A 115,343-nucleotide genomic window follows, 5' to 3' on the forward strand; every position below is an offset into this window, starting at 1 on the left:
TGGCATGAACACCAGCATCCAGTCTGTAAATCCAATGATATAATCAAATCGCTCACTTATATGCGCTACATAAGCAACATTGGGCGGCGTACCAATAATGGTGCCCAAGGCAAAATTAGAAGCATAGGCAATGGAGAGCATGAGCACCAGAGAAAAATTTTTAATGTTGCCGCCAGGATTGTGGTGCTTGGTGATTACATGTATTACGGAGCCCGCAATGGGAAGCATCATCATGGTTGTAGCCGTATTACTTAACCATAAACTTAAAAAGCAAGTAGCCAGAATAAAACCCAATATAATTCTGTCTCCGTTGGTTCCCGTTACATTGATAATATTCAATGCAATCCTTTTATGCAGATTCCATTTTTCAATAGCCAATGCAATGAAGAAGCCTCCCATGAATAAAAAAATAGTAGAATCCGAATAAGATCTGGTTACTTCTTTTACACTGGCAATGCCCAGCATAGGAAACAGAACAATAGGAACCAGTGCAACAACGGCCAAAGGTGCTGCTTCCAGTACCCACCATATAATCATGGCAAACGCAATGGATAAAACTGCAACAGCCTTAGGCGCTAACGAAAGGGGGTTCAAAAAATAAAACAACAAAGCCACTGCCAATCCAATTAGCATGGCGAATTCTTTCTTATAGCGCTTGTATAACATTTGCCTAAGATATTACTTCTTAGTGTTTTCGGCGGGATAAACCACGCCGTCTTTCATAATCCATAACGGGTTTCTCAGAAGGCTGATATTTTGTGAAGGATCACCGGAAAAAATTACCAGATCGGCAAAATGACCCGGTTTAATAAAACCGATCTGATCCTGCATGCCCAATGCACGCGCATTGATACTGGTAGCCGCTTTTAGTACTTGTATTGCCGGCATTCCATATTGTACCATCAACTCCATTTCCAGCACATTGTTTCCATGTTCAAAAACACCTACATCACCACCCATACCAATGGTTACGCCCTTGGCCATTGCAATGGAAAATGCTTTTCGCTTTTGTAGTATGGCTTCGGGTTCAGGTTCAATGCCTTTTTTCCAACCTTTATACTGAGTTACAGATTCGGTTGCCGCTAGGGTAGGAAAATAAACAGTACCTTTTTGTTTCATTAACTCTGCTGTTTTTTCATCGAGTAAATCGCCATGCTCAATGGTAACTGCTCCTGCTAAGATGGCTCTTTGCATAGCTTCGTTTGTTTTTGCATGGGCCACCATTACTCTCCCGCTGCTAACCGTTACTTCATTAATTTTTTTTAACTCATCTAAAGTAAAAGTAGGAGCTGCTTCTCCATTTAAACCCCATCTATAATCTGCATATACTTTTATCAAGTCAGCACCTTTGCCAATTTGATCTCTGGTTACCTTAATCAGATTGTTTCCATCTGCTTCTTCTGCACCCAGCATAATATGCTGGTCAAGGTCAAAACCTTTAGGACCATAAGATCCTGTAGCAACGATGGCTTTACCTGCTACCAGTAATCTTGGACCGGGAATAATACCGTCCTCAATAGCTTTTTTAATGGAAACATCTGCATACCCCGCTCCTTCAGATCCCAGATCCCTGGCAGTAGTAAATCCAGCAAGCAAGGTCTTTTTTACATGAACAGTTGCTCTTGCTGTTCTATAGGCGTCAGTCTCTTTGGTTACCTGATCGTCCCAGGCAGTCTTGTTATAAGGATACAACAATATATGGGAGTGGCCTTCAATTAACCCTGGCATAAGGGTTGAACCGGGAAGTTTAATTTCAATTGCATCTGCCGGTTTTGTTAATTTTTCTTTAGAAGCAGCGGCAATTATTTTATTTCCTTTTACAATCACTGCCCAATTCGCATGCATTTGCTCACCATCGAAAACTCTATCTGCAGTAATATAATATGTAGGTGACTGTGCATTTGCTTGCTTAATGGAAAAAAATATTCCAATGAATAAAAAGAAATGGCACTTTAAAAAAAGAAATTGACTACGCTAGAAGCCAGCTGTTTCTGTTTAACGTTTTCGGAATGGTTTTTCATTCCACCAATTTACTACAATATTTTAACTAGATCACTGCGCTAAAAACTGTCTAAACCAGTGTCCGGATGCTTTTACAGTTCTTAACTGAGTAGCAAAATCAACATGAACCAATCCAAATGTTGCATGATATCCTTCTGACCATTCAAAATTATCCATTAGTGTCCAGGCAAAATATCCTGCGACCGGTAGCTTATTATTTTTTGCTTTTAACAAGGCTTGCAAAAATTGCTGGTAATAATCAATCCGTTGCTGATCATCAATTACCCCTGCAATTAGTTTGTCTTTAAAATAAGCTCCACTCTCAGAAATAATAATTTTTTTAACGCCTTTATAAGAAGCAAATTGCTCAATAATATTATAAAAACTGTTGGGGTTAATTTCCCATCCCATATCTGTAACAGGCAATTTTCTTTTTTTCGCACTTACATCTGTTGCCTGAATAATCGGAATCATTGCATTGTATTTTACTACAACTGGAAAATAATTTTGTATCCCTATAAAATCAAAATCAAACTGCATTCTTTCTTTGTACTTCCAGGCTTTATTGTGCAGATATAATTTATCCATCAATAAAAAATCATCGGAAGGGTATCCCAATCCGAGTGCCGGCTCAATGAACAACCTGTTTAACAGAATATCAATTCTTTTTGCGGCTGCCTTGTCTTTTTCACTTTGTGTAAAGGGAATGATTTCACTGCAAGAAAAACTGGTACCAATCACTGCACCGGACACATGAGTTCTGATGATTCTTCCTCCTTCAGCCTGCGCCATTACTGCATTGTGCACGGCAGGAAGAAAATTGCTCAATCCTATTTTTCCGGGGGCATGTTTTCCAATCATATACCCTAATGAAGTGAAGCCCATTGGCTCGTTCAGAACAATCCAGTGTTGTACCTTCTCACCATATTCTTTTACACAAACCTGGACGTATCTGGAGAACCATTTTAGCATATGGGTGGATGTCCAACCCCCTTGTTTTTCCAAAGCCAAAGGCAAATCCCAGTGATATAAAGTAACAAATGGAATTAAGCCCAATTGCAAGCACTCGTCAATTACCTGATGATAAAACAAGATGCCTTCAGGGTTAACCTTTCCTGTTCCTTCAGGCAAAATTCTGCTCCACGAAATGGAGAATCTGAACACACTAAAACCCAGTGCTTTAACCAGTAATAAATCATCCTTATACCGGTGATAAAAATCGCAGGCGATATTGGGTTGATGACCGCTTTTTATTTTACCTGTTTTTTTTGCAAACTCGTCCCAGATAGAGAGTCCTCTGCCACCCAATTTTGGGGCGCCTTCATTTTGAGCAGCAGCAGTTACTACTCCCCATAAAAAATCATTGCCAAAATCACTGGCTTTTAGATTTGACTGATCAGACAAGTCTTAATATTTTAAAGAGAGTTGAGGTAAGGAGAAGCCACTAGCATTTAATTCAGTTGAATCCTCATGAAGATCTCCGTCAAAGAGATTTGCTGACCCAACAAAAGGTCTATCCACAACATCCATTAGTTTTTCAATAAGCCCTGCAGTAGTGTTCTGCAACACAAAAGAATGTTGCTGTTCCCAATTAAGCCAACTTTCTAGCTTTTCAGAGAAGTCTTCCCTAATTGCTGGTAATATGGTAACACCCAGTTTTTCCAATGCTGCCGCATTGCAAAGCTGTTCGTATTGTCCTTTAATTGGAATGCACAATAATTTTTTCTGAAGATACATTGCTTCTGCAGGGGTTTCAAAACCAGCACCGGTAATAACTCCGGCCGAATCAATCATGCTTTGTGTAAAGCCTTCATTGCTAATGGGCATCCATTCAATATTTGCCTGCCTAAAGGGTTGTTTTATTTTTTTACTGAATATCTGAAAACTCGCTTCAGAAAATCTTGTAAAATACTGGAGCAGAACATCATCACTATAATGAGAGAGGTAAACAGTAATATGACCCTTGTTTAGGGGAGTTGCTTTTAATACTTGTTCCTTTATTACGGGTGCCTGAATAAAAGAATCATAGTTTTCAAAATGCAAACCAATGTATTCACTTGCGGTAGCGTAGTTATTCAGAATGAATTCACCCAGCATATCTTTTTTATTGGAACGTGGTGTATGCCTGCTCTTAAAACTTGCCTGATGACCCAGTCCAACAGAATGAACTTTTTTTATTTTACACGCAAGAGAAGCTATACTCTCAAAGTCATTGATGACTAAATCGTATTTTTCTACAGGTAAAGCAGCAGCTTCCCTGATTATCTGGAAAGGAGAAAAGGACTGCAGCATTTTAGGATAGTTTAATCCGCCATTGTTACCATAAAAAAGACTCATACCCTTGCTTTTGAATACTACTGGCAAGGCGGCTGGCAAATGACTATTGCTTCCACTTAAAAAAACATCTACCTGTCCCATTTTTTTCAAATAGGGCATTAACTCAATGGCTCTGGCTATATGGCCATTACCAGTTGCCTGAACCGCATAGAAAATTTTCATGGTTGAAGAATTAAAGAGTTTAGAAATAAACTCACTTCGTCTGTAATCACATTTAGTGTTGGTGTTGTTGTATTTTGACCAGCGCGTTCTTCATCAACTGCAACAAAAAATTTAGGATCATATTGATAAACCGTCCATTCATGTTGGTTGTATTCCAGTGCAGTTAAATTTTCAACCCAGTCACCACTATTCATGTACACTACTTTGCCTTCCTCGGTTTCCACTGTTCTTACCTGCGGTTGATGAATATGTCCACAGATAACATAATCGTATTTTTTTGAGATGGCTAATTCTGCAGCTGTTTGTTCAAAGTTTCCGATCCATGAAACAGCTTGTTTAACACTGGCTTTTACCTTTTTACTCAGGCTCATTTTTTCTTTTCCCGCCAGTCTTAAAAAATAATTGATGAATCGGTTTAACAATATCAATAAGTCGTAGCCATGCCCTCCCAATTTTGCAAGCATTTTGGCACTTCCCTTTGTAGTGGCGTCAAATACGTCTCCGTGAAAAATCCAGGTCATTTTCCCATCAATTTCCATGACCACTTTATCTGTTAGTTTAAAGTTACCCATCTCAACATCACTGTATCGCCGCAACATTTCATCATGGTTGCCAGTGATATAGATCACCCTTGTGCCCTTACTGACAAGGTTGATGATTTCTTTTATGACCTGTAAATGAGAAGTTGGGAAATATCTTTTACTAAACTGCCAACCGTCAATGATATCACCATTTAAAATGAGAATTTGAGGTGATATACTTTTTAGGTATTGGAGGATTTCTGTGGCATGGCATCCATAAGTTCCAAGATGCAAATCGCTCATAACAACAACGTTAACAGAGCGTTTATCCATGGGTAGTGTTTTTCAAAATTCCCTATTCCATATTAACCAAGGGTTAAGAAATCATTACGCTAACGTTAAATCTATGCATAAAAAAAGCTGTCTTTTTAGGACAGCCTTTTTCTTGATTGGGGTATAGAATATTTTTTCAGAAACCCATAACTATTTTGCAACACCATTGGAAACTCCATTGGTTGCTGCAGTTGGAATGCCATTCGCTGCAACTGGAATTGGCTTGGATGGTTCTTTAACCAACTCAGGTAATTTCACTTTTTCCTTCGCTGCTAAATTGTCTTCGTAAATCTTGATTAAGCTTGGCAAATTAGGATCTGAACTTAGTTTCTTGTCAACATCAATGGTTTCAATGATTTGCTTGATTTTATTGATGGTATTGGTGTCTGGTACGCTGATGATACAATCCAGGTCTGTCATTTCATCGTTTTCAAAACGATAGGTGTACACTCTACCTGAAATCTGACAACCCTGTTTTACCTGTACTTTTCCTGTACAAAAAATATTGCCACTGAATTTTCCTGACAATACCAGCTCTGAACAAATCAGATCGCCATTAAATACGGAATTAGCTTCTAAAATCACTTTCTGCTTAGACAGAAGTGTTCCGTTAATACTGCTTTCAATCTTCATTGAATGCTTGGTCTTAAAATGACCTTCCATAAAAACCCCGTCGGGTAAGGTAATCAATACCTGGCTTTGATCTATCATAAAGCAATGTTTTAAGGTAAAGGGGGAGGGTAAATTTAGTCAATTAATCTGCAAAAGGCGGTAAAATATGATAAAAATTTATATTTTGAATATTCAGTAGGGAGGAGTGTCCCTTTTTTTCGGTGAGCGAGATCAAATGATTGTCTGATTTCCTTAACGCTCTTCCCATAAACTAAACTAACTTAGTTACAAACGAATCTTGTTAACCCAATTCTACAAAATGAAATTCTCCTCTTTTATTGCTGCCGTTTTTATTTGCATGGGGCTGGCTTGTTCCAATCCGGTTTCCGAACCCAACACCCTTACTGAAAAAGAAAAAGCCGAAGGATGGCAATTGCTTTTTGATGGAAAAACCACCAATGGCTGGCATATGTTCAGCAAACCTGAAATGAAACATAGCTGGAAAGCAGAGAATGGGGAATTGACTACTGCTAGTAGCGATACTACCGGAACGCATGGCGATATTGTAACCGATGCGGTTTATGCAAACTATGAATTGGTTTTTGAATGGAAAGTTGCGCGCGAAGGTAACAGTGGTGTATTCATCAATGTTCAGGACGATACCAGCTATATGGCCACCTGGGCAACAGGTCCTGAATACCAACTACTCGATAATCAAAACGCAAAACCCGGCTACCTGGATGGAGGAAAAACAGGGGCTGGTGCGCTCTACGGTTTAACTCCCATCAAAAACAAAGTAGAACCTAAAGCAGCAGGTGAATGGAACCAGAGCAAAATTATTCAGGTAAATGGTAAAATCAGTTTCTGGCTGAATGGTGCAATGACAGCAGAAGAACAAATTGGTTCTGAACAATGGAATAAAATGGTGGCAGAAAGTAAACTGGCTGTATTCCCCGATTTTGGAAAAGCAACCAAGGGTCATATTGGATTGCAGGATTGGGCCAAGGGGGTTTCTTTCAGAAATATCAAAATCAAAACGCTTTAATCAAGCCAAAAAATTCTTCATTAGCCTAAACTATTTACCATGTTTACCTTTAAAGCAATGCCTTTTCTGGCACCCGCACAATTGATTGCCACAATTGGCTTCGTTTCATTTGTACATTTAATTACCCCGCAATCTGTACTTGGGCAACAAGTGAACGGTCAACAAAAAACAGATATTGGGAAAATGTCTTCCGGAGGTAAATTGAAGCCGGTTCAGGCTAATATGGATATCAGAAAATATGTGATAACCCTGGATGTTGACATTGCCAATAAATTCATTAAAGGAAATACCATTGTGAATCTGCAATTGAAAAATGCAGCAGACACCATTCTCTTAGATTTGATTCAGCATTACAATATTGAATCCATTAAGGTAGATGGCAAACCTGTTTCCTTTGATCACAAAGAAGAAAAGATTTACATCAAGGGAAATGGTTTTGATAAAAGCAATCGATTTAGCCCAGGCAGTCACAGCGTGTTCATTGCCTATAACGGAAATCCCCCTGAAGCGGTAAGACCGCCATGGTTAGGCGGATTCACCTGGGCCAAAGACCGTTCAGGAAATGATTGGGTATCCATCAATATTCAGAAAGAGGGAGGCAGAATGTATTTCCCTTGCAAGGACCACCCCAGTGATGAACCCAATGAAGGCGCCGAACTAAATATTACTGTACCCAAGGGATTAAGTGTTGCGGGTCCTGGCCTTCTGCAGAAAACCGTTACGAAAAAAGACAAGACCAGCTTCTTCTGGAAAACAAATTATACCATTAGCAATTATTGCATTCTGTTCAATATTGGAAAATATAAAGTGGTAAAAGATAGTTACACCACTATTAATGGCAATATAGTTCCCATTGAATATTATATCCTGGAAGAAGATTCGGCCCAGGCCAAACGCGTGATTGAAGCCAAAAAACGCGACAGTAAAATATTAGAAAAATACTTTGGAGAGTACCCCTGGTACAAGGAAAAAATTGGCATAGCTGCTGTTCCGAACTCTGGTATGGAACATCAGACCATGATTACCTTCGACAATAAATTTATTTTCACAACAGTGGGTGGCCAGGAGTATTCTGCTAACCTGTTTCATGAATATGCGCACGAATGGTGGGCCAATAAAGTAACCAATAAAGATTGGGCCCATATGTGGATTCAGGAAGGCATTGGCACTTTCGCGGAAGCATTGGCCATGTATGAACTGGGCGGACAGGAAGAATACGATAAAATAATTGCAGCTCACAAAAGAGGAATCCGTTACAGAAAACCATTGGTGGGTGGTGAGGAATTATCCGAAGATGAAACCTATGCTGGAAATGATATTTACACAAAGGGGTCTTTCTTCATGCACAGCTTACGTTATGTAATTGGAGATGATGTGTTTTTTAAAACACTGAAACAACTGGCTACAGATGAAGCTTACACATATGATAATACGGTGACCACTTCTGATGTGGAACAACTGTTCAGCAAAGCGGCTGGCTATTCACTAAAACCTTTTTTTGATTTTCATTTAAGAACGACTGCACTAATGGAAATCTCCATCAAAGAAACCGGTTACCAGCAATACCAGATTAAACCCCTGAATTATTTCATGGATCTTCCTTATGAAGTAACCATTAATGGAAAACCTGTCAGGATGATGATTGGTAAAGAGGGTATTACGGTTAAGAGCAATAGCCTTCCTTTGGTGGATGCAGCGGGTTATTATTTGAAAAAGCTAACCATTCAATAATACATTAACGAAGCTGGCCCAAATGATTTACGGGCCTGGCATTGAATGGATCAAGCGTCGCATTCAATAATACAGCAAACTCTAATCGGGTAAGGGGCATGGCGGGATCAAAGTAGCCGAGCTTCCATTGAATCCAGGCTTGTTGTAGTTGCTGTGTAAATATTTTTTTATTCGCGAAATCCCAATTTGCTTTTGCCGTTTTATTGGCGGCTGCCGTTTTCATAATAAAATCAATGGCTTCAGATAGTATTAGTTTTTTCTGTTGCGTAAATTCCAATTTATAATAAGGCAACATATCTTTTAACAACTCCTGCCTGTTTACCAAAGAGTCGGGATGAAAATACGTTCTGTTGGCCCAGCCGGTTGGTACGCCTTGTCCTTTCAAAATTCCGGTTGCGCCAATTTTCTGCACCGCTTCAAAATGTGGATGCGAAACAGGTACATCAAAATAAGGCATGATATAGGCATTGGATGCAAGTAAAGCTTCCTGCACTTTTCTTACAGATACTTTTGCAGCAGTTGTATTTTCTTTTGCAGCAGTAGCAGCGATGGTTCCGGCAGCCTGACCAATTAACAAAGCAATGGCCTGTAATCGGGTTGTTCCATTTACTACATTGGAAACACTGATGCTTTTTTCTGCAACAATCAATCCATTGGTATTTGCAGGAATCAAAGCCCCCAGGGGAATATTAAAAGAAGGTACGCCATAAAAGTCCAGATGCTGCGGAGCTAAAGGATTTTTCTTATGATGATGATCAATCGGATAATCGCCTACGGCAATACCCGTTCTGTACAAGGGGGTCTCCAATTGAAAAGGCCTGGCAATATGATGCACGTCCATTCTCACCAACCCCTTAACCCTCCTGCTTTCGCGATGATAGGGAATAATGGGAAAACGATCAGGGGTAGGATATTCATCATCAGCAAAACCCAGGTGTTTAAACCCTAACTGATACTGTATAAAATAAACAAAGCGCAATGTTTGTTCCTTTGCTTTCTGCAATTCTTTGTTGCGATCGGCCTCGTTCATTTCAACAATATTTAAATAAATATCATTGCCATAACCCGGCCAGTTAATCATGTATTTATTATTCGGCAACTTCCCGTAGTTCAGCATTTTTTGTGCATCCACACTCGGCTTCTGTCTGCTTTTGTCAAAATAATAATCGGTACAAGCTCCATCAAATTCTGCGGGATCATAGTTGGCGGGACGCACAATAGTGCAGTCTTTTCCAATACCATAATCTTTCAGGATTGCCACATACGTGATATCCTGCACGATATTATTACTGGGACCTTTGTGTACATTCTCTTTGGTGATTTCATTGGATTCCATTCCCAGATCATAAGGAACACCCGCATTGGCGAGTACATCTCCCAGTTCTGTAGCATCAATCACCTGCTTTGCATATATAAGGACTTTCTCGCCTGTTTGGGTTTTTGTAAACTCGGCGCCTTTGATCACCCCGTTTTCTAAAATAGCTTTATGAAAACGAAATTGGTATTGAACAGAAAGGTTTCTGGTGGATGCCGCCATTTTTTTGAAAATACTATCGCCCACATGCGGCTCAAATAAAGTGTTGCTGACCCATCCAGTGGAAACTTTGTTAGGTCCTCCATATACTTTGTACAATGCTGAACGAAACTCCCCGAAAATACCGGATGGTAAATTGTGATTCCCGTCAAATGCACATACACCGGCTGCTGTAATCATTCCTCCCAACCAGTTGCTTGGCTCGGCTATAATGGTTTGAGCCCCCATTCTGGCAGATTGAATGCCAGCGGCAATTCCGCTGGCACTCGCACCTACCACCAATACATCGGTTTGGATTGTTTTTTGTGCAAACGTTGATTGAAAAACCAACATGAACAATAAACCACCAATTCCCTTTAGCTTTAACGGGCTCATTTGCAAGTTTCTTATTTAAGATATTTATTGAACCAGCTGATGTATCGGTCAAAACGATCCTTTACATAACTGGGTACGGAAATACCATGGAACTGACCCGGATAAATAATCAGCTCAGTTGGGGTTCCAATAGAACGAAGTGCCTGATACATTTGCTCTGTACCTACAGAAGGCACATTGAAATCTTTTTCGCCCACCATGAACTGTGTAGGTGTTTTAATTTTATCTGCTTGAAGGAAAGGATAAGAAATTTTTAAGTAGCGGTCAATGTTTTTCCAGGGAGCACCCAGTTCATTGTCGTATTGATTGATATACTGATCTACTCCATATAAAGAAGAAACCATCGCAACGCCTGCACCACTGCTGGCCGCTTTGAATCTTGTATCGGTTGCAATTAAATAGTCGGTTAACATCCCTCCATAGCTCCAGCCTACAATACCTAATTTGTCCTTATCGGCCCAACCCTTTGCTACCACATAATCTACAGCACCGTGAATATCTTTCACTTCTTTATTACCCCAGTCTGCACTGATGGTTTTAGAAAATTCCCATCCACGACCACTGCTTCCACGATAGTTTACACCCACTACCATATAACCGGCACCTGATAACATTTGTCTGGTTAAATCAAAACCATATTCATCCTGTGCAACAGGTCCGCCGTGTATATAAAACAAGGTTGGCAATTTTTGCGTTGCCGGAACACCAGCAGGTCTGAAAGCAATGCTGGATACATTGGCGCCATCTACACTGGTAGAGCTGAAACCTTCAACAGAAGCCAATTCCAGCGGAGCCACAAATTCATCCTGGTGTTTGGTTAGTCTTCTAGGCACGCCGTTTTCAACCGCATACAATTCTGCTGGCAATTGTGGTTCACTCATCGCAGCCAACCAGTTATTATTGCTGTGAGCTTGTAAGGAGGAATACGCTTTTTTGCCACCGGCAATTTTAGATAAAGCACCAGTTGCTAAATTATACTGACCAATATATCTCTCTCTGTCATCAGAAACCAATACGGCAATATGCATTCCATCTTTACTAAACTTCATATTGCTGACAGGCCTGTCCAATGATTTGGATAAGGGCTTAGGTGCACCAGATCCACTTGCATCCACTACATTCAAAATCATTTGCTGATACGCAGTGTAACCTTCTGTAGAGGAACTTAAGAAAGCAATGGTTTTGCTATCCGGACTCCAAACTGGACTATCATCCGAACCAGGCCATTTCGTCAATTGCTTTGCAGGAGCTTTAGGCTTGGCTTCCATCACGAAAATATCGGTATTGATATTTCTGTCGGGGTCGGCTGTAGTATTGCTTACAAAAGCAATCTGCTTTCCGTCGGGGCTGAATACAGCATTGGTTTGATCAAACTCGCCGCTGGTTAATGTGTCTATTTTATTACTGGCAACGTCTAATAGATATAAGTGGATGGGATCTCTTTTCGTGATATAACCTACCACATCCTGCTTGAATTTATACCGATCAATCACTATTGGCTTTGGCGTTTTAGGCTTGGATGTATCTGCCATTGTTTTAATGGTCATCAATATTTTTTTACCATCAGGGCTCCAGGAGTAGTCCATTAAGTTTGTCTTTAGACTGGTCAGCTTCTTTCCTTCTCCGCCCAAACGATTCATCAACCAGATTTGAGAATTGGTTTCTCCGTTTCTTGAAGAAACAAAAGACAGATACTTCCCATCGGGGCTCCAGCGTGGTTGAGATTCCGCATCCGGACTATTGGTCAGCTGAATATTTTGTTTACCATCCCAGCTTACCATCCAGATATCTGTATTACGCTTGTTTTGTACCGAATCAACAGAAGACAAAGTATAGGCAATCCAGTTTCCTTCAGGTGACACCTGCGGATCACCAAGGGACTGCAATCGATACACATCAGATGGCTGGATTTTTCTTTTTGAGGCGGTTGTTGCTTTGGTAGCCTGAGTTTCATTAGATGTTTGTGCATCTGCTGAAAATAGCAGGCAGCCCATCGCTGCCAATAGGAGGTACTGTTTTTTAAAATTCATGATTGAGATTTTAGGGGAATTAGAAACTTAAATATAATTCATTTAAGAAAAGCCATCTGTGAGATATTGGTTCTTTATATAAAATATTTACTACAAAACGCTGTGGCAGTTGACTGAACAATTTCAACCCCGGGTTGAAAGAATGAAGGAGCTGGGTTAGGATCCACTACGATAATCTTTTTATTGGCAAACAATGCTTCCTGCAATGCGCCATAGGTAAAGCCAACCGAATTGGAAGTTCCAATAAAAATAATAGTGGAAGCGTCTTCCAGCCATTGCTGTGCCTTGGTGTATTGATACAGTTCGGTATAATATTCATCAAACAACAGTATATGGGGTCGCATGGAATGCTGTTCATCAATGCTTCCATCTTTACGGATTTGGAAGAGGTCAAATAAATCCCGTTCCAGATGCGCTTCATCTACCTGATCCCAATGCGCCAGTACCAGTTCATCCCTGTCCATAGCCTGAATGGTTCTTTTGAAATTAATATTGCCATGAATTTCAATCAGCGCGTCTGTTGCATGACCCGCTTTATGATGCAGATTATCGATGTTCTGGGTTATTAATTTTACATGTTGCTTAGCCAGTATCTCATGAGCACGATTGGGCAACGCGTCTTTACAACTCACAAAGCGGCGGTAATACCACTGCAGAAAACTACTGGTATTGGTTCTGAAATTCCGATAGGTAGCCATTTCTGTTGGGTTCTCATTCCAAATACCATTTTTGCCCCTGAATGGTTGTATGCCCGATTCTACGGAAATGCCAGCACCTGTAATGACAACTGTATTTTGCATGATTAAAATTAACTACATTTATTTTGATTGTGTGGGCTGCAAACAGTATTTAAATAGCATCTAAAAATAAAACCAGCCTCTGTTCTTAAATCCAATTCTCCCCCCCGTTGATGAAAAACAAATTCACTATTTACTGTTTCGTTTTCTTTGCTTCAGTTTTTTCTAAACTGACAGCCCAGGTATTGTGTGGATATGATTTGGGAAGAACCGATACAATCAAGGCTAAGTATTTTCAGGCAGAAGAAGAAAAACTGAATCGGGCTATTCAGGTGCAGATTGCAAAAGATCGTTCCAGCAGAATGGTGAACGGCCAAATCCGCAGTCAGTCAACCGGAAAAATAAAGTCAACTGCTACACCTCTTCCTCCTACTGTTTATATACCTGTAGTATATCATATTATTGATGCAGATCCGTTCTCTATAACAGATGCCATGGTGCAGGCCAGTCTGGACGATTTAAACAGGGCTTATGCGCATCAGGGTGCTTATAGTGTTGATCCGTTAGGAGAAGATACCCGTATTCAGTTTCGATTGGCACAAAGAACCCCCACCGGAGAAAAATCAAATGGAATCAATCGCATCAAATCCTTTTATGACAGCGTGGATGTTGACCTAGAAGATGCGGCTTTAAAAAATCAGATTAAATGGGACCCATCCAGGTTTGCCAATATCTGGGTAGTGAAAAAAATTAACGGAGAAATCCAACCCAGCCGATTTGAATGTGGTCAATGGACCCGAATGGCTTACGGGGGATATGCTTCTGCTGGCGGAGGTATGGTGGTTGCCGGATTAAGCACGGCAGTTCTTGCCCATGAAATGGGGCATTATCTTTCTTTGCTGCACACTTTTCAAGGGACCAACTGTGCCAACAATGATTGTACTACCGACGGAGACCGTGTTTGCGATACACCACCCGACAGAAGTACACAGGGTTCTCCTTGCAGTAATCCGGAAAACTCCTGTGGCACAGATACGCTTTCAGGACCTTTTACGGTTGATGTTCCGGACAATATTTCCAACTTCATGGATTATGGAACCAGCTGCCCTACTGTGTTTACGCCAGGTCAGGGAGAAAGAATGCGCGCATTTCTTGCTGTGTTCAATGGTGGGAGTTTATTGGTAAGCGACGGTGCCAATCCCCCCTGTGCTGATAATATCAATGCACTTTACGAAATAACAAATAATCCATTTCCGCTTACGGGCACTTCCGTTGATTTTACCAATCGTTCTACGGGTGCAAGCAATTACGAATGGTGGATGAAAGACATGGCTTCCGGTGCAGAAAGCTTACTGGGAACCAGCACGAATCTGAGTTATTTGTTTCCTGTTGCGGGCATTTATCAAATAAAATTAAAAGCCTTCAACGCTGCTGGTACCTGCTCTAGTAGTTATTACACGCAGGTAATTGTTAGTTGCGGAACAGTTGCCAGATTTTCACCAGACAAAAGAATTGTCGCTTCCAGAACCGGATTATACGAAGACACGGTAACATTTGTAAACCACTCGCAAAATGCAGACAGTTTTGAATGGTATGTGAGAAACACCACTACCGGTGTTCAGCAACTGATGAGTACTGCAACGAATTTTCAGTATTCATTTCCTTCTGCAGGTAATTATACAATCTGGCTAATCGCCAGCAAAGGCAGCTGTACTTCAACCTCACAAACCTTTTCCCTAAATGTTACAGAAGCTACCAGTGATGCAGTGTTGAATTTATATTCGGTTAATTGTTATAAAAACGATTCTATCCGTGTTTACTTTGGCATTACCAATATTGGTGTAGACACGATTCCTGCAGGAACCATGGTTCGGTTTTACAACAGAGATACTGCACAGGCAGGTAGGGTAGAAATGGAGACTGCATTTAAATTACCTAGCGATATTTTAGGGAATTGTTCCGCCTTCTTTGTTCATATTGTAAAAGCAGACCGTAACCGTTCCGATTCCATTTACCTGGTGCTGGATGAAGAAAACAGTTTGAAGGAAATCAGTAAAACCAATAACAGAAGATCCAGAACCCTGTTTCAACCCAGAAGAAGTATAAGCCCACAGGACACAACCGTATATGTGAACAGCACACAAAATTTTAAACTCAATTATGCACCTGATGCATTGAGCTCGATATCGTGGAGTAGCAGTACAGGAAGTTTTAGTTGCCCTACCTGTGTAAACACTTCCATGAAAATAATTGACACAACCTATTTGAAAGTAAAAACACTCACCCAGTTTGGTTGTGAAGATTCTGCAACTGCAGTTGTGAAGATTTTTCCGAATGATTTGGTTAGCAGTAATCCCGCTATTTATTGTTATCATAACAATGATTCTGTTTTGGTAAGTACTAAAATTTGTTTGCTGAATGGCTATGAACAACTAACCAGAAATATAAAACTGCAATATTATGATACCCTGAAAACCCTGCCGGGAGCTAAGTTACTATACGAGGCCATCGTTCCTGCTTCCACTGTATTTTCAGGCAGCTGTTCAACGATTGAGCATCATTTTGCGCGAAAAGGCGCTGGCAATATTTATGTTTATGTGAATCCGGATTTACAGATATACGAGGATCAGGTTGGCAACAATACGGTTTCCATTCCCTATGCTGTTTTTAAAATAGCGGTTCCTGTTAATCAGATATCTATCGCGCGCGGAGACCCTTATCAACTTTCCATACAGCAATTGGGAGAGCCTGTGACCAATATACTATGGACACCGGGTTTTGCACTGAACTGCACCAATTGCTTTGCACCTGTATTAAATACCAATTCCTCAACAATGGTTACTGTGCTGGCTGGCAGTGAGTATGGATGTAAGGACTCTGCTTCCATTGCCGTGAATGCTTATTTTCAGTCGCACCTGATTTTACCTACTGTATTTACGCCCAACGGTGATGGGCAGAACGACTATTTTTATGTGATTGCCGGGAAAGATGTTATTAAAGTGAGAATGTTCAGAATCATGAATCGCTGGGGAGCTGTGGTATTCAATAAATCCGGAACCCTTCCCAATAGTTATGCTGAGGGATGGGATGGAAACTATAATGGAAAACCAGCAGAAGCAGGGACTTATATTTATCAGTTGATTGTTGAGTTAAGTGACGGAAGCACTGAAACACGCAAGGGAAATATTACTTTATTACGATGAGAGTTAGGAAAGGATATATGATAAAAAGGTTGTTGGGATTTTGTTTGGCTGCAGGTTGCAGTTCAGCATTATTAGCACAGGACCCTCAGTTCTCTCAATTCTTTTCCTCTCCTTTAACCCTGAATCCTGCGCTGACAGGAAACTTTAACGGGACCACAAGAATGGTGGGCAATATCCGGTCTCAGAATGCAGACTATAATAATGCGTATAATACCAAGACAGCATCGGTAGATTTTCATTTGCTCGGCAATAGTATCAAACAATTTGATCGGCTAAGCATGGGTGTTTTATTCCTATCGGACCAAACAGGCAATAAAGTATTGACCAATAATCACCTGGGTCTTTCGCTTTCCTATATGAAAGCCCTGGATGAAGAGCAAAAGCGATCATTGACCATAGGATTTCAGGCTGTCTATAACAACAAGCGCTTCAACTCGGCCAACGCACTATTAGAAGACCAGATTACCCCTGGTGGCATCATCAATTCCAGTGGTGACAATATTTTAAATAATGGGTTGAGCAAAACCGCTGTTGATGTGAACGCTGGCATTCTATATCAGTACGCTCCTACCAGTGAGCACTTGTATTATATTGGAGGCGCTTTGTTTAATATACTTCAAACACAAAAAGGGTTCGGAAATAATACTACAGCTATACCGCTTCGCAAAACCATTCATGGAGGTATGATGAGTCCGGTAGGATATGCAGGCACTTTTCATGCAAGTTTTCATTTACAACAACAAAAAGGATTTAACCAACTATTAATTGGTGCAGCCTATAGCCACTATATTAAAGACATACTCAATGCCTATGTTGAATTGTATGCAGGTGCCTGGTATAGAAGCGACCAGTCACTGATTCCTTATATTGGAGTTGAGTGGAATTACTGGAGACTGGGCTATACCAATGATATCAATTTCAGTAATCAGATTACAGCAGGTCAGTTAAGATATTCTAATGAAGTCTCTTTATATTATACACTGAATAAAGACAGAAGCAGTGCGAAATTTAAGTGCCCTGTTTTTTAGTTGACTGTTTGTTATTTCTTGTATGCGTAAACAGGATCCTTTCTGTTTCCTGCTTAACCAGTATTTCTTTTCTGTGGCTCCATATTTTATCCCTCGCCATTCTTCCCGCTTCCGTGACATCTATAATTGGGAACGGATAATCTTTTCCGATAATGGTATTACAAAGCTGTTGCTCCATCAAACTCATGGTATGTGGCTCATGAATAAAGGCAAGGGGTACATTTTCTAATTCAGGCACCCATTGTTTAATAAATATGCCTTCGGGATCATGGTCGCCGGATTGCTTAACGGGGTTATATATTCGTATGGTATTCACCCCGGTGGTGCCGGCCTGCATTTGAAACTGCGGATAATGAATGCCCGGTTCATAATCCAAGAATTGTTGCGCTAGATGGTATACCCCGGTTCTCCAGTCCTGGTAGAGGTGATGGCATAAAAACGAAACCAGCATTGCCCGCATTCTGAAATTAATCCAACCGGTTGCAATCAAACAACGCATGCAGGCATCTACTAAGGGGAAACCTGTTTTTCCTTCTTCCCATGCTTTTATGAATGTTTCATTCAGAGGATGCTCCAGTAGTTCGTATCCTTTGTTGATACATTCAAATTCATATCTACCCTCCACTTCAAACTTTTGAATAAAATGACAATGCCATTTTAAACGTGTGATAGCATTGTTGATAGGCCCCTTGAAGGAAGAAGTTTTTTGCACTTCATTCAAAGACTGATATGCTTGTTTGATACTCAGGTTACCCCAGCTGATATAGGGTGAAAGACGGGTGCAACTTTTTCTGCTCTCTGTTGGCTTGCTGATATGCTTGCTGTAATAGCGCCCTCGTTCATTCATAAAGGTTTGTAAATACCGATGGGCATTTTCTTCGCCTGCGGGTTGAAAGGCTCTAGGATAAACTTCAAGACTTTTCTGAAAGGCGCTGGGAAGATTGTATTTTGTTTCAAAAACCGGAAGGGTGTTTATTTTATATTCATTTGTGATAGTGGGTGCATTCATGGTAGTATACCATTTTTTGTCCCAGTCTTTTCTGTCCCGAATGGCCCTGATGATTCCGTCTCTCTGAAACTCTTTCCATACTATTTGATGGGCCTCACAATATTTTTTGACTTGCTTATCTCTGTTGAATGTGATTCTTGTTCCCGATTCCTGATAACTGAATATTTGCTGAATAGCATATTGCTCAGTAATTTCTTCCAATGCAGTTATGGCTTCTGCATAAAAGAGGATCACACATTGCTGATATTTCGCCAATTGTTGATTCATGGCGAGCAAGGAGTGATACTGAAATTGTAAATGCCTCAGGCTTGTATCTGGGAACCCGATGATGGAGGGTTCAAACAAAAAAACAATCAAATAAGGTAAGCCCGCCTGCTCTGCGGCCTGCAAGGGCGCATGGTCCTGTGTTCTCAGGTCTCTTTTCAGCCAGACCAGATTGATATGTTGCCGATTGTCCACTTTACAATAACACCCAAAATGAGGTTTGGTTCCTGACAACAGTGTATATTGATGGGTTGTTTCTTTGAAATTTTATAACGCCGGCAACTCAATTTTAAATTCAGTTCCTTTGTTGGGTTCGCTTCTGATACTAATTCTTCCACCAAGGGTTTCAACCTGAGTTTTAATCATAAACAATCCCATCCCTTTGCCTTCAATATGGGTGTGAAATCTTTTATACATACCAAATACGGTGTCTTTATTCTTCTTCAAATCAATACCTAATCCATTGTCTGAAAAATGAATAACAATCTGATTTTCGGCTAATGAAGATTTGATTTTAATAATGGGATTAATATGAGTCTGTCTGTACTTAATACTATTAGAAATCAGATTATAGAAAATGCTATAGATATAAGACTTAACAGATGTTATTTGACCTACTTCAGAAAAATCAATCTCAAAAACCACTTTTTCTGATTTAATCAGATAGTCAATTGACTGTTTTATTTCTTGTATAATATCAGAAAAATGTATGAGGGTTTTCTGTTCATTCACTTCTCTTCTGATTTGTAAAATCAGCCCGAGATCTTTAATTACATTGTCGAGTGCAAGGGCAGATTGGTTTAAGGCACTAACCATTGCCAATTTTTCTTTAGGCTCAATATCTGGCATTTTAAATATATTGGTCACGCCAACTATATTAGCAACAGGTGCCCGAAGGTTGTGAGAAACGATGTAAGCAAATTGTTCCAGGTCTTTATTTCTCTGTATCAGATCATTCATAATCTGAGCCTTTTCATATTCACTTGCCTTTTGTGCAGATATATCCCGCATTATTTTAGAGGCCCCAATTACCTGATTAAATTCATTTACTATTGGAGAAACCGTTAGCGAAACATCTAACAGTGTGCCGTCTTTTTTAATCCTAACAGTCTCGTAACGATCAATTACTTTTCGTTCCTTGATGCTTTTGGTAATATTGATTTCTTCATCTTGAAGTTCTTGAGGTATCAATATGTAAATAGATTTCCCGATGGCTTCCTGATCGGAATATCCTAGCACATTTTCTGCTCCTTTGTTCCAGGAAGTTATAATGCCGTCAAGGGTTGTACTCAATATTGCATCATGAGATGAATTAACAATTAATGAAGACAGAGCTAGTTTTTCTTCGTATTCAATGGTTTCTGTAATATCCTGACAAGTTCCAAAAACCCGAATAGGCTCATTATTTGTGTTAAAGGAAATCTTCCATCTTTCCTCTACAAATTTGATATTGCCCTTTGGAGTAATAATCCTATGCTGAATTGTATTAAAATCTGCGGAAGAAAAAGACGTCTTAAAAGCTTTGTCAACTTTGGCTTTATCCTCAGGATGAACATAATTTAAAAAAGTTTCGTGAGTGAGACTGAATTCATTTTTGTTTAGTTCAAAAATTTCAAACGTCTGATCTGACCAATACACTTTCAAATTTGAGAGATCGGTTTCCCAGCTACCCACTTTTGCAGCAGATTGTGCTTCAATTAATCGGCTCTCTGCTTTTTTCTTTTCAGTAATATCCAATAAGGATCCTAATATGGCTTCTTTGCCGTTTAACATTTTCTTAGAACCAAAAACTTCAAGATTAATGATAGAACGATTGCTGTGTATACCTCTTACTTCACAAGATCTATGCTTGGAATTACGATTACTTTCAGCAAAGTATTGATTAAGTAAAACGCAGTCTTTTTCTAAAATAAAATCGGTTAATCTTTTTCCCAGGATATGCTCTTCTGTAAAACCGAAAATACTTTCGAACTCATGATTGATATATGTAAATACATTATCTTTTATGATAAATGAACCTACCAGTGCATAATCGGCAAGACTATGAAAACGATTTTCACTGGCCATAAGTCGCTGTTCTAATTTTTTTCTTTCAGATATTTCTTGCGCCTGAACAGTTACTATATCCTCATTAACATAAATGTAATTTACATACACATATTTCTCTTGCTCTTTACTTTTAAAACTATAGGTAAATTCTCTGTCAAACGAAACCCGGTCATTTATGCAATGATACAGGTCGGCAATCACTTGCGGTTGGCTTTTGTAAAGCTCGCTTGCTTTTTTATTGATTAATTGGTCTACTTGATTACTTGCAAATTCGGTTGCAGCTTTATTAAATCCTATTAGATGGAAGTCATCATTTTGGTATTTCCAAACAAAAGTAGCTACTGGCAAAGCATGATAAATTCCTTGTAGTATATCAGATTCTATTGAAGCAAATTGAGTCTTTGACTCCATTATTTGGACTTTACTTAAAAATACGGGAATTATAATAAGAAAGCGACAATAGTAAAGGTACAAAAACAAAAAACCCCAACATTGCTGTTGAGGTCTTTGTGGTGTGGGCCGAAAACAACCCATACTATCAGTTATTAGAAATAATCAACTTTTAAACTGAGCTGTAACGCTTATTAGATAAGCATTACAGCGGATTTTGCTTGCAGAAAAATTGCTGTTTTCCGCCTTATAAAGATCTTTCTGAAGAGTACTGTACTCTGTAAGTACTCTGAAGTAAAAGTAACGTTTTTAAAGATATGCTAAAAAAGTCGTTTGAATTTATAGTACTTACGGTAAAAGCAGACACTTTTATAGCACGAAAACATGGTTAATTTTTTAATCTAATTGGTCCATTTGTTAAGGTAAGAGGTCAATCATGAGCTGATATTCTGTCGTCCTTATGTATAACAATAACCCGAATGAGTTAAGATATCATTGACGAAAATATATTGGTAAGTCAAGTGGCAGATTTTAAAATACAATTTTGTTGCGTCTAAAAGAAATGGAACCTTTTTTGCAAGCTTTCTCCTTTGCTTGAGTTTGCAAATGTGCTTACACCTGTGCTGTGGCTTTTTATATTGTCAATTTCTTTTCAAGTTTATCAAGTGCATTTATTAATTTACTTAGTGGATTAACTGTTGTTCTTCCAGCATTGCAAAAGAAAACATCAATATTTAACTCTTTGCATTTTTCAAGAATTGTAGGTTTAGGCCTAAACCTACAAACCAAAAGAGATTTAGAAATAATTCCACCGTAAGTATCTTTTACAATTCTCATTTTGTTGATGTCCTCTTGATTTACATTTCCCGATTTACATTCAATGAAAATAAGTTTGCCTCCCAAATTAACTAGCACATCAATTTCATTTTTGGTAATGAAGGAATCTGTTCTGAAAGGAAGTTCGCACTGTATGAGAAGTTCTTTTGCCTTGGGCCAAAGAGAAATTTCCTTTGCTACAATAAGTTCCCACCATGAGGCATGGAAAAATAAACTTCTCACATTAGGAGATTGAATCTTGAAAACTTCATTTCCATTTAACTCAACTGAAATTCTTTTGTCTGTCCAGATAAGTTTGGCTTGTTGATTTATTGCAAGGTGTCCCGCTGTAGGTATTTTATTGAGTTTATCATATGTTTTTCTGACCTTAGAATTGATTTCTAAAATAAGTCTATCATGCGACATTGTGAATTTATCAATTATATCAATTGACTTAAAATCATCAGAAGAAAAGTCACTGATGGTTTTTGATCTACTCAACTTATGTCCGCTTATTTCTAGAAACTCTTTCACTGTAATTTGTGAAGTAAGCTTTCGAGTAGAGTAGGATGGTAATTGCAATAGAGTATCGTTTTGATTAATATAAAAACCATCCAAATTCCTCTCAATTATTAATGACTGTGCTGCCAACACCATAATCTTTGTACCTCCAGTTAAGTTAAATTGCACATCATCATTTTGATCAATATTGTTTAGTATTTCTTCACAAATTGACTTGATAGAAGCAAACTCAAACGGATTGCAAATGTTCTCAGAAAATGTATTACCAGTTAGAAATGATTTAATCAAACTGATTTTGCTTTTTGATTCTTCCGAAACAATAAAGTGAATTTTGTCGGGCGCAAATTCTTTTATTCCAACGAGAACAGGCAACAACTGCCCTCCAACAAATGTTATTTGATGTTTCATCTTAAATCATTATTTTCAGGTTGGTCTTTAATCGGATTGTAAACTTCATTTAATTTCTCTGTTCCAGGTATCGGCTTTCTCAAATCTTTGAGATATTCAGCAAAGTCAACATACACGATTCTGCTACCATAATCTTTTCCAAAGATTGCTGCTGAGGCCACCATTGATTTTTTTCCACCTGTAATATCAATCGTAATGTTTCTTGTTGGATAATCGCTTAAACTTTCTTTTATAGTTTTGTAGATAGTTTGGAAATCATCATTCTCAAGAACTACAAGTTTGTAATTGGCTTCTAAATACTCGTCAAGGATTTGAATAATTTCTTCTTTGACTGGGTTTGAAATAATCAAATGAGTTTCAGGGTTAATTGCTTTTGCAGTTAGAATAATTGGCTCTGGACTAAAACCAAGTAATGAAACAAGTAATTCGCCTTCTCTGTTTTGAGAATACTTTTCAGTAAACCGTTCAATTACTAAATCAAAAATATGGTCGTAATAAAACCTTTCTGCTTGATCAGGTTTCCCTGTTCTTGAAAGTTCAATCCAATGTTTTATATTCTCATTTAATTTTTCAAGATTCATATTTCGTCAAGTTTATTTTGTTATAGAAAAGCATATACTCTTCACCCTTCACAATATCTTTGAAGTGTAATTTCTTCTTAACAACAAATGTAAATTCATTTAATTTGTCAAGTAAGTATGCTTTCCCCATTATTTTTAATTGAATTTCTTTTGTATCAAGACGGCTTAAAGGTGTGAAGAAAATAGGGTTGTTGGAAATCAATTCTTCAAACTCATTTGCAAAAGATGCATTTGACCTGAATTTTATTTCAAATATCTCAGGAAAAATTGATGCTACCTTTATTTCCTTTTCGTCATACCAAAATTTATAGAAGTCAAACAGATCAGTTTTATTAGGAGATAATTTGTAAACAAATGGTGCTGATTGAATTTGATAGTTCAAAAATGAATTGAATTTCTCAAAAGAAATATGTGAACTATCAATCTTATACCCAACTTCAAAGCCATCCTTCAATCCATGCTTTCCATCAATATTGGCAGTAAAAATTATTCCCTCCCTATTGTCAACTGAAATTCCTTTTGAATGATTGAACATGTCTCCATAAATTTCAATTCCTAATTCAGATAATTCTTTACAAGCAGCAATATGGTCATAACGATGGTTCATTGCTCTGCAATATATTTTTATCTTACCCTTTTTTTCATTTAGGAATATTTTAAAAGCATTTATAAGTTCTGAAAGGTTATCTAGTTCTACAATACTGTAAGTTGAAAGGTTAACTGTCTCGCGTGCATTAGCAATAAAAGAATTAAGATTCTCATATATTGAATGGTGGAATCTATCATAAGACCAAATTACATTGGTATTGCTTTCAGGAAAATCTGATTTGCATATATCATTTTCATTCTTGCCAATCAATTGAGTATTGTCACTAAGATTTATAAATCGCCTAAACTCGGTTCCATAAAGGAATATTGAATCAAAAATTCGTTCTAATATTTTGACTTCGTCATGTTTATCAATTATAATTCCACTTTCATCATTTGGTGCTTTTCCCTTTTCATTATTACTAAGCGAAGGTTCAGTAAGGTTGGCTGACATGAGCAAAGCTTCTTCACCATCTTTGATTACAAATTTTGCATGTGCATTTGAAGATGCTCTTACATGTGCTCCAGCCTTTACAAGTGCATCTATGAACTCAAAATGCCTAGACTTTGACAATTCAGCAGTTTCATATTTATCCAACATGTCGCTTTTAATATTTTTATCGTCAACAGCTGTTAAGATGAAAACAGAAAGTTTCGCTTCTTTCAATTTAGTTATCAGGGTTTCAACAATCTGCTTGTTGTCAATGATGAATGAGCATATTTTAATATAGCTTTCTGCCTCACTAATGAGATTTACTATTGAATTCAAAAGCCCTTTATCTGTTTTACAGGTAACATAAAAACCTTGTCCGCTTTCAAATGATTTTTCTTCAACTGCTTTGTTCAATACAAAATAGCCACCTGAAAACTTTCCATTATTTGAGATAAATTTACTCATTTTGTAATGTCAAATAATTTTGATTAAAATTTGTTTCACGTGAATGAAGGAATAAGTGAATGTCCAACTTTTCAAGAATGTCTAACCTCTCAATAGCAATTAAATTTTGTCTTAGAGACTTAAAGTTTTTCTTATAATGTAAAATCAAATTCACTATTGACTTTTCAACTTCCAACAATTTACGTAACTCAATAAGTTCATGAATATATTTATCAGCTATAACAACTTTTATAAAAACAAGCCAAATTCCAATACCTTGATACTGTCTGTAATAGTCTCTGCCTCTAACACATGCTTCTAGTATTTTTATTTTGTCCGCACCATCTGATTCGAAAAATTTTTTGTCAACCTTAATTCTAATTTCGTTTTCGTCAAGAAATATATTGTTTTCATTTATTGTTGCGAGACCGTAAAGTTTTTGAATAAAATATATCAAATTAACTTTTGTTATGTTGTAAATTCTTCCGTCAATAGCTGATCTAGTATTTCCCCAATTACTTTTGAATCGAATCGTTTTAGATTTAACTCCATCACGTTCTATGTCTTTTTCGTCAACAATTACTTCTGTCTTGGCAATTTCATCCTTCAATTTCTTTTGCCAAAAAGCAATATTTTCTTCATTTTCCGATTTTGTAAAACCATCAATTAATTTTTTGCATGTTTTTCCGTCTTTTGTTTTTGATAATACAATAGGTAACGGGTAGGTCATTAAAATAAAATCGTAATCCTTAATTTCTTTTAAATGTGTTGGAATACTGTAATTAATTCTTTCATCAATAGGAATTTTGAGAATAAGTTCTGTAAGGTTTTTAGTTGGAGGGTTATGAATTATTGCAGGTTTAAAAATTTTGTTACCCCAAGAATCTCGCTCATCTTCTGAAATTAAATTTTCTTTTCCTTCTTTGTAGAAATAACTTTTTAGTGGCTCATGTGTTACTCCATCTAAAATAAATGACCTGGTTTTCTCTATCTCTCTTTCAAAGTATGGTTTATTTAAGAAATCAAATCCTTTTGCTATAGGTTTAATAATTTGATTTTGAAATGAAATATATTCTTGCTTTACAAGTTCTTCTGCTCGGTATCTAAAAACCCCTTCACTCAATCCGGTCAATTCAGAAAATTGCTGAATTGAAAATCCGTCATGTATGTTGGCTGCCTGCACAATAAATTTATCCAGCTCGTCATATTCTTCTTCCATTGTTTCAAGTGTCCTAGCAATTACATGTATGATGGGATATTCAATACATGCCACTGCTTGAACTTCAAAACCTTTTTCAAATTCTGCTTCATAAAACTTTTCAATATTTAGAAAGAAGTGAATCATAACTTGATTTTACATTTTACTGTTTGTTTGGGGGTGTCAATTTTATTTATCTCAACTCTGATTTTATTTCCTACTTTAACTCTATTATTTTTAGTAGATGTATAGAAAATACCTACAACTCCGTATTTCAACGCTACAATAACTTTTATTGAAGGCAGATTACCTTCAATAATTTTTGTGATAGTCCCCTCAACTACATCTAATGCTTTAAATTCTTTGTTGAAAAGATCAAATTTTCTATCATCGCTTTTTACTGCTTGACCTGGTTTTGGTAAATAATTATTTGTTAAGTTTAACCGTGGAATTGTTTCCTTGTGAGAAAGCAAAATTCCCATTTCACTAATTTGAATAATTTTTACATCTATTTCCTGATTAATTTTAAAGAGATCTGCTGAATTTTTAAAGTATTTCCAGCTTAATTCAGAGTTAGGTATCAAACCGTGCTTTCTTCCTAAATTGACTAACACACCATATCTCTCAAATCTATTTATTGATGCTTTCAAAACCTGTCCAACTTGAAAATGAGTTTGTGATCTTTTGAAGTCAAGTTCATTAATCCTATATGTCTCTCCGTATTTACTTGCATACCGCCAAAGATTGTCAAATAAATTTGTGTAATAAGAGTCGTAATGAGAGTACTTGCTTGTCAAGGTTTCTTTATTACCAATTAGAATCAACTTTTTCTTTGCTCTTGAAAATGCCACATTCAATCTTCTTGCATCATCAAGGAATCCCACTCTATTTCTAACTGCACTTCGAGTAAATGAAAAAATTATGATGTCATGTTCCCTTCCCTGAAATGAGTCAAGTGTTGCTACCTCAATAGAATTAAAAGTCGATTGGTTTTTTTCAAAAAGCATTTCTTTAATTCGTTCACATTGCTTGGAATAAGGGCTTACAATCGCATATGAATTGAGACTAATATTATTTCTGTCAAGTTCTGGAATTACTTTATTAACGATAAGATCAGCTTCAACCTGATTAAAATATGAGCCGTCTTTGAAAGTTTCAGCTGAACCATTGTCAGAAGATGTATCAATGAAAATTATTTGTTTGTCAAATGGTTCAGGTAAAGGAATTACATTTTGATGGGTATGCTGACCGTTTAATAATTCTGAATCGTAAAAGGATTGTGATACAAAATTTCCAATGTCTGGATGCATTCTGTGCTGCTCTGATAAAAGAATTTTATTTTCATTATTTAACACTCCTTCTTTTTGCAGAAATTCAAAAAAACTTGCTCCTAATGCTTGCTTAATTTCAAAATCACTTGTTTTTTGCTCCCTAATATCTTTAGAGAATTTTTTAAAGTACTCAACTCTTTCGCTATCAAGATATGGTGGTAATTGTTTATGGTCACCAACCAGTATTATTTTTTTTGCTTTCGATATTGCAGTGAGGGTTTCAGAAATATTTGCCTTGCCTGCTTCATCAAGAATAACTGTATCAAAAATGATTTCGCTTATCTCAATTTCTTTGTTTGTTGCAATGCCAATACAAGTTCCAAATAATACATTTAGGTTTTGTAAAAAAAGGTTAGTTAAGAGTTTGGGGGTTTTAGCTATAACTTTTTTCCAATGTTCCAAAGTTTCACTAAATAGAGTGGTTTGTTTTAAATCTGAAGATTGGATCAGGATTATAAAGTCCTTTATATTTTCCCAATCAAACGATAAAGGCAATTCAAAATCTTGTTTTGATAATTGCGAAATATCTTTGCCCATATTATGGTGGTTAAGAATTTCTATCTTTATGTCTACAATTTTCTGAACCTTTTCGGAAAACTTCTTTGTTGCTTCATCCAAAAAATAAGGCAAAGCAAAATCTGAAATTGAATCAGAATTAATACTTCCAATTCTAGCAATGTTTATACTTAAATCATTCTTTATTCGTTCAAGTACGTTATCTACTGCAATATGTGTTTGGCTGGTCACTAAAATCTTTTCACCTCGCTTGATTAGCTGCTTTACAATTTCAGTTATTACTGTTGTCTTCCCCGTTCCTGGTGGACCCTGAATTAGTAAAATATTTTTATTGCCAACCGCTTTCTCTACAGCTTGTGTCTGTGGATTGTTTTTATTTTGAAAAACTGGATTAATAAATTTTATATCAACTCTCTCTGGTGGCTCAATACCATTTTTGTCATGGAAAATTTTGTAGAAATTGTCAAGTGGTAATTTATTAGCAAAGAATTTATTTAATACTGAAAGCTGAATATCGTATTGTTTAACACTGAATAATTTTTTTACAATTACCCCACCTTTTACAAGATCAAAATTTTCAATATTGCTTTTTATTTTTATTTCCTTCTCACTTTTTGAAAAAACAGAACCAATTCCAACTCTTTGAATCTTATCTTTTTTTATTTCAATGGAAATCGAAATTTTATCATCAGGTTTTAGTTTGTGTTCTCCAAATGCCTTTCCAATGAAAGTAATTCCTTCCGTTTGTATCGCTGAGTCTAATTTGCAGTCAACTATTTTTAATTCCGTTTCGTCATTTGCTTTTATTTCAAAGTCAATTTGTGATTCTAAAAAGTTGGAGAATATCTTGAACTCTTTTCCTTGTTGCTGCAAAAGATCAAGTGATTTATTTTTAGCAACTTCAAAAAGCTTAAATGCTAAAATTTTGTTATCAATTGATTCAACAAATTTTTTATTGGCTGTATTTACTGGTGCAAATTGAGAGAATATTATTGGACGGTTGATGTAGAACACATCATAATTCTTTAAAGCGGTTTGCTTTTCTCTAAGTGATTCGGTTTTAACTTTTGCCTTAATGAGTCTAATTTTTAATGAGCCTTCATCAGAAACTATTCCTCTAATTGAAACAGTTTCATTAAATAATGTGAAACTTTTTTCAGTATATTTTTGCTCTGTGGCTTCTATTTTTCTGTGGAAGTCATACTGTGTAAACCAAAATCCGAATTTGCTGAGTTCACTTAGGAAATCTTTTTCTGTAAATTTTTCTGGGAGTTTATCGAATTCAAAAACTGCTGGTGCAATATTTCTAACAAAATCATTGTATGCATTATAGTCAAAATCAAATTCAAAGTAAATTGGTTCTTCCCCTTTTTCAACTTTTGAAAATAGGTTTTCAGTTTTCTCAAAAAGCGATTTGAATATATCCTTTTCTTCTTGGCTGAAATAATTCCAATAAAGAGATTCTGAAAGTTGTTGATATGAATTAAGATAAAATTCAGAAGTAGAGAATGAGTTAGGTGTTGTTTGCTCTTTGAAAGTTTTAATTACTTCGTTAGTTTGATTCTGCGTTAATGCTGATACTTCTCGAAGGGTACATTCAATTATATTTAGTTCAGAATTTTTTCTAATTGGAATGACATGAATCTTATCTCCAATAGTGTATCTGTTGTTCTCAAGTAATGGAATAGTTGCAAATAATCCCGAATTAAGTTGAACGATTACTTTGTTTCTGTATTCTTCAAAAACTGTAGCAATAATTTCCTTTTTCAACGAAAGCATTTTCCATGCAGTTGATTCGCAGGGCCTCTCAATTATCGGCAAATTTTTTCTGCTGAGATGAACCTTTTTATATTTATCGTCAAATCCGATTACATTAACTTTTAGAGTTGAACCCACTTTTATATTTCTAAAGTCTGTTTGACATAAACCAAAGTTCCAATTGAGTTCCGAAACATGAAGTAACCCTTGAGCTTTTCCGGAAATATTAAAGAATAGAAAGCTAGGTGGAACTTTTTTTTCCACTACTAAGTCCAATACAGAACCTACTTTGTTTTGCTTTTTTAATTCTATCCACCAATACATTGTCTTATGTTAGTAGTTGTTCGTTGAGAAAAAATGGTTCTTGGGTTTTTTAAAAAGGGCTAGTTAAATGTCGAGTAAAATAACTTTCAGACATACTTAAAGCCAATGGGAAACGCAAAAAAATAATCACATTTATTAACTATCAATTAAAAAAGTTTTTCTTTAGAAAATAAAGATATTTTTATTTTTAAACACAATTCACAATTTCAAATTTGCTTCCATTTATACCGTGGCTTTACTTTCTGCTTATTACAGTCATTTTTTTTTAAGTTGAATAATCTCATCAAATGTTATGGGCATTATGTAAAATTTAATTCTCGCTGATTTAACTTTCAAGGTCTTTTATAAAGTCTCAGTATTTCATTTTATAAAAAGCTGTATCAATGTGATTGCAAATAGGACGGGGTATCAGAATTTCTCAATTTCATTTATTCCCCTTGTTACTGCTGTGTATTGCCATTTCAATGAAGGAATGCCCATTGTGTTTATAAAAACTTTTTTCCATTCACCGCCTTGAGCTTTGTTACAAGTTATTGCGTGACCATAGGTAAGTCTTAAAGCTCCAACATATCTGTCATCACCAGGCATATTGCTTTCTCTAAAAATTTTATTCTTGGTGTATCGTTGTCTGCGAAGTTCGTTTTCCAGTTTTCCATCTAAAACTCCACCGAGAGATAAGACAGATTCTAAAAGTGCATAGTCTTCAATAATAGTTTCAGTTTCGGTGAATAGTACTTTTATTTTAACCGCAACAAAATGAAGTCCTGCAACCTGTTCCTGTAAATTCCAATCGACAGATAGAAGCTCAACGTGGTCACCGTTGTATAACTGGATTCCGTTTCGGTACCAGTTTTGTGTCACCATTAGAAGGTCGCCTTGCTCGAGAATCTTTTTAGCTTTTCCAAATATTCTTTCTCTCACCAAGTCATTGAAAAAATTGTTGGCTTTATGAGAAACACCAATGGCTACTTGATTTTCAAGTCCGTCTCTTTTGACGTTTGCTGCGTATTTGTCTGCTGCTGTGTATATATTTCTGTTTTGAATACCTTTAATTGGATAGGATTTTTCACCTCGGTCAATAGCTTGCCTGATATCTGTTGCGTTCTCAAGAATATAGCTGCCGTCTTCCTGTCTTTTCACTTCAGTCAATAGATAAGAGTAGCCCTTGAGGTTAAATGTCCTTTCGAGGAATTCTTTGTTCAATGCATAAGATTCAGCTTCATCGATTGGCGGAAGCTGGTATCGGTCACCAAGAAAAATAATTTTGTTGTTTACGTTTGCTTTTTTGATATAGGCAATTAAATCATAAATCAAACCTTTCTCTACTTGAAATAGATTTTGGTCTTTGTCAACATCTTTTGGAATCATAGAAGCTTCATCAATAATATAGACTGTCTGGTTAGCATTGTATCCTAATTTCAATTTAAAGGTGACCTTTCCTGTTTCATTGTCTGCCTTTGGTGCATAAATCATAGAATGAATTGTTGATGTTGTGGTTTTTGCTTTTCGTCCAAGAATTCTTGCTGCTCGCCCTGTTGGTGCTGATATTTTGTATGGTTTACCTAATTCATTCAAATAACCGATTAAGGCAGCAGTAATAGATGTTTTACCTGTTCCTGCCGCACCACAAAGCACAAAGAAATCAAATTGATTCTCTGGCGAAACAAAATCCTCCATTGCTTTAAGAACATTCGCCTGTTCTTCAGTTGGGTGTGAAAAGTGTAGGTATTTTAAAATAAAATTCATTAAGTGACTTATTTTATTTGCAGACTATGTTTTTCAATAAAGAAACAGTTTTATTTGTATTGAGATTATCACAGATATTATAATATGCCATATTATATCCTTCAGTTAAAATTGGTAGTGATTACTAAGTAATGCTGATATTTTCTTTGCAAAAAACAAAATTATTTAGCCCTTATTTGTGTTTTCCATTTGGGAAATGATTTTATTTACTTCAGCTTCCGTCGATTTCAATTTAGTTTGGCAGAATGTAATCAATTCCGATGCACGTTTAACCTTTTGAGCCAACACATCAACTGAAACAGTTTCATTTTCTATATCCTTTGCAATTTGAGCCAATTCTTTATACGCTGCTTCATAGGTTAAATTCACTTCCATTGTAATTTGATTTTGATTTTATAGTCGATTTTATTGATTTATCCATCATTATAACTTCCATTTCAGAACCAGGGCTTAACTCATCTGGATTGCTTGTTATTTCCCCATTGTATTTGACAATAGCAAATCCTTTCTTTAAAATATTCTTTGGTGACATAAGGTTAATTACAGAAACTAAATGCCCCAAATAACCTCTTTGATTCCTTAGATACGATGTTTTGAAAGAACTGATATTACTTACAGTATTTGCAAGATCATTTAATCTATTGCTCGTAATAACTATGGGTTTTGAAACTAAAGTAGATACAATGAAAGATAGGCTACTCTTATTTTGAAACAGCAATGTTTTTGTTTTATTGATTACTAATTGATTATTCAAAACTAATTTGTCTTTATAATCATTCAGTAATGTTCGAGATTTATTTATAATAGAAGTATTTAACCCAGTAAGACTTTGATAATATACTGAAAATATTTGCTGTGATTTTATCAGTATCGACTTTTGAAAATTTAATATTTCATCTTCAAATTGTTTATTGTGGGTAATTATAAACTCTGCTGCTTTAGTGGGTGTTTTTGTTTGTGTATGTGCCATCAGGTCAGTAATAGTTTCGTTCTTTTGATGACCAATACCTGTGATAATTGGGATTGGAAAACGTGCAACAGCCAAACCAATCTTATAATTGTCAAAAATAAGAAAGTCCGTTTGAGCTCCTCCGCCACGATTAATAACAACTACATCGTATTTAATATTTGATTTAAATACATCAATTAATGTTTCTAAGAATTGTTGTGCGTTAGCTTCGTTTTGAACAACCGTGTGATAATCGTGTATATCAAACTTGAAACCATATGGGTTATTTAAAAGAGTATGCTTAAAATCTTCATTACCAGCGGATGTTTTGGAAGCAACAACAGCAATTCGCTGTATAACCATTGGTAAAGGTATTTTGCCATTTCTTGTGACATACCTATCCCCAACTTTTGCAATAACTTCCGGGTTATTTGCAACTAAGCTGGCAAGTGTAGCTTGCCTCTGTTGTTCTAAAACACCAATCGTAAAATTTGTGTCTATGTCCTTTACATCTAATGATAAGCCAAATTCAATGTGGTAATTAACTTTTACTCTTACAAGTACATTAATATTATTTGTGAATCTTTGTCCTGTAATTCTTTCAAAATCTTTGATTTTAGATGAACCTGTTCCCCAAGCTTTACCTGAAATTTTAGCTATTAATTTATTTGAGTCTTCTGCTTTTTCAACAAAATCAAAATAGTGATAATTAGTTTTTTCTTTGAAGCTATGGTTTGTAATATCAGCAATTACCCATAATGTTAAATCATTGAAGTTACTTTCAATTACAGTCTGAATTTGTTTATTCAGTTCTGATAATCTAATATGTTGAATCGTTTCGGTCAAGTATTAATTATTTTTGTCATCTTGTCTTTTAGACAGACTAGCCTCCTGAGTCCCAGACATAGAAGTTTTAGGTCAGATATTACTAACAGTATTATTTAATATGTTTCTTCGTATAATTGAGGGGGTAGTATGAATTTAGGGTATTTTTTTTGAATAACAAATTAATGAGATGGCAATCATTAATCAGGATCACAAGAGGACAAAGTAGGGTCTATATTGCTAAATAGGCTTCATAGAGAATACACAAAGGAAAAACTTCATTTCCAAACACTAAATCAGTAAATCCGTAGTATCAATCCACACCTTCTGCGCTAGCGTCTTCTTTGGTGATATAGTACTGAACTGATGACACTCATATACATCTAGCACAGTTCCTTGTTTTACTTTAATAATCAAATCCATATACAACCCAGAAGTGTTTCCGATAAACCTATTTCCGCCACAACCTTTGCTACACAAATCTGAATTACAAGTACCCGTATAAACATTCAAATGCGTATCCCCTGCCTTAATAAACCGATCTAAGGCATGACCAAACTTTTGCACAAACAAATACTTTGGAAAATCTTGATAGGTTTTGTCGTTATCTAGGAGGCTGTCGATCATTTCAATATCTAAATGACGGATATAATAAACTAAGCCTTCTTGCTGGGTTTTTAAATCCTTTAGTTCTTGATTTATATGGCTACTCATTGTACATGTTTCAGCTATATTATATAATAGTCTCCAAAGGAGGAACAAATGACATCAATATATTCCACTTTTATCTTGCTAATCTTAACACTAAGCTGATCCTTTGATAGAGCATTGGTCATTTCATCAATTCTACATTCCATGTCTTCACCCATCCCTCGTGTTTAAATCTGAGCATATATTGCATAAAACTCTTTACGGTAATCAGCCAATGAGCTCGCATTGATCTTTTCCGGATGACGCAAAAAAAGCAGATAAATTGATTAGGATATTTTGAAGTTGGTCATGGTAAGTGTCAACAGTTATTTCAGCTTTTCTATCTCATAAATGAAAGGAAATTTTGTAAATTCAATAAGATTAAATCATAAATCCCGAAACTTTTGGAAACATTGAAATTAGGGAGGTGTTTTTAACTATTGTAGTAGATAAAAAGATTAGCTATTTCTAATTTATTTAAAACGAAATAGCTAATCTTCAAATTGCAGCTCTATAAATCTAATTCTCGTCGTTTTGAGAACTTTCTTTATTGGCCATATAAATAGTTGCACCCACAGTTCCAAGCACAAGAAGTCCAAAAAGAAACCATCGAAAAGTATTGCTTCCCTTTAAGGATGGTATCTGGTCTGGTGAAGGCGTTGGTGTAGGCATAATAGATGGAACACATACCCTTGGCTGTTCAATTGGCTTTATTTCAATACTGGAATTGTTTGGGTTAGGAATCTTTGGCAAAAGATCAAAACCTATATCTTCAAACATTAACATTGGGTTTCTTTTAAAGTTGAATAATTTTTATTTGGTTATCATCGAAAACGACGTAGGCATAAGAGCCTATAATTCTGAATTCACATCCTTCAGTTTTTGATATGCCTGTTATGATGGTCCAGTTCATATGTTGTTCCCGTAGAACATTTACATCAAACAAGCTACTACCATACTGAACATGGCATTTACGCAATAAAGTTTGTATTCGATTTAACTCAGCCAAGACTTTCTTCTTTGAAAGATTTTTTTCTTTCTCCCGCTCAAGCCGTTCCAGATAATTACACTCATCATTACAATAGCGGCGGTTACCATTGAGCCAGGACGGTAGTTCTTGCTGACAAAAACGATAAGAACAAATCATGATGCAATATTTAAATGTGAATAAAGCGGAGTTACTGTATAACGCTGAATATAATTTAACACACCTCTCAGTGTATAGTAAATTTTACTCGCACGTCTTCCTTTTGCTTTTTCAGCAATTGCATTTCTTAACCTTTTGTCTTTAATCCCTGTTCGGGAAGTTGGATGAAATTCGATTTCACGCTTTTGCCTGATTTCAAATAATTTTCTTTTTGAAATTTTTAAAATGTTGATTACATCAACATCATCCAGAATTATAAATTCTGGTGGAAGCGGTGTGCTCGAAAATTGATTGATTTTTTCGGAGAGTTCCAAAACTCTCTTGTTTAAACTAGAATCATTTGATCTGCCCATGGCGAAATGATTTTTAGATTACGGGAGCTGCCCAATTAATTAAAAATTTATTTCACCGTATTTCGCACTCAAATGATTGAGTTATAATTTCTCTATTATTTCACTAATCATAGCACGTAGCGAATGAACTATGATAAATCAAAGTTATTGTTTTTGATTTTTTAAAAAAAATATTTTAGAAATTATTTTATGTGTATTGACAAAATATTTTCTTTTAAATATTGTTTTGAAAAACAACAATTATTTTCAAAAATAACATGATTAAATATTTTATAGACTGTTATAATATTTTCTAATTTTCTCTGACATCAACAATATTCTTGCTTTCAAAAATTCATCGTATCCATCAACATTTTTTTCAAATATGAAATGCGGTATACAATGTGTATCAAGATTCTTTAATAGCTCATCCATGGTATCAATTGCTCCGTATTTTTTCTTTCCTCCTTCACACTGTTCCTTTAACTCCTTAAAATAAACCTCGGGAGATTTCGCGCCAATTGCTATGTTTATTTCTTGCTGTATTAGAACATAGTTTGCAATCTGATTATATTCTGATCGAGATTTATTGTTCTTCTTAAGATAGTTTTTAGGAAATATATGATGAATATCTCCCTTGTATAGTATTATATCTGCAACAGTTATATCTCTTGATAGAAACCCTTTATCTTGACCCTTTACCATACTTGCTTGGAATACGTGGAATAATGGACTACTTGATACAGATGTATCTAGGCGTTGTGTTAGTCCAAAGTTCCAGAAAGATTCAGAAAGTTCTGCCTTTTCAACCGATTCTAAATATTCATGGAAAGGTTTACTTGCTATTTGCTTTATATCGTAATCAAATGTACTTTCTGGAGATCCCCCGTATCTGCTGGTAATTACAGAATACACAAACCATTTAGAAACTAATCGACCAATTTCAGCTTGCGGCACTTTATCTTCTCTGAGTTTAAGGTAAATGATGTAAGCAAAGTCAAGGGCATTTTTAGAACGAATTAATTCCGGAGAAATAAATCCTGCCGATCTAATGATCATTACGAATTTTTTAAAATAGTCTTCATGCATAAATCTTAATGCAGAATTTCTCATTCGTTCGAATGTTTCAGCGGCTATTTGTTCTTCAAATTCTCTTGTTTCAAAATTTCTTCCAGAAAGTAAACTTACCAAATCAGACATTCTACCTCTTTTAAATTCAGAAGTAAAAGAAACCCGGAGCATATCTGTATAATCTGGATCATAGAGATCGTCATTCTCATTTTTTAACCACGTCATTGCTCGGAAATAGTCTGAATCTGCAAACTCTTTATCGTTATCACGGATATGCTCATAAAACTGAGGTGCCACGGCTAAATGACAGAAATAATCAATGGCCTTTCGGAGATTGGGACCATCGAGCTTTTCGTTTGATGCAATCTTACTCATGGCAAAATCTGCTTGAGACAATACCACTCCATGTGAATTTATACGAATAAAAATTTCAGTAACCTTTTCTATATCTAAATCATGGGCAAGATCAATGGTTCCGATTTGTTTATGCTGAATACTCAACAAATTACTGATGTTGCGCTCAACTAAGTCAACCTCTATTTCTGTGTTTAATTCCGAGTATTTTCTGACAATTTGTATGATACTTCCGGAATTCATCACCTCAGATATGTCTGGAATCCAAGATTTATCTTTAAGAATTGCCGGGTTTTGCACCTCAAAAGCTTCTGTTTTGGGGTTGAATGCTATTTTAATGCGAATCTTATCATACTCTTTGTTAATAACGTATTCATCAAGAATTGCAGCGCGAAGTGCAGTATTTCTTTGTTGCCCACCTTTTCATTTTATTTTTAAATACATTACTCTTACTTTAAAGAACTTAGACTGTACGGTACTCCTTAGAAAAATCTTCATGAGGCGGGAAACTGAAATTTTTTTATAAATAAAATCCACTGTCAAACATATTGGATTTGCGTTATAGATCAATTTAAAAGTTGATTATCGCAAAACTTATGGCATGTGTTGATTTATAGACCACACCAATCAAAAAACCCACGTTAATCGTGGGTTTTTTGATTTAGTGCAAATTTCCGATTACAGTGTGGCACTTTTCAATTCGTTATTTTCCCAATGAGTCCACATAATCTATGCATTTTCCTATCCTGTCTCTTTTATATAGTTACGAAGAGACTTTTCGGTTCCATGATTTTATCTCTCAAGTAAGTATCACTCTTTGAAAACACTTTCCGAAATATCTGTAATGCACAAGGTGCATGAACTAACAAAAGGTTCATATTTATACTTCTAGTTCTCTACTTATATTGTTGGGATTTACTGGCTTTGATTTTTTGATTATTTGTAATACTAACGTTTCTGTTTACTTTGATTCTTCATAATTTCCATTTAAATTAACATTGTTGCTAATTAATAAATGGTCGTTAAATTGGGAAGATTATAAAATATTTTCGATTAAGTGGTATGAGCAATCATCCAATAATTTTTTATTATTAACAAGACTTAATAAATCACTATTTGAAATAGGTGTATCTATACTATATAAAATATCATTATATGGAAATCCGTCAGAGCAGATAAGTATCTGATCATTACCTTTTTCAGGTATTATTTGATGAAATTCAGCAATTGGATTTACGGGGTCACCTGTTATCGATCTAGTTACTATATGACGGTTTGAAGCAATTAATTCAGGATCAATTAATAATCCGCGATCTATTAATTCGTTTACTAAAGTGTGAGATTTCGACTCAAAATTTATCTGTTTGTTTTTAATGTAGATAATTCTTATATCTCCTACCCAAAAGCAAATAACTTTTTCACCTTCGATATATATCCCTCCAAGAGTGGCGCCTGATTTTTTACCGGTTCGACTACTTAATTGGCGTAAAGCCAAATTAGATTTATTAATTCCAATTTGGAGAATATTTTGATCAACGTGTTTCTGTGAAGAGACAAGAGCTAAAATGTTTTCAGCTACCAATCTTGCTGCTATATCACCATTACAATACCCCCCCATTCCATCAGCGATGAGACATATGAATCTCTTGTTTCCTAGATCCTGATAAAGTAAATAGTCCTCATTTAGAGGCTTGCGTCCTTTTATTGTATGGCTCCAAACTTTCATTAATGACCAATAGCTTGAATTGTTCCTCCTCCGTGTTTGGTTACTCGAGGTCTGGTTGAAATTTTAACGGGCTTCACAGTTACTGCTTTGTCAGTGGCTTTGGATGACCAAAGAAAACCCTCGCCTGGCATTAATGCACTCATGTCAACGGGAGTTAATACACTAAGTTGAGTAACAGACTTCTGAATGTGCTTTAGCCATTGAGGACTGTTGAATTTGTGCAATAGGACGATACTGCTCAGCTCAATTATTTCGTTAGGAAGGCTAGGTGGATCCTGGCTTGCAATCATTATGCTTACTCCCTTGTGGCGCATTTCTCTTATAGCAGTTACTATGTTTCCTGTGAGGTCTTTGTTGTCCATGTATTTATGTGCCTCATCAAATACAATAAACTTATTAAAATGCACACCATTCCAGTTTTTGACTCCGGAAAAAATATTTAGCATAATCACAAACAATCCAAGTGCTTCGTCCTTTACAATAAATTCATCACGAAGGTCTACGATTATTAGACGACCAGGCTTCAACTGATCTCTTAGATACACACTATCATCTATGTACTCCCTGGCAAAACTCAGCTTTTGTTTGGCCAAAGCTTTCTGACTATTTGATAGTAGTTCCGAAATCTCTACACTGAGCCCAATTTGACCCAATGATAAGTTATTCCTTTGATCCTTCATAATGGCTTTCAACTGTTTTATATAGGTCGAATCATTGCCGATAGCTCCTAGCAAGAACATCCAGTCTTGCACATTCAGTTCTTTTGAATTGAAAGCAATGGGAAAAATATCAATAGATGGGTATTCCGCCTTTCTTGCCTCAACTTTATCCTTTGGGGTAAGCAAAACCACATCTTCAATTCGACCTGGCTCTGCTCCAAATTCTTGCTTCAGCTTTCGTAATTCCGCTTCTTTGTCATTGGGGTAAATCATTGAAGTAAACTCTGGCTCATAATCCATGCTTTCGCTGTAGTGAAATATGACACATGCCAGCGGAGCTTGTATCTTATTGACTTTATTAAATGGTTTTAGAACCATTTCTGTCACTGTTCCAATAGTATAGCTTTTGCCGCCACCCTGAACGCCAAAAAGACTTATTGTGTTGGTTTCGCTAAGATCTACAGCTATTGATTTTCCTGTGACGGTTTTGCCGAGGATTCCGAACTGGGGACTATCTCCATTTTTACCAATCATTACATCATATTCAGGTACCTCATGTTCAATTATATTCGCAGGTGCGATGGGTGGCACATCAATTGGCTTATTTGAATTATCAATAATACCACCTTCGTCCTCTTCATCCTTTTGCTGACGGTTCTTATCTGCTAATGGTGAAATTGGCTTGTCGTTAGTAGAGATGTCTGGGACCTTGTAATCTGTGTTTTTTGTTGTGTCTCCTGACTTTGTATTTTCTGAATCTGAAGGTATACTAGTCTTTTTACTTTCGATTTTGAATTGCTGAATAAACGCTCTGAGCTTCTGGTTAATACCTACTGCTTCGCTCAGTTCGTCGTCCAGTATTTTCTCCTCTAAGCGCCTTGTATTGAGGTCAGAATCAGGATCAAGAATATCCCTGATCACACGTTCACCAAAGGTGAAAAATGTACAATCTGTATCTATTGATTCTTTAAGGTGCCTTTTAGGGAATCCGAGTTCAAAAATGAGCCCTAGCTGCTGAAACTTAAATGTGAATCCTTCATCCAATTTTTGCAAAAAGTCATTATATGCTCCATAAGCTTTATCTGACAGGTACTCATACCGCGATGCCCGATCTAAGTAGAATGAAAGTAGTGATTTTAGTTCCTTGTTCTTAATTTCCCGGTCAAGACGATCAAATGAAAGATGATACTCAGGGTCGTAATGAGACCTAATAGCTTCAATGGTATTCAAAATCTGTTGCCGCATCTTTAGCTTGATTTCTGACCTTTCAGACTCCGTCAGCGCTTTGCGACATTTTACTTCAATTACAGTTACAGAGATTTGTCGTTTTTCACAATCAATAGAAACTAGCAGATTATCAGCCCTGCTTTTTGTTTCTGTCGGCAGATCATTAAACAAGTCCTGATGGAGATCAATTGGGATCAGAAAGCTATCCTGCAATAGACCTTTCTTTTCGAGCACCCGTTTGGTAAATGCAGAGCCAATTACTTCGAACGCCTTATTCTTTGTTGAATTGAGTTGTAGGATAAGAGAACTGCTGACTGCCCTTAAATCTTCTAGTAATTGATGTATTGTACGACTATCTGACTCATTGTCGATATTAAGGCCAAATTCCTGAAAATGTGGACCGAGCAAAGCCAAAACTTCAGACGTTGGCCTTGTCGTTAAAAAGGAAGAGATACCAGATACTTCATCACCAGGAATGTAATCTAACAAGAATGGAATGGAGTTATCTTTTGAAGGAATATCAAACACTTCTGGCCCCAAGTTTCTATCATAAGTGATTACCCAATCAGAATGATTGTGCAGATGAGCCAATAATACTTTATCCAGTGCATTAAGTGTAATCTGAGTTGATGGTAAGGAATCAGATGGCCTAGAAGCCAGAGTGCCGGCCGTGAATGACTGCAAGCAGTCAAATAACAGCCCTGCTGCATTTGATAATTCATTTTTCCAACTAGAAAGATTGGAAGCTAAAATATAGCGATTCCATTTCGTCTCATCGTTTGCAGTGGATACATTTAGTGTCGAATCTGTAATGAGTCCATTTAGAAAGAAGCAGCGTGATGGCTGGTTGGGTTTGAAAAGTTCTACTCGAACTGGGAAAGGGCTAATGAAGAAGCTTATATGAGAAGTGAAGAGATGAGGCTGGCGTATATACTCTTCAATCATGTTTATTGAAAAGCGAAGCTTTGGGAAAAGGCGGTTATCAGAGGGCTGTGCAAATGATTCTGCTTCATCGCGAATATTCGATTCCGGATTAAGAAGGTTCTTCAATCCTTCGCCATGTTCAATAATTCTATCAGGCCCTCTAAAAATTCGTACTTCATATTTGACGTTTTCGAAATCAGATTCAGATTCAAGTTCCACAAATGCATCTGCGAAGATGAATGCATCACCTGCATTAAATATATTTAGAACCAATTTGTCAGTGTAAGGGTGTTGTGCCCTATAATTCTTGATTTGCCGGACAACCAACTTTAAGTTCACATCATTATCTACAAAGTTTTCCCTGGTTACATTAAGTAGTAGACGAAAATATTGAGTCAATTGCCGATCTATCGAAGTGCTGTTTATTGAGGAATTATCAATCGGCGAAGCCAAATAAATACCCCAGCTTTGCATTAATTCGCCTGCATAGTGGTAATTCTTTAGGCTGTTCGGTTCCACTATAACTAAAGGGTTATTTTCAGGATATAATTCTCCTTCAAAAAGGTCTGTCAATCCTTTGAACCAATCCTTCTGATAGCCTGGAAATTCGATCGTTTTTAATTCCCACTCATTATATACATCAATGAGCTGTATAAACCAACTTAACCTTAGTGGATGAATTGGCGATAATAGTAAGGCTTCTATCGGGGTTCCGTCTGGCAAGTTTGTCTTGAGCTTTATTAAGTCACTGAATTGAAGTTCAGCAAGAAAACGCTGTAACTCTTCTCGCTCTTCATTAGATATTAGCTTATCTCCCAACTTGGAATTTAATTGGGCTACCCAAGAACTCCACGAAAGAATATAGGCTTCAATCTGATTTCTCAGGTTAACGAGATTGGTAGTTTCAACTATACCATTGCCTGCAATATTTGACTGAAGAATACTTTTGAAAAGTTGCTGACGAAGTAAAATAATTTCAGTATCTACGATGCTATTCAAGACACTAGGGCGAAATGATGATGAGGGAAATGCAATTTCACTGGGATTCATACTAACCTCACAGACAACAGTACCGATTTGATTTGCGTGATTCAAGAATATCCACTCCAATTCGCGAAGCTTAGAAGGAATATTCACCTGATAATTATGCCGAGTATTATATGCAATATGGAAAGTGGCTAATTGTTTTGGCTTTGGAGCATCATGCCATACGTTAGAGTCTTCTGTAGGTACAGGTGATTGTAAGCGAATACCTTTTCGAAGGTCTTCAATCCTAAACTTGAAATAGGCTTCAGTTACATTGTGAATCTTGTCTTTTCGAATATTATCCAGTAGTTCTTCACCTTCTTCTACCTGAAAATGGAAGTCATCGGAATCACAAGTCAGTTTAAAGTCAAAGCTTGATTTAGGCAAATCAGGATTTTCTGCTTTTTGACGCTCCCATTCCATTTGTATAGATGCCTCTTTAAATTCATCATCTGCATTCAAAACATTTCCATGCTCATCTTCTGCATAAACTTTGAAAAAATATGAACCTTCTTCAACAACATTAGGATGTAGCTCTACAGAAGCCTCTCGGTATGACCGTCCTGAGGTTGTGTTTTTTATTTTCTTCAATACAATAACCTCCTCACCAGCACCGCCGGTTACCCTCATCAGGATAATTCGAAAAGATCGCAGTTCGGGGATTTCCGTTGGATTGGGATGGGTGTTGAACTTAATCTTGACTTTGGAAGCTCTCAATGAATTAGCGTGCAGCACTTTGGTGCCCTCTTCCAATTTGAAATCAGTGCTTGATACTTCCGTTGTAAATAGTTTTATGCGCTTTGTATCTAATTCAGGAATAGGCCAATTACAAAAATTAAGCTCCGAATAATTCTCCAAGATCTCTTGGAACAATTGGCTAGCATTTCTAACTCCACTTTCAGCCTTAAGAAAGTTAACTATTGATGGCTGGATTGAATTGGGCTCGATAGGCATCTCAGAAATTCGGTCATAGGTTGGCTTATTGAAAGTTGCCATTAGGCTCGAACAATGCATATTAAAATTCAAACGTGCTTTCGTTTGTAATTCTATTGCAAACAGTTTGCTATCTGGAATTAGCCCAAAGAAGTAGAGATTGTTGCCAATACTTTCAGGGGTAAATCCCTGCTTTTTAATTTCCAAGAGGTATTTTATGGCTTTACTTAAAGCATTTGCCTGCTTTTCAAATGACTTTAGAATGAAAACAACATTTGAATACCATTCTTCAGGCACTTGGCTAAGCATTTTGTTTTTCAAACGAGCCTCAATGTCATCTAGTGATAAGTCTTTGAAAGTATTATTTCCATAAGAATCCTCGGCAGCTGTGCGGCTGGAAGCAGGAATCAGTATAAGCAAAGGTTTTTCTTCCTTATTACGCAATTCAATAAGCTTGCTTGCTGAAATATGATTGCTACTTGATTGATCATCTGAAATGATAAAGCTGTCTATGAGAGGATAAGTTTTTCTTACCATTTCAAGAATGTAGTTTAACTCAGCTTCACCAAACCCTGTTATTTTCATGCAGTGGCCAGGCTTTGCATTCGCCAGCTCTACACTATTGAGTTCGAGTAGCAAATCAATTATCTCCTGAAAGTATAGGGAAATGGAAGTATTCATCAATTAGGCATTTAAGATATAACGAGGTCTAACTTTTTGAAGGATGTATGCGTCACTTAATTCTGTATAGAAGCCAATCTGGCGCAACTTTGATTTAAATGCGGTGAGATTTTCTCTAAAGGCCTGTTTAGTATAGACGTTGGAGTCAGCAAATCTGGAATCATCATTGCCATTTATTATGAGACCATACCTTTCGCGAAGCTCCTGAGTAAGTTCTTCTATCGATAGGCTTGTTGTATAATATTTGTTACCATCGTTTCTTAATACAAGAATTTGTACCAACGCCTCTAATAAACGTGTGCCCAACACAAAGCGGCGTGGATGCTTCCTGCTTCTTCCTTGTGCGAGGATCCCTCTTTCTGTATTTTTCTGTGAAAGGGCATCAAGAAGTTGTACATGGTAAGAATATAAATAGCCAGTTCTGGCTTTCATAATAGCTTCAATGTATTTGTCGAAGTGCTTAGTTTCATATTTAGCAATCTCCTCTAACAAATTTCTGTCGTCATCATTCAAGTTTTGCACGATAGCATCCCAAAGCATATTAAAGTAAAGATCAAAGTGGTCATCTCTGTTGGAAAGAATTTCTAACGCCTTGGCTAAATGATCAGAATTAGTTTTGTTTAAAGCCAGACGTCTCAATGCTGCATTAATTTGGAATGTTGCTTTAATGTAATCATAAATGGAATTACTCATAATTTCCACGTCGGCTGCAGCAAGAGATGCAACCTTACTATCCACGTTATCAGTCAAGTCCACCACAATTGACCACTGAGAGTCAACTTCGATAGTGCCAGCTTTAATCATTTTTGGTAGAAGCTGAATAAGCTTTTGGAGATAGATTGAAAGATGGAATGACGTTATGGTCTTCAAATAATCAATCATCACGTTGCGCGGTATAATTCGCTTATAAACAAGTAGTTTCCTGATGTCTTCACAGAAAAGCTTAGCTTGTTTTTCAAGAATTGGTTTTATGCTATTCAAACCAGTGCTACTTGTAATAAAGCCGGCACCAACATTCTTAATTAATTGCAGCAGGCCAAGGCTGTCCACATCGAGAGAGTCATATGTGTTTATCTGTCCTGTAACCTTGTCCCAGCCTTCTGAAAGAAACGATATGAGCTCATCTCTGATAGCAGGTTCAGCACCCAACATCAGAAAAACCTGATCTGCATTGTTATAGTCACGGGTAGTTGTGGCATTACGAAGTCGGTAAGATTCTAAATGAATTGGACGCAGCGAGGATATTTTTTCTTTGTCTGAATTACCCCTGTAAACCATGTTCACCAAGTTACTTCTTATCCAGAGCTCTGTACCTAATGGGTTATCTCTAAAGCCGGAAACTGCATCGCTCAATTCTAGCCTTCTGAATATCTCTTTGATGGTTTCGACCTCAATTATTGCATTGTCGCCAGAGCGGGCACGCTGTTTGGGACGTACTCCATTATGGCGCAACAGCATAAATAAATTGACAAGGGTATTGTCAATGTTCACCTGCTTTGCATCGCCTGCAAAAATCAGTTCGTTGCGGAAAACGCTCTCTTCTTTATTAAGCTTTATAGGCATGATTATAGGTTCATTGGTTCAAGGTGAAGTTTGTTATTGGGTTGAACTGAAATCTTGAAGTACTGAATATTGTCTCTGGTAACAACCACCTCTTTGTAGCTCAAATTCTCTAAAAGATTTTTGAAAATGATCAGTTCAATGAATTTGCCGCGGATATCATTTAAAGATGGGCTGAAACCCTTTTGTATGAAATACAACATTTCATATAGGTCCAATGATATAGTTAGCTTGATGTGCTTTTGCGCTGTATGTCTGAAGACCAGGCTATCAGGGAAGTACTCCAAATACTTAGTTAGGTGGTCGGTTTTAGTTACATATAGCTCAAATTGATCTAAAGCAAAAAGGCGGAATGATTTACTGATGGGGTCTTTGATCTCCGTTGAACCTAGGGTTAGATACTTACTATCGATAGCAATGTTGTCGCAGCCTTCATTGAGTGAAATAGCACGAGAAATAGACCGTTTGGTTAGATCGTCTTCATCTCCTGTTTTCAACAGATCAACAAAGGTGAAAAGCGATTGATATGGAATACGTCTTAAGAAGGAAGGCATTTGGACATTTCCTAATTCTGTGTCTATTAGTTCTGCTCTTCCTTCGTAGTATTGATGTCGTATGAAAGCTTTATGAATTCGCTGTAGTCTTGAAACAGATTCTGACGTTTGCTCGTGAGCCGGACTTAGGCTTTTGTTTTGGTTAAATTGGTCGAGTAAATTCAAGTCTCTTTCTGCAAACTCCAAATAGTCTTTTGATTTGTGTTTACCAAAAAACAATTCTCTGTCAAGGTGCGGGATCGCTACACTGCCGATGTCCGTTTCTCTCAAGAGCTTTATTAATCTGTCTTGATTTCCTCCATCTACGGCAGCCGGATCAGAAATATTGAAGTAGTAATGGCTCCAAATCGCTATTGGATCTCCATTTTGCATCAGTGCATCAACGTCTTTACAGCTGTAATCACGTGTTAGCATGAAAGCTATAAAAGACCTCAAATCACGCATGGTGATGTGCAGTTCCCGCTTGAGACTTACTGCTCGTAGCAGCCACTCCATTCTTGCGGTTACTTCATCCCCTGAAGCAGAGTCATTAAGCGACTCAACATTGTAGCGGATGAAGCATTGCGATTTAATGGGACACTGTTGGCATTTTTGCCACAATGACTTTTCTGTAAGTGCTTTTACCTGTTTTCTGAAAAGACTAGGATTATCTGCTTCTCCTGCCACTACAGAACGAAGATTCAAGTTGATAATCAATAAACCCTCTGGCAAAAGAGAGTGACCTTCCTGATAGAAATACTCTTCGATAGCATTGGCCATATTTTTAAAATGGACAGATGTGTTTAGGAACTCGATGAGTCGCCCTTCGTTAATGGCAATGAGCCTGCCTTCATTAGCCTTATTGTAGTTGGTTAAGCCAACAAATGGCGTAAAAAAGTCTTCTAGTACATCATTATTGAATTTGTCATTTTCATCTTGTGATCCATCGTAATTGCTTTCAAATAAAACACCGTTTATTTCGAATCGAGCTCCATTTTTATGAGCAAAACGGGAGAGGTTTTTTATAGAGTTGTCTTCTTCAATTCGTTTTATAAAAGCTGTTTTCCCATCACCTGCATTTCCTGTAATGATCACCAATTTGTACTGTCCATCCAAGATAGCAGGGATAAGGTTGGTATCAAGTTTGGTTTGTGTGTAGGTAAGCCGGTCAAGTTCTTTGGTTTCGTGACTGGCTCGTGTACCAGCATTACCATGCTTTGATTGGCTGTATAAAGAGTTGAGGTACTCAACTATATCAAAATCTAAATTACGAACAGCTGACCTTGCTATAGGTACATTGGTAATTGGTCGTAAAATACCATCCTTACCAATGGCTTCTAGCGCATTCAACATTTCAGCAGCATCCTTAAACCTGATATTTGGATTTGTAGAAATGGTCTTTTGAATGAAGGCTTCAAATGCCGGCGATACTGTATTTACCCATTTACTAAGTGGCTCAGGGTCCTTGCTGACTCTGGGAAAGCGATCTGGCGCCCAAGGATACTGTTTGGCTATGAGTTCATAAAGTGTAATGCCGAGTGCAAACAAATCAGCGGATTTATCCCAATGCACTTTGGAATCTTCAATCAGGTCTGGGGCCAGGTAGGGGTTGGTACCTACGAAGTCTTTGTTATCTGCTACCAGTGAGGCTACATTGAAATCAATGAGTACAAACTTTTCCTGTTTATCCCACATGATGTTCTGTGGTTTTATATCCCGGTGCAAGATTGGGCTTTCCTGATGTTGCATCTCCCGAAGGGCGGAAAGGATATCATGCGCCACATCATATACCCTGACAATGGGCAGCCTAGCATCTGTGCGGGTATAAACACTTAGGTTTTCACCCTCGAGGTATTCCGTAACCGTATAGAATTGTCCACTGGGAACTGTTCCGTTCCAGATGAACTTTACAATATTTGGGTGGTTGAGATCACGCAAAGCATTATATTCATCAGTAACACTTGCACGATTAACGCTTTCATGAAATAACTTCAAAGCATAGTCTTTGCCCTGCAGGGTATGCCTCACTTTGAAAACCTCTGAATAACCACCCTTACCAAGGCGTTGATAAATGGTATAATCACCAACCCGATCACCTTCTTTTATTTCTTCAGAAATTGTTGAAGAAGAATTGGACGGTTGTTTAGCTCTTTGGCCTATCGGTTGTGAGTCGTTATCTTTCAGTTTTTGATTGAGGAATGCTTCCAGTTCATCAACTTTATCCCATCTGTCCTCCCGCTCGACTACTATTGTTTTATTGCAAAGGTCATCTAGCCATTTAGGAAGATTGCCATTGATGGCTGAAGGGAGCAAGTCGGGCGTTAGTTTGCCGCCCATCTTATCTAAAGCAAATGGTGAACGGACTGGTTCCTGCCCGGTGAACAACCAATAGATGAGAATGCCAAGAGAATAAATGTCAGATGACCGGGAAGCATCCCCAACAGTAAGCTCCAGCGGATGATACGCTGTGGCATTGGTTTCATTTAAAGTGGCCATTACCGTATACCCTTGCTGGTTATGATCGGTAAAGTATGCCTTACCAAAATTGCCAAGAAATGAATAGCCGCCACTTACATAAATGTTATCAGGGTTGATATCTCGGTGAAAGATGTTTTCCTTGTGTGCTTCTCGTAATGCGGCAATGATGTTTTTGACAAAGCCAATTTTTTCATTGAATGTGAAGGTACGGCTTCGGGCTTCTGCTCTTAAGGAGTTTTCATCCAGAAAGTCAGATATTTCGTAAAAGACATGATTTTCTTCGTCGATCTTAAACTCAACATTCAAAATGAACGGTTTTGCCTTTATCTTATTCAAGGCCTTATATTGGTTTGTAATTATGTCTTGACGTTTCTGAAGTTCTGGCAGGGACAGACCACTTACTTGCAGGGCATATTCTTTTACCCTTTTTCGAATGGTTGAGGTAACGCCCTTGGGTTTGACTAAATATTCAGTAAAGTTTTGCTCCTGCTGCAAGATATCCAATATTTCATAGCCTTCTACTTCCCTCTTTTCCTCTGGTTTTTTCTTAGAATGGCTGCCAATGATAAACTGAACCAACTGTTGCTGAATACTCTTTATAGAATTTTCCGTCTGCCCTACCGAAAGTGGATCTGTGATATAATCAATGAGCGCTTGTTTCAACTCAAAAGAAAGCTTTGCGGCTTCATCGAAAATGTCAGGTGCATAGCTATTGGGATAGGAAAGCGTAAGGAGATTTTGAATCCACGCTTTAGACCATGCAGGATTATACTCTTTTATCTTGGAAGCGAGAATGGCAGTTTTAATACGACCCAGCTTGAGTGGATTTTGCTTCTGTTTGTCGTTCACATACCAATAGGTATCGCCCCCTTCAATACGACCACGCCAATCTTTGTTCTCAATATTGTATAAGGCATGTGGCGCCACTATCACCAAATCGTACTCCCAATATTGTGTCTTGCTATTTCTTGGATTGGTGGAAGCAATCTCCAAGTTGGGTAGCAAGAAATAATCATCCGGAAGGTTCACTTCCAGAAAATCAAGTAACCGCTTCTCGCCAGCATTTACAACCGAGTCGAAAAAAGGAGGTGTAATTATTCTTGCCATGTTTCAATATGCTTTTCGACCAATGAAATTGCCTTCTGTTCTAATTTAAATGCCTCGTAATTTTTGCTTTTATAAAGGATAACCCTTTCACATATTGACTCTTTCAAATCCGTATCTGGAATGAGTACTGGAATCAAATCGACATGAAAAGGTTCAACCCTTTCAATTACAGAGCCATACTTTAATGATTGAATATAATCTTGCATTATTGGTGTTTGCAGATATGCGAACAAGTAATAGATCGGCAAATTGCTTGATTTCTCTTCAATTCGGATGATATCCTGCGATCCAATTGCTTTCATTTCTTCAAATTCTTTGCTAATCAACTTAAGATCACCAATAGTACCTGCACAAGTGAACAATATTTGATCTTCCTTTAATTGTAATTCATCCAAAAAGGGAGTTTTATTTTTGGAGAGATACTCACATGAGCCAAACGGATTTAATTTGTTCAGCTCACTTCCTTTTATATATGGCAGACCCGAAGTACTTAAAACCTTTATTCTTTTAAAAATCCCTGGCCGAGTTACTTGAAAACCACATTCCCTAATTGTTTGAAATGGTATTCCACTCAATTGAAGTTTCTTTTGTTGAATTACAGCAGGATTAACAAACGTTGGAGAATCTATACGTTGTTGATAATTGTGAAAAATCTCTTTGATGGATGACTTGCCTGTCATAGTTTTCTTTGACTGTTCATAATACGGAAGTTTCTTATTAAGTAATACTATTGCTTCTTTCAATAATTTATTTGCATCTACTCTTAATTTAGAGACTTCCACAATGAGATCGTGTATTTGTTGCTGTTTGGATTCCTGAAGTATTGGAATTAGGGTTTTTTTAATTTCTGGTGCTTCAATGTAACGCACCACAGAGCCTGAAGCATTCTTGTTTAATTGTGACTTGCCGTATTTAGAAGACAAAAATGCATACAAATAGCCATATGGAAAACCAGCATTTGCTTGTATCCTGCATACATTGTTTGCATAACTAATTCCGGCACTTAGCTCATTTACCAATCTTGTATTTCCAATAGTTCCAAATCCTGTTACTAGTATTTGATTTTCTGCAACAACCGAACCGACACTGATTGCTTGTCGTTTATTGACATAAACATTACTGCCTTCTAAGATATTAGAAACATCGCTACTCTGGCAATAAGGAAGTGCGTTTTCTGTTTTTTGACAAAACTGTCTTTTGAAAATTGGGGGATTCCAGACATTTGCAATAGTATTCAATTGAACACACTTATCTCTGTTTTCCTCTAGCAGCAAGCTATTCAGGGCGTCCTCATTAAGATAGTAACCTCCGTTTAATCGAATATCCTTTTGTATGTATTTAAATCTTATTCCTTGGGCAATCATATACTTCTATTTAGGAATTGATAATAGGCATAAGTAATCTTCGGCAAATCGTCATCCAGTTGCTTTAATTTCTCACGCCTTGTTTTCACTTCAGCCTCTGCATGTCTTTTTTGAACTAGGTATTGCGTTTCTGTGTCAAAAAGTATTTCTGCACCATCCTCATCCCGCTGGTAAATAGGGTTGCCCCTTCTGTCTTTTCCTAGTTTCTCAGCAATAGCCATGAATACATCATAATCTTCCTCTCCATCAGCAGCCAATTGCTTTTCCAATTCAGATTTTTTCTGTAAGAAAAGTAGAGAAGCCTGGACGCCTACCTGAGGGAGGAATGCTTCAACAGCAAGATCAACCGAAGCAAGTATTTTAAATCGTTCCAGAATCCACTCGCGTACAGGCAGTGTATTGGGGTTCCCCAAAATACCATCAGGTAAAACAATAGCTAGGCGACCGCCATCTTTTAAAAGGTCGTAGCAGGCCTCAATAAACAATATTTCTGGTGCGGTGCTGTATTGTGATAGCTGATACCGGTTCGCAATTTCCGGTTCCACTTTCACTTTTGCCCCAAATGGTGGGTTTGTAAATATGAGGTCGAATTTTCCACGGGCATCATCCATTAAGCCACTATTATAATCATCAAGGAAGTTTATACTTTTTTCTAGGGCTTCTTTGATCTTTGCTATCTCTTCCGGATGTTCCCAATTAGGATAGGCCAAAGAATTCACATGAAAGATGTTGGCATGGCCATCACCCGCCATCACCATGTTCATGCGGGCAGCTTTCTTTAGGTCTGGGTCGAAGTCGAATCCAAAAATGGAATGTTCGGCATATTGCTTTACCCGTTCATTTACCTCAAAAGAATTGAACTTTTCAGCCAACAGGGCCCCATCCAAATTCGGGAAAAGCTGTTTTGTTATTTTCTTGCGAACATGATCAAGCACCATCACTAAAAAACCGCCCGAACCACATGCGGGATCCAGCACCCGGTGGTGTTCTTCCGGATCCATCATTTCTACCATTGCCCTTATGATGTTGCGGGGGGTAAAGAACTGTCCAGCTTCCTGCTTAAGCGTATTGCTCACAATGGTTTCATAAGCAAGGCCTTTTACATCTACAGAAGCATCGAGGAAAGAATACCGAGATAATTCACCCGCTATGTAGGCAAGGCCTTTGTCAGTAAGGCCAATTGATTCGTTTCCTTCAAATACTTCGGAGAATATTTCGTCTGTTTTCAGTTCTTCAAAGAGGCCTTTAATGCGTTTGGCCACTTCTTTACGGCCTTCATCGGTATTCTGTTCTTTGATACCTACCCAAAACTTACGGCGGTAGCTTTCACCTTTTTCAGCACAAATAAACCGGCGTTTCTCATCGTAGAGTTTACAGAATATGAGATTCAGTAATTGCCAGAATGCATCTTTCTTTCTGCCTTCATTTCCATAGATATAATCGTGGCAACGTTTGAACACTTTGATCATGGAATCATTTGCGGGCCGACGACTGTTAGAACGGTCGGCACGGTCGAGGTCTTCCAGTGTTTCACCATCGCCCGGAAAATCAGATATATCCGTAAAGACATAATCAAAACCTACTGCATCCGATTCGCGGTGCAAAAAGTGATTCATGGAGCCGTTGGTCCAAATGCCAAATTCACAGTTGTCCAATGCGCCCATTGTATTTTCCAAAGTTGCTACAATTCCTTTCTTCTTATCGTTCTCTTTGGTTTTGTCATCAAGCACAATACAGGCACGGATGATATTCTCCTGATAGTGTTCTGCCCCCTTAGTAAATACTACCAGGTCTACCTTCTGCTTTTTGGTTTTGTTGGTATCTGGGTCTGTGTACTCAATTTTGAAGTCACGCTCCATATCTGTCAAGTCAAAGCCATACTCTTCATTGAGCATGCGAATCACCGACTGCAGGTTTTCTTCCTGTGGCTTGGCTGTTTTGATTACATTGGTGAGTAGACAAAGCAGCTGTTTGTCTTCCAATAAAATGTCTTCCGATTGTTCAATCTCTAATGCCGCTGTACTCATATACTATGCTTTTTTAGCAGTTGTTCAATTTCATTCCGCTTGTCGCGACGGCCGGCAAAGCGGAGCAGTTTGGAAGTATTAACGTTGTATTGCTTTAGTGCGTTGCTGAAAATGGCATCAATGTCGTAGCCAAGTGGCTTGAAGTATTTGTCATAATACAAGAAAACATTTACCAGCAAACTTTCTAATGTCAGGATTGAATAATCACTTTGGCTAAGCCGCGGCGTTTCAGAAACTTGTGGTATTAGAATAATTGCATCCTGCACAGGTAAGATGTATCGTGCAATGGTTTCTTTGTCGGGGTTGGCAAAAATCTTCTTACTGAATTGTTGAGCATTGGCAAATATTTCATCCAACTCAGGACGATCTACTTCTATGAACAGCCAGTTAACAGAAGAACTACTGAGGCTCAATACATCCAACATTGATGTATCCCAAATCGTTGGTAGATTGGTACAAAATTCCTTAATACGGATAACTGCTCTTTTAGACTTTTGAGAAAGCTCAGGTTTAAATATTGGCTTAAATTGGAAGGAGTATTGACCTCTTCCAACTTGATAAATTAAACTATCTTTTTTTAACTGGCTTAGCTTCCAAGACAAGGTACTGTCGGTAGCCGAACGAAATTGCTTGCGTAGTTCCAACATGATATCTTTTGTTGAAATCCTATTTTGATTTGGCCACCTTTCCTTTAAGTATGTAGCTAGTTTTTGATTATTCATGACTGCTATATTAAATGTAGCAACTAGTTTTCAAACAAACAAAACTTTGGCAGAAAATATAAAAGTTTGCCGATACTGAGAACAAGCTTTATTGCTTTCTATTTTGAGAAAGCATAAAAAGTATAAACTTTTGCATTTTATAAATATGAACTGTTTATATTATTAGCGAAGCCAAAGTAATATATAGTAGAATAGACTCCCTTTTGCTGTATTATCGGTCTGGGTAAAATCCCCTCTTTTGCTTTAAAAAGGGTATGTATTATTTGCGGTTTGTGCTTGTTTTTTATTTTATTGTTTTCAGTACATCTTTATTATCCTTATACGCAAGTGTGTTTTAGGCTCCATTTTTTTGTCTGTCACTATAGGTGGTCATGAAGGCTCCCCATTTTGAGTACTTGTTAAAAGTATAATTTTTTCTTTTATTGCTAATGGGCTGATTGTAGCGTAGGCGAAGCCGAAGCGAAAAGAAGCCCATTAGACTGGTTTTGTTTTTCTCGGTATACCCTTGGTGGTAAACCTCCAAGTGCATCATGTGGTCGATGGTTATTGTAATCATCTATCCATGCATCCGAAATTTCTCTTACTTGGTTTAGGTTATCAAATGAATAGGCATCCAATACATGGCCACGGAAGCTTCTATTGAATCTTTCAACGTAGGCGTTCTGTGATGGCTTACCTGGTTGAATATAGTGGAACTCAATTTCATTGGCCTTACTCCACGATTGGGTTAGCCTAGATATAAACTCTGGTCCATTATCCATTCTGATCTTTTGTGGTTTACCAAAGCGGTTTATTAAATGGCGAAGCACCCATATAACTCTGCTGCTTTTTAAAGAATAATCAATCTCGATGAATAGCACTTCACGGTTAAAATCATCTATTACATTAAACGATCTGAATTTGGTTCCATTACTAAGCACGTCGGTCATAAAATCTATGCTCCAGGTTTGTGTAAAGTGTTCTGGTACTTCAAGTGTTTGTTTTTCCCGTGGGGGTAATCTTTTCTTAACCTTGCGCCTTAAGGGAAGTTTTAAATCCTTGTAAATACGATGTAGTCGCTTGTGATTCACAACTACACCTTGGTTTCTTAAACGATGATAATACTTCCAAAAGCCCTCTATTGGTTGGTCTATAGCTAATCCCTCTAGATGCTTGATGATGGTGCTATCATCTTTAATAGACTTATAATGCAAACTGCTTCTGCTTATTCTTAGTACCCGACACGCCTTGCCGATGTCTTTTGGACGCTCATCTTTTAGTTCCTCAATGATTCTTCGTTTTTCGCAAGGCTTTAAAGCTTTTTTTCGATGATATACTTTGCCGTATCTAACTCCATAGCCAAGTTGGCATACATCCGTTTTAAACGAGCATTTTCTTCCTCTAGCTCTTTAATACGTTTGAGCTCACTGGCTTCCATACCACCATAACGTTCCCGCCATTTATAAAATGTGGCTTTACTAACTCCATACTCCCGATGGATCTCCTCGGCTGATTTTCCTTGCTCAAACTCCTTTAAAATGTTGGCAATCTGTGTGTGACTGAACTGACTCTTTCTCATGGTTTACGATTTAAATTTATAAACTTTTTGTCTACAAATTAACCGTACTCTTTTTGGGGGAGCTTACCGTCAGCCTGACATGAAACGATATTTGGTTTGAACTTAGCCTAAACGTTTGGGTGCTTGTCGCGGTTGTGGATTTTAGAGCGCAAAACTTTCATTTTAACACAAATGTTGATGAAAGGTATAATGTTCAATTAACCACTTCCTTATTCAGTGAGCCAAACGCTTATTATCAACTACGATTTTATTAACCTATATACTTTTGTTTTATTTTATTTAGCGGTAAAAATGTTTCTGACATGTTTTTGAAATGAAGATGACGAACCTAAAATTTCAGGCACATAAGTATTCATATAAAAACGAGAAAATACCTCAAAAGGTGTCAATGCATAATTAACGTCTTTGATGTGTTCTAAATAAGCATTAAGCACTTTGTAAAGGTCTAAATACTTTTGATTGAAGTAGTCTTCGTGTATTTCAAAATAGTTCAAATTTATGAATATTACATCTTTTACAATAACGTGTTTGAGGTTTAGGTTCTCAATTTCTTTTACAAATTTTTCCTTGAAGTATTTGTTTACTCCTTCAATGCCAAATGTGGAGTCTGTATAAACAATGACAGGATATATTTCCAAATTATTTTTTGGAATAGAGCCGTCAAATAAAATTGAGTTGTCGTTAATGTCCTTAATAGCGTTTAGCAACTGTGTTACACCTTTGGGTTTATTAGATTGATTTGCTAAAAACTTTTTTTCGAGTTCCGCAAACAATTTTTCTTTGTCAGAGCCATTTTTTATGGAAGCGCTTAATAAAACATCTTTAAATTCTATCAAACAAATTTTGTTGGCTTCTCTCAAATACACATCGCACAACTCTTCTTTTTTAGAGTTTATACAATCGTCACCATAAAAACGTATAAAATGAGGAAAACATGTATCTAAAACAGTTGGTAAATATATTCCTTCAGTAAAATTTTTTCCTTTTTCAGAAAGGAACTCTGACTTAATACTTCTACTTTTTAGAAAAGAGTTAAAAGAAAATATTTGTGCTTTATAGAATTGGTCAAGTAAGAAGTTTACGTTTAATATGAAAAATTGAAATTGGTTTAATTTGAATAGAAACTTGTTTCTCAACGTTCCAAAACTTTCATCATCTTCATAGCTTTCAATTTCTGTATTTATACAAAGTGTTTCAATGAATGCTAAATCAATTTCATTAGCTATACTATATTCTTGTAGATTAGCTAATTGGTTTCGTTTTTCTAAATCTTTTCCAATGTTAATTTCTGAAAAAAGAACCATTAAGTTTTTAAACAATCTCAAATACCCATTTACATTTTTTGATTTATAGTATTCTAGAACTAGTTCTTTGTATTTAGGGTCGTTTTCTAAATACTTAAAGAAGGCAATTCCTCTAGTTACTTGATTACTAAAATCTAATGATGAAACATAGTCTTTTTGGTAGATGAGGTTTGGCATTGTTACATCTTCTATTTTGTTCTCCTTTTCTGCTTTTTTAATTGTTTCTTCCTCTATTTGAATTTTACTGTTAGCTATTCCGTTAATTATAAGATAAGTGTCAAAAACCACTTTTGCTTCTTCGCCAGTCAAATCTCGTGATGGCTCATTGTTAAAAACTTTGAAAATTAATCCGTAAAACAACAAGTTAGAGTAATTCCAAAACATCATTGGCGTAAACCCTTTTTCTGATTGTTTATTTACCTCAGAAACCCATTTCTGTTGAATATGTTTACCGCACTTGTCTAACAAACTACTAACAAGCATAAATTGAATTTTGCCAGTATTCTCATCATTATCATATAGGTAAAGATTTACAGCGAACCCCGAAAGATAATTCAGTAATGTAACAGAAGGAATGTTCCGAATTAGTTCTATTGCGTCTTCTAAGGTCTTATCAGCTCCATAATATTCTTTGTAGTCAAGTAATAAATGTATTCTTACTCTTGTGTCCATTTAGTTCCTTTAGTATTTAATTCGGTGTTGTATTAAGTTTGCTAATAACATCCCAAATATTAAGCTGATTAGATAATCTTTGTTACTACTGCCGGCCTAGCCACTATAGACTCAATTAGTTAATTCCAAATTACTGAAGTTCATTTTAAACAAGAAAGCTGATGGACCCTTATTGAAATTTCAACTGGCGTAAAGCTATTTCTGAGCCGAATACAGCTATATTATAGTAAGATTCTTTTTAACCATTAAGGACAACGCATTTTTTAATGCTTGTTTACCATCTTCCCATGTTTTAAATTGACTTCTGTAATGCTTTACCATATTTAAAAATTTCCTGCCAGAATGTAGAGTTTGACCCTCATTCTTGGAGAAACTATAGTGTAATACAATTGCATCAATGACTTTCTCAAGAGTAGCACCATTGGCGACTAAATTTTTATTATTGGAATGCATTCGCAAGCTGATTTCAAAGTAAGCCAACTTACAATAAGTGAAGTCGGAAATATCAGTGTCGATTATTTCACCATAAAAATCTATGCAGTTTTCATAGAATATCTTTAATGAGGCGCCCGCTTTAAGAAGACCTGCAAAATCAAAATCATCTTGATTGTTTTTGTCATCAACATATACATCCCCATTTCTATATGTAACCATAAAGGGTAAAGGACCTTTTATTAGGCTTATAAACTCGAAATAGTTTCCATGCCGTATAGCTGAAAATTCTGTTTTAAACTTTGAAATTATTTTACCCGATTTTATTACTTTAAGCATATAACCTACAGCTGCTTCAATAATCAATATTTCATTTTTCATTTCCAAAGAAGAAGTTTGCGGCTATCGTTTAAGCATTGGCGATGTGCAGTATTCTATATTCCTTCTGCCCGATAAAGTTGCAGATTAAAAACATAAAAGCTTATTGTTTATTCTGTTACTAGGCGGTATTCGTCTGGCAAAAATGACACTGATTAGCAAACAAAAAGCTGAGAATACATTTGACGAGCCCCTATTCTGTAGCTCCATATTTTAATTTAATAAGGTAGTCGCATAATGACTTTTTGGATTGAAAGTTTTTATACGGCTCTGTAGTTATTATTTTTCTAATAATCATATGACAAATAATTTGTGCTGTGTGTAATGACAAATTAGATATTTTACTTTTCCCGCTATGAGTTATTGAAGATCTGATTTTGTATAGCTCTTTTATGTTTTCAGCATACGAGACTCTCTCCTCAAATGATTTTCCAAGTAAATATGCTATCATATCACATAGCTGGCTCACAATTGAGGGCACTATTAACTTTCCTTCATCATATTGTAATAATGCTTCAATAGAAATAATGTATTGAAGTAAAGCTTTTGAGTCATCGGATTCTATAACTGCTTTACCGTACCATTCAATTGAATCCATTATTTTTTGTTGTAGGTCGTTTTTATTTGTAGTGATCCAATTCCAAATGTAGGCATTTCCGTTTTCAGGGTCTTGAAATATTGGGTCATCAATATGTACGGTTTCAAAATGTTCTAAAGTAATACCCGATATGGTAACTTTTTCAATACTCAGTAAGAAGGTTTCAAATTTTTTGAACTGTGAGTAATCAAGTACTCCAATTCTTTTGGTTTTATGAAAAGTTGACATAACAAAATTAGCAACATTCTCGAAGCTAGAAAATGCTCTATGAGCCAACTCTTGACATTTTACAATGTCTCTCGCTTTTACCTCTACTCCTATCTTGTAATTACCATCAAAATTCACATGTTTGTCCGTTAGGTTTTTAACTTTTGGATATTCTTTTTCAAGACGCGTTTTGATTTGATCAGGGTGGTAAATTGTAAAGTCGCCAAAAGATATTGCTTCTTGGTTCATGGTAATGCCATAAATAGGTGCAAATACCTTAACCGTTTCAACAGGCTGACTATTTAACTTACTCTTGAAGTTTTCCCAGTCTGTTTTTTTTATATCACTTTTTTCCTTATTCAAACTTCTCAATAAATCAGCAATTTTGTTTTGGAAAGTCTTAAAGGAATAATTAATAGATATTTCGACGTCAGAATTGTAGAGATAAGTAGTAATATTTTCAAACTCTCTTACATTTTTAACTGCAATGAAAGAAACAGAATCTTCATCAAACCCAAATATTCTAACAAATGCTCCCTTGCCTAAGTCCATGAACTGATGTTTCCCAAAAACAGCGATTGTTCTTAAGTGATTAAGTTTTTGCGAAATGTCTTTGTTACTCATCTAAAATAAAGATTTAGATCAAAATGAAAAGTGCTTCATAAGGCTTGCAGGTAACGTATTAGATATTACCGAAGGTAGGGGGCTGGAATTCCTAATCTGAATAAAGATAAGTTGTTTACAGTTTATTTGTCAGCAGAATTGTATTGCCTCAGCCCTGATTTTGGCAATAATTGGCAATGCACTAGCTCATTACCAAGTTGGGTCTGCATCTTTATTTCTCTCACGAATAAAACCAGTTGGTGGAAAATCAGGTGCTTTTAAAATTTCATCATCATCTTGAACGCCCAAAATGAATGATGTCTTCTTTGTTTTAGTATACCTGTATGTAATTATTAAAGGTAAAAAAGTATACGCGAGAAAAGAAATCCCGGCAGAAATTGCAAGTGCTTTTTGAACTGATTTAATGTCTTTAATGCCAACGATTAATAGACCTGAAATTGAACATAATAAAAAGATTAATAGCGAAATCCAAAAAGCTTTTCGTCTTCTTTTCGGAAACGGAATATGTTTTGCATGTTCAACTTTTCCGGCACCGACTATGGAACCAGTAACTTTCACACTCCAACTTGTTTTTCCTGTATGGAAAATTTGAATAGAACATCCCTCTTGGTAATCAATGTGGTCAAAATCTATCTCTACTTCTCCGTCATTAAAATATATTCGATAGTTATTGGATTCGTTAATCGAAAAAAGCAACTTAGCGCTAAGAATCTGATACCCTTCTTCAGGTTTTATTTTTATTTTATCATTGTTTGGAACGTCAGAATGTAAAATGGTTTCCTTTCCTCCATTCCAAAATGCAATTCTGCTTTCGGAGAAATTTTTTATCTCCTTGTCTTCATAAAGAACTTTTAGGTTTTGAATATCTGTTCCAATATTGGTAATGATTCCTTGGGTCATTATCGTGTAAAAGGGCTTCTTTTCCCGAATCCCTTTATTAAAAAAGTAGTAGGTAAAATATAGGCTCAAAATTGCTATAATCAATCCAACGATACCCACCAACAAGTTAGAGTCAATCAAATGAATAATGTTTTAGGAGTTAAAAATCTCTGAATCACACATTGGAGCCAATGTTAGGGTATTAATGCTGTCAGTTAAAATTAGTTAATAGCTCATCACTAGCAAGGAGACCACTCTCGGCACCGAACAGCAAAGCCTCCTGAGTCCCAGACATAGAAGTCTTAGGTCAGAAATTACTAACAAGATTGTTAAATAGATATATATAAGGGGGTAGTATGAATATAGAGATTTTTCTTTGAATTTCAAATTAAAGAGATAGGGGTAAACTCCCTTGTAACATTATAATTAATTTTAGACTAAGCATTATTATATCATAAATAACCGAGTTCCAAGAATAGTTACAACTTGTCTACAAGGTTTCTCAAAAACTTAAATCTCAACACTTCTGGAAAACTCAAAAGATTACCTATTAAAGTTAATATCCGAAATAGCTAATCTTCAATTTATAATTTCTTAGATCTAGTTCTCCTCGTTTCGAGAACTATCTTTATTTGCCATATAAATAGTTGCACAAACTGTTCCAAGCACAAGAAGACCAAAAAGAAACCATCTAAAAAGATTGCTTCCCTTTATGGGTGGTATCTCATCGGGTGAAAGAAGCGGTGTGGATATAATTGATGGAACAAATACCCTTGGTTGTTCAATTGGCTTTATTTCAATACTGGAATTGTTTGGGTCAGGAATCTTTGGCAGAAAATCAAAAACTATATCTTCAAATAATATCATTAGAATATTTTTAGAGTTGAATGATTTATATTCGGTTGTTATCGAAAACAATGTAGCCATAAGAACTAACCATTCGAAAGTCATATCCGTCAATTTGTGATGTACCTGAAATGATGGTCCAGTTAATCCGTTGCTGCCTTAGAATATTTACATCAAATACGCTATCACCAAACAAAACATGACATTTTCTTTATAAAGCTTGTATTCGATTTAACTCAGCCAAGACTATAGTTTTTGTGAAAAAGAACATCCTTCTTGGCTCAATGGAAATCGACGATAATCTAAGAGGTGTGTTAAATTATATTTAGCGTTATCCATTAACTCCGCTTTATTCACATTTAAATATTGCATCATGATTTTTGTTCTTTCTCCCGGTAAATTTTACTCGTGCGTCTTCCCTTTGCTTTTTCAGCAATTGCATTTCTTAGCCTTTTGTCTTTACTTCCATTACCGGAAAACGGATAAAACTCGATTTCTCGCTTTTGTCTAATTTCAGATATTTTTCTTTTTGAAATTTTTAAAATGTTGATGACATCATGATACTTCCGGAAAAGTATGGTAACGTTTACTGAAAAAGTTTTTTTACATGATTCATTTCGCCCTTCACTTTACTAGCAACAACTTTAGCATATAGCTGAGTATGCTTTATCGAACTATGACCAAGCATTTTCGAAACAGATTCTAATGAAACACCATTACTAAGTGTAACAGTTGTAGCAAATGTGTGTCTTCCTAAGTGAGTTATTAATGGTTTTTGAATACCAGCTAATTCACCTAGCTTTTTTAGTCCATCATTAAATTTTTGGTTGCAGGGAATCTTCCATTCAAAATCCCGGAAATCATCTGTTTTAGAATACTTCATTAATATGGCTTCTGCTTTTGGAAGTAGTGGAACAATGCTGAGCATATTATTTTTAGTTCGAGTGTGTTTAATGTAGAAAGAGCCATCATTATCTTGCTTAATATACTTTCGACCCATTTTTTTAAGATCACTGTAAGGTAGTCCAGTAAAGCAAGCAAATAGAAATACATCTCTTTTCAGCTCTAACGAGGGCGATAGTTTTTTTAATTCTTCCAGTAATTTTATTTCGTCAATTTCCAGAAAATCTCGAGTTACTTGCTCTCTTTTCATGACATAACTATCGAATGGATTTTCTTTAATTATCCGATTTTTTACCGCAGGTAATAAGATAGACTTCAAGCATGCTAAAAGTGCAGAAGTAGAATTGTGACAGTTTTTCTTTTCTCTTCTCATATACTGGTAAAAACCATTGATGAAATCAATATTAATCTTGCTCACTGGAAAACTTTTACTGTAATATTTATGTGCAAGAAAATCATTTAAGTAATTTTTAGTTCTATTAAACTTGTACCAAGTAGTACGTGATATACTTATCCCTATTCGCTCTTTTAATTCCTTCATTTTTATTTCCATGTATTCTTGAAGTGTTTGGGGTGGGGCGGTTTTCCCTTTCATTTCATCGATGAGATCATCTAGGGTAAATTCCTCCCCTAAAAACTTTAACCGATTAAAGTGGTGCTCTGCATTCGACAAAATTTTGTGCAAGTGATGGTTGATGGTACTTGCTGAAGAATGTTTTAGATTGACCATACGCTCGTCCCTCATCCACATATCGGGAGGACAAGTAAGTCCTGTAAAAACATCTTTGCGTTGTGCTCGATAAATTACTCTGAAAACGATGGGAGACTCTCCATTTTGGTAGGCTCGGCTTGCCTTTAGCATAAAATTAAAGTGAATCTCAGTGGGGCCTTTTTTGTTTGTGCTCATATTTTTCTGTTTAAAGGTGTAAAAATCAAATAGTTACATCGAATTCAGAGTCGCTATATGAAGCAGAAAACAGCAAAATAAAACAGGGTAAAAGGAGCACTTTTTGTACTCCGCAAGTGCTCGGCAATAGTGCTTTATTCTGCACTTAATTGCCTTTTATTGCAAACAAAAAAGCCTGACAATCAATGTTTTAGTTGATTATCAGGCTATTACTGGTGGTGTGGGCCGGGATCGAACCGGCGACACAAGGATTTTCAGTCCTTTGCTCTACCGACTGAGCTACCGCACCTTTAGTCGAGTAGTCCCGATTTCATCGGGATCAAGAATATCTGGCGCTCGTTACCTCGCTTGATATTCTATGAAATTTCCCCTTCGGGGTTGCAAATATAAGGAGTGGAACGGTTATTCACGCATTATCCACCATTTTTTTCTTAGAATTCGCAATTCTTTGGTGTTCTGGCGAATGGAATCACGTCTCTGATATTGGTCATACCCGTTACAAACTGCACCATACGCTCAAATCCTAATCCAAATCCGGCATGTGGTACGGTTCCAAAACGACGGGTATCTAAATACCAGCTCATTTCTTCCGCAGGTATATGCATGTCTTTCATGCGGGCTTCTAGTTTGTCTAATCGCTCTTCTCTCTGTGAGCCGCCTACAATTTCTCCAATACCTGGTGCCAGAATATCCATTGCCGCTACCGTTTCTTTTCCGGGTTCACATCCGTCGTTCAGACGCATATAGAAGGCTTTGATTTTGGCTGGATACCCTGTAACAATCACGGGCTTTTTAAAATGCTTCTCAACCAGGTAGCGTTCGTGCTCACTCTGCATATCTATTCCCCAGCTTACTTCGTACTTGAATTTTTTCTTTTTGTATGCCGGACTATCCAACAATATCTGAATGGCTTCTGTATAAGTGATTCGTTCAAATTGATTGTTGATAACAAAATTCAGTTTTTCTAACAAGCCCATTTCCGCTCTCTCGTTCTGTGGCTTCTGTTTTTCTTCTTCTGCCAAACGCTGGTCTAAGAATTCCAAATCTTCTTTGTTATGCTCCATGGCATAGCGAATCAGGTATTGAATAAACTCTTCTGCCAGATTCATATTGTCTTCAATATCATGGAAAGCCATTTCAGGCTCAATCATCCAGAATTCAGCCAGGTGGCGGGTTGTATTAGAATTCTCTGCTCTGAATGTGGGCCCGAACGTATAGATTTCTGAAAATGCCATTGCACCCAACTCTCCTTCTAACTGACCACTCACGGTTAAATTGGTGCTCTTACCAAAAAAGTCTTCGCTATAATCAATATTACCGGCTGCATCTTTTGGTGCAGATCCATCCATGGGCAATGTGGTTACTCGGAACATTTCACCAGCCCCCTCTGCATCACTTGCCGTGATGATGGGTGTATGCAAATACACGAATCCTTTTTGATTAAAGAACTGGTGTACTGCAAATGCCAATGAATGTCTAATGCGGAATACCGCACCGAATGTATTGGTACGAAAACGCAGATGTGCTTTCTCTCTTAAAAATTCAAGACTATGTTTTTTCGGTTGGAGCGGGTACTTCTCTGCATCACTGTCTCCGAGAATCTCCAAAGTTGCCGCTTTTACTTCAATGGTTTGCCCTTTACCTACAGAAGCTACCACTTCTCCGGTTACTTTTAAAGAAGCGCCAGTGGTAATCCGCTTTAGCGTTTCTTCATTTAATAACCCTAATTCTACAACTACTTGTAAATTATTATTCGTACTGCCATCGTTCAATGCCACAAACTGATTGTTGCGAAACGTGCGCACCCAACCCATTACCGTTACCTGATCGCCGGGTTTTCCACTGGCTAACAGGGTTTTAATCTTGATTCTTGTGTTAAACATGCCGCAAAGATAACCAAACGAGGCTTTTGAAGGGAGATTCAATGGTTTTTAGACTTAGTTTGATCATTTTTATCAGATAAAATCGTTGGTTTTATCAATATTTTGTAACATTGCATTGGAAAAACTGCTGATAAGTCGATTTTTTTGCGCACTTAAATTTCAGTTACTCTCTTTCCAAATCAACCCATTTAGCCTTTCTGAGTTTCATTTCCTTAGACAGGATTAACTTTTTTTATCGTTTGAAATTGATACCCCCCAAACAACTTTTCTATTTATGTATGACATTCTCCAGTTAAATGACATGCTATTACCAGAACTTCTGGATGTAGCGGAAAATTTAAAAATCACAGGTGCTAAGAAATTAGACAAACAAGGATTGATTTACAAAATCCTTGACTCGCAGGCCGTTCAGGAAAGCACTGCAAAAGAAGGTGCCGCTCCTAAAAAAGCCGGAAGACCTAAAAAAGCGGTTAACATTAAAACCTCTACTGGTTCAACCGAAGAGGCAGAAGTGATGGAAGATGCACCAGCTGCCCCAATTGCCAGAGCTGCCAAAGCGGCTCCAGCTGCTGCTCCTACAGAGAACGCCAATCGCGGCGAGAAAAAAGCCAACGAAGAGGCTGGACCTAACAGACCCATTCGCAAAGCCATGCCTCCTAAAAAAGGTGCTGGACCAAGACCTCGTTTGGAAAAACCTGAAACTGAAGGTAAATCTGAAGAATCTAACGAGACCGATCCAACCGCTAATATAGCTGCTGCCATTATTCAAACTTTGGAAGCAAGCGAAAACAATGGGGATCAAGCACAGGCGCCTGAGACTTCTTTGCAACAAGAACGTCCAAGACACCAACATCAGCCGAAAAAGGAACCTGCGTTCAATATCGAATTCGAAGGAATTATTCCAGGAGAAGGCGTTTTAGAAATGATGCCGGACGGATACGGCTTCCTTCGTTCCTCTGATTACAATTATTTGTCCTCTCCGGATGACGTATATGTTTCTCCTTCTCAAATAAAATTATTTGGATTAAAAACAGGGGATACTGTTACGGGATCTGTTCGTCCACCAAAAGAGGGTGAAAAATATTTCGCTTTATTAAAAGTAGATTTCATCAACGGAAAGCGTCCGGATGAAGTAAGAGATCGCGTTCCTTTTGATTATCTAACACCATTGTTCCCATTTGAGAAGTTGAATTTATTTACTTCACCTTCTAACTATAGCACCCGTATCATTGACCTATTTACCCCAATTGGTAAGGGACAACGTGGATTAATTGTGGCGCAGCCTAAAGTGGGTAAAACCATGTTGCTCAAAGAAGTGGCCAACGCCATTGCTGCCAACCATCCGGAAGTGTATTTGATGGTTGTTTTAATTGACGAACGTCCGGAGGAAGTTACCGATATGGAACGTAGTGTAAATGCAGAAGTAATTGCCTCTACTTTTGATGAGCCAGCAGAAAAGCATGTGAAAGTTTCTTCAATTGCTTTACAAAAAGCAAAACGTTTGGTAGAGTGTGGACACGATGTAGTCATCTTATTAGATTCTATTACTCGTTTGGCCAGAGCCCACAACACGGTTGCACCTTCTAGTGGTAAGGTATTGAGCGGTGGTGTGGAAGCAAATGCTTTATTGAAACCTAAACAATTCTTTGGTGCTGCACGTAAAATTGAAAACGGTGGTTCACTAACTATCCTGGCTACTGCCCTGGTTGAAACAGGTAGTAAAATGGACGAAGTAATCTTTGAAGAATTCAAGGGTACTGGTAACATGGAATTACAGCTGGAAAGAAAGCTTGCTAACAAGCGTATCTTCCCTGCCATTGACTTAGTGGGCTCTTCTACACGTCGAGATGATTTATTACTTGATAAAGAAGTGTTACAACGCATGAATATTCTTCGCGTTTTCTTAAACGATATGAATGCAGAAGAAGCAATGAACGAGTTGTTGAAGCGCATGCGCGGAACCAAGAACAACGAAGAGTTCTTAGCCAGCATGAATCGATAATTTTTCTGCGAGAATTTTTCGCGAAACCGTTAACCTATATAATTGACAAGGGCACCGCTAAAAAACGGTGCCCTTTTTTGATGTCTGCCCCCAGAAATCAACTGCTTATAACCAGTGTGCAAAGGCAGTTTTAGAGAAGAATGGATTCTTCAAATGATTTTCCAAAACGATCTGTTGCACGTACGGTAATTTTTTTTGCTCCCGATGATGGCTTAATAAAAAACAAATGATCCGTTAAAGTAGGTTCTACAAACTTGTGTTTTTGCGGAAGCGAAGGACCCTCATACAACTCAACCGCCCAAGGGTCTTTGGCCACTCTTTGGATTGGAGCCCCTTTGGATTTACCATCTTCCCACCACTCAACTTTCCATTTGGTATCCCAATTCCAAATATTCACTGCAATTTCTTCAGGATTGTTTTTGTCATATCCTTTCGGATAGATTCTTAACTGATGATTGATGTCTTTGTCTGTACTCTTATAGTACCAACGAATATCTGACCCATTTACTTCATACACTCCATAGCCCCTGGGTGTGCCATCTCCACAGATAGGGCCGGTCCACCAGGCACCACAAACGGTTCCGTGATTATGTTCCATGATATTGCCTTCCTCCCAGGATTCATTGAAATGGGTATGGCCCGACATGATATGGACTTTGTAAGGCGCCAACAAACTGTAGAGTTTTTTTCTGTTAGATACAGTTCCGCCAAAATCCTCTTCTTTTTTGTTTCGTTTGGGCGCCCCTGTATAGGTTGGGATATGAACATTCACTACTACAGTTGTGCCTGGCGCTACAAACTGAAGATCTCTCTCTAACCAAGCCAACTGCGTTTCCGTAAAATAACCAATGTATTTTTTAGCCGTTCCAATAAAAAACACATCGTCTAAAACTACATAGTGAATAGCGCCCCTGTTGAAGGAATAATAGGTAGGTCCAAATTGCTCCTTGAATGTTTCTGCTGAATAATCATCTGTTCTGGAATTTAAATCCATATCATGATTTCCAATCACATTAAAGAATGGAACACCTGTCATTTCAATGGCTTCTTTGTAATCCTTAAAGTATTCAAACTTGTCCCATACCAAATCTCCACAGCCAATTCCATGAAACAAGGTATTGGTCGGGTATTGCTGCATCAGTTTTTTAAAATCAGGAACAGTTGTGGCTTTCAGTTGTGCACAATCATCAGCAGAAATCATTTGAGTGTCTGCCCACACAACAAAATTGTGCTGCTGATCATCTACCGATAATTTTTCCAAAACAAAATCATGAGAAAAAGTTCCACGCTTTCCTTTTACGGACACAAAAAATTGAGGGATATTATTTTTATGTGTAAACGCATAACCCGCTGGGGTACTGATATATACAAAGTCAGCATTTTCTTTTACTACAAACTCATACTCTCCGTTCTTATTGGTTTGGTAAACACCTATTCCATCTGTTACACTTACTCCTGCTATACCCTTTCCATTGCTTGTTACCTTACCCCTCACCAACAGCTGATCCTCTTTGTTGAATCCTGCGTTTCGGGTTTCGGCCATCACCGAAGGCAAAGCAAATATGCCTCCGGTGAATCCTATATTTCTTAAAAAATTTCTTCTTTTCATTGGTTGTTATTTTATTTCTCCCACCACACTTTAATATTGATATTGTCTCCGCCCATGGCTTGTACTGCCTGATTGTAGTTTTCTGTATTGGTACTCTGTACTGCTGGTGGGTATCGATATCTTACAGGCATAATTTTATTGTTCAACATTCCATCAGACACTGGCATTACCGGGAAGCCCGTTCTTCTGTATTCAAACCATTGTTGAAAATCGGTAAAGTACAATGCATAATATTTTTGCAGCATAATTCGCTCCAATGTATTGTTGTATGCAGCTTTTGCATTGGTAAAATAATCCGCTGGCATAACGGCACCCCACTGCTCAACCGAAGCTTTTACCCCTCTCTCATAAGCAGCTTTTGCCGCTGCAGTATTGTTGTTCCTGAATTCAACCTCAGCTCTTATGAGTTCTACTTCTGCATAGCTCATCAACACCACTGACATGGGTGCGGTAACCAATGCGATATTTTTATTGGATGGAACATAATCGAACTGGTTATCGCTTCCTGCATATCCACTCGGGATACCCTTGTATCCTATATTGGCATTATTGAGTTTGTTTCTCGCCTGTGTTAACCATCTGGCTCTTCTGGGATCATTAAAATCATTCAGGTTGTCGGTGAAAAATAAACCAGCAGCACGGAATGTAGTAAAATCAATGGCCCTGCCCCAGGGAGAAACAAAGGGAGTAACACCGGATAACTTTAAAATAGCCGCCTGATCATTGGAAGTAAACACCGGATATTTCACCGGATTGTCAATGATAGTTTTCAATTTAGCCAGCGAACCCATTTCGGTTCTTTTGCTCAGACGCAATAACAAACGCATCTGTAAAGAATTGGTAAACCGTTTCCAGTTGCTCACGGTATTCGCATACAACATATCTGTTCCAAAAACCATGGGTCTTGTGGTTACATATAAATTGTTGGCAGAATCCAGATCCGATAAAATTTTCTCATACACTTTTTGCTGTGTAGTAAACTTTGGCCTGAAGATTCCTTCGTCACCCTTTGTGGCTTCTTCCATAGGAATATCACCAAAGCAATCAGTAAGTGTTGAATAAATCATAGCGTTCAAGGTCATCGCAATGGCCTGATAATTCGGGTCTTTTTGTTCTACTGCCGAATTGTACATTTCCTTCACATTCGTTAACCAGCGATAATAAGTAGTCCAGGTAGAATTGCCTGCTGTTTCTGTAATATCATATCTGTGAACACCTCCCGCCACACTTGGGAAGGGCAGCATATCCTGCATCAGGTTAAATGTAAAGTCGTCGGCCTTACGCATATTGAAGGAAGACACTTCATAAATAATCGGATTCAATAAAGTACCCGGGCTGATTTTATTAACACGATTCGGATCGGTATTCACCGATTCAAAATCCTTGGTACAAGATGCAGCAAACAGCAGCATCATTATAGATAAGGAAACAGATAATATATTTTTCATAAAATTTTTTGTTGTTGCGTGAAATACTATTACAATTAGTTTGTCAATTAAAATTTAACAGTGATGTTGGCACCAATGGTTCTGCTCGATGGCAATTGACCCATTTCTACACCCGGTAAAATAGTTGCTCCATTTAATGCTGCGGTTTCCGGATCAAAAACCGGGAAGCTGGAAATCATCAACAAGTCTCTTCCGTAAAGCGCAACACTTACTTGCTTGAAGAATGATTTTCCTAAAAGGGTTTTAGGGAAATTGTACTCTAATCTTGCTTCACGCAGTTTTAAATAAGAAGCATCAAATGAATTGGATTCAACATTGGCTCTTCTGTAATAATCTCCGTAGTAATCTACCGGCAATACTTTGGTAGTATTGGGTGAATAGGATTTGTCAGGGTTCTGAACAACTCCAACGCCAATAATATAATTCTCTTCACGACCAGGCAAGCTTGATTTTAGTTTTCCCTGTTCCATCATTTTGTGATGACTCTGAGAATAAATCATACCGCCCAGTTGACCGTCCACTAAAAAGCTGAATCGATAGTTTTTATAAGTGAATTCATTTCTGATACCCCCTTTCCAATCTGCATACGCAGATCCGATGTATTGAATTTCCTGCGGACGAGCGGGAAGGCCAGTTGCGGCATTATAAACAATCTGTCCATCCGGTGAACGCAAAAATCCAAATCCATAAATATCACCGGTTGTACCTCCTACTCTTGCCTGAATGGTTGCATTACCTCCATAGCCTATATCCTGCTTGCCTTCCATTCCTTCTGCCAGTTCTAGCACACGGTTCTGATTTTTTGCCCAGGTTAAAATAGAAGTCCAGCTAAAGTTTTTCTTCTTGATAATGCTACCGGTTAATACCACTTCAATACCGCGGTTTCTAACTGCTCCTGCATTCAGGACCGCTCTGGAATAACCGGTTGTTGGGTCCATTGGAACTTCAAGGATCTGGTTTCGGGTAGTATTGCTGTAGTAAGTAAGATCCAGATTCAATCTGCTTTTGAACAAACGAATATCCAGACCTGCTTCATAGTTGGTAGAAATTTCCGGTTTAAAGTTCACGTTGTGTAATAGCGTTGGTACAGAACCAGAACCCGGGAATGGACTGGTACCATAGTATTTGCTGGTTTTATACGGATCGGTATCGTTACCCACCTGAGCTGCAGATAAACGAAGCTTGGCAAATGTAATAGATGCCGGTAAGCGTAAGATATCACTCAGGATTACACTGGTATTAATAGAAGGGTAAAAGAAAGAATTGTTTTGAATGGGCAAAGTGCTTGACCAGTCATTTCTTCCTGTTACATCTACAAACCACTTATTCTTATAAGCAAAAGACGCTGTTCCATATAAGCTGTTGACTTTTTTATTTCTGGCCACATTCACTACTTCTGGTGTTCCTACTCCATTGCTCAACATATAAACACCAGGAATCACCAGGCCAATAACACTGGCATCCACTCTGGAATATTTTGTACTCATGGCATTGCCACCTACAGAAGCGGTTACATTAATATCAGAACCAATTTTATCCTTATAGGATAACAGGAAGTCTGTATTGATTTCATAGTCCTGAATATTTTGTTCCTTATAAAATCCTCTTAAATAATTGGCTGATGAATAGGGTCTTTGTTGCTTTCTGATTTCACTGGAAAAATCAATACCAGAGCGCAACATTAAATTGAACTTACTATTGAAAGTGTAAGTTGCTGCCATATTAGCCAGGAAGGCATTGCTTCTAACGCCATTGGTCATTTCATACGCAATCAGGTAAGGGTTATCAATAAAGCTACTGAAGGGGTGTACCTGATCTATTTGTTCCTGTCCTTTTTTCCAGATGGGTCTGTACCAGCTAAGGTCTACATTAGGATTCTGGAAAATCATGAAATAAGCAATCGACTGGTTGTTGTAACCAGTTGCAGGCAAATTGTCACTGGTTTTATTCGTGTAGTTTACTTTAGAAACAAAGCGCAATTTCTCAGACACTTTCTGGCTAACACTTAATGCTGCAGTAACTCTTTCAAAACCGGTGTTCGGCATGATCCACTCATTTTTAGAATGGGTTAGTGAAGCTCTTACCGAACCGTTTTCATTTCCACTTTCAATAGAAATATTATTGGTAATAGTAGAACCTGTTCTCCAGAAACCTTTGATATTATTGGGTTGAGCCACCCATGGACGTCTTTCTGGAGATTGACCTTCTACTGTTGGGTCGTACTGAAAATACATTTGACCATTGAATCTGGGACCAAATGCACTACTGGTTCCACTAGTACTGGCTCCGTCAGCAGAAGCCCCATAACTATAATATTTTTCACCGGCAGCATTTAAACCTCTTCCCGTACCCTGACCGTATTCATATTGATAATCCGGCCATCTTAATACTGTATTGATACTTGCATTAGTATTAACCGTTACGCCGATTCCTTTGTCTTTTCTTGCACCGGATTTGGTGGTGATTAGCAAAGCACCATTTGCGGCCCTGCTACCATACAATGCAGTAGCACCTGGTCCTTTTAACACCGTGATGCTTTCAATATCATCGGGATTGATATCTGAAATTCCATTTCCGAAATCAACGGGAACATCTGAACCAGAGCCGGCTCCATAAGCATTGCCTACTCCTGAACTGGTTCCGCCACCATTCATGGGTACACCATCCAATACAATCAGCGCGTTGTTTCCATCCGGATTCATAGAAGCGTCTCCTCTCAATGAAACCCTCACAGATCCACCCGGACCCGATCCCGCAGAATACAAATTCAATCCGGCTACTTTACCCGATAAGGAACTTACCCAGTTGTTGGATCGGGCATCCAACACATCTGATTCTTTCATCGTTTGTGCGGCATAGCCCAATGCTTTTTCCTGTTTTTTAATTCCAAGGGCGGTTACCACTACTTCATCCAACTCACCCTCCTCCGATTTCATTCTGGTTACCATTTGCTGTGGGTTTTTGGAAACAGTAATGATTTGCTCAGCGGAAGCAAATCCAACAAATGAAAATTTAATCGTGTATTTATTTCCAATGGTTAATTGCTTTACTATATAAACACCTCTCTCATTGGTAGTGGTTCGTTGACTGCTGTTGGCGTTGTTTTGCAATACCACCGTTACCCCTTGTAAAGGATCACCTTTTTCATTCAATACAGTACCAGTCAAGTCTCTGGTAGTCTGTGCAAATACAATGGATGAGCTGGCCAACACCAATAAAAGTGTTAACGAGATCATCATTGTGTTAAATCCGTTTCTCATAATTAGTATAGTTTTTCTGGCGCGAAACTATACTGCAATAAAAAGAGCCGCTATACCAGCGGCCCTTCTTAATCATTTGATAATGATTCGTTCACTTTAAGATAACTTTCCGTTCACGATTTGGTAACATGAATTACAGTTCTACATTATTTGCTTAAGTGTGTATCAAACAATTTTAATATCCGCTTATACTCATCTGTCCAGCTACTGGGTTCTACAAAGCCATGATCTTCCATTGGATAGACAGCCAACTCCCAATTGTCTTTTTTAAGTTCAATTAGTTTTTGTGATAAACGTACCACATCCTGAAAATGTACATTCACATCTACCATACCGTGGCAAATCAATAAATGATTTTTTAAACCTGCCGCAAAGTTGATAGGAGAAGATTTTGCATAAGCAATAGAATCCTGTACAGGTTCATTTAAAATATTGGCCGTATATCCATGATTGTAATGTGCCCAATCGGTTACAGGTCTTAATGCTGCACCTGCTTTGAATACATCAGGGGTAGTAAACAATCCCATCAAAGTAATAAAGCCTCCATAAGAACCTCCGTACAATCCAATTCTATTTTTATCAATGCCATAATTTTTTACCAGGAATTCTGCGGCATCCACGTGGTCGGTTAAATCCTTTCCTCCCATATGTCTGTAAATGCCCGTTCTCCAGTCTCTTCCATATCCGCTGCTGGCTCTGTAGTCTATATCTATTACAGTATATCCTTTATCTGTCAGCAAATTATTAAACATATATTCTCTGAAATAACTGCTCCACCAGTAATGCACATTTTGCAAATAACCGGCACCATGTACAAAAAACACCGCAGCTCCGTTTTTCTTTTCTGGTGCGGGTTCATAAATTCTTGCATAGATGGATTGTCCGTCTCTGGCTGGTATAGTAGTTACTTTGGGTTCTTTCCAGTTGTAACTTTTAAATTCATCGCTCATGGAAAGATTGGTAACCTGAATGGGTTTTTTACCCGGAGCATTTTCCTGCACATACAATTCCCAGGGCTTATTAATATAAGAGTAACGATACGCAATCCATTTTTCATCAGGGCTCATGCTTACTTCATAGCCGCCTTCCCATGGAGTGATTCTTTCTTTTCCTGTTCCGTCAATTTTAATTCGGTACCAGTTTTGTTTTCCGGGATGGGTTTCGTTGCTCAGCAAATAAAAATATTGTTTGTTCTTGCTTAAGCGCAATTCCTGCACTTCATAGTTTCCTGAAGTAAGTGCTTTCTTGCTCTGTGTTTTGGTATCATAAATATATAAGTGGGAATAGCCGGTGGCTTCACTTTGAAAATAAAACAACTCATTGTTTACCCAGCCAATTCTGGTTCCGAAATTCCCTCCGCCAATGCCAGGACCCGCAATCCAGGCTTCGTCTCTTTGTCTGTCGATGGGAACCAATTTTCCGGTAGCCGCATCCAGTTGCATGATCCATCTGTCTTTATTGTCCTGTGAACGGATATCAACAATGGCATAAGTTCCTGTTGCATTCCAGTAAGGTCCGTATATGGCAACCGGTCTGCTGCTTGGTTTTTTGCCTTCGTATCTTTTCGGATAATCTTTTGCGTAATCAGGTAAATCCTGAATGCCCGGTATGGCATCTGTTTTAATGAGCATCAAAGTATCGCGTTGTCTGTCCCAAACATAAAATTCAAACCTGCCCAAAGCGTTGCCTACTTTGGTTCTGGTATTCAGATCTGTGGTATAACCAGATTCTGTAACATAATCCGGAACAATGGTGGGTTTGTTTCCGGCTGGTGCCTGATACAAACGATAAGTTACAAAACGTGCATCAGGACTAATTTGCAGGCCCTGCATCATTTTGTCTCCTGTGGCAATTCGCTTGATGGTATCGTTATAAACAATTCTGTTTTTTGCGAGATACTCATTGCGCAGATCTCTTTTTTCTTTTCTTTCTTTCAACACTTCAAATAAATCTAGTTGTTGTTGCTGCAACCATCCGTTCTGTGTTAGGGTGTTGATGGGAGCTGAAGAGCGATTGAAATTTCCGCCAGTTGTACTCCCCCCGCTACCAATATTGGTTAACTGCATCAGTACACCCGATTTGGTATGCCAGGCAAAAATGTTTCCGGACTTGTTAAATGCAATCCACTCGTCGTTTAAAATAAAGGAAGGATTAAACTCCTGTTCTTCTGTTTGCGTTACCCTTGTTGTTTTGTTTGTTTTTACATCTGTCCAGTATATATCTCCACGAAAACCATATACCATCTGTGTTCCGGCCGCACTATACACCGCGTTGCTAAGTGCATTGTTTCTTTCAAGAATATTGGCATTCGCTTTTTCCGGTGCAGTTGCATTGATGGCAAATGCATACAATGAATCGGAAATATTTTTCTGAGGATTCCAGTTAAAGTAAACCGTTTTACTATCATGGCTCCAGATAGCATTGGAGGGAGAAGTGCCCATCCATTTTGGATCGCGCATAATATAGTCGACCGTTAAAGACTGGGAATAACCGGCATGTACAAAAGCCAGCGAAAGCAATAGAAATATTTTTCTCATACTCTTGGTTTAGAGAATAAATCTATTGTATTCTGTGTAGGAATAATTTTCTGGACCGCTGTTTTTTATGAATGGATAAACTGCCTACTTATAGTAATGATTGGCTTCAATATATTCCCTTACTTTTTCGGGAACCAGGTACTGTATGCTTTTTCCTTCTTTGATATTGTTTCGGATATGCGTTGCAGAAATAGAAAGCATGGGGGCATCCAGCATCACCGCTTTTGCACCATCGGGAATGGTTGCAGAAAATCCGGGCCGGTTATAAATCACAAAAGAATATTCGGCCAGAAGGATAGAAGCATTTTTCCATTTATGAATATTCTGAAAACTATCTGATCCTAAAATAATCGTGAATTCGTGTTGCGGATATTTCTCTTTTAAATATACCATCGTGTCAATGGTATAAGAGGGTTTGGGTAATTTGAATTCAATATCCGAAGCTCTCAAACGTTCATCGTCTTCAACGGCCAACGTTGCCAGGTGTAGTCGGTGGTACTCACTCAACAAACTATGTTCCTGTTTAAATGGATTCTGGGGCGACACTACCAGCCAGAGTTGCTGCAAATCGGTTTCATTTAATACATGACTGGCAATAATTAAATGCCCCGTATGTATAGGATTGAAAGAACCGAAGTAAAGGCCGATTTTCATCTAAGTGGCTGATTATCAATGTTTTATTAAATATCTTCCGTCACGAAGATACTATTTGCCTCGCTTAAACGTAAGCTTAGGCGGTAACCGGAAACACAAATAGAGATTGGGTCTCCCAAGGGGGCAATTTGCTCCACTTTTACCTTTTCGCCTGGTACACAGCCCATTTCCATCAGCTTTATAAAGATCTCGTCTTTTTCAAATGAGTCGATAATTCCCTTTTCTCCTGCTGATAACTCAGACAATCTTTTCATATTCGCAATTATATCATAAAGGTAAACCCTCCCGTATTGGTTTTGTTACGAATTTTGGAGTAATCAAATACTATGGCTAAAATCAATTTCAGGAGCGGAGATCGCCCATTTATTTTCCCGGACAAAACCGGACTCAAATCCTTTATTGAAAGCCTCTTTAAAAAAGAGAAAAAAGAACTGGGGGAAATCAACTATATCTTTTGTTCCGATGAAATGCTTTTGAAGATTAACCAGGATTTTTTACAGCACAATTACTACACCGATATCATAACATTCGGTTTACAGGAGCCAGGTCAGCCCATTGAAGCCGAAATTTATATCAGTATTGACCGGGTAAAAGACAATGCCATTCAACATGGGGTTAGTTACGAGAATGAAATGAAACGGGTGCTCTTTCATGGAGCGTTGCATCTTTGCGGCTATAAAGACAAAAAGAAAAGTGAAATTCAGGAGATGAGGGCAAAAGAGGACCAGTATTTGCAGATGATAGCCAAAAGAAAATAATCAATGCGCTGGACTGTTTTTGCTTTCTGCTTTCTATTGAATCTCGCTTTTACAACATACACAACTAAAGCCCAGGGATACAGCCAGGTAGTATTAACGGATATTCCCTTTGAGCCAACCATTACCATCAAGAAAGAAATAAAGGAAAGACTGGAACGAAATCCGGTTTTTCAGGCTTCAGACCGCATATCCCAATCATTTATGTATTGGGTAAACTATTCCAGACTTTTTCCAAAAGAATTCAGGGACTCAGCCCTGATACCTTATTTACAGCAACAGCCCAGACTAAAGGGTAAATACACAAATAGCTTATTGGAAACATTGGACAAAGCCAATGCCCTTCCATTTTTAGATCCGGAAGAGAAACTAAGTAAAGCAGCCCGTGACCATGCAAAAGATATTAAAAGGAACGGGGGAGCGTAAGCCACCGTTCATCGGACGGCTCCAGCTTTGGAGACCGGATGAGAAAAGTAGGGTACAGAGGCTGTACGGCAGAAAATATTTCCCTGGGAAAGGACAGTTGGGGATTAAGCTCCCTGCTCTTGCTTTATCTCGACATCAACCTTCCCGACCTGGGCCATCGAAAGAATCTTTTGAATTCTAATTATAGAAAAATGGGGGTTGGTTCCCTCCAACTAAACGGAGATCAAACACTTATCGTGCAAGAACTGGGCTGTGAGGAGATCAATAAGTAAGGTTCCACGAATCCCCGTTTCACACCGGAACATCCTTGTTCCACGGGCAACCGTTTCACCATGAAACAATTTTACGTGTGTTCCACGAATCACATTTACCTTTGGGAAATGAAAGGAACAGACAATAAGAATGAAAAGAGAAAGTGGCAGGTTGCCTTCAGGCGCTTTGTACTTGAAGGAAGCCCAAGCGAACAATATGCCCCTTACTTTGGACTACACAGAAAAGCACTGAGGGAATGGTTTGAAACCCAGTTTACAGGGGGCCAAAGCTGGGAGAACTTTGCAACTGCCTGGCAATTTGAACACGTGATTCCTGTTTCCTTTTTTGATACATCCAAGGAGGATGAACTAAAACTATGCTGGAACTTCTTAAACATAAGGGTGGCTTCACTGGAGGGAAATGGAACTTCAACAGACTTGACTTTTGCTAAAGCCTATTTTGAAAAGCTCTATGCAGATACAGGATTTACGGAGGCAGCAAAGTTTATTGCAAAAATTGAATCCATCACAAACAATAAGAGCTTGGAATTAACCGATCAGCAATTGACGTTTATTCAATCCAATATAAGAGACCTGGAAGCAATACCTGGTTTTAACAAAGAGGAATACGTGCAGTACCTGGAAACGGAATCTGCCCAGGCAATTCTTACAGAAAGAGAAATCCTAAAAAAATTCGGTTAGGGGGATTCCTATAATATCTTTGCACCATGTTTTCAAAATACGATGTAATTGTTGTAGGCGCGGGTCATGCTGGTTGTGAGGCCGCCGCTGCTGCTGCCAATCTGGGTAGTTCTGTTTTGTTGGTTACCATGAATATGCAAACCATTGCACAAATGAGTTGCAACCCGGCAATGGGAGGTATTGCCAAAGGACAGATTGTTCGTGAGATTGATGCACTCGGTGGATACAGTGGAATCATTACCGACCTAAGTACCATTCAATTCAGAATGCTGAATATGAGTAAGGGGCCGGCGATGTGGAGTCCAAGAGCGCAGAACGATCGTATGCTCTTTGCTGCGAAATGGAGAGAGTGGTTAGAGAAAACGCCCAATGTAGATTTTTACCAGGACATGGTAAAAGAGATCATTATTAAAAACAATAAAGCCTGTGGAGTCATTACCGGCCTGGGTCATGAAATCATGGCGGAATCTGTGGTGGTTACCAGTGGTACATTTTTAAATGGAGTAATTCATATTGGAGAAAAACAATTTGGTGGTGGACGAGTAGCTGAAAAAGCAGCGACCGGAATTACCGAACAATTAGTTGCCTTGGGTTTTGAAAGCGACAGATTAAAAACAGGAACACCACCCAGAGTAGATGGCAGAAGCCTTGACTACTCCAAAATGGAAGAACAGAAAGGAGATGAACATATTGTTGGTTTTTCTTATATGAGTGTTCCGCGAGTTAAGGCTGAACAACAAAGAAGTTGTTTCATTACTTATACCAACAATACCGTGCATGATTTATTGAAAACAGGTTTTGACAGATCTCCCATGTATCAGGGAAGAATTGAAGGAGTGGGTCCAAGATATTGTCCAAGCATTGAAGATAAAATCAGCAGGTTCGCAGACAGAGATCGTCACCAGTTATTTGTGGAACCAGAAGGCTGGGATACAGTAGAAATATACGTTAACGGATTTTCTACCTCTCTGCCGGAAGAAGTACAGATGGCCGCATTGCGTCAGGTACCTGGTTTTGAAAATTGTAAAATTTTCCGGCCCGGTTATGCAATTGAATATGACTATTTTATGCCTACACAATTAACGCATGCGCTGGAAACGAAACAAATCAGCAACTTATTTTTTGCCGGACAAATTAATGGTACAACAGGTTATGAAGAAGCAGCCTGTCAAGGTTTGATAGCAGGTATCAATGCACATCAGAAAGCAAAAAATAAGGAACCATTTATTCTGCAAAGATCAGAAGCCTATATTGGTGTATTGGTAGATGACCTTATCAATAAAGGCACTGACGAACCTTACAGAATGTTTACCAGCAGGGCCGAATTCAGAACCCTGTTAAGACAAGACAATGCCGATTTAAGATTAACAGAAAAAAGTTTCAGAATTGGACTAGCATCAGTAGATAGAATGAGAGCGGTTTCTGATAAAAAAACTCATGTGGAAGAGATCAAGAAAACCATGAGCAATTTTGCTGTTGAGCCAGATTTAATCAACCCTTATTTTAATTCCATACAATCTGCTGCCTTAACAGAAAAACAAAAAGCCGCTAAAATAATTCTACGTCCTAATGTTACATTGGAAAACATGAAACAAAATTTACCGGAGTTAGCAGAAAGTTTACAAAAATATTCTGAAGACGAATTACTACAGGCCGAGATTCAAATTAAGTATGAACGCTATATAGAAAAGGAACAACAATTAGTAGACAAAATGAGCGATCTGGAAAACATGAAAATTCCAGCTCAGTTTGAATATGATAAACTATCCGCTCTTTCCAATGAAGCCATGCAAAAATTAAAAAAAATTCAACCGGCTACTTTGGGACAAGCCAGTAGAATCAGTGGGGTAAATCCAAGCGACATTCAAATCCTAATGGTTTATATGGGAAGATAATTCCTCTTCATCCATTCATCATATTAAAAAAACCAAAATTCCTTAAAAGGGACAATTTTAGTAGCTTTAGAATCCTACTAAATCGACCTAACTTATGAGAAAAATGAAGTTATTGTTTTCTTGTTTGGTACTCACAACTATGTTGCGAGCCCAGGAAACATTTCCGGTAAATGGTGTGGCAGATAAAAGAGATGGCTGCTATGCATTTACAAATGCCACAATTGTTAAAGACGCACAAAACACGATTGCCAACGGTAGTCTTGTTATTAGAGATGGAAAAATTATTGCAGTGGGAACGAATGTGTCCATTCCCAAGGATGCAGTAGTAATAGACTGCAAAGACAAATTCATCTATCCTTCCTTTATTGATATCTATTCAGATTATGGAATGCCTCAGGTTCAACGTCCAACAGGTGGTGGCTTTGGTGGACCCGCTCAATTAACCAGCAACCAAAAAGGAGCATATGGCTGGAACCAGGCAATCAAAACAGACGTGAATGCTTACAAATTATTTAGTGTGGATGATGCCAAAGCTAAAACACTAAGAGAAGCAGGATTCGGAACTGTACTGACACACCAACGAGATGGTATTGCCCGTGGAACAGGAACCGTGGTTACATTAGCTAGCGAAAAAGAAAACTTTGTAATTGTAAAAGACAAGGCAAGTGCACATTATTCTTTTAGTAAAGGAAGTTCAACTCAAACATATCCTTCATCCTTAATGGGATCCATTGCTTTGCTACGCCAAACCTACAATGATGCAGCTTGGTATAAAAACAATCCGGAAGCCGCAAACAAAGAAGGCTATAATATTACTTTAAAATATTTTAACGATCAGCAAACCCTTCCTCAAATTTTTGAAGCACAAGATAGAGGGGTTGATCTATGGAACTTAATGAGAGCAGACAGAATCGGAGACGAATTTGGTGTTCAGTATATTATTAAAGCAACCGGTAAAGAATATCAACGCATTAAAGAAGTGGCTGCTACCAAAGCCCCACTAATTGTAAACCTGAATTTCCCTCAGGCGCAGGATGTAGAAGATCCCAATGATGCAAGATTGGTTTCTTTGGCCGATATGAAAAACTGGGAATTAGGTCCAAGCAATCCTGCTGCTATAGAAAAAGCGGGTATTCCCTTCTGCTTAACTACTGCTGATTTAAGAGATCCTAAATCTTTTTTAGCCAATCTTAGAAAAGCAATGGAATATGGATTGAGCGAAAAAGCCGCAATGGAAGCATTAACCAAAACACCAGCTACCTGGTTAGGCATTTATGATAAAGTAGGTAGCATTGATGAAGGCAAGATGGCCAATTTCATGATTACCAGTGCTCCGGTATTTTCTGAAAAAGCAGTCATTTTACACAATTGGGTGAATGGTAATAAATATGCTGTAAAAGAAGACGCCTGGTATACCATTAACGGTAACTATAAGTTGACTGTACAAAATGCAGAGGGAACACAAGAATATAGTTTAGAAGTTAAATCAAACAACTCAGCAACATTGGTTGGAAAAGATACCATGGCGGTTCGTTTTACTTATGATGGCAAAAATGTAAAAATAAATTTTGCTCCTCAACAAAGAAGAGCAGCAGGAGCAGGCAGACCTGGAATGGGCGGTGCAGCAAATGCTACAGCTACGCTCCCTCCAAACGCAAATAAATTAAGCGGATATTCTAATGGTAAAACCTGGAACGGAACCGGTGTTGATTCACTGGGCAATGCAGTTACCTGGTCTGCTGAACAAATTAGCCTTACAACTGCAAAAGCAGAAGAAGCCAAACCAAAGACTGCACCCAAAACAGGAAAGTCTTTCTATCCTTTTACCGCTTTTGGTAACGACGAAGAAAATATTCCAAAACAAGAAACCATCTTATTTAAGAATGCAACTGTATGGACCAGTGAAAAACAAGGAAAACTGGAAGGTACAGATGTGCTGGTTAAGAACGGGAAAATTGCAAAAATTGGTAAGAACCTGTCAGAAGCTGGTGCCAAACAGATTGATGCAACGGGTAAGCACTTAACAGCGGGCATAATTGATGAACACTCTCACATTGCATCGGCTTCAACGAATGAAGGCGGTCAATCAGTAACTTCAGAAGTTAGAATGCAGGATAACCTGGATCCGGATGATATAAATATATATAGACAATTGAGTGGTGGGGTAACCAGTTCTCATATTTTACATGGATCTGCCAATACCATTGGGGGACAGACCCAATTAATTAAACTTCGCTGGGGTACAGATGATAAGGGTTTGATGTTTGAAGGATCAGATCCGTTTATCAAATTTGCCTTAGGTGAAAACGTAAAACGTTCTTCCTCAACACAGGGCAATGTTAGATTTCCCGATACTCGTATGGGAGTAGAACAAGTATTGAACGATGCATTTAACCGTGCAAAAATTTACGAAGCTGCTAAAAAAGAACACGAAGCAAATAACAAGAAAAAAGGTGGAGTTCCCACTACATTCAGAAAAGATCTTGAATTAGAAGCCTTGGTTGAAATCATGAACAGCAAACGATTTATTACCTGTCATAGTTATGTGGCGAGTGAAATTGTTGTGGCCATGAGAGTAGCTGAAAAATATGGTTTTAAGGTAAATACATTTACCCATATTCTGGAAGGATACAAAGTGGCTGATAAAATGAAAGCACACGGTGCCGCAGCATCTACCTTCTCCGACTGGTGGGCATATAAAAATGAAGTACAGGACGCTATACCATACAATGCAGCCATTATGCATAAAGTAGGTTTAAATGTTGCCATCAATTCTGATGATGCTGAAATGGCGAGAAGATTAAATCAGGAAGCAGGTAAAACCGTTAAATATGGTGGTGTTTCTGAAATAGAAGCATTAAATATGGTTACCATCAATCCTGCAAAAATGTTGCACGTAGACAATAGAGTGGGTAGTATTAAAGAAGGAAAAGATGCAGATCTGGTTCTTTGGTCAGCACATCCACTGAGCATTTATGCAAAATCATTGTATACTGTAGTAGACGGAACCATCTTTTTTGACAGAGCAAAAGACGAAGCTATGCGCAAAGAAGTAAAAGCAGAACGTACGCGTTTGATTAATAAAATGGTAGGTGAAAAAAGAGGCGGGGCAGCTGTTGCTCCATTTACTCCTAGCTACAAATACATTCATACCTGTTTAGACCATGGTCATAAATTAGGTTTACTGGAAATTGAAGCTGGTGAAGAAGAAGAATTGGAAAACAATAGCAACCACTAAAAAAATTGAACATGAAAAAGATTGTATTATCACTAAATATATTATTGCTCTTAACAGGAGTAATCAGTGCACAGGAAACCATCTATCCTGGAAAAGCACAAAAAGGAGTTGTATTCATTAAGAACGGTACTGTTCACGTTGGAAACGGAACTGTTATTGAAAACGCGACCATAAAAATAAACAATGGTAAAATTGAAGAAGTTGGATCCAATATTACTGTTCCTGCTTCAGGAGCAGAAGTAATAGATGCTACTGGAAAACAGGTATATCCGGGGTTGATTTTACCTGCCTCTAATTTAGGACTTACTGAAATTACAGGGGTTCGTGCCACCAACGATTTCAATGAAATTGGTGAAATGAATCCAAGTATTCGTTCCATTGCTGCTTACAATGCAGATTCTAAGATTACGAATACATTAAGATCGAACGGTATACTTTTAGCCCATACGGCACCAGTAGGAGCATTGCTGGCTGGACAGTCTTCCGTAGTACAACTGGATGCATGGCATTGGGAAGATGCGGCTTATAAAATGGATAATGGAATGCATCTTTATATGCCAAGCCTTTTGGGCAGACCTGGTGGTAGATTGGGTGCTTTATTTGCACAGTTTATGCCACAGGCACCCACTGATCCTACCAAAGCGGCATTGGACCGACTAGAAATAGTTAAAAACTATTTTAGAGAAGCCAAAGCCTATCTGGCTGGAACACCAAAAGAAGTGAACCTGAAACTGGAAGCAGCCAGAAGCTTATTCGAGAAAAAACAAAAATTATTTGTTCATGCATCTCAGGTTAAGCAAATGTTGCTGGCTATAGACTTTGCTAAAGAATTTGATTTCAATGTGGTTATCATTGGCGGCTCAGAAAGCTGGCAGATTGCTCCATTGTTGAAACAACACAATATTGGGGTTATCCTTTCTCAAATGCACGATCTACCAACCCTGGATGATGATGATATTGATCTGCCTTATAAAGCCCCTTCTATTCTACAGAAAGCCGGAGTTTTGTTCTGTATCAATGATGATGATCCTCAGAACAGGGGTAGAAATCTGGCTTTTAACGCAGGTACTGCAGCTACCTATGGTTTAAGCAAAGAAGAAGCACTAAGTGCAATCACCCTGAATGCTGCCAAAATTCTGGGAACAGAAGCTACCACAGGTTCTATTGAAAAAGGAAAAGACGCCAATATTGTCATTAGTGCCGGAGATATACTAGACATGCATACCAGTATTGTTGAGCAGGCTTTTATCCAAGGCAGAAAAATTGTACTGGATGATAAGCACAAACAATTGTATGAAAGGTATAAATATAAATATGGTATTAAATAAACTGATATACCTGCTTATCGGCGGTCTTTTACAGACATAGTTGAATAAGTTTTAGTCCCGGTTGCCTTTTCCAGGTAACCGGGATTTTTATTTGAAAGACATATAAGAGAGCAGGGCAACCACCTATTTACTACCTTAGCTGAATGGAAAAAAAATTATTTCTGCTAGATGCTTTGGCTTTAATATACAGGGCTTATTATGCCTTAATCAGAAACCCAAGAATTACATCTAAGGGAATCAATACAAATGCTCAGTTTGGATTTACTTCTACTTTATTCGATTTAATAAATAAAGAAAAACCTACACACCTTGCGGTATGCTTTGATACACATGCTCCTACTGAAAGACATACTGATTTTACAGATTATAAGGCCAACAGACAGGAAGCTCCGGAAGACCTATTGGCATCACTTCCGGATATACAAAGAATTATCCGGGGTTTTAATATACCGGTGGTAGAAATAGATGGCTATGAAGCGGATGATATTATTGGAACATTGGCCTGGCAGGCAGCCGATAAAGGATACAACGTATACATGGTTACGCCCGATAAAGACTATGGTCAGTTATTGATTCACCCGCATGTTTATATTTATAAACCACCGGCTTATGGAAATGCAGAAGAAATTTTAGATGCCGAAAAAATATGTGCCAAGTGGGATATTTCAAGAGTTGAACAGGTGGTTGATATGCTTGGATTAATGGGCGATGCCGTAGATAATATACCAGGCATTCCCGGTGTTGGAGAAAAAACAGCTGCTAAATTGTTGAAAGAATATGATACACTCGAAAACATACTGGAAAATGCAGACAAAATAAAAGGAGCTTTGGGAGAAAAAGTAAGGGCCGGAAAAGAGTCAGCTATTATCAGTAAAAAACTAGCAACAATAATAACCAATGTACCAGTAGAATTTCATGAAGAAGATTATAAACTAAAAGACTGGAACAGAGAAGAACTGAATGCGGTATTTACTGAGCTTGAATTTAAAACACTGGGTAAAAGAATACTTGGTGAAACTTTTAATGCTTTTCAGGCAGCACCCGTTGCTGTACAAACAGACCTGTTCGGAAATGCAGTAGAAGAGAAAAAAACGGTTGAAAAACAGGTAATAGATGAAGATAATAGTTATGGATTGGTAGCCGAAAAAAATATAGAAAACACTGCTCATGAATATACTTTAATTGAAACAGAAGAACAACTAAAAGGGGTAGTTTCATTATTGCTTCAACAAAAAGAAATTTGTTTTGATACAGAAACAACCGGCACAGATGCCAATAATGTAGAACTAGTTGGAATGAGTTTTTCTTTTGAGAAAAATAAAGGCTATTATATTCCATTCTCCAGTAATCAGAAAGAAGTAAACGAAAAACTGAAGTTGTTACAATCACTTTTTAATAATGAAAATATTTGCTGGATTGGACAGAATATAAAATACGATTTATTGATTTTAAAATGGTATGGTATTGAACCAAAAGGTAGTCTGTTCGACACCATGCTTGCTCATTATGTTATTGAGCCGGAAGGTAGACGAAGTATGGATTTGCTTAGTGCACAATATCTCGGATATGAACCGGTTTCCATTGAAACATTAATTGGAAAAAAAGGAAAGAACCAGGGTAATATGCGCGATGTTGCAATAGATAAAATAAAAGAATATGCGGCAGAAGACGCTGACATAACATTGCAACTTAAACATTGTTTTGCTCCACTATTAAAAGAAAAAGAGGTAGAAAAAGTATTCTATCAAGTAGAGAATCCTTTGGTAAGGGTATTGGCTGATATGGAATATGAGGGTGTTAAAATAGATGAATCCTTTTTAAATGACTATAGTAAAGAATTAGAAAGGGAAGCAAAAAAATGTGAGGAAAATGTTTATGAGCAAGCCGGTGTCCGTTTTAATCTTGCATCACCCAAACAATTGGGTGAAGTTTTATTCGACAAATTACAATTAGATCCAAAAGCTAAAAAAACAAAAACCGGACAATACGCAACCGGAGAAGATGTATTATTAAAATTAGCCAGTGAACATAAAATTGTAGATGATATTCTTGGTTTCAGAGAACTGACCAAATTAAAATCAACTTATGTTGACGCACTACCTGAAATGATTAATCCCAGAACAGGCAGGGTTCATACATCCTATGCGCAAGCAGTTGCTGTTACAGGAAGACTAAGTAGCAACAATCCCAACTTACAGAATATACCTATCAGAACAGCCAGGGGAAGAGAAATTAGAAAAGCATTTATTCCACGGGAGAAGGGACGAATTTTAATGAGTGCTGATTATTCACAGATAGAGTTGAGGATAGTTGCTGCCATCAGCGGTGATCCCAATATGTGTGAAGCATTCAAACAAAGAAAAGATATTCATACTGCAACAGCAGCCAAAGTATATGGAGTATCGGAATCTGAAGTAACCAAGGAAATGAGATACAAGGCAAAAAGCGTCAACTTTGGTATCATCTATGGTCAAGGAGCATTTGGATTGGCCGAAAATTTAGGCGTCAGCAGAAAAGAAGCACAGGAAATTATTAGTAACTACAAGAAAGAGTTTCCTTTTATTCAGAAATACATGGATGATCAGATCAATTTTGCCAAAGAAAATGATTTTGTTCAGACCCTCATGGGAAGAAAACGCTGGTTAAGAGATATTCATAGTGCCAATTTTACCGTAAGGGGGTTTGCTGAAAGAAATGCCATCAATTCCCCCATTCAGGGAACTGCCGCAGACATGATTAAAATGGCCATGATTAAAATACATCAAGAGATGAAAAAGGGAAACTGGGAATCTAAAATGATTTTACAGGTGCATGATGAATTGGTTTTTGATGCTGTAATAGAAGAAGCAGATCAACTTCAAAAATTAATTATTGATTGCATGGTATCAGCACTTCCCCTACCCAACGATGTACCTGTTGAAGCAGAAGTAGGAAGAGGTAATAACTGGTTAGAAGCACATTAATATATGAACTGGGAATTTTACTTTGCAGCATTTCAGAAAATCAGCAGCAGATATTTTATCGTTGCACTGAGTGGTTTTTTAATCTTCTATGTGATTTTCAGAAGAATGTTTTTTTACAGGAAAATTCAGCAAAAGTTTCCGGCAAACAGTGACTTTAAAAGGGAATTGGGGTATTCTTTGCTTACTATGCTCATCTTTAGTTCTATTATAGTATTTCTAAACAGTCCCGCTATTGTAATGTATACTACCAGGTATCAATCAATAAGTGAATACGGATGGTTTTATTATTTCAGTGTTTTTCCTATACTATTTATTATGCATGATTTGTATTTCTATATCATGCACCGCATAATGCATCACCCATCTCTTTTTAAATATATTCATCTGGTCCATCATAAATCAACCAATCCCTCTCCCTGGGCTGCATATGCATTTCATCCCCTGGAAGCCATCATTGAGCAAGGAATTGTTGTAATTTTTTATTTTACCCTACCCATTCATATAAGTCATTTAGCCATTTTCTTTCTTTTCTCCATTGTTTACAATGTATATGGTCATCTGGGATATGAATTGTATCCAAAAGGTTTTAATAAAACATGGATTGGAAGATGGATTAATACTTCGGTAAACCACAATCAGCATCATCAGTATTTTAAAGGAAATTACGGACTGTACACTTTAATATGGGACCGCATTTTTGGAACCATCAGAAAAGATTATGATGCACAATTTGAAACAATTTCAAAAAGACAGCCGGATAGTTAAAATCTAATTACTTCTTCTTATACAAGGGTACGGTGCTGCAGGGCTCACCATACATAATGCTTTTGGCGAAAGGTCTTAATAATGCGGTAATTTTTACATAAGCAGAAGCTGGTACAGGATCTTCACCACATCCTTTAACTACAACACGTTGATCCGTATAATCAGACGGGTTAATACCATTGAGTGCATCCAGCAGTAAGTGTTCGCGTAGAGAAACTTCATTGCCAAAATGTATAGACTTAGCAACCGGAGTTAAATAAACAGCCACGAGCATATTCGCCCACATAGGAATAATGGCATCCGCACTGCAGGTGATGGCAACATGCACATCTTTATATTCGTTCCAATCGGTATTTAATAAAGCAGCCCTGAAATCTTTCTCTTTTAAGATTAGACCCATGAATAGATACTCTTTTAAATCAAAAACCTTAATCGGGTCCTTTGAAAAATAAGACTCCAGATCAAGGCTGATAATGCCACTCTGTTCTACTTTGTTAACAATTGGTTCCATAACAGCATAAAATTAGAAAGTTTCACTGTATCCTGTTTACGAGAGGCGCAAAAAAAACCCACTCGATGGAGTGGGTTTCTATTTGTCAGTTTAACGATTAATAAAAATCAAAACGATTATCCTTAACAGTTGCAGCTTTTCTAAGTGCTTCCACACTTCTGTAAGCAGCCATTTTTCTATTTTGTATTAAGGTTTGTTTTACAGATTCAGGTAAGGCATCGGCAGCTTTTGCACCGATATTCTCAACCTTAACCGCATACACACCGGAATTACCGGCAATTAAAGAAGAAGCTTTTCCAACATTTGCTTTGTTGAAAGCAGCACCTACCATTTTAGGTTCGTTGCCTACACCATTTACAAAACCAGCGTTGAACGCTATACTATCTGCTCTAAGAATAGAAGTACCGGAAGATTTTGCTAATTCCTCAAGTGTGCTACCTTTTAACTTAGTATCAATGATAATTTTGGCTTTCTTTTCATTTCTGATAATTCCTTCAACCAATGGTCTTGCTTCGGTTGCACTCATTAAACCAGCTTTATTAATTCCGCTGATCATGGCTACAATAATCTGATCACCTACTTCTGTAGGATCAGATACTGCTCCTTCTTTATTCTCATAAATCCATCTAACCAAAGAACGGGTATTAGACATTGTGCCAACTGTGAAATCATTTTTCTTAATATCACTTGCAGGCAAAATGGGCTTGGCCAGTTTGGCAGCATTTTCATTGAAAGCTTTTGCAGATTTTGCAGAAGCTGCAAATGTTGCTGCTGCTGTATTGGCTTCATTCACTGTTTCATTACTGCTGATAATTGGTTTAGCCAGGTAAGCAATTTTATAGGCAGCAGCACGATTCTTTTGACCCAAAACTTCAATGTAATGATAGCCGTAGTCGGTTTTTACAACACCTTTTGATCCTACAGGATTATCAAAGGCAAAATCATTAAAAGGAATAACCATCTGACCTTGAGGGAAATAATCATAAACTCCGCCCTTATCCTTGCTACCACCATCATCAGAATACTTTGCAACAAGACCATTAAAATCGGCTCCTCCTTTAATGGCAGTTTGAATACTATCCACTAATTTTTTTGCAGTTGAATCATCACGAACCATTTGTCCTGACTGAGGATCATTGGTTCCAATTAAAATATGTCTTACAGAAACACTATCGGGCCACTGCTTAATACCAACCATTTTTGCAATAACAAAATTGTTACCATCAATATATGGACCAAATACACCACCTACCGGTAAACGGGTAATGGAATCTTTGTTCGCTACCATAATTCTGCTTCCACCAAAATAGCTATTATAATAAGGTAACTCTGTACCCACCTTTCCTAAAAATGCAGCAGCATCAGTAGTTGAAGCAAATTCATTTTTCAATGCAGTAATTTGAGACAATGTTGCCGCCGAATCAGCAGAAGTAGGAGCAGCACTAAAGTTTACATAAACAATAGATCTGGTTTCTTCTTCCTTTTTGAACTCATTACTGTGTTTTTTTACATAATTATTGATATCTGCATCAGAAACTTTTACCGTTGAATCTGGTATTGCTACATATGGATATAAAACATAAGAAGCATTGGCTACCGCATTATTATCAGCCTGTTGTTTTTCAACCAACCATTTTGGTACATACACAGACTGCAATAATAAATTCTGGTATTTATTTCTCAGACTATTCTGAATGGTTGGTTCAATGTAACCAGCAGTAATCATTCTAACTTGTTCTGCATTTTTACTCTTTTTTATTTGAGCAAATGCTTTTTTTGCATCATCCACTTTAAAAACTCCGGTAGCAGGATCTGTAAATTCCTGACGCAAAGGTGAATTTTCACCAAATAAAATGTCATTTAATTCTTTAGCAGATACAGATAAACCTAATTTTTCAAATTCCTGGTTTAATACAATATTATCTACCTCCATATTAAAAACATTCCCGATTAACTGTTCACGGGTAGCTCCCTGACCGGCATACATGGCTTCCTGATTTTTCAGGCGCTCTTCAAAAGTACCTCTATCAATAGTAGTACCATTTACTTTTGCAATAACTGAACTGTTTGAAAAGGCAGAACCACCACGTCCTGCTCCATCTTGAAGAATAAAAGCAATTAAAGCAACAGCAATAATTACAAAAATGATCCAAGTGCCTCGATCACGAATTGTTTGAATTACAGACATAATAAATAATTAATATATAATTTATCCCGATTGTACACGGGGAGGCAAAAATAAGGGAAAATCAAGTAGAATAAGATGTGGAAAAATATGCACATTATTCTGTTAGTAAACCTAAAAAGCAGTGGAAAAATCGGTTTTTCAAGAAAAATACTGTGAAAAGAAATAGAACAAATAGGTAAAAATCCGGAAGCTCGGGGGTGTATTGAACAAAACTACCCGTATTTATACCTGTTAATTAACAGTGCATCAAAAGTGAATAACCCAAAAACAGGTTGGTGAATTCAGTTATACCATGATGTTAATAAACAATAAAAACTAACTCTAATCCTAATTAAATATGCTGAATAAAAATGTGAATTGCTGTGTATAAACGAACTAAGCTTAGCTTTGCACTATGTGTGTAACTAAGTTATCCCGATATACACATGACTAATAGTAGTAGTTGATTTTATATAAATAATTATTAAATATTATTACTTTGAATATTCACATTGCAAAAGAGAAATTAGCAGAAAACGGATTTTTAGATTTGGAAATTGATCCTGAATTGGATCTCTTTGCAGAGATAGAAAAATTAAAAAAGAAAAAAATGCCGTTTTACTCGCCCACTATTACCAGGATACCGATATACAGGATGTGGCAGATTATATTGGCGATAGTCTGGGTTTGGCCCAGCAGGCAAAACAAACTACTGCTGATGTGATTGTTTTTGCCGGAGTTCATTTCATGGCAGAGACCGCAAAGATTTTAAATCCTACCAAAAAGGTACTTTTACCTGATTTAAAAGCTGGTTGTTCTTTAGCAGATAGCGCTCCCGCAACTATTTTCAAGGCTTTCAAAGAAAAATATCCCGATCATCTGGTTGTTTCCTATATCAATTGTACGGCAGAAATAAAAGCCTTGAGTGATATTATTTGTACCAGTGGAAATGCCGAGAAAATAATTGAAAGTATTCCTGCAGATCAACCAATCATATTTGCACCTGATAAAAATTTAGGTGCATACCTGAATAAGAAGACAGGCCGCAATATGGTGCTATGGAATGGCGCATGTGTTGTACATGAAATTTTTAGTCTGGAGAAAATTGTAAAATTAAAAATAAGACACCCCGAAGCAAAACTGATTGCTCATCCTGAATGTGAAGAAGCTATTTTAAATATAGCTGATTATATAGGTAGTACCACTCAATTATTAAAGTATACACAAAGCGATTCTAATAACGCATATATTGTAGCTACAGAAACAGGTATCCTGCACCAAATGCAAATAAATAATCCTGCTAAAACATTTATTCCTGCTCCACCTAATAATAACTGCGCCTGTAATGATTGTCCATACATGAAATTAAATACCCTGGAAAAAATTTATCTGTGTATGAAATATGAATTACCTGAAATTCATATGGATGAATCATTGAGACTACAGGCATTAAAACCTATGGAACGCATGATGGATATCAGCAGAGCTGCCGGACTAATTGGTGGTTAAGCTGTATTTAACATATTATTCTATTTTTAAATTAAAAGAAAACAAATAATTCATATCAAAGCAGCAAATGCCAGATATGAAAAGAGCCTACTCATGGATATTGACCCTATTATTGTTTTCAGTATCCTGTTATAAGTCAGAAGAAACAATGGCCTTGATATCAATACCAATGCGGATAATGGTGCAGGATTGGGTGCATTTAAAACTCATACGCTTAGAAATATAGCATTAACAGCAGCTGAAAAAACAGCATTGGTGGCTTTTATGCGCACTTTAACCTATGCCAGCATTGCTACAAATACAAAATGGTCTAATCCATTTAAGTAAAATTTTTAATATCAATCGGCTGTTTACCCAATCAAAGAAATATTCCATTGATTGCAGTACAAATTTTTTAGCTTTAGCCAAAGCCATAAAATGAAGTACCTGATTTTTGCACTCTGTTGTTTTGCTTCTGTTGCAAAAGCACAAAATAATACCGACAGCAAACGGTATAAAAAAGTACATCAGCGCGCAATAATGGCCGATTCTCACAATGATTTATTAACCGCTTCTATTGAAAAGAATTTACGGATAGATCAGGACCTGCGCGGTAAAACCCATTCCGACTTACAAAGATTTAAAGAAGCGGGTGTGGACGTTCAGATTTTTAGTGTATGGTGTGATGGCGATAAAAAACAACCCTATGCCTGGGCCAACAGAGAAATAGATACTTTATATGCAGTTGCTGCCCGCAATCCCGAAAAAATTCAAATTGTTCAGGACTTCGCTGACATTAAAAAAGCAGTAAAGAAAAATAAACTGGCTGCTTTATTTGGTGTAGAGGGCGGACATATGATTGAAGGGGATTTAAATAAACTGGAAGCTTTATACAATAGAGGTGTCCGTTATATGACCTTAACCTGGAACAATTCTACAGAATGGGCTAGCTCTGCAATGGATGAATCTTCATTAGCAAATCTGAACAAAGACAATGCAAATGCCCTAGGGCAGAAGCGTGAAAAAGGTCTCAATGCTTTTGGCAAGGAAGTAATTAAAAAAATGAACGATCTGGGTATGATGGTTGACCTGAGTCATGTAGGAGAAAAAACATTCTGGGATGCCATTCAAACAACCACCAAGCCGGTACTGGTTTCGCATAGCAATGCCTATACACTGTGCCCCGTCTTTAGAAATTTAAAAGATGATCAGATTGATGCGGTTGGAAAAAACGGTGGTGTTATTCAATTGAATTTTTATTCTGCCTTTATCGACAGTTCCTTTAAAAAAAGAGAGAAAGCATTTCTTCTGAACAAACAAGCAAAAATTGATTCCCTTGTTGCAACAGGCATGCAGAAAGAATATGCACAGTCGATGATTGTAGACATGTATAAGGAAGAATCCATTGCCATACAACCTCCAATGGAAATGTTATTGGCACACTTGGACTATATAGTTAACAGAATAGGAGTGGACCATGTAGGCATGGGATCTGATTTTGACGGCATCAGTGCCAGCCCTAAAGAGTTGACCGATGTAACCAACTATCCTTTAATTACAAAAGCCTTACTGCAAAGAGGCTATTCAAAAAAAGACGTTTACAAAATAATGGGCGGAAACTTATTGAGAGTAATGAAAGCCCAGCACAATTAATAATTATCCAAACAACTGTTTTATGAGGAAAATTTTTCTGAGTGTCAGTTTGCTTTTTGCGGGAACAATGTTGATGGCACAGGCAACACAAAAACCCCCGCTTCACGGAAAAAACTGGATGGCCATAACTGGAAAACCACTGGCGGCAACTGCAGGATCCATTGTATTTCAACAAGGGGGTAATGCGGTAGACGCAGCCTGTGCTATGTTGGCGGCAACCTGTACGATGTGGGACGTATTGAGCTGGGGAGGTGAAACACAGGCCATCATCTACAATCCAAAAACAGGAAAAGTAATTGGCATTAATGCTTTGGGTGTGGCGCCCACCGGAGCAACCCCGGAATTTTTTAAGTCAAAGGGATATCAGTTCCCTCCTGAATATGGTCCGCTGGCAGCAGTAACGCCCGGTACTGTAGGAGGACTCATTCATATGTTGTCTGAATATGGCACGATGAGTTTGAAACAGGTATTGGCTCCTGCCATGCAACTGGCTGCCGGATATCCGATTGATGCGCAGACCGCCAATAGCATCGAAAGAGGAAAAGACCGCATTAAACAATGGCCGTATAGCAAAAAAGTATTGTTGCCTCATCTGGGCGAAAAAAGAGAAGCCCCGGAAGCTGGTGAAATTTTTGTGCAGCAGGATCTGTTGAATACCCTCACAAAACTAGTTGAAGCAGAACAAACGGCATTGAAAAATAAAAAAACCAGAAAGCAGGCTTTGCAAGCGGCATATGATCGTTTTTATAAAGGAGATATTGCTGATGAGTTTGTAAGAGGTGCTCAGGAACAAGGCGGATTAATTACTAAACAAGACTTGGCGAATTGGAAAGTGAAAGAAGAAACACCTGCAATGGTCAATTACAAAGGCATTGATGTGTACAAATTAACCCAGTGGACACAGGGTCCCTCTATGTTGCAGGCCCTGAATATTCTGGAAAATTTCGACCTGAAAAAAATGGGTTACAATTCTCCTCAATACATAAACACTGTTTATCAGTCGATGAGTCTGGCTTTTGCAGACCGTGATTTTTATTACGGCGACCCTACTTTTGCCCCTACCCCTCAGCCCATGAGCGGCTTATTAAGTAAAGACTATGCAAAACAAAGGGCAGCTTTAATCAACCCGGAAAAAAACAATGCCCTGGTTGCCCCGGGTGACCCCTATCCTTTTGAAGGAAGAACCAATCCCTATAAGGAACAAATAAAACAATGGAATTTTACCATTGACAGCACCGGCAAAAGAAATTTTGTACCTGCACATGATAGTTCCGTTACAGCCAAAGCTGAAGTGGAGGAATATATGGATCGCTTATGGAGAGGTACTACTTCGGTGGAAGCGGCAGACAAAGATGGTTGGGTAGTTTCTATTACCCCTAGCGGGGGATGGTTACCGGCTACCATTGCGGGAAATACCGGTATTGGTATGAGCCAGCGTATGCAGAGTTTTGTGCTCGACGAAACCATTAATCCTTTTAATGTGGTTGCTCCCGGAAAAAGACCCCGTGTAACCTTAACTCCTTCTATGGCATTAAAAGACGGTAAACCCTATTTGTCTTTTGCCGTACAGGGAGGTGATACCCAGGATCAGAATCTCCTGCAGTTTTTCCTGAATATGGTTGAATTCAACATGACCGTACAACAGGCATCGGAAGCAGAAAATATCAATACCAATCAACTCTGGTTATCTCTGGGGGGTACTAAAATTAAAGACCGAATGCCCAGAGCCGGAGACCTGCTGCTTTCTGCCAGAACTCCCGAACCAACCAGGGAAGCATTGAAAAAAATGGGCTACAAGCTGAGTTTTGGACAAAGAACCAGTGGCCCCATCAATGCTATTTTCATTGACCGCAAGCACAAAAGTTTATGGGGTGGATCCTCTAATAATGGGGAAGATTATGGAATTGGCTGGTAGGGGTTAAAAAATTCAAAAGACCTGAATAAATACGCTGCCCAAATACAGGGTGGCGTATTATATTTGGTACCTGAACGGGAAAACTAAACCGATTAGCAAAAAAATACTAAAAAAATTAGTTTAAATCAATAGGATTGAGTAGTTTTACTTTCTCATCCATTAAAGACACGATAAAACAAATATTATGAGCAATGCAGAAAAATTAAAAGCCCTCAAGCTTACCATCGACAAGATTGACAAAGATTTTGGAAAAGGTAGCGTAATGATGATGAATGAAAAAAGCGCTGCTCCTATGGAAGTAGTTTCAACAGGATCGCTGGGACTGGATGCTGCATTGGGTGTGGGCGGATTACCAAAAGGTAGAATTGTAGAAATATACGGACCGGAATCTTCTGGTAAAACCACGGTTGCCATTCATGTGATTGCCGAAGCTCAAAAGAAAGGAGGCATGTGTGCCATCATTGATGCGGAACATGCATTTGATAGTGCTTATGCACAAAAATTAGGAGTTGATGTAGACAATCTCTTGATTTCACAACCCGATTATGGGGAACAGGCCCTTGAAATTGCCGACCGTTTAATTCTTTCCGGTGCATTGGATGTGGTAGTGATTGACTCTGTTGCTGCATTGGTTCCTAAAGGAGAACTGGAAGGCGAAATGGGAGACAGCAAAATGGGATTGCAGGCAAGACTGATGAGTCAGGCTTTAAGAAAATTAACAGCCACCATTAATAAGACCAATACCATTTGTATTTTCATTAACCAGCTTCGTGAAAAAATTGGTGTAATGTTCGGTAATCCCGAAACAACAACTGGTGGTAACGCTTTGAAATTCTATGCTTCCGTTCGTTTGGACATTAGAAGAATGACTCAGATTAAAGATGGGGATGCGGCTGTTGGTAACCGCGTTAAGGTAAAAGTAGTAAAGAATAAAGTTGCTCCTCCTTTTCGCGCAGCAGAATTTGATCTGGTATTCGGAGAAGGAATCAGCAAAGTGGGTGAAATCATTGATATGGGTGTTGAAATGGGCATCGTACAGAAAAGCGGTTCCTGGTTTAGTTACGAAAGCAACAAGCTAGGTCAGGGAAGAGAAGCCGTGAAAGCTTTATTGCTCGATAATCCGGAATTATCCAATGAAATTGAAGCAAAAATTAGAGCCAAATTAATTACAGTTACAGAAGCACCTGCTCAGGCTGCTGAAGAATAATGACGTTTTTTGATGGGTTAGTAAATGGCCCTGGCTAGCAATAGCCGGGGCTTTTGTATTAAATAATGTTTATTGAATAATAATTCACCCTATTTGCTCGTTTAACAAACACTTAGTGGCCATTTTTGGCACTGTTTAACTATTCGTGCATATGAACGCAAAGGTACCCGGACAATTGATCCTTCGCGGCCGCATCATGCAATCCCTATTCTTACTGGGTTTGCTATTCGGCGGGTTTGCCTATGCACAAAAGGGAATCGGTTTTGATATCCGCCCATTTAAAAAAGAAGCCATTTTCAGAGACGATGATAAAATTGGCTACAATCTTCGATTTAGAAACAATACCAAAGAAAAAATCAGGGGCACCATCAAAGCCAAAGTAATGAATTATAAGGGCGAAGAAGTGTTCAATCAGGAAATGGGTTTTACCATGGATGCCCGAAAGGGATATATGAAAGACCTGTATCTCGAAAACGATCGAACCAAACCGGGCTTCTATCAGCTCCAGTTAATGGTTTCAGCCAATAACTATGTAGACACTTTATTATTTGGTTATGGTGTGGATCCTGAAAAAATATATGCCAACGTAAACCGGCCTGCAGATTTTGATCAGTTCTGGGACGATGCCAGAAGAGAGCTGGTGAATATTGATCCGAAGTTTAGGGTTACCCGAAGAGGAGATCAGAGCACTCGTGACGTTGATGTATTTCTGGTTGAATTTCAATCGCTGGAATTCCAAACCATACGAGGGTGGTTGTCTGTACCCAAGCGAAAAGGAAAATTTTCTGTGATTTACGAGCTGCCCGGATATCTGCAGGATTTACGTCCTGATTCACTTAGAACCGATATGGCCGTATTCAGATTAAATGTTCGTGGACACGGAAATAGTAAGGACAATACAAACGCCGATTACAATACATTTAATATCATAAATCTAAACGACCGCAATAAATATATCTATCGCGCAGTTTATATGGATGCACTTCGAGGCTTAGATTTTATATACCGTCACGAGTACCTAAAATTTGACCTTAAAAAAGTGATAGTAAAAGGAGAAGGACAAGGCGCAGTGTTGGCAACGGTTGTAGCCTCTTTAGACAACCGTCCTCAGGGATGTATCATTGAAAGGCCTGTGTACACAGATATGAGAACCCTGTTCTTTATGGCTGGTTCGCAAAAAGTGACGCCCTGGCCAGTAGCCAACTTTCAGACCTATTTAAAAAATCCAAGAAACCGGTTAAACCAGGAAGGGCTGTTTCGTATATGGGATTTTTTTGACCCCGTCAATTTTGCTCCCAATATCAGATGCAGGGTACTCTTTGGCCACAATCAAAAGAATACGCTTTGTCCGCCCCAGGCGGCCATTGCCTTATATAACCAGATCCGGATTGATAACAGAAATATATACATGAGTTTGGACGAAAACGGAATGGATGAAGTGTATTATCGTTATGAAAGTTTCTGGATGAAGAAAATTCTCTGAGTTTCAAAAATGTAATGATGAAAAAAATTGTAGCACTTATTGTAGTTGTTTTGTTGGTTAATGCAGCAAAAGCAGGTTTCCCTATTGGAAGGGGTAAATACCTGATAGTTCCCTCCTACAACTTATATATGGCAAAAGGATATTGGGATGCAAACGGAAATTATTTTGCTTATTCCAATAATGGAAGATTCGCATCGCATTATTTTGGTTTGTACGGCGGTATTGGCATTGGTGAAAAACTCGATTTTGTCGGGAACATCTCTTACGTGATGCAGCGAAAACTTGAAACCGGATCAAGTCAAACCAATTCGAGCCTCGGCGATGCCAGTTTTGGCCTATCCTATTTGCTGAACACATTTGATTACTCCAAATTTTTAACGGTTACCGGCTCTTTGATTGTTCCGTTGTATACCAATGATGTAAATAAAACCCCTTTTACTGGTTTTCAGCAAGTGGGTGGTGAAATAAAATTCACTTATTCAGGTTCTAATGGAGAACGCTATTCCAATACGTATTTTGATATTAATTTAGGGGTAAGACAATATTTTAGCCCGGAGGGCCCAACACAGGTATTCGGAGATGCTTTACTGGGTATTCCGCTTGACGAAGACAATAAGCTGACCTTCCAGCTGGCCGGTACCAAATCTACCAGTACACAAACCCTGTTCAATCCGAACAATTTGTTCTTAAACCGACAGTTTAATTATTTTAGATTAACCGCAGGATATGGTAGAAGAATCAGCCAAAATCATCAAATTTTCTTCACATTGTTTACAGATGTAAGCGGAAGGAATACGGGTAAGGGTGGCGGAGGTGCTATATCATTGGTGGCAGAACTATAAAAAATCTATAATTAATGACGGCAAAAACATATATCCCATCCTTAACAGGGGTTAGAGGCCTTGCTTCTATTTTGATATTTTTTCATCATTTTAATCAGCAGGATTTTCCACCGTTATTGTTCAGGGTCTTGAATGAATTTCATTTCCCCCTCTCCATGTTCTTTGTTTTGAGTGGATTTTTAATTTGTTTGCGCTATTATGATACCGTAGAATTATCCGGTAGCTGGATGCGGAAATATTTAAAAAACAGAATTGCAAGGGTATATCCCATCTATCTGATTTTAACAATTGCCGTTTTTTTATATGCCTGGATAGCCAATGATAACAGTATTTACAACGGAAAGAACAGTCCGGCCACTTTGTTTATCATGAACATAACTTTTCTGCGTGGATTTTTTGATGACATGAAATTTACGGGGATTGCACAAGGTTGGTCATTAACCGTAGAAGAGTGTTTTTATTTTTCCGCACCTATTTTCTTTTTGCTAATTAAAAGAAGCAGAATTTATTTTCTGGTGGCTCCATTAGTAGTTACCGGTCTCGGAGTTTTGTTGGTGCTGATTTTTAGAAATGTAGATTTTTATGGATTCTTTGGTTCATTTAAGTTTTTATTTATCTCTACTTTTTTAGGAAGAACAGTTGAGTTCTTTTCGGGTATGGTACTTGCCATGATTATTAGAAAGGCAGACGACACGGTAAGTAATTTTTCCTTGTTCACCTGGCTGGGTATTATCGGAATTGGCTGCACCAACTTAATAATGATTAATCAGCCAATCAGCGCTGAAGTGCCTTTTGCGCTATACCAACCAATTGGTATTTTTACCAATAATGTAATACTACCTGTTTTCATTTGTATGTTCTTTTATGGATTAATTAAAGAGAATTCAATCCCTAAAAAAATATTGGGTAGCAAAATTGGTGAATTGGTTGGCAAAAGTTCTTATATCCTTTATTTAATCCATTTGGGCTTTATCTCGAATCTTACATCCAACTGGTTACACAATACTGCTGATTCTTTTTATGCCTGGTTAGATAAAAATGAATACTGGTGGTTGTCTGAACACCTTAATTATACCGCACTGGTCTTGTTTTCTCACCTCTTTATCCTTACAATTATTTCGATTATTTTATATAAGTTTATAGAAGAGCCTATTAATTTATACATCAGAAAGTCGAATTTCTTAGAAAAGAAAACCGCAAGATGATATTTAAGTTCCAATACCGAATCTCAGCACTACCATTGATTTTCTTGATATCGGGAATCATTTGTTTTGCAGATAATGGCTTTGCCCAGAAAAGCAAAATCAAAGACCCGGTTATTGTAAATATTTTACCCTACAATAAAAAAGCAAGGTTCAACCGTAAGTTTCCGGTTAAGTATAAAATTCAATTCATTAACAATCTCAAAGATGCACAGGAAGGAACTTTGATTTATACGGTTTATGATAATGCCAATCAGGAAATATTGCAAAACAGTCTGGATGTAAAAGTCAATGCTAAAAAAACGCTTACAGCCAATTTTGATGTACCCATTGAAAAAGAAGGAAACTATACCATTAAAATGGCCATTGAACTAACCAATTTCAATAGCAATTATGATGGCAGCTTTGCTTATATAGGCCCTCCCAGAAAATCTAAAGACAGAAAACCGTCTACCCAACAGGAACCCATTGTTAATACACCCCCTGTTAACTGGTCTGCAGATAATTTATCTGGCGATCCCGGCAGACAAAGCCTGGGTGCAGATCAGGTTGGAGAAGCGCCGCCGCCAGAGGAGGAAGCCTATGAAGAGGGCGAAATGATCATTAAGCTAAAGCCCTACAAAAAAGATGGTGTTTTCTATTCCGGAGAAAAAATTAAGTATTCTGTTTCCATCGCCAATAAGTATAAAGTAAAACAGGAAGGAACATTCACTGCCATCGTTGAAACAGAAATGGGTCAGGTGGTTAGTAAAACACAGGTAAAACTAAAAATTGCACCCAAGGGTCAGCGAAGCTTTCAGATAGAAATACCGAAACCTGAAAAGGAGGGCATCTATAATTTAAGAGCAGCCACCAATACATCAACTTACGACGACACGGCGCAGTATGCTTTTGGCTATGAAATAGGAAGAATTAACAGACCGTATTATTTGCCACCGGATTTTGATGAGTTCTGGCAAACAGCCATGAGCGATTTGGCAAAAGTAGATCCTCAATACAAAATAACCCGTAGCGAAGAGCATAGCACCAAATACCATGATGTTTATCGTGTAGATATGGTAGGGCTGGATGAGTTTCCTTTTTATGGATTCTTATCTATTCCTAAATTAAAAGGAAAATACCCGGTTATCATTGGATACGGCGGATATAAAAAAGAAGTGTTTCCCTTATTGTTTGATGAGTTTATTTCATTTGCTGTTAACGTAAGAGGCATTGATAAAAAATATCAGAAGGAATTTAATCCCGACGATAAAGAGCAGATAATGATAAACGCAGAAGATAAGAATGCGTATGTATATAAGGGCATTTACATGGATTGTATCAGGGCCGTTGACTTTGTGTATTCGCATGAACATATGGGCATGGATTTAAGCCGGGTTTTAGCATTTGGTGGTAGTCAGGGGGCAACCATGGGTCTGGTAACTGCTGCATTGGTGCCAGACAAGATTAACGCCGTAATTGCCAGCAACCCGGTTTTTGCTGATTGGAAAAACAGTTTTGCTGTTGGAAAAAGTAAACGAGTATTGACCTTCCCTTCTGATGCAATTGTGAGATACCTGAAAGACAATCCGGATTTTACCGAAGAACAAATGCTCGAGACCTTTAATTATTTCGACCTGCAGAATTTTATGCCCAAAGTGCAATGTCCTGTTTTGTATGCTGTTGGTTTGCAGGATGATTTTATTTCTCCAAGCAGTGCCATTGCGGCGTATAATAAATTAAGAATGGATGCAAGAGCCGCCAGTGAATTATACATATTCCCGGATCTGGGTCACGAAATTCCGGTGTATCATAACTCATTTATCGGAATCTGGTTTGCCGAACAAGCAGTAAAAAGACGGAAAAGATAAATACATGCAATTGTCTAAATCATATATCATTTTTCTTTTTACGGTAATGGCGCTTTCCGTTGGTGAGGCCAGGGCCGACTATCCTATAGGTAAGCGTAGAACAGCCATCACTGGTACCTTTAATTATTTTTATTCAGACAAGTTTTTTGATGCAAACGGAAAGTTGACGAACAATTTTCCCGGAGATTATTTTCAGTCTACTTTTTATAGTTTAAATGTAATGCATGGCCTTGGCAGAAGAATTGATTTAACGGCTACTTTACCTTTTGCAAAACAAACCCTGGTTAATGGTAATAATTCTGAAACCAGATCTGGTATAACAGATATTAATCTTGGCTTGTCTTTTCATTTTCCATCTGTGGATTATAAACGCTATTTCACTTTAAAAGCGGCAGTGGGTGTACCCGCTTATCAGAATAATCAAACCCCCTATCTGGGATTTGCCTCTAAAGCAGTGATGATGGGTGCTAACTACTCTTTTACACCCTATAAAAACGGATATGCCATTCTTGAATTTATGTATACCCGCTTTTTAGATTCACAGGATGGCCCTAACCAGTACAGAGGATCCTTAACAATCGGGAAAATGTACAATAAACACACATCAGTAACTGCATCCATTGCGCATCTTGTATCTCAAAGTGTGAATACTGCATTTAACCCCAATCTGCAATTAAATAAAAACTTCAACGCTGCCACTATGAATGTAAGTGTTGGAAGAAAAATAAACCGATCCATTACACCAACTATTCAGGCATATTACACATTGTTGGGCCGTAATGCAGGATTGGGTTTGGGTGTTAATTTCTTTGTTACCGTAAGATTACCGTAGAAAATTTTATTCTTTGTTATACAGGATTATTAAGCCCTTTATACGAATTGCCCTCTATTTTTTCTTCAGAAAAATCCATGTAAGCTATTCAACTGTATATGCTATAAAAGGTCCGGTATTAATTACTGCCAATCACCCCAATTCTTTTTTAGATGCCATTTTAATTGGGGCATATTTTAAAAAGCCTATTCATTTTCTGGCAAGAGGAGATGCTTTTAAAAAACCCGTACACCGGTTTTTATTAAGCCTGCTCAATATGATTCCCATTTACAGATTAAGTGAGGGAAAGGAAAACCTTTACCTGAATGAATATGCATTTAAAGCTTCTCAGAAAGTGTTGCAAAACGAGGGTATTGTACTCATATTTATAGAAGGAATTTGTTTGTTAACCAATCAGCTACAGCCGTTTAAAAAAGGAGCAGCCAGAATTGCGCTTGATTACAAAGGAAAAAAACCGTTACAGATTCTCCCGCTGGGCATTGCCTATAATCGATTTAATACCTGGGGGTCAACTGTACAAATTATTCCAGGAGAACCATTACCGGTAGAAAGCTTATTCCCATTTAATGACAGGGCAAAAAATATGCGCCATTTTAATGATTGTATACAACAGGCGATGAATCCCTTAATAAAATTGCCCCAAAATGAAAAGCCAACTCAAGACAATATTGTGAAATTTTTTGGACAGATTGGTTACGTATTACATCGCGGGATTTTCCATTGGCTGAATGCCCGAATAGTAAGGAAAACCCGCAACACGGTATTCCATGATTCTGTTTTATTTGCTTCTTTATTTCTTTTTTACCCACTGCTAATGGTGATTATTGGTATATGGGTTATTTACTTTTTTGGGTGGCTGAGCTTTCTGCCATTATTGATGTTATTGATTATGGCCAGGTGCATTGTTTTGGTGAAAAATCCAAACGAATAATGGTTCAGCTCAATAATATTGCTAATTTGTAGGAACCATGAGAAACAAATTACTTCTGCTAAGTCTGCTATTCGTTATAAAGACAAGCGCACAGGATACCATTTCAAAAAAAGACATTGCATCTGCAGCAAAACTTTTTCATTTGCAATTCAACGAAAAAGAAATTGATACCATGTATGTGGGTATCAAAGACAATGTAAAAGTCTATGCTGATATGCACAAAGCCAGTATTCTCAACAGCGTTCCCATGAGTCTCTGGCAAAATCCCATTGTGCCCGGACTGGAACTGCCCACCAAACAAAAACCAATAAAATGGAAGTTAAATAAAGGAGTAGCACTTCCGCAACAGCTGTCAGAACTGGCGTTTTATAGTGTATCCGATTTGGCCGCACTTCTTAAATCAAAAAAAATTAGCTCCGTAGAACTAACACGTTTCTTTATCAATCGCATTCGCCAATACGGAGACAGCTTACAATGTGTTATATCCATTACCGAAGAACTTGCCATGGCGCAGGCAAAAAAAGCAGATGATGAAATTGCTGCCGGAAAATACAGGGGCTTATTGCATGGCATACCTTATGGCTTAAAAGACTTGTTTTCGGTGAAGGGAACAAAAACCACCTGGGGCGCAGCACCCTATAAAGATCAGGTTATAGACGAAGATGCTTATGTGTATAAACGGCTTTCAGAAGCGGGTGCTGTATTGGTTGCCAAGTTTACGCTTGGCTCACTGGCCATGGGAGATTATTGGTTTGGTGGTAGAACCAGAAACCCCTGGAATTTAAAAACAGGTTCTTCCGGTTCCTCTGCAGGTTCTGCTTCTGCAACGGTAGCCGGATTGGTTCCCTTTGCCATTGGAACAGAAACCTGGGGTTCAATTATTTCTCCTTCTTCAACCTGTGGCGCAACAGGTCTAAGACCAACTTTTGGAAGAATCAGCAGAACGGGTGCAATGGCATTAAGCTGGAGCCTAGATAAAATTGGCCCTATCTGCAGATCCGCAGAAGACGCTGCCATTGTATTTAGTTATATACAAGGCACAGATGGTTTAGACAGATCAGCGATAGATGTCCCCTTCAACTATCAGCCAGATGGAGAGATTAAAAAACTCAGGATTGGATATGCAAAAAACTATTTTGACTTAATCAGAGATACTTCCAGAGCCGAATGGAAGGTATTGAACACTTTTAAAGAGCAGGGTATTGATTTGATTCCAGTTGAGTTTCCGGATACAGCAGTATATAAAGCAAATATTATGGATGTTATCATCAGCGCAGAGTCTGCAGCAGCTTTTGATGAATTAACCCGTTACAATATTGATGATGAATTAACCAGACAGGGTCCTTTTGACTGGCCTAATAGTTTCAGGGTCTCCAGATTGGTTCCGGCAGTAGAATATGTAAATGCCAACCGAATTCGCTATCAGCTGCAGCAAAAAATTCATGCAGCCCTGAAGGATATTGATGTATTAATTTGTCCCACAAGAGGAAGTGGAAATCAGTCGGCTATTACCAACTTAACGGGGCAACCGGTTGTGTGTACCCCCACAGGTTTTGATAAAAGAACCGGACTTCCAACCAGCATTAGTTTTATAGGAAACCTATTTGACGAAGCTTCTATATTATTAGCGGCCAATTATTATCAATCCTTAACCGATTGGGAAACCATTTTCCCACCAAACTTTCTCAAATAGCAGTCAATGTTTAAATTCAATAACAAACCACTTGCTATCATTGTTAGTTTTTTGCTTTTTGCGGGCTTCATTCTTTCTCTTTATTCAATAACGTATTCAGGCAAAAGTTTTGAGACAGTCAGTATGAAAGTACTGGAGGATAAAGGCAAACTAACACCCTATCAGGCCGCCCTTCAATTTCAGAACAGTAAGAGAATAGTAGAGAATGGATTTTTTAATCCCGGATTTTCCGCTTACAAGTGGTGGATTTTTACAGAGACTCCTGCTACACCGGGATATTTTCTTCAAGTGGCAAATCCACATATCAATGAAATAAGAATTTATACCCTAAGAAACAATCAACCCGTTCTTGCCTATGAGTCGGGTGATTATTTTCCATTTAAAAAGAGATTTCTGGATGATCCTGATTATTGGTTTCCTATTCCATTTAATACCGAGGGATTGATGATTGAGATTGATAAAAGCGGGGAGTCTGTAGAAGTTCCAGTTAGAATGATTACTCAGAAAGAAATGATTGGTTATCTCTCCAATCAAAAACTGGTATATGGCATTTTTTTAGGCTGGATGATTTTTCTGGCATTACTGAATATTTTTTTATGGACCTCATTAAAAGACAATATCCATGTATTTTATATATTGTTTATTGGCTCATCGGCGTTGTGGGTGATAGCAAACTGGGGACTGGGTTTTCAATTCATATGGCCCAATGCACCTCAGTGGGCCAGTAAAGCAAGACCGGTGTTTAGTACTACTTCTTTTTTATTGATACTGGAATTGGCCAGCCGCTATTTTACTCCTGATGAAAAAAAGCCCCTTTATAAAGGATTCACGAGGGTTTTACAGACACTATTAATTGTTCTTTTGCTTGTGTTTGTTTTTGGCAATATTACAATAGCAGACCAACTCATTCGAAAATTGACCTTGAGTTTTGCCAATATACTCTGGTTTATTTCAATGCTCACTGTTATATTTTTTATTGCTAAGAGTTATAAAAAAATGAAAGCAATTGCTTTGTTTTTTCTGTTTGCTTTTCTTGCACAATCGGTTTTTGGAATTCTAATTATTTTATCTCAGTATAACTTGGAAGGAGACTGGGTGTTTTTTATTAATCGATATGGATCAGCAATTGGTATACTTGCTAACAGTACCATTCTTTCCTTTGGACTTAGCCAGCGATATAATTACTATAAACAGGAAAGAGAACTAGCAGAGCAGGAGCTGGTTAATGAGAGAAATCAACAGGCAGACAGAATGATTCAGGCACAGGAAGAAGAAAGATCTAGATTGGCCAGAGAACTGCACGATGGATTGGGTGGATTATTGGGAAGCATACGAATTGGTGCATTCAATAAATTAAAAAATGATCCGGTAAATCAGGAATGGCTGGACGCTCAATTATCAGAATCAATTGAGGATTTGAGAAATATAGCACACGATTTAATGCCTGTAAGCTTGCCCGAAAAAGGGCTGGTATATATTTTGGAAAAAACAGTTGCTCGCTGGAATGCCGCCAATCAGTTTACTACCCACCTGGATTGCAGTATAAGTAAACGTTATCCATTGCCCATAGAAGCCGGACTATATAGAATTGTTTCGGAGTTAATTTATAATGTTAAGAAACATGCACAGGCAACAGAAGTTTTTATTTCCATATGGGAAGAAAAAAACAATGAGACCATAACCTTATTGGTGGAAGACAATGGAATAGGATTTTCTTCTAACACCACCACCGGAATTGGATTAAAAAATATTCGATATCGGGTGGCGTATTTAGGTGGAAAAATTTCTATTGATTCCAACTCAAATGGTACTAGTATTGTAATAGAAATATCCGGACTGAAAAACCCCTCTCATGCTCAATAGAACCAAAATTGCCATTGCAGACGATCATAAAATTTTTGCTGAGGGAATCCGCAGTGTTTTAAAAGAACTGGATTGGATTAACTGGGTGGGCGAAGCATTCAATATCAGGGATGCCGTTCAATTATATATTGACAGAAGGCCCGATATCTATTTACTGGATTATCATTTTCCGGATGGCACCGGCTATCAGGTGGCAGAAAAAATTCTGACTCAGTATCCGGATGCCAGCATCATTCTACTGAGCATGGAGAATGATCATGAAATCATGTTAGAGTGCCAGGCCCTGGGAGTAAAGGGATATATTATCAAGAATCTTTCATCTGATGAATTAATTGAGGCCATTGAGACGGTTCTTGCGAATCAGTCCTGTTTTATGTGGGGGAATGATGCCACTGCTTTGATGAAAGAAGCTGAGGGGGGGTTAAGCAAAAGAGAGAAGGAAATTGTATCACTCATCAGCAAGGGTTTAACCAGTCAGGAGATTGCTGATGCCATTAATTTGAGTGTTTTGACCATAAATACGCATAGAAGAAATATCTTGCGCAAATTAAATTTAAAAAATACGGCCATGATGGTTCAATATGCCCGTATAAATAAATGGTAAAACCCCCTTAATGAGAAAGACAATTCTTGTATTAGCCACTGCAGCTATTACATCCTGTACCACCTATAAACAACTGACGGTTCAACCCACAGAAACAATAAAGGAACTAAAGTATTTACATACTTATACCCTTCCCTTCAATTTACAGTACAAGGAAACCACTGTTGGTGGATTGTCTTCTATAGACTATGATGAAAAAACGGACTCCTATTTTTTGGTTTGCGATGACCGGTCTTCAATAAATCCGGCAAGGTATTATGCTGCAAAAATCAAAATTGGAGAGAAAAAAATTGATTCTGTATTTTTTACCAACAGGTATTTCTTACTGGATCAGCAAGGGAAGACCTATCCGGGCAATAAGGAAAACCCATTCAGGGTTCCTGATCCTGAAAGCATGCGTTATATTCCATCTTGCCGTAACCTGGTTTGGTCGAGTGAAGGGGAAAGATTGTTCAGGGAAAAAGACACCATTTTGAATAACCCGGCCATCCACTTGATTAATAAGGCTGGTATGTGGAAGGATAGTTTCAGAATGCCTGAAAATTTAATGATGTCAGCGCTGGAAAAAGGACCCAGACAAAATGGAGTATTGGAAGGAATGAGTTTTACTCATGATTACAGACACCTGTTGACCTGTGTAGAGGAACCGCTACATGAAGACGGACCAAGGGCAGCACCTGAGAGAAATCAGGCAATGATTCGTTTTTTTGAATTCGATACAAAAAAGAAAAAGGCGATCAGACAGTTTGCTTATGAGCTGGATCCCGTTGCCCACTTGCCCAATCCGGCAAATGCCTATTATGTTAACGGGGTACCAGAGTTTTTATACATTGGAAACAACCAACTGCTGGTGCTGGAAAGATCTTATTCTACAGGAAGAGTTCCCTGTACCATCCGGATATTTTTAGCTGATTATAACGATGCATCAGATGTGTCTTCCATAGGATCTTTAACAAACAGAGCGGCATACCAGCCCATGAAAAAAACCTTATTGGTGAATATGGATCAATTGAGAATTTATACTGATAATATTGAAGGCATTACCCTGGGTCCTGTACTTCCAAATGGCAACAGGTCTGTGATTATGGTATCCGACAATAATTTCAGTCCTTTGCAGCAAACCCAGTTCATGTTACTTGAACTGATTACTGAGAAAAAAGACAAATAAACAATGAGTAAGCACTCATGTATATTCAAACAAAATTGGATCAATTTTTTTTTGATAGCGATTTGGTTAATAGGATGTAAATCGACTGAAAAGACAGGCCTGCCCCATGTTATTATTGAAACTGGATACGGGGAAATTGAAATTGAATTGTATACGGATAAAGCACCATTAACCGCTAATGCTTTCTTGCGATACATTGATTCCGGTTACTATGACCAGTCTAACTTTTATCGGGTGCTGAACATGTATAATCAGCCCTCCAATGCACCGAAAGCTTTTTTAATACAGGGTGGAATCTGGAAATCGAACAATGAATTGGCGCAAAGCCTTCCTGGCATTCCACACGAAAGCACAAAACAAACTGGCATCTTACATAAAGAAGGAACGATTTCCATGGCCCGAAATGAACCGGGTTCTGCCGGGCCTGAATTTTTTATTATGGTGGAAGACGAGACCGGCTTTGATTTTGGCGGAGAGAATATGGAAGATGGTCTGGGCTTTGCCGCTTTCGGTTCCGTAGTGAAGGGCATGCCGATTGTAAGGAAAATACACAATTTGAAAGAAGCCAATCAATACTTGCAACCGCCTGTTTATATTCATACTATCAGAAGAAAGTAACGCCTATCGCTGAGCAGGCTGGTATTCATATACCACTTCAAATGCCTGTTTTTTCAAAGAAGGAATTCCCTGACCAATTTTTAAATCCTTCCATTGCGGTGTTGGTTCGCATACCCAGTAAGGATTTCCCTTGTACATGATAGGATTGCTTTGAGGTGCATCAAACTGAACGGCAACAGTTACATGTTGTGGATAGGATAATACGATCATTGGAAGATTGTAAATTTCTTTTATCAGATAAAAGAAAAAGGCAGCCCGGTCCTCGCAATCACTGTAAGCTGAATACAAAGTTTGTTCTGGCGAAAAGCGCATGTCCTTTCCATAAATGGCTGCATCGTTTTCAAAAGCAAAGGAAGATCTGGTTAAGTGCATCAGGTAGTCAACTCCTTTTTTCTGATCCATTTTCCCCACTACTTCCTTTAATGCAGGAATCAATGACTGATAAGTGGTGTTGCTTAATGGTGCTGTAAACTGCATAGCATATTCAACGGAAGGATAGTTGTTGAATAGTTTGTTGATAGACTTGTTCACTTTTACTTTAAACTCATAATTCCTTTGCCCATAAGCAAATTGAAGCGGCTTAATTTCATACAGAACCGGATTAAAATCGGGCATTTTGTTAATTTTATAAGAGAAGGCTTTTGCTAAACCAGTTCTTCTGGTTAATTCTATATTTTGAAAGCTGCCCGCATTAAAATCGATATTGCTACCATAATCGTGATAGTTCAGACAAATATATTGAGTGCCCTTCAACACCATTGAAGGTATATCATACACACTTTCACCAGATTGAATATACATGAGTAAGGTATCGTTTCTTAAACGAGTAATGGCATCATACCCCGTTTGGTTCAGCAAAAACCATTTATATAATGTGTAACGATGATAATTGTCTTTTTTAGGACTGATGGCTTCTGCAGTGGTTCTGATTAACTGATAAAACAACCAGTCATCCAGTTGCTTTTCGTTTTTATATGCCTGAAGATTATTTACCAGTTGTTGAAAAGGGAGTTGATTCAGGGCAGTATAAAATTCTTCAATTACCGAATGGGTCAGCGGAGTGGTTAATGTAACCTGCAATTGATGAACAACAGGGGTATGCACTGTATCCCCATAGAAATCTACATAGGAATTTTCTGCAGCTATTCTATTTAGCTGAGCCAGCGCGGGCTTACCAAGCATACAGCCCCAAAGAATCAATATGGTCCAGATACCTCTTTTCACTGATAGTGGATTCTTTTAAAGTTACAAAAAGGTAACAATTAATTAATATTAAGTTTTTTCAAAGCCTTGTTAAAAAGCAGCAAACTCCCCTTTTTGCGCTATTTACGGTTAAATTTGTCCCATAATTAAGCCATGCCTTTTCAATTACACACGAATTATCAGCCAGCAGGAGATCAGCCCAAAGCCATTGAAGCCCTGGTGCGTGGCGTAAACGAAGGAGAACAGTACCAGACATTGCTGGGGGTAACGGGTAGCGGTAAAACTTTTACCATTGCCAACCTGATTCAACAGGTACAGCGCCCTACCCTGGTTTTAACGCATAACAAAACCCTGGTAGCGCAGTTATACGGAGAGTTCAAACAGTTTTTTCCCGAGAATGCGGTTGGGTATTTTGTGAGTTATTACGATTATTATCAGCCGGAAGCCTATATGCCGGTAACCGGAACCTATATTGAGAAAGACCTCAGCATCAACGAGGAACTCGATAAATTAAGGCTTCAGGCTACCACTCAATTGTTAAGCGGCAGAAGGGATATTATTGTCGTAGCCAGCGTTAGCTGTATCTATGGTATGGGTAATCCTACCGAATATGAAAATGGAATTATCCGAATTCAAAAAGGACAGGTATTGTCGAGACAGGGATTTTTACATTCACTGGTTAACTCTTTATACAATCGTTCGCAGGGCGATTTTACCCGCGGAACTTTCAGGGTAAAGGGAGACACGGTAGACATTAATCTGCCCTATGTAGATTTTGGTTACCGCATTACTTTTTTCGGAGACGAAATTGAAGAGATAGAAAGCATTGATACGGCTACGAACAAACGCATTGGCCTCATGGATGCGGCTGCCATCTTCCCCGCAAACCTTTACCTGGCTCCTAAAGACATGATTACGCAAGTCATGCATGAGATTCAGGATGAAATGATGTTGCAGGTAGAATATTTTAAATCGGTGGGCAAGTTTATTGAGGCATCGCGTTTAAAAGAAAGAGTAGAATACGATCTGGAAATGATCAGAGAGCTGGGCTATTGCAATGGTATAGAAAACTACTCAAGGTTTTTCGACAGAAGAAAACCTGGCACCCGTCCTTTCTGTTTGCTCGATTATTTCCCAAAAGATTTTTTATGTGTGATAGATGAAAGCCACCAGACCATTCCGCAGATTGCTGGTATGTATGGCGGCGACAGAAGCAGAAAGCTTGTGTTAGTAGATTATGGTTTCCGCTTGCCCAGTGCCATGGACAACCGACCGCTCAACTTTCATGAGTTTGAGAGCCTGACCGGCCAGACCATATTTGTTAGTGCTACACCCGGAGAATATGAGCTAGAAAAAACAGGGGGTGTAGTGGTAGAGCAGGTAGTACGTCCTACCGGCTTATTGGATCCCCCTATTGAAATAAGACCCAGCACCAACCAGATTGATGATTTACTCGATGCCATAGATGATCGGGTTAAAAAAGGTGACCGTGTGTTGGTAACCACCCTTACCAAAAGAATGGCGGAGGAAATGGATAAATACCTGGGAAGAATCAATATCAAATCCAAATACATTCACTCCGATGTAGACACTTTGGAACGCGTAGAAATTCTACGGGACCTGCGTTTGGGCGTAATTGATGTATTGGTGGGTGTGAATTTATTGAGGGAGGGATTGGACCTGCCGGAAGTTTCGCTGGTGGCTATTTTGGACGCAGACAAAGAAGGGTTTTTGCGCAACGAACGTTCCTTAACGCAAACGGCGGGTCGTGCTGCAAGAAATGTAAACGGTCTGGTGATTTTTTATGCCGATAAAATGACCGAGAGCATGCAACGCACGATTGATGAAACCAATCGCAGAAGAGCCAAGCAAATTGCCTATAACCAGGAACACAATATCATTCCAACTACCGTAACCAAGAGCAAGGAACAGGTTTTTGCCCAGACTTCTGTGCTGGATATCAAGGGCTATGATCCATCCAATCCTTATGCAGTGCAGGCCAGCGAACCATTGGTGGTGCATGCAGCAGAAGAGCAGGAAACGTTTAGTACCATACCACAGGTTGAGAATGCAATTAAAAAAGTGAAGAAAGAAATGGAGAAAGCAGCCCGCGATTTAGACTTTATTGAAGCAGCAAGATTAAGAGATGAAATGTTCAACCTGCAAAAAAAGCTGGAAGCCATGAAATAATTCTTCCTCCGCAGAATTCATTAAATTTAAGCAAGCATATTTTTGATTCATGAAAAAACTGGTACTCCTTCTCCTTACGATTATACCTTTTGTAATGCAGGCACAAACGCCCTATTATGCAGAACGCTTCAGGCCCCAGTACCATTTTACTTCTCAGAAAAACTGGATCAACGACCCGAATGGATTGATTTACCACAATGGTGAATACCATTTGTTTTATCAGCACAATCCGTTTGGAAACAATTGGGGTTTTATGAGTTGGGGACATTCGGTGAGCAAGGACCTGGTGAAGTGGACACCCCTGCCTTTGGCACTGAGAGTAGAGGGAGGCAAAATGGCTTTTTCCGGATCGGTCGTGTATGATGCAAAAAATACCAGCGCACTGAGTAGTAACAAAGAGAATCCTCCGCTGGTAGCCGTGTTTACTGCACACGACAGTCTCAATCAATCCCAACACCTGGCTTATAGCATTGATAATGGAAGATCCTGGAGCAGGTATTCCGGAAATCCGGTTCTGGATTTGAACATGACCGATTTC

General features: G+C 37.8%; 78 protein-coding genes, 1 tRNA gene and 2 pseudogenes (2 of these 81 running past the window's edge). 32 read left to right on the top strand and 49 right to left on the bottom strand.

Going from position 1 to position 115,343, the window contains the following annotated elements; all coding sequences use genetic code 11:
• The 6 genes from F777_RS0102420 to F777_RS0102445 all read right to left on the bottom strand — a co-directional run.
• On the bottom strand, positions 1-666 hold the 5' end (the start) of the coding sequence (locus tag F777_RS0102420) for an SLC13 family permease (protein ID WP_037369051.1). It extends 861 nt beyond the left edge of the window; 666 of the gene's 1,527 nt are visible here — the first part of the coding sequence; its start codon is at positions 664-666; its stop codon lies beyond the left edge, outside the window.
• Positions 667-678: 12 nt separating this feature from the next.
• On the bottom strand, positions 679-1,845 hold the full coding sequence (locus F777_RS0102425; RefSeq protein WP_152530836.1) for a metal-dependent hydrolase family protein: 1,167 nt from the start codon (positions 1,843-1,845) through the stop codon (positions 679-681).
• Positions 1,846-2,052: 207 nt separating this feature from the next.
• Positions 2,053-3,405, bottom strand: coding sequence for a GH1 family beta-glucosidase (locus tag F777_RS0102430; protein ID WP_026750649.1), 1,353 nt, complete (start codon positions 3,403-3,405; stop codon positions 2,053-2,055).
• Between the two features lie 3 nt (positions 3,406-3,408).
• Positions 3,409-4,500: a glycosyltransferase family protein gene (locus F777_RS15460; protein WP_051408378.1), complete on the bottom strand. Its 1,092-nt coding sequence runs from the start codon at positions 4,498-4,500 to the stop codon at positions 3,409-3,411.
• Positions 4,497-5,354 (bottom strand): UDP-2,3-diacylglucosamine diphosphatase, encoded by an 858-nt coding sequence (locus tag F777_RS0102440; RefSeq protein ID WP_026750650.1) that lies wholly within the window; start codon positions 5,352-5,354, stop codon positions 4,497-4,499. Before F777_RS0102440 ends, F777_RS15460 begins: the two co-directional genes overlap by 4 nt.
• 150 nt (positions 5,355-5,504) lie before the next feature.
• Complete coding sequence (locus tag F777_RS0102445; RefSeq protein ID WP_026750651.1) at positions 5,505-6,065, bottom strand: polymer-forming cytoskeletal protein; 561 nt, start codon at positions 6,063-6,065, stop codon at positions 5,505-5,507.
• A 220-nt stretch (positions 6,066-6,285) separates the two neighbouring features.
• Between F777_RS0102445 and F777_RS0102450 the strand changes: the two genes are divergently transcribed.
• Both F777_RS0102450 and F777_RS0102455 read left to right on the top strand, forming a co-directional pair.
• Positions 6,286-7,011 carry a 3-keto-disaccharide hydrolase gene (locus F777_RS0102450; protein WP_026750652.1) on the top strand — a complete coding sequence of 242 codons (726 nt, stop codon included), beginning with the start codon at positions 6,286-6,288 and terminating at the stop codon, positions 7,009-7,011.
• Positions 7,012-7,050: 39 nt separating this feature from the next.
• Positions 7,051-8,742: a M1 family metallopeptidase gene (locus tag F777_RS0102455; protein WP_026750653.1), complete on the top strand. Its 1,692-nt coding sequence runs from the start codon at positions 7,051-7,053 to the stop codon at positions 8,740-8,742.
• Between the two features lie 4 nt (positions 8,743-8,746).
• Here F777_RS0102455 and F777_RS0102460 read toward each other — a convergent pair whose 3' ends face one another.
• From F777_RS0102460 to F777_RS0102470, 3 genes are all read right to left on the bottom strand, one after another.
• A complete protein-coding gene (locus F777_RS0102460; protein ID WP_026750654.1) occupies positions 8,747-10,651 on the bottom strand; it encodes an FAD-dependent oxidoreductase in 1,905 nt (634 codons plus the stop codon).
• Between the two features lie 11 nt (positions 10,652-10,662).
• Complete coding sequence (locus F777_RS0102465) at positions 10,663-12,681, bottom strand: S9 family peptidase (RefSeq protein WP_235785878.1); 2,019 nt, start codon at positions 12,679-12,681, stop codon at positions 10,663-10,665.
• 74 nt (positions 12,682-12,755) lie between these two features.
• Positions 12,756-13,481 (bottom strand): SIR2 family NAD-dependent protein deacylase, encoded by a 726-nt coding sequence (locus F777_RS0102470; RefSeq protein ID WP_026750656.1) that lies wholly within the window; start codon positions 13,479-13,481, stop codon positions 12,756-12,758.
• Positions 13,482-13,591: 110 nt separating this feature from the next.
• Between F777_RS0102470 and F777_RS0102475 the strand changes: the two genes are divergently transcribed.
• Together F777_RS0102475 and F777_RS0102480 are read left to right on the top strand one after the other, a co-directional pair.
• Positions 13,592-16,621 (top strand): T9SS type B sorting domain-containing protein, encoded by a 3,030-nt coding sequence (locus F777_RS0102475; protein ID WP_026750657.1) that lies wholly within the window; start codon positions 13,592-13,594, stop codon positions 16,619-16,621.
• Entirely contained in the window at positions 16,618-17,649 is a 1,032-nt protein-coding gene (locus F777_RS0102480; RefSeq protein WP_026750658.1) for a PorP/SprF family type IX secretion system membrane protein, read from the top strand. The genes F777_RS0102475 and F777_RS0102480 overlap by 4 nt, the downstream gene beginning before the upstream one ends.
• Here the strand turns inward: F777_RS0102480 and F777_RS0102485 are convergent.
• The 31 genes and pseudogenes from F777_RS0102485 to asnS all read right to left on the bottom strand — a co-directional run bounded on the left by F777_RS0102485 (position 17,630) and on the right by asnS (position 65,552).
• A complete protein-coding gene (locus F777_RS0102485; protein ID WP_201767563.1) occupies positions 17,630-19,156 on the bottom strand; it encodes a cryptochrome/deoxyribodipyrimidine photo-lyase family protein in 1,527 nt (508 codons plus the stop codon). The two genes, F777_RS0102480 and F777_RS0102485, sit on opposite strands and share 20 nt — an antisense overlap.
• Before the next feature lie 33 nt (positions 19,157-19,189).
• Positions 19,190-21,382, bottom strand: coding sequence for a PAS domain-containing sensor histidine kinase (locus F777_RS0102490; RefSeq protein WP_026750660.1), 2,193 nt, complete (start codon positions 21,380-21,382; stop codon positions 19,190-19,192).
• Positions 21,383-21,994: 612 nt separating this feature from the next.
• Complete coding sequence (locus F777_RS0102495) at positions 21,995-23,107, bottom strand: PDDEXK family nuclease (protein ID WP_026750661.1); 1,113 nt, start codon at positions 23,105-23,107, stop codon at positions 21,995-21,997.
• Positions 23,104-23,688: a DUF1887 family protein gene (locus tag F777_RS0102500; protein WP_026750662.1), complete on the bottom strand. Its 585-nt coding sequence runs from the start codon at positions 23,686-23,688 to the stop codon at positions 23,104-23,106. The genes F777_RS0102495 and F777_RS0102500 overlap by 4 nt, the downstream gene beginning before the upstream one ends.
• The gene (locus F777_RS0102505; protein ID WP_026750663.1) at positions 23,678-25,174 is read right to left on the bottom strand and encodes a phospholipase D-like domain-containing protein; all 1,497 of its coding nucleotides are present in this window, start codon (positions 25,172-25,174) and stop codon (positions 23,678-23,680) included. Before F777_RS0102505 ends, F777_RS0102500 begins: the two co-directional genes overlap by 11 nt.
• The gene (locus F777_RS0102510) at positions 25,167-26,498 is read right to left on the bottom strand and encodes a hypothetical protein (RefSeq protein WP_026750664.1); all 1,332 of its coding nucleotides are present in this window, start codon (positions 26,496-26,498) and stop codon (positions 25,167-25,169) included. The genes F777_RS0102505 and F777_RS0102510 overlap by 8 nt, the downstream gene beginning before the upstream one ends.
• Positions 26,495-30,280: an AAA domain-containing protein gene (locus tag F777_RS0102515; protein ID WP_026750665.1), complete on the bottom strand. Its 3,786-nt coding sequence runs from the start codon at positions 30,278-30,280 to the stop codon at positions 26,495-26,497. Before F777_RS0102515 ends, F777_RS0102510 begins: the two co-directional genes overlap by 4 nt.
• A 408-nt stretch (positions 30,281-30,688) precedes the next feature.
• On the bottom strand, positions 30,689-32,026 hold the full coding sequence (locus tag F777_RS0102520; RefSeq protein WP_037369056.1) for an ATP-dependent DNA helicase: 1,338 nt from the start codon (positions 32,024-32,026) through the stop codon (positions 30,689-30,691).
• Between the two features lie 165 nt (positions 32,027-32,191).
• Entirely contained in the window at positions 32,192-32,401 is a 210-nt protein-coding gene (gene xseB / locus F777_RS0102525) for an exodeoxyribonuclease VII small subunit (RefSeq protein ID WP_026750667.1), read from the bottom strand.
• Positions 32,379-33,821 carry an exodeoxyribonuclease VII large subunit gene (gene xseA, locus F777_RS0102530; protein ID WP_026750668.1) on the bottom strand — a complete coding sequence of 481 codons (1,443 nt, stop codon included), beginning with the start codon at positions 33,819-33,821 and terminating at the stop codon, positions 32,379-32,381. The genes xseB and xseA overlap by 23 nt, the downstream gene beginning before the upstream one ends.
• Positions 33,822-34,091: 270 nt before the next feature.
• Positions 34,092-34,514, bottom strand: coding sequence for a hypothetical protein (locus tag F777_RS0102535; protein WP_026750669.1), 423 nt, complete (start codon positions 34,512-34,514; stop codon positions 34,092-34,094).
• A 495-nt stretch (positions 34,515-35,009) separates the two neighbouring features.
• On the bottom strand, positions 35,010-35,270 hold the full coding sequence (locus F777_RS0102545; RefSeq protein WP_026750670.1) for a hypothetical protein: 261 nt from the start codon (positions 35,268-35,270) through the stop codon (positions 35,010-35,012).
• 16 nt (positions 35,271-35,286) lie between these two features.
• Positions 35,287-35,637 carry a hypothetical protein gene (locus F777_RS0102550; RefSeq protein ID WP_026750671.1) on the bottom strand — a complete coding sequence of 117 codons (351 nt, stop codon included), beginning with the start codon at positions 35,635-35,637 and terminating at the stop codon, positions 35,287-35,289.
• Positions 35,634-35,990: a hypothetical protein gene (locus F777_RS0102555; RefSeq protein ID WP_026750672.1), complete on the bottom strand. Its 357-nt coding sequence runs from the start codon at positions 35,988-35,990 to the stop codon at positions 35,634-35,636. The genes F777_RS0102550 and F777_RS0102555 overlap by 4 nt, the downstream gene beginning before the upstream one ends.
• A 270-nt stretch (positions 35,991-36,260) precedes the next feature.
• Positions 36,261-37,799: pseudogene (locus tag F777_RS15465) on the bottom strand (hypothetical protein); the annotation flags it as partial.
• A gap of 631 nt (positions 37,800-38,430) precedes the next feature.
• Positions 38,431-39,120, bottom strand: a complete 690-nt coding sequence (locus F777_RS0102565) for a PP2C family protein-serine/threonine phosphatase (RefSeq protein ID WP_026750673.1) — start codon at positions 39,118-39,120, stop codon at positions 38,431-38,433.
• Positions 39,120-44,570, bottom strand: coding sequence for a methylation-associated defense system ATP-binding protein MAD8 (locus tag F777_RS0102570; protein WP_026750674.1), 5,451 nt, complete (start codon positions 44,568-44,570; stop codon positions 39,120-39,122). The genes F777_RS0102565 and F777_RS0102570 overlap by 1 nt, the downstream gene beginning before the upstream one ends.
• A 3-nt stretch (positions 44,571-44,573) precedes the next feature.
• Positions 44,574-46,133: a methylation-associated defense system protein MAD7 gene (locus tag F777_RS0102575; protein ID WP_026750675.1), complete on the bottom strand. Its 1,560-nt coding sequence runs from the start codon at positions 46,131-46,133 to the stop codon at positions 44,574-44,576.
• 2 nt (positions 46,134-46,135) lie between these two features.
• Positions 46,136-50,248, bottom strand: a complete 4,113-nt coding sequence (locus F777_RS0102580; RefSeq protein WP_026750676.1) for a methylation-associated defense system protein kinase MAD6 — start codon at positions 50,246-50,248, stop codon at positions 46,136-46,138.
• Entirely contained in the window at positions 50,236-51,612 is a 1,377-nt protein-coding gene (locus tag F777_RS0102585) for a restriction endonuclease subunit S (protein WP_026750677.1), read from the bottom strand. The genes F777_RS0102580 and F777_RS0102585 overlap by 13 nt, the downstream gene beginning before the upstream one ends.
• Positions 51,609-53,639 carry a methylation-associated defense system DNA methyltransferase MAD2 gene (locus tag F777_RS0102590; protein ID WP_037369059.1) on the bottom strand — a complete coding sequence of 677 codons (2,031 nt, stop codon included), beginning with the start codon at positions 53,637-53,639 and terminating at the stop codon, positions 51,609-51,611. Before F777_RS0102590 ends, F777_RS0102585 begins: the two co-directional genes overlap by 4 nt.
• The gene (locus F777_RS0102595; protein WP_026750679.1) at positions 53,636-54,361 is read right to left on the bottom strand and encodes a DUF6577 family protein; all 726 of its coding nucleotides are present in this window, start codon (positions 54,359-54,361) and stop codon (positions 53,636-53,638) included. The genes F777_RS0102590 and F777_RS0102595 overlap by 4 nt, the downstream gene beginning before the upstream one ends.
• Positions 54,362-54,858: 497 nt before the next feature.
• Positions 54,859-55,919 (bottom strand): annotated as a pseudogene (locus F777_RS15470) (IS3 family transposase); the annotation flags it as partial.
• 275 nt (positions 55,920-56,194) lie between these two features.
• Positions 56,195-57,895, bottom strand: coding sequence for a hypothetical protein (locus F777_RS0102610; RefSeq protein ID WP_026750681.1), 1,701 nt, complete (start codon positions 57,893-57,895; stop codon positions 56,195-56,197).
• Between the two features lie 216 nt (positions 57,896-58,111).
• Positions 58,112-58,714, bottom strand: coding sequence for a hypothetical protein (locus tag F777_RS0102615; protein ID WP_152530839.1), 603 nt, complete (start codon positions 58,712-58,714; stop codon positions 58,112-58,114).
• A 184-nt stretch (positions 58,715-58,898) separates the two neighbouring features.
• Positions 58,899-60,134 (bottom strand): HEPN domain-containing protein, encoded by a 1,236-nt coding sequence (locus F777_RS0102620; protein ID WP_026750683.1) that lies wholly within the window; start codon positions 60,132-60,134, stop codon positions 58,899-58,901.
• A 189-nt stretch (positions 60,135-60,323) separates the two neighbouring features.
• Positions 60,324-61,154, bottom strand: a complete 831-nt coding sequence (locus tag F777_RS0102625; RefSeq protein WP_152530840.1) for a hypothetical protein — start codon at positions 61,152-61,154, stop codon at positions 60,324-60,326.
• Positions 61,155-61,613: 459 nt separating this feature from the next.
• On the bottom strand, positions 61,614-61,964 hold the full coding sequence (locus F777_RS0102630) for a hypothetical protein (RefSeq protein ID WP_026750685.1): 351 nt from the start codon (positions 61,962-61,964) through the stop codon (positions 61,614-61,616).
• A gap of 481 nt (positions 61,965-62,445) precedes the next feature.
• Positions 62,446-63,669, bottom strand: coding sequence for a site-specific integrase (locus F777_RS15475; RefSeq protein ID WP_051408382.1), 1,224 nt, complete (start codon positions 63,667-63,669; stop codon positions 62,446-62,448).
• A 213-nt stretch (positions 63,670-63,882) separates the two neighbouring features.
• Positions 63,883-63,958 (bottom strand) — tRNA-Phe (locus F777_RS0102640).
• 142 nt (positions 63,959-64,100) lie between these two features.
• Positions 64,101-65,552 carry an asparagine--tRNA ligase gene (asnS, locus tag F777_RS0102645; protein ID WP_026750686.1) on the bottom strand — a complete coding sequence of 484 codons (1,452 nt, stop codon included), beginning with the start codon at positions 65,550-65,552 and terminating at the stop codon, positions 64,101-64,103.
• Positions 65,553-65,853: 301 nt separating this feature from the next.
• Between asnS and rho the strand changes: the two genes are divergently transcribed.
• Positions 65,854-67,554, top strand: a complete 1,701-nt coding sequence (rho, locus tag F777_RS0102650) for a transcription termination factor Rho (protein WP_235785966.1) — start codon at positions 65,854-65,856, stop codon at positions 67,552-67,554.
• A 130-nt stretch (positions 67,555-67,684) separates the two neighbouring features.
• Here rho and F777_RS0102655 read toward each other — a convergent pair whose 3' ends face one another.
• From F777_RS0102655 to F777_RS0102680, 6 genes are all read right to left on the bottom strand, one after another.
• Positions 67,685-69,163 carry a calcineurin-like phosphoesterase C-terminal domain-containing protein gene (locus F777_RS0102655; RefSeq protein ID WP_026750688.1) on the bottom strand — a complete coding sequence of 493 codons (1,479 nt, stop codon included), beginning with the start codon at positions 69,161-69,163 and terminating at the stop codon, positions 67,685-67,687.
• 11 nt (positions 69,164-69,174) lie between these two features.
• Positions 69,175-70,611, bottom strand: a complete 1,437-nt coding sequence (locus tag F777_RS0102660; protein ID WP_026750689.1) for a SusD/RagB family nutrient-binding outer membrane lipoprotein — start codon at positions 70,609-70,611, stop codon at positions 69,175-69,177.
• 47 nt (positions 70,612-70,658) lie between these two features.
• Complete coding sequence (locus tag F777_RS0102665) at positions 70,659-73,871, bottom strand: SusC/RagA family TonB-linked outer membrane protein (RefSeq protein WP_026750690.1); 3,213 nt, start codon at positions 73,869-73,871, stop codon at positions 70,659-70,661.
• Between the two features lie 146 nt (positions 73,872-74,017).
• A complete protein-coding gene (locus F777_RS0102670; protein ID WP_026750691.1) occupies positions 74,018-76,408 on the bottom strand; it encodes a S9 family peptidase in 2,391 nt (796 codons plus the stop codon).
• 84 nt (positions 76,409-76,492) lie between these two features.
• A complete protein-coding gene (nadD, locus tag F777_RS0102675) occupies positions 76,493-77,062 on the bottom strand; it encodes a nicotinate (nicotinamide) nucleotide adenylyltransferase (protein ID WP_026750692.1) in 570 nt (189 codons plus the stop codon).
• 26 nt (positions 77,063-77,088) lie between these two features.
• Positions 77,089-77,316: a FeoA family protein gene (locus F777_RS0102680; RefSeq protein ID WP_026750693.1), complete on the bottom strand. Its 228-nt coding sequence runs from the start codon at positions 77,314-77,316 to the stop codon at positions 77,089-77,091.
• Between the two features lie 72 nt (positions 77,317-77,388).
• Between F777_RS0102680 and ybeY the strand changes: the two genes are divergently transcribed.
• The 9 genes from ybeY (at position 77,389) to F777_RS0102725 (ending at position 89,385) form a co-directional block, all read left to right on the top strand.
• On the top strand, positions 77,389-77,820 hold the full coding sequence (ybeY, locus tag F777_RS0102685) for an rRNA maturation RNase YbeY (protein ID WP_026750694.1): 432 nt from the start codon (positions 77,389-77,391) through the stop codon (positions 77,818-77,820).
• Between the two features lie 3 nt (positions 77,821-77,823).
• Positions 77,824-78,243, top strand: a complete 420-nt coding sequence (locus F777_RS0102690; RefSeq protein ID WP_026750695.1) for a hypothetical protein — start codon at positions 77,824-77,826, stop codon at positions 78,241-78,243.
• Positions 78,244-78,281: 38 nt separating this feature from the next.
• On the top strand, positions 78,282-78,515 hold the full coding sequence (locus tag F777_RS0102695) for a CAP domain-containing protein (RefSeq protein ID WP_026750696.1): 234 nt from the start codon (positions 78,282-78,284) through the stop codon (positions 78,513-78,515).
• A gap of 108 nt (positions 78,516-78,623) precedes the next feature.
• Complete coding sequence (locus F777_RS0102700; RefSeq protein ID WP_026750697.1) at positions 78,624-79,196, top strand: hypothetical protein; 573 nt, start codon at positions 78,624-78,626, stop codon at positions 79,194-79,196.
• Positions 79,197-79,222: 26 nt separating this feature from the next.
• A complete protein-coding gene (gene mnmG, locus F777_RS0102705) occupies positions 79,223-81,091 on the top strand; it encodes a tRNA uridine-5-carboxymethylaminomethyl(34) synthesis enzyme MnmG (RefSeq protein ID WP_026750698.1) in 1,869 nt (622 codons plus the stop codon).
• Positions 81,092-81,185: 94 nt separating this feature from the next.
• Complete coding sequence (locus F777_RS0102710; protein ID WP_026750699.1) at positions 81,186-84,329, top strand: amidohydrolase family protein; 3,144 nt, start codon at positions 81,186-81,188, stop codon at positions 84,327-84,329.
• Positions 84,330-84,340: 11 nt separating this feature from the next.
• Positions 84,341-85,657, top strand: a complete 1,317-nt coding sequence (locus F777_RS0102715; protein ID WP_026750700.1) for an amidohydrolase family protein — start codon at positions 84,341-84,343, stop codon at positions 85,655-85,657.
• Between the two features lie 143 nt (positions 85,658-85,800).
• Positions 85,801-88,620 (top strand): DNA polymerase I, encoded by a 2,820-nt coding sequence (polA, locus tag F777_RS0102720; RefSeq protein WP_026750701.1) that lies wholly within the window; start codon positions 85,801-85,803, stop codon positions 88,618-88,620.
• A 3-nt stretch (positions 88,621-88,623) separates the two neighbouring features.
• Positions 88,624-89,385, top strand: coding sequence for a sterol desaturase family protein (locus tag F777_RS0102725; protein ID WP_026750702.1), 762 nt, complete (start codon positions 88,624-88,626; stop codon positions 89,383-89,385).
• A gap of 7 nt (positions 89,386-89,392) precedes the next feature.
• Here the strand turns inward: F777_RS0102725 and F777_RS0102730 are convergent, their stop codons facing one another.
• Positions 89,393-89,896, bottom strand: coding sequence for a DUF2480 family protein (locus F777_RS0102730; RefSeq protein WP_026750703.1), 504 nt, complete (start codon positions 89,894-89,896; stop codon positions 89,393-89,395).
• A 97-nt stretch (positions 89,897-89,993) separates the two neighbouring features.
• Complete coding sequence (locus F777_RS0102735; protein WP_026750704.1) at positions 89,994-92,084, bottom strand: peptidylprolyl isomerase; 2,091 nt, start codon at positions 92,082-92,084, stop codon at positions 89,994-89,996.
• Between the two features lie 627 nt (positions 92,085-92,711).
• Between F777_RS0102735 and nadA the strand changes: the two genes are divergently transcribed.
• The 16 genes from nadA to F777_RS0102815 all read left to right on the top strand — a co-directional run bounded on the left by nadA (position 92,712) and on the right by F777_RS0102815 (position 111,412).
• Positions 92,712-93,572: a quinolinate synthase NadA gene (gene nadA, locus F777_RS15480; RefSeq protein ID WP_235785967.1), complete on the top strand. Its 861-nt coding sequence runs from the start codon at positions 92,712-92,714 to the stop codon at positions 93,570-93,572.
• A gap of 189 nt (positions 93,573-93,761) precedes the next feature.
• The gene (locus F777_RS17970; protein WP_161631474.1) at positions 93,762-93,899 is read left to right on the top strand and encodes a hypothetical protein; all 138 of its coding nucleotides are present in this window, start codon (positions 93,762-93,764) and stop codon (positions 93,897-93,899) included.
• A gap of 90 nt (positions 93,900-93,989) precedes the next feature.
• A complete protein-coding gene (locus F777_RS0102750; protein ID WP_026750705.1) occupies positions 93,990-95,204 on the top strand; it encodes a dipeptidase in 1,215 nt (404 codons plus the stop codon).
• Positions 95,205-95,226: 22 nt separating this feature from the next.
• A complete protein-coding gene (locus F777_RS0102755; protein WP_026750706.1) occupies positions 95,227-97,119 on the top strand; it encodes a gamma-glutamyltransferase family protein in 1,893 nt (630 codons plus the stop codon).
• Positions 97,120-97,303: 184 nt separating this feature from the next.
• Complete coding sequence (gene recA / locus F777_RS0102760; RefSeq protein ID WP_026750707.1) at positions 97,304-98,326, top strand: recombinase RecA; 1,023 nt, start codon at positions 97,304-97,306, stop codon at positions 98,324-98,326.
• Between the two features lie 151 nt (positions 98,327-98,477).
• Positions 98,478-99,809, top strand: coding sequence for an acetylxylan esterase (locus F777_RS0102765; protein ID WP_026750708.1), 1,332 nt, complete (start codon positions 98,478-98,480; stop codon positions 99,807-99,809).
• A gap of 17 nt (positions 99,810-99,826) precedes the next feature.
• On the top strand, positions 99,827-100,651 hold the full coding sequence (locus F777_RS0102770; protein ID WP_037369065.1) for a hypothetical protein: 825 nt from the start codon (positions 99,827-99,829) through the stop codon (positions 100,649-100,651).
• Positions 100,652-100,665: 14 nt separating this feature from the next.
• The gene (locus tag F777_RS0102775; protein WP_026750710.1) at positions 100,666-101,856 is read left to right on the top strand and encodes an acyltransferase family protein; all 1,191 of its coding nucleotides are present in this window, start codon (positions 100,666-100,668) and stop codon (positions 101,854-101,856) included.
• Entirely contained in the window at positions 101,853-103,703 is a 1,851-nt protein-coding gene (locus tag F777_RS0102780) for an acetylxylan esterase (protein WP_026750711.1), read from the top strand. Before F777_RS0102775 ends, F777_RS0102780 begins: the two co-directional genes overlap by 4 nt.
• A gap of 4 nt (positions 103,704-103,707) precedes the next feature.
• Positions 103,708-104,535: a hypothetical protein gene (locus F777_RS0102785; protein WP_037369067.1), complete on the top strand. Its 828-nt coding sequence runs from the start codon at positions 103,708-103,710 to the stop codon at positions 104,533-104,535.
• A 13-nt stretch (positions 104,536-104,548) separates the two neighbouring features.
• Positions 104,549-105,466 (top strand): 1-acyl-sn-glycerol-3-phosphate acyltransferase, encoded by a 918-nt coding sequence (locus F777_RS17140; RefSeq protein ID WP_051408383.1) that lies wholly within the window; start codon positions 104,549-104,551, stop codon positions 105,464-105,466.
• A 37-nt stretch (positions 105,467-105,503) separates the two neighbouring features.
• Positions 105,504-107,159, top strand: a complete 1,656-nt coding sequence (locus F777_RS0102795; protein ID WP_026750713.1) for an amidase — start codon at positions 105,504-105,506, stop codon at positions 107,157-107,159.
• A gap of 6 nt (positions 107,160-107,165) precedes the next feature.
• On the top strand, positions 107,166-109,022 hold the full coding sequence (locus F777_RS0102800; RefSeq protein WP_026750714.1) for a sensor histidine kinase: 1,857 nt from the start codon (positions 107,166-107,168) through the stop codon (positions 109,020-109,022).
• A complete protein-coding gene (locus tag F777_RS0102805) occupies positions 109,012-109,626 on the top strand; it encodes a response regulator transcription factor (RefSeq protein ID WP_026750715.1) in 615 nt (204 codons plus the stop codon). The genes F777_RS0102800 and F777_RS0102805 overlap by 11 nt, the downstream gene beginning before the upstream one ends.
• 10 nt (positions 109,627-109,636) lie before the next feature.
• Entirely contained in the window at positions 109,637-110,794 is a 1,158-nt protein-coding gene (locus tag F777_RS0102810; RefSeq protein WP_026750716.1) for an esterase-like activity of phytase family protein, read from the top strand.
• Positions 110,795-110,845: 51 nt separating this feature from the next.
• Positions 110,846-111,412, top strand: coding sequence for a peptidylprolyl isomerase (locus F777_RS0102815; RefSeq protein WP_235785879.1), 567 nt, complete (start codon positions 110,846-110,848; stop codon positions 111,410-111,412).
• A gap of 3 nt (positions 111,413-111,415) precedes the next feature.
• Here F777_RS0102815 and F777_RS0102820 read toward each other — a convergent pair whose 3' ends face one another.
• Positions 111,416-112,636: a hypothetical protein gene (locus tag F777_RS0102820; protein ID WP_051408385.1), complete on the bottom strand. Its 1,221-nt coding sequence runs from the start codon at positions 112,634-112,636 to the stop codon at positions 111,416-111,418.
• Between the two features lie 132 nt (positions 112,637-112,768).
• On the opposite strand from F777_RS0102820, the gene uvrB reads away from it, so the two are divergent.
• Both uvrB and F777_RS15490 read left to right on the top strand, forming a co-directional pair.
• Positions 112,769-114,805, top strand: coding sequence for an excinuclease ABC subunit UvrB (uvrB, locus tag F777_RS0102825; RefSeq protein WP_026750719.1), 2,037 nt, complete (start codon positions 112,769-112,771; stop codon positions 114,803-114,805).
• Between the two features lie 49 nt (positions 114,806-114,854).
• A protein-coding gene (locus F777_RS15490; protein WP_051408386.1) for a glycoside hydrolase family 32 protein crosses the window boundary here: on the top strand, positions 114,855-115,343 show its 5' end (the start). The gene runs 999 nt beyond the window's last position; the window shows 489 of its 1,488 coding nt (coding positions 1-489); the start codon lies at positions 114,855-114,857; its stop codon lies off the right edge, out of view.

Origin of the sequence: Sediminibacterium sp. C3 (assembly GCF_000508085.1) — a bacterium.
Lineage (GTDB): Bacteria > Bacteroidota > Bacteroidia > Chitinophagales > Chitinophagaceae > Sediminibacterium.

Excerpts from the sequence above, each read along its gene's own strand:
- F777_RS0102765 (WP_026750708.1), top strand. The coding sequence starts at position 98,478 with ATGAACGCAAAGGTACCCGGACAATTGATCCTTCGCGGCCGCATCATG.
- F777_RS0102735 (WP_026750704.1), bottom strand. The coding sequence starts at position 92,084 with ATGTCTGTAATTCAAACAATTCGTGATCGAGGCACTTGGATCATTTTT.
- F777_RS0102755 (WP_026750706.1), top strand. The coding sequence starts at position 95,227 with ATGAGGAAAATTTTTCTGAGTGTCAGTTTGCTTTTTGCGGGAACAATG.
- F777_RS0102680 (WP_026750693.1), bottom strand. The coding sequence starts at position 77,316 with ATGAAAAGATTGTCTGAGTTATCAGCAGGAGAAAAGGGAATTATCGAC.
- F777_RS0102690 (WP_026750695.1), top strand. The coding sequence starts at position 77,824 with ATGCGCTGGACTGTTTTTGCTTTCTGCTTTCTATTGAATCTCGCTTTT.
- F777_RS0102445 (WP_026750651.1), bottom strand. The coding sequence starts at position 6,065 with ATGATAGATCAAAGCCAGGTATTGATTACCTTACCCGACGGGGTTTTT.
- F777_RS0102800 (WP_026750714.1), top strand. The coding sequence starts at position 107,166 with ATGTTTAAATTCAATAACAAACCACTTGCTATCATTGTTAGTTTTTTG.
- polA (WP_026750701.1), top strand. The coding sequence starts at position 85,801 with ATGGAAAAAAAATTATTTCTGCTAGATGCTTTGGCTTTAATATACAGG.
- F777_RS0102730 (WP_026750703.1), bottom strand. The coding sequence starts at position 89,896 with ATGGAACCAATTGTTAACAAAGTAGAACAGAGTGGCATTATCAGCCTT.
- ybeY (WP_026750694.1), top strand. The coding sequence starts at position 77,389 with ATGGCTAAAATCAATTTCAGGAGCGGAGATCGCCCATTTATTTTCCCG.
- F777_RS0102610 (WP_026750681.1), bottom strand. The coding sequence starts at position 57,895 with ATGGACACAAGAGTAAGAATACATTTATTACTTGACTACAAAGAATAT.
- F777_RS0102505 (WP_026750663.1), bottom strand. The coding sequence starts at position 25,174 with ATGAGTAAATTTATCTCAAATAATGGAAAGTTTTCAGGTGGCTATTTT.
- F777_RS0102535 (WP_026750669.1), bottom strand. The coding sequence starts at position 34,514 with ATGAGTAGCCATATAAATCAAGAACTAAAGGATTTAAAAACCCAGCAA.
- recA (WP_026750707.1), top strand. The coding sequence starts at position 97,304 with ATGAGCAATGCAGAAAAATTAAAAGCCCTCAAGCTTACCATCGACAAG.
- F777_RS0102710 (WP_026750699.1), top strand. The coding sequence starts at position 81,186 with ATGAGAAAAATGAAGTTATTGTTTTCTTGTTTGGTACTCACAACTATG.
- F777_RS0102440 (WP_026750650.1), bottom strand. The coding sequence starts at position 5,354 with ATGGATAAACGCTCTGTTAACGTTGTTGTTATGAGCGATTTGCATCTT.
- F777_RS0102520 (WP_037369056.1), bottom strand. The coding sequence starts at position 32,026 with ATGAATTTTATTTTAAAATACCTACACTTTTCACACCCAACTGAAGAA.
- F777_RS0102750 (WP_026750705.1), top strand. The coding sequence starts at position 93,990 with ATGAAGTACCTGATTTTTGCACTCTGTTGTTTTGCTTCTGTTGCAAAA.
- F777_RS0102450 (WP_026750652.1), top strand. The coding sequence starts at position 6,286 with ATGAAATTCTCCTCTTTTATTGCTGCCGTTTTTATTTGCATGGGGCTG.
- rho (WP_235785966.1), top strand. The coding sequence starts at position 65,854 with ATGCTATTACCAGAACTTCTGGATGTAGCGGAAAATTTAAAAATCACA.
- F777_RS0102700 (WP_026750697.1), top strand. The coding sequence starts at position 78,624 with ATGAAAGGAACAGACAATAAGAATGAAAAGAGAAAGTGGCAGGTTGCC.
- F777_RS0102575 (WP_026750675.1), bottom strand. The coding sequence starts at position 46,133 with ATGCCTATAAAGCTTAATAAAGAAGAGAGCGTTTTCCGCAACGAACTG.
- F777_RS0102455 (WP_026750653.1), top strand. The coding sequence starts at position 7,051 with ATGTTTACCTTTAAAGCAATGCCTTTTCTGGCACCCGCACAATTGATT.
- F777_RS0102480 (WP_026750658.1), top strand. The coding sequence starts at position 16,618 with ATGAGAGTTAGGAAAGGATATATGATAAAAAGGTTGTTGGGATTTTGT.
- xseB (WP_026750667.1), bottom strand. The coding sequence starts at position 32,401 with ATGGAAGTGAATTTAACCTATGAAGCAGCGTATAAAGAATTGGCTCAA.
- F777_RS0102620 (WP_026750683.1), bottom strand. The coding sequence starts at position 60,134 with ATGAGTAACAAAGACATTTCGCAAAAACTTAATCACTTAAGAACAATC.
- F777_RS0102510 (WP_026750664.1), bottom strand. The coding sequence starts at position 26,498 with ATGATTCACTTCTTTCTAAATATTGAAAAGTTTTATGAAGCAGAATTT.
- F777_RS0102550 (WP_026750671.1), bottom strand. The coding sequence starts at position 35,637 with ATGATTTGTTCTTATCGTTTTTGTCAGCAAGAACTACCGTCCTGGCTC.
- F777_RS15475 (WP_051408382.1), bottom strand. The coding sequence starts at position 63,669 with ATGAGCACAAACAAAAAAGGCCCCACTGAGATTCACTTTAATTTTATG.
- F777_RS0102780 (WP_026750711.1), top strand. The coding sequence starts at position 101,853 with ATGATATTTAAGTTCCAATACCGAATCTCAGCACTACCATTGATTTTC.
- asnS (WP_026750686.1), bottom strand. The coding sequence starts at position 65,552 with ATGTTTAACACAAGAATCAAGATTAAAACCCTGTTAGCCAGTGGAAAA.
- nadD (WP_026750692.1), bottom strand. The coding sequence starts at position 77,062 with ATGAAAATCGGCCTTTACTTCGGTTCTTTCAATCCTATACATACGGGG.
- F777_RS0102585 (WP_026750677.1), bottom strand. The coding sequence starts at position 51,612 with ATGATTGCCCAAGGAATAAGATTTAAATACATACAAAAGGATATTCGA.
- F777_RS0102490 (WP_026750660.1), bottom strand. The coding sequence starts at position 21,382 with ATGGAGTCAAAGACTCAATTTGCTTCAATAGAATCTGATATACTACAA.
- F777_RS0102655 (WP_026750688.1), bottom strand. The coding sequence starts at position 69,163 with ATGAAAAGAAGAAATTTTTTAAGAAATATAGGATTCACCGGAGGCATA.
- F777_RS0102545 (WP_026750670.1), bottom strand. The coding sequence starts at position 35,270 with ATGTTTGAAGATATAGGTTTTGATCTTTTGCCAAAGATTCCTAACCCA.
- F777_RS0102775 (WP_026750710.1), top strand. The coding sequence starts at position 100,666 with ATGACGGCAAAAACATATATCCCATCCTTAACAGGGGTTAGAGGCCTT.
- F777_RS0102515 (WP_026750665.1), bottom strand. The coding sequence starts at position 30,280 with ATGTATTGGTGGATAGAATTAAAAAAGCAAAACAAAGTAGGTTCTGTA.
- F777_RS0102465 (WP_235785878.1), bottom strand. The coding sequence starts at position 12,681 with ATGAATTTTAAAAAACAGTACCTCCTATTGGCAGCGATGGGCTGCCTG.
- F777_RS0102725 (WP_026750702.1), top strand. The coding sequence starts at position 88,624 with ATGAACTGGGAATTTTACTTTGCAGCATTTCAGAAAATCAGCAGCAGA.
- F777_RS0102695 (WP_026750696.1), top strand. The coding sequence starts at position 78,282 with ATGAGAAAAGTAGGGTACAGAGGCTGTACGGCAGAAAATATTTCCCTG.
- F777_RS0102500 (WP_026750662.1), bottom strand. The coding sequence starts at position 23,688 with ATGAATCTTGAAAAATTAAATGAGAATATAAAACATTGGATTGAACTT.
- F777_RS0102555 (WP_026750672.1), bottom strand. The coding sequence starts at position 35,990 with ATGGGCAGATCAAATGATTCTAGTTTAAACAAGAGAGTTTTGGAACTC.
- F777_RS0102580 (WP_026750676.1), bottom strand. The coding sequence starts at position 50,248 with ATGGCAAGAATAATTACACCTCCTTTTTTCGACTCGGTTGTAAATGCT.
- mnmG (WP_026750698.1), top strand. The coding sequence starts at position 79,223 with ATGTTTTCAAAATACGATGTAATTGTTGTAGGCGCGGGTCATGCTGGT.
- F777_RS0102665 (WP_026750690.1), bottom strand. The coding sequence starts at position 73,871 with ATGAGAAACGGATTTAACACAATGATGATCTCGTTAACACTTTTATTG.
- F777_RS0102630 (WP_026750685.1), bottom strand. The coding sequence starts at position 61,964 with ATGACTTTCGAATGGTTAGTTCTTATGGCTACATTGTTTTCGATAACA.
- F777_RS0102470 (WP_026750656.1), bottom strand. The coding sequence starts at position 13,481 with ATGCAAAATACAGTTGTCATTACAGGTGCTGGCATTTCCGTAGAATCG.
- F777_RS0102795 (WP_026750713.1), top strand. The coding sequence starts at position 105,504 with ATGAGAAACAAATTACTTCTGCTAAGTCTGCTATTCGTTATAAAGACA.
- F777_RS0102805 (WP_026750715.1), top strand. The coding sequence starts at position 109,012 with ATGCTCAATAGAACCAAAATTGCCATTGCAGACGATCATAAAATTTTT.
- F777_RS0102595 (WP_026750679.1), bottom strand. The coding sequence starts at position 54,361 with ATGAATAATCAAAAACTAGCTACATACTTAAAGGAAAGGTGGCCAAAT.
- F777_RS0102570 (WP_026750674.1), bottom strand. The coding sequence starts at position 44,570 with ATGAATACTTCCATTTCCCTATACTTTCAGGAGATAATTGATTTGCTA.
- F777_RS0102660 (WP_026750689.1), bottom strand. The coding sequence starts at position 70,611 with ATGAAAAATATATTATCTGTTTCCTTATCTATAATGATGCTGCTGTTT.
- F777_RS0102475 (WP_026750657.1), top strand. The coding sequence starts at position 13,592 with ATGAAAAACAAATTCACTATTTACTGTTTCGTTTTCTTTGCTTCAGTT.
- F777_RS0102425 (WP_152530836.1), bottom strand. The coding sequence starts at position 1,845 with ATGCATGCGAATTGGGCAGTGATTGTAAAAGGAAATAAAATAATTGCC.
- F777_RS0102810 (WP_026750716.1), top strand. The coding sequence starts at position 109,637 with ATGAGAAAGACAATTCTTGTATTAGCCACTGCAGCTATTACATCCTGT.
- F777_RS0102670 (WP_026750691.1), bottom strand. The coding sequence starts at position 76,408 with ATGAGAAAAATATTTCTATTGCTTTCGCTGGCTTTTGTACATGCCGGT.
- uvrB (WP_026750719.1), top strand. The coding sequence starts at position 112,769 with ATGCCTTTTCAATTACACACGAATTATCAGCCAGCAGGAGATCAGCCC.
- F777_RS0102565 (WP_026750673.1), bottom strand. The coding sequence starts at position 39,120 with ATGAAAGTTTGGAGCCATACAATAAAAGGACGCAAGCCTCTAAATGAG.
- F777_RS0102770 (WP_037369065.1), top strand. The coding sequence starts at position 99,827 with ATGAAAAAAATTGTAGCACTTATTGTAGTTGTTTTGTTGGTTAATGCA.
- F777_RS0102715 (WP_026750700.1), top strand. The coding sequence starts at position 84,341 with ATGAAAAAGATTGTATTATCACTAAATATATTATTGCTCTTAACAGGA.
- F777_RS15460 (WP_051408378.1), bottom strand. The coding sequence starts at position 4,500 with ATGAAAATTTTCTATGCGGTTCAGGCAACTGGTAATGGCCATATAGCC.
- F777_RS0102785 (WP_037369067.1), top strand. The coding sequence starts at position 103,708 with ATGCAATTGTCTAAATCATATATCATTTTTCTTTTTACGGTAATGGCG.
- F777_RS0102460 (WP_026750654.1), bottom strand. The coding sequence starts at position 10,651 with ATGAGCCCGTTAAAGCTAAAGGGAATTGGTGGTTTATTGTTCATGTTG.
- F777_RS0102590 (WP_037369059.1), bottom strand. The coding sequence starts at position 53,639 with ATGAGTACAGCGGCATTAGAGATTGAACAATCGGAAGACATTTTATTG.
- F777_RS0102495 (WP_026750661.1), bottom strand. The coding sequence starts at position 23,107 with ATGAAACATCAAATAACATTTGTTGGAGGGCAGTTGTTGCCTGTTCTC.